Source organism: Chromobacterium rhizoryzae (genome assembly GCF_020544465.1).
Classification (GTDB): Bacteria; Pseudomonadota; Gammaproteobacteria; order Burkholderiales; family Chromobacteriaceae; genus Chromobacterium.
This window is the reverse complement of sequence record NZ_CP066126.1, coordinates 3,753,150-3,868,492: the sequence shown is the minus strand read 5'-3', so window position 1 is coordinate 3,868,492 and position 115,343 is coordinate 3,753,150. Positions and strand designations below refer to the sequence as shown.

The following is a 115,343-nucleotide window of genomic DNA, read 5'->3' as shown; positions in this document are numbered from 1 at the left end:
CCGCCTGGCCAAGCATTTGTACTTTCAAGGCTGGCGGGTGGCACGCATTGCGGAGACGCTGAAACAGAAGCCGGCGACCATCCACAGCTGGAAGCGCCGCGACCAGTGGGACGAAACCACGCCGCTGGAGCGGGTGGATTGCGCGCTGGAAACGCGCATGATTCAGCTGATCAGCATGCCGACGAAGGGAAACAGCGAATACAAGGAGCTGGACGCTCTCGGTCGGCAGATGGAGCGGCTGGAGCGGGTGCGGCGCTATCGCACCGGCGGCAATGAGGCTGACCTTAATCCGAAGGTGGCCGGCCGCAACGCCAAGCCGCGCAAGGCGCCGGAGAAGAACGCGATCAGCGAGGAGCAGCAGGCCAAGCTGGTGGCGGTCTTTCTCGACAAGATGTTCGGCTATCAGAAGAACTGGCACCGCGCCGGCCAGACCGAACGCATCCGCAACATCCTCAAAAGCCGCCAGATCGGCGCGACCTATTACTTTGCCCACGAAGCCTTCATCGACGCGCTGCAGACCGGGCGCAATCAGATTTTCCTGTCGGCGTCCAAGGCCCAGGCCCACCTGTTCCGGGCCTATATCGTCGACTTTGCCCGCGACGCTGCGGATGTGGAGCTGAAAGGGGAGGTGATCAAGCTGCCCAACGGCGCGGAGCTGGCCTTCCTGGGGACCAATGGCCGCACCGCGCAGGGCCGTTCCGGCAATGTCTACGTTGACGAGGTGTTCTGGATTCCGCGTTACCAGGAGCTGCGCAAGCTGGTCAGCGCGATGGCGTCGCAAAAGCGCTTCCACATGACCTATTTTTCGACGCCGTCGGCAATGAGCCACGAGGCTTACCCGTTCTGGACCGGCGAGCACTACAACAAAGGCCGGCCGAAGAAGGACCACATCAAGCTGGACGTCAGCCATGCGGCGCTGGCCGGCGGCCTGCTCTGCGCCGATGGCCAGTGGCGCCAGATCGTCACCATCGAAGACGCCTTGCGCGGCGGCTGCGATTTGTTCGATCTGGACCGGCTGCGGCTGGAGTACAGCCCGGAGGAACTGCTGCAGCTGTTCTATTGCCAGTTCATCGACGACGGCGCCAGCGTGTTTTCCTTCGCTTCGCTGCAGTGCTGCATGGTGGACAGCTGGGAGAAATGGTCCGACGACTTCAAGCCGTTCGCGCTGCGGCCCTACGGCCACCGCGAAGTGTGGCTGGGTTATGACCCAAGCGAGAGCGGTGACAGCGCCGCGCTGGTGATCGTGGCGCCGCCGTTGACGCCGGGCGGCAAGTTCCGCGTGCTGGAGCGCATGCAGTTCAAGGGCTGGGACTTCGCCGCCCAGGCCAAGGCGATCAAGGACCAGTGCGAGCGCTACAACGTCGGCTATTTGGGCATCGACGCCACCGGCCTGGGCTCCGGCGTGTTCCAGCTGGTGAAGCAGTTCCGGCCGGATGCGGTGGGCCTGCAGTATTCGCTGGAGCTGAAAACCAAGATGGTGCTCAAGGCCATGGACGTGATCCACCACGGCCGGCTGGAGTTCGACGCTGGCAACACCGATATCGCCGCGTCCTTTCTGTCGATCAAGAAAACCAGTACCGCCAGCGGCCGCGCCGTGACCTTCCAGGCCGGCCGCTCCGAAGAAACCAGTCACGCGGATCTGGCGTTCGCCGTGATGCATACCCTGATCAACGAACCGCTGGAGGGCGCCAGCGGCGTGTCTTCCAGCTTCATGGAGTTTTCCTGATGAGCAAGCCACGCAATCGACGCATCCGCGCCACCCAACAAGAAACAGCCGCCGGCGCCACCAAGATGGAAGCCTTCAGCTTTGGCGACCCGGTCCCGGTGTTGGACCGGCGCGAAATCCTCGACTACTTGCAGTGTTCGGACGCGGGCAAGTGGTACGAACCGCCGATTTCTTGGGAAGGCCTAGCCCGGAGCTGGCGCGCCAGCGTCCACCACGCCAGCGCGCTGGCGGTGAAGCGCAACCGCCTGGCCGCGTTGTTCAAGCCGCACAAGCTGCTGTCCCGTGAACATTTCACCATCCTGGCGCAGGATTTTCTGATTTTCGGCAACGGCTATCTGGAGCGCGAGCGTAATGTCCTGGGCGGCACCATCCGCCACAAGCCGGCGCTGGCCAAACACACCCGCCGCGGCAAAGAGGCCGGTCAATACTGGTGGGTGCCGAACCATGGTCAGGAGCAGGAACTGGGCGAGGTCTGCCACCTGATCGAACCCGACATCAATCAGGAAATCTACGGCTTGCCGGAATACCTGGCCGCGTTGAACAGCGCATGGCTGAATGAGTCGGCGACTCTGTTTCGGCGCAAATACTATTTGAATGGCTCGCACGCCGGCTTCCTGCTCTACATGACCGACGCCGCCCATAGCCAGAAGGACGTGGACGAGTTACGGCAGAAAGTGAAAGAGTCCAAAGGCGTGGGGAATTTCCGCAATCTGTTCATGTACGCGCCGGGCGGCAAGAAAGACGGAGTGCAGATCATTCCGATCAGCGAAGTGGCCGCGCGAGACGAGTTCTTCAACATCAAGAACGTGACCCGCGATGATGTCCTGGCCGCGCACCGTGTCCCGCCTCAGCTTCTGGGCATCGTCCCCAGCAATACCGGCGGCTTCGGTGACGTTAGCAAGGCGGACGAAGCCTTCCACGAAGGCGAGATTGTCCCGCTTCAGACGCGACTCTCGGCCATCAACGACATGGTCGGGGAAGATATCATCGAGTTCCTGCCCTACCGCCCAGGAAGCCAAACATAATAGGGCAACACCGCCCCATATAAGGCCGCCACCAAGGCGGCCTTTTTGCATGCTGCCGCCCCCGTCCAGAACGGCAGCGCCTAGCCATGAGTGATAGCGGCCCGGCATGCCCCATTTTCAGACCCCCAAGCCCGTCCGGCAACCGTCAAGACCCCACCCATACCCCGGCGCGCGCTATCGAAGCCCCGCCTCGCCCCCGCACTAAATAGGCCGCGATTTATGCACCTGCATAGATACCCCGCAAATGCTTCAGGCGCAGCGCTCCAGCCAGCTGGCGGGCTCGCTTCGTTCATGCACTTTCATGCGCGTTATGCATGCAAATCTTATGTTATTCCTTATATAAGGTGATTCACATTTAAACGAATGAGTGGTTGTTGGAGTGGATGTTATTGTAATTAATTGATTTTTAACATTAAGTGGCGGATTGCAAATCCGTCTACGCCGGTTCGATTCCGACCCCCGCCTCCAGTTAAAGCCCCGTAAGTCAAAGACTTGCGGGGCTTTTGCTTTGTTCAGCCCGCGCCCGCAATCGCCAAGCTCTGCGTGGTTTCTCCTCTTTGTCCCGGATCGGGATCAAGCCCGCCGTCCCCCGCGGCGGCGTGCCATGGCCTTGATCGCCATCCCTGTTTGCCAGCGGCCCGGCTCTGGGATAGAATCGCCGTCTCTTTGCCCGCCCCGGTGGTGAAATTGGTAGACACAAGGGACTTAAAATCCCTCGACTTCGGTCGTGCCGGTTCGATTCCGGCCCGGGGCACCACTACGGCAAAACCGTCCACGAGACGAAAACAACCCGCACAGCCTGGCGCTGGGCGGGGTTTTTATCGGCTTCTCTTAAAGCTGTGCCTCGAATTCATAGAGATCGCTGCGGCACAAAACTTCGCTGAACTCCAATACCTGTTCCGCCGTGTTCAAGCTGGTCTGCCGGATGCGCAGCAGCGGCGTGCCGGCCTGCACATGCAATAGGGCGGCGCAGTCCTGATCCGCCGCGCAGGAGGCCAGACGGAAGGTCTTGCGGCCGATCTCGACGCCATGGCGTTCCCACCATTGGTATAGCGAGTGTTCCAGACGCTCCGGTTCGGGCAGGTAGGCCAGCGGGATATAGGTGGTTTCCAGCGCCGCCGGCGTGCCGTCCATCAGCCGCAGGCGGCGCAGCTTGGCGATGTCCGCGCCGACAGGCAGGCGCAGCAGGCTGGCGATGGCGGCCGGCGCGCTTTCCCGCCGCCGCAACAGCCACTGATTGGCCACGCTGCCGCCGCTGCGCAGCACCTGCTCGGTGAAACCTCCGCTGTCGTTGAGCGAATAGCGAAAGGCTTGGGCGACGCGAGTGCCCTGGCCTTGCTGACGGGTGATCAGCCGCTTGCGTTCCAGTTCCGCCATCGCCTTGCTGATGGTGACGCGCGACAGTCCCAGTTTTTCCGCCATCTGCCGCTCGGTCGGCAGGAACGCCCCTTCGGGCAACTGGTGCTGGCGGATGGCCTGTTCCAGCGCGTCGGCGATCAGCAGATAGCGCGGCGTTGCGCCGGGCTGCCGCAGGCTGGCGGACAGGCATTCTAGAATCTCGCTCATATCGTGTGAAAGCTCCTGTGCGTGCGGGCTTCAGTCTAAATCAATGCCGACGGCAATGGGGTGGGCTGAGCTCTGTGGCATGCTTTCCTGATCAATAGTATGGTTATGTACTATTGGATTTGTATTGGACTTATCATACGATGCCAATCGAAGTCCATGGTTCCTGTTTACGCTCGCGTTGCGCGAAGGCGGGGCAAGGCGAAACAGCCGGGAAAGCGGAATGCGCCTGCGAGGCATGGGCGTTTCGCGGGCGGCTCCTTGTTTCCTTGACGCGTGGCGGATCGTAAGCAGGTTCTGGCGGTCGATGGGCATCCTGGCGGAGAGGCAGGGTTTGACGATGATCAGCAAGGGCTACCAGTCCATTCTCGGGGCCCTGTACGGGCAGGCGGCGGGAGATGCTATGGGCATGCCTTCGGAGCTGTGGCCGCAGCGGCAGGTACGGGCGTTTTTTGGTTGGATAGACGATTTTCTGCCGGGCCCGGCCGAGAATTTCGCCGCTTCCGAGTTCGCCGCCGGAGAGTTTACCGACGACACCCAGCAGGCCATTGCCTTGATGGACGCGTTGATCGCCGCGGACGGCGCGGTGGAGCCGGAGCGCATCGCGGACAACATCATTGCCTGGGCCGAGCGCATCGACGCCTTCAACAAGAATATTCTGGGGCCCAGTTCTAAGGCTGCGCTCAGGGCTATTTTGTCCGGCCAGTCCATTGATTCTCTGGGCGCCAACGGCGTGACCAACGGCGCGGCGATGCGGGTGGCGCCGCTGGGTTGCCTGCTGTCCAGCCAGGACCGCGCGGCTTTCGTGCAGGCGGTGAGGCTGAGTTGCAGCCCCACTCATCAGTCCGATATCGCGGTGGCCGGCGCGGCGGCCATCGCCTGGGCGGTGTCGCGGGCGGTGGAGGGCGCGGCCTGGTCCGACATCAAGGCCGAGCTGCCCGCCATTGCCGATCTGGCGCAGCTGGAGCGGGTGACGACGTTCAGCCCCTTGCTGAGCCGGCGCCTGGCCTGGGGCTTCGAGCTGGCGGAAGGCTTGCGGGGCCAAGACGATGTGGCCGTGGTGGCCGAGCTGTACCAGACCTTGGGCGCCGGCATGGACACAATAGAGTCGGTGCCCGCCGCCTTGGCCCTGGTGGACTGCGCGCAAGGCGATCCGCGCCGCTGCGCGGTCTTGGCGGCGAATCTGGGCGGAGACACCGACACCATAGGCGCGATGGCGACCGCGGTGTGCGGCGCCTTGCAGGGGGCGGACGCCTTGCCGGCCGCATGGCGGGAACGCATCCGGGACGTGAATGGCGTTGATTTCGAATCTTACGCGCGGGCTTTGTGCGCATTGCGGTTGAGGGGGTGAGGGGATGAGCGATGTACAAGCGGTAGACGGCTGGCGGCTGGAGAGCGCGGGCATAGATCTGGTGCCGGAGCATGAGTGCAAGGGCCGGCCGGTGGAGTTGTTCTGGGTATGGCTGGCCGCCAATATCGGCATCCTGGGCGTGGTGTACGGCGGCATCGTCACCAGCTTCGGGCTGTCGTTCTACCAGTCCTTGCTGGCCGCGGCGGTCGGAGTGGCCAGTTTCGCGCTGGTGGGTTTGACCAGTATTGCCGGCCAGCGCGGCCGCACTTCCACGCTGACCTTGTCGCGGGCCATTTTCGGCCTGCGCGGCAACGCCGCGCCCACCGTCTTCAGCTGGTTCAACCTGATGGGCTGGGAGGCGGTCAATGTGGTGACCGGCGCCTTGACGCTGGCGGCCTTGTGCCAGTCGCTGGGCATGGCGGAAAGCCGTCCGCTGACCGCGGTCTGCTTGTTCCTGTTCATCGGTCTGACCATCGTGGTCAGCCTGCTGGGCCAGGCCACCGTGGTCTGGATGCAAAGCTGGCTGAGCCGGATCTTCGGCAGCATGACCCTGGTGGTGATTCTGTACGTGGCGACGACCGCGAACTGGGGCGCCATCTTGGCGCGGCCGGACGGCGACTGGCTGACCGGTTTCTGGCCGGCGGTATCGGTGATCGCCGCGGGCACCGGCATCAGCTGGGCCATCGCCGGCGCCGATTACAGCCGTTACCAGCGGAGCGGAGCGTCCGGCGGCAGCATTTTCGGCGCGGTGATGGTGGGGGCGTCGCTGCCGCTGATGCTGCTGATCTTCACTGGGGTGCTGTTGTCGGCGCAGATCCCGGATCTGGCCAGCGCGGCCAATCCCATCGCCAAGATCGGCGCGGTGCTGCCGGCCTGGATGGCGGTGCCCTATCTGCTGACCGCGACGGCCGGCATCGTCACCATGGCCGTGCTTAGCCTGTATTCGGCCAGCCTCAATCTGCTGACCATAGGCGTCAAGGTCAGACAGGCGCAGGCGGTGTCCATCAATGCGCTGATCGTGCTGGCCATCGCCGCTTACGTCTTGTTCGTGTCCAGCGACTTCCTGGGGCCCTTCATCGCGTTTCTATTGTTTTGCGGCGTGTTTCTGGCGGCCTGGGAGGCGGTGTTCGTGCTGGATTACCTCTTGTTGCGTCACCGCCAAGGCTATGAGGCCGCGGCCCTGTCCGGCGACGGGCGGCAGGCCTTCCGCGGCGGTCCGCTGCTGTGCTGGCTGCTGGGCGCCGCTTGCGGCCTGCTGGTGAGCAAGACCGGCTTCATCGACGGCCCGCTGGCTGTGGGCGTTTTCGCAGATTCCAGCCTGGGGCTGTTTGTATCCTTTGGGACCAGTTTGCTGGCTTATGGATTGTATTTGTTGCTGAAGGAGCGACGCGCATGACCATTCCGTGTCCAAACTATCATCCGACCAGAGCCATCCTGGCTTTGGGCGGCGCCGTGGGCGACGTGGTGTTGACCCTCCCGGCATTGCCGCGCAGCGGCGCCGACGTGGAGGCGTTGCAGCAGGAACGCGAGATCGGCGGCTGCGCCTTCAATGTGGCGCGAGCGTTGCGCCAGTTGAACGCTCCCGTGATCAACGGCATGCCGGTGGGCAACGGCCCTTGGGGCGCGGCGATAGACGCGGCCATGCGGGAGCTGGGCTTGCCGGTGCTGCTGCGCAACGCGGATCGCGACAACGGCTGGTGCGTGGCCATGGTGGAGCCCAGCGGCGAGCGCAGCTTCATTTCGATCTCCGGTTGCGAGACGGAATGGACGCGCGAGCAGTTGGACGCGCTGCCCTTGCCCGCAGACGGCCTGGTGTACGCCAACGGCTATGAGCTGGCCGGAGAGGGCGGAAGGGCGTTGCGCGCCTGGCTGCTGGCCTTGCCGGCGGAACAGTTGCGGGTGATAGACCCCGGTCCGCGCGTCGTCTTGCTGGAGCTGGCGTTTCTGTCCGCTCTGAGCGGTACCGAGACCTTGCTGACGCTGAACCGGGACGAGATCGCCCTGTTGTGCGGCGACGGCGATCCGGTGGCGGCGGCGCAGCGTTTCGCCAAGGATTACCGGCTGACGCTGATCTGCCGGCTGGGGCAGGACGGCGCCTGGGTGTGCCCGGGCACCGACGCGCCGTGGCACCTGCCCGGCTACCAGGTTTCGGTGGTGGACACCATCGGCGCCGGCGACGCGCATTGCGCCGGCTTGTTGGCCGGCCTGTCCAGCGGCTGGCCGCTGCATTACGCGGTGGATCTGGGCAATCGGCTGGCGGCCTGCGTGGTGGCTAGCGCCGGCCCTGACGCGGCGACGGACTGGGACAGCTTGAATCGCCGCTTTCCCGTCGCCTGCCTGTAAGCCGCCGGCTCACGCTTGAGAAAGTGGCAAAAGAAAGACGGGATAAGGGCGGAAAGGGCGCAATCGGCGTCTAATGCTGGACATCAAGGGGCATTACTTAGTACTCTCCCTCCCTCGTAAGCGCCAGCCCGAGCGAGGGAACGCCCGAAGCGTTCCGTCTGGTGTTTTCGCCCATGACCGCCAAGTCGGCGCCTCCGCCGACAAACAGCGGCGGTCGATGGGGGCGGGCGCCTGGTCTTCGGACCGGCCGCGCCGCTTGGGCCCGGTTCCAGGCCTTCGCCATGTTCGGCGATTTTTTACGGCGCGCCGGCGTCTTGTCGGAGCGCCTTGGTCAAACCGCATTACGATGTCGTCATTTTTTCACCGGCTGTCAAGCTGGCCGGGCGGCGGGTTGCGGCGCTTCGCTTGATTGGGCAGCATGCGCTGCTTTTGCATCAATGGATCTAGATAGAAGTTCATGAAGCCAAATACTGAAACGGCACTCGGTGCTGCACTTAAGTCCGCTGTACAAAGTCTGTCCAAGAAAAAGCAGACCGAGATGATCGCGGATCATGTCTACAGCAAGTTCGACGTTTTCCGCCAGTTTCGTCCGCTGGCCTTGGGCATCCATGAGAGCCTGATCGCGGCTTTGCCGCAGTTCGACTCTACGCTGATCTCCCGCGTGGTGGCCAATCACTGTCGCAAGCCGCGCTACGTGAAGTCTCTGGCGCGCGGCGGCAAGCGGTTCGATCTGGCCAACAAGCCGGTGGGCGAAGTCAGCGCCGAGGAGAAAAAGGCGGCGGAACAGATGTCCGCGCCCAAGCCGGCCACGGCGGCCCCTGCCCCGGCTCCGGCTCCGGCCGAACCCGCAGGCGACGCGGCGGAATAAGCGTGCCGCGGCCGCGTGGCATGAACGTAAAACAGCCTGACAGACCCGTTTGTCAGGCTGTTTTGCATTGACGGGACGGAACATTGGCGTGGGCGGGGCGGTCGCAGCAGAACGCGCCGCGCGGCGGCGCCGAATCAGGACAGGAGTAGAATTCCCGGCATGAAACGTTATTTCTTGTGGGCCGCGATGGCCCTGAGCTTGTCCGCCTGCAGCGCGCTGCAGCAATTGGGCGCGCCCATCAGCTCGCATCCTTCCTCGCCGGCCAAGAGCCGGCCGCAGACGGCGCCGGCGCCCAGCGCCAAATCGGACGCCTTGCTGCGGGAAGCCAACCGCCTGGCCGACAAGGTCAAGAGCGGCGAGTTGACCCGGCTGGCCGCCGCGGATCAACTGGGCGCGTTCCGGCTCAAGGCGGTGGGCTCCAATCCCATCGACGACAACACCTTCGCCATGTACCGCTATCTGACGGTGGAGCGCGAGGCGGGCCGCATCGACCAGGAAACGTTTCGCGCCAAGATGGACGAGCGTCTGCGCGAATGGATGCGGCGCTGGCCCAAGATGAATCCGAAACCGGCCGAGCCGGCCTTCACCAACTTCCTGCTCAAGCTGTACGGCTTGCCGGCCCTGGGGGCTTGAGCATGGGCAAGAAAGCCAAGCCGGACGCGGCCGGCTGTCCCTGCGGGCTGGGCGGCGCTTACGCGGCCTGTTGCGGCCGTTACCTGGGGGCGGACGGTGCGCCCGCGCCCACGGCGGAAGCCTTGATGCGTTCGCGCTACACCGCTTATGCGCGCGGCGACGAGGCGTATCTGCTGGCGAGCTGGCATCCCAGCACCCGGCCGCAGGCGCTGGATCTGGCCGCGGACGCCGGCTTGGTCAAATGGCTGGGCCTGGAGGTGTTGGCGACCGAGGCCGGCGGCGCGGCCGACGCCGAGGGCGTGGTGGAGTTCTCCGCGCGCTACAAGGTGGGCGGCAAGGCCGAACGCATGCGCGAGCGCAGCCGTTTCCTGCGCGAGGACGGCCGCTGGTTCTATCTGTCCGGCGAACTGAGCTGAGCTGTCGCTAGAGAATCTAGCGCTTCTGCGTTCGCAGCAGGCTTTCGATGGCGCGCTCCAGCGCCGCCGGCTTGACGTAGGGGGCGAAACGCTTGCGGATGCGCCCTTCGCCGTCCACCAGGAATTTGGTGAAATTCCATTTGATGCGCCGGCTGCCCAGCAAGCCGGGTTTGGCGGCGACGAGATGACGCCAGAGCGGATGCGCGTCGCCGCCGTTGACGTCGATCTTGGCGGATAGCGGGAAGCTGACCCCGAAATTCTTCTGACAGAACTGGCCGATGGCGGCGGCGTCCCCAGGCTCCTGGCCGCCGAACTGATTGCAGGGGAAACCGATGATCTCCAGGCCTTGCTCGCGGTAGCGCTGGTACAGCTGTTCCAGGCCGCCCAATTGCGCGGTGAAGCCGCACTCGCTGGCGGTGTTGACCAGCAATAGCACTTTGCCGCGATAGCTCGCCAGCGGCAGGGTCTGCCCGTTTAAAGACTCAATGGAAAAATCATATATGTCCGGCATATTTCCGCCTTTCGCCAAAGCGAAGATCATGGCAAGAAACCGGAGGCAGGGCAATGGGATCGGCGGATAAAAAAAGGGGCGCAACGGCAAGGGGGAACCGCTACGCCCCAAGAAGAAATCAATTGCTGTACAAGGGCCGACCAACCGGGAAAGTCAGCTAACCCTCTGTTTATCCTAGAACATTAAGGTGAAATTGCGAGGACGGATTTGGCGGGATTTAAATGACAAAGGGATGGCTAAGCCATCCCTTTTTTGCTGGCGGGAAGCGTTTCAGGGGCGCGGAAGGGTCACGCCCACCTGGCCCATGTATTTGCCGGCGCGGTCGCTGTAGGACACGTCGCAAATTTCATCGGATTCGAAGAACAAGACCTGGGCCACGCCCTCGTTGGCGTAGATTTTGGCCGGCAGCGGCGTGGTGTTGGAGAACTCCAGCGTCACATAGCCTTCCCATTCCGGTTCGAACGGGGTGACGTTGACGATGATGCCGCAGCGGGCGTAAGTGGATTTGCCCAGGCAGACGGTCAGCACCGAGCGCGGGATGCGGAAGTATTCCACGGTGCGGGCCAGCGCGAAGCTATTGGGCGGGATGATGCAATAGCCCTTGCCGGAGACTTCCACGAAGGAATTGGGGTCGAAGTTTTTCGGGTCGACGATGGTGCTGTTGATATTGGTGAACACCTTGAATTCGTCGGCGCAGCGGATATCGTAGCCGTAGCTGGACGTGCCGTAGGAGATCACCTTCTGGCCGTCCACCATCTTGATCTGGTTGGGCTCGAAGGGTTCGATCATTTTGTACTCGTCCGCCATCCGGCGAATCCACTTGTCCGATTTGATGCTCATTGTCTTGGGCCCGTAGCTTGTCGATTGATTGTCCGCGATTTTAACCGCAAGCGCAGTGGCCGGCTATCGATAATCCATCGTCGATCCGGATAGGACAATGCTATTGATGCAGGTCAAGCAGGGCGGGAATTGCCGCGGTTTGCCGATATTCGACGGGGTTCGGCTGGATATACTAATGCAAACCATTCTCGTTCTTGATCGGATCATCATGTTGACTTTGGATGCATTCCCCGCCGGACGCCACGGCGTGGTCGACAGCCTGGAGCTGGCCGAAGAGGCCATGCGCCGCGTCGCCGCCTTTGGCCTGGAGCCAGGCTGCCGGTTTTATCTGCGTCGGGCGGCGCCCTTGGGCGGGCCATTATTGCTGGACGTCGGCGCCACGCGCTTCCTGCTGCGCCGCAGCCTGGCGCGCCTCATCGTGGCGAGGGTGGCGGTATGAAGCGTTTCGCCCTGATCGGCCTGCCCAATACCGGCAAGTCCACCTTGTTCAACCGTCTGACCGGCATGTCGCAGCGCGTCGGCAACTGGCCGGGCCTGACCATAGAGTTGAGCAGCGCGCGCCTGTTGCTGGGCGGCCACATGGTGGAGTTGGTGGATTTGCCCGGCGTCAATGATTTGACCGGCTATTCCGACGACGAGGCGGTGGTGCGCGACGTGCTGCTGGCCAGCGCCTTCGACGGCGCCGTCCTGGTGCTCAACGCCAGCCAGCTGGACCGGCAACTGCCGCTGGCCTTGCAGGTGCTGGCCAGCGGCCTCAACTGCCTGGTGGTGCTGAATATGGCCGACGAGGCCAAGGCCCTGGGCGTGAGCGTGGATGTGGAGCGCTTGTCGGAGCGCCTGGGCGCGCCGGTGTTTCTGGCCTCGGCCCGGCATATGCAAGGCTGGCCGCCGCTGATGGCGGGCTTGAACCGGCTGGCCAACGATGGCGGTCCGGCGGCGCGCGCCAGGCTGGACGCGGTGCCGGACACCCGGGAGGCGATGGCGGAGGCCAAGCGGCGGCTGGCTGGGTGCTGGGCCTTGCCGCCCGTGCTGCCGGCGGGGCTGACGGAGAAGATGGACCATTGGCTGATGCATCCATGGCTGGGCCTGCCGCTGTTCTTCGCGCTGATGGCGCTGCTGTTCAATCTGACGTATCAGATCGGCACCCCATTGCAGGAGCTGGCCGGCGCCGGTCTGGACTGGATCAAGGAGCAGGCGCTGACGCCCTTGCTCGCGCCCTTGCCCGAGATTGTGCAGAGCCTGGCGCTGGACGGCATCTGGCAGGGGGTGTCGACGGTGCTGACCTTCGCGCCCATTTTGCTGGTGTTTTTCGTATTGATGGCGATGGTGGAGGATTCCGGCTACCTGGCGCGCGCCGCCTATCTGACCGACGCCTTCATGGCGCGGCTGGGGCTGGACGGCCGCGGCTTCGTGATGCAGCTGATGGGCTTCGGCTGCAATGTGCCGGCCATCATGGGCACTCGGGTGATGCGCGAGCGCAAGCAGCGGCTGCTGACCATGCTGGTGATCCCGTTTTCGCTGTGTTCGGCGCGTTTGCAGGTGGTGGTGTTCTTCGCCGGGCTGTTGTTCACGCCGACGCAGGCGCCGTGGGTGTTGATGGGGCTTTATCTGATGAGCTTCGCCGTCGCGGTGTTCACCGCCTGGGTGTTCAAGCGCCGTTACGCCGGCGGCGAGGCCTTCTTGCTGGAAGTGCCGCCGTACCGGCTGCCCGGCTTGAGCCATTTGCTGAGCCGGGCGGTGGGGGAGGTGCGGGCCTTTCTGCAACTGGCCTCCAGTTTCATCCTGTTGGGCGTGGTGCTGGTCTGGCTGCTGACCCATGTGCCGGCGGGCGAGGGCAAGACCCTGGCCGACGCTCTGGGCAGCCTGCTGGCCCCGGTTCTGGACCCGATAGGCATCCGCCACGAACTGGCGGCGGCCTTGCTGTTCGGCTTCATCGCCAAGGAAATCCTGCTGGGCAGCCTGGCGGTGATCTACGGGGTGCCGGAGGCCGGCCTGGGCGCGGCCTTGCTGCAACATCTGGATTGGCGCTCGGCGATGAGCTTCCTGATCTTCACCTTGATCTACGTGCCCTGCCTGTCCACGGTGGCGGCGATGTACCGCGAGTCGCGCAGCAAGGCCTACACCGCGATGTCGGTGGCGTGGTCGGTGGGACTGGCCTGGTTGTTGTCGTTCGCGTTTTATCAAGCCGGCGTGCAACTGTGGCCCTGAGGGCTTAGAATGAATGGTTCGCGAATTCCGTTCGCGCCGGCGGCGCGCCCGCCGGCGTTATTGAACTACAACAACAAGAGGTCGTTTTATGCAAGGTGATCCCAAAACCATCGAGTTGCTGAACGAACTGCTGGCGGAAGAACTGTCCGCCGCGGACCAGTATTTCATTCATGCCGAGATGTACAAGGACTTCGGTCTGCACAAGCTGTTCGAGCGCATCGATCACGAGCGCGAGGACGAGTTGTCGCACGCGCGGGTGCTGATCGCGCGCACCTTGTTCCTGCAAGGCAAGCCGAACGTGGCCAAGCGCGTGCCCATCGTGGTGGGCGAGAACGTGCGGGCGATGCTGGCCAGCGATCTGGAAGTGGAATACCGCGTCGGCAACTTGCTGAAAAAAGTGGTGGCCCACTGTGAGAGCGTGAAGGACTACGTGACGCGCCAGGAACTGATGGTGCTGCTGGAAGAGACCGAGAACGACCACGCCCACTGGCTGGAGCAGCAACTGCGCCTGATCGATATGGTGGGCGAGCAGAACTATATCCAGTCCCAAATGTAAGCTCCGGGGATTTCGGCGTTAAGACGCGGCCGCCTTCAGGGCGGCCGTTTGTTTTGCGGCGTCCGCGCCGGTTTTGACTTGGCGCAGCATGGCCGGCGAGGCTTGCGTCTATCATCGCCGGCAGATGAATTCGCCGGAGGGCGCGATGTCGCTGGATCTATCCGTTTCCTGGCTGGGCATGAAGATGGCCAGCCCCCTGTTCAACGCTTCCGGCGTCTATTGCCGCACGCGGGAGGAACTGGAGCAGGTGCGCCGCTCCGCCGCCGGCGCGGTGGTGACCAAGAGCTGCACGCTGGAGCCGCGCGCCGGCAATCCCGAGCCGCGTTATCGGCGCACCGCGCTGGGCAGCATCAATTCCATGGGCCTGCCCAACGAGGGCTACCGCTATTACCTGGACTACGCCCAGGCTTACGACGACGCCAAGCCGCTGTTTCTGTCCGTGTCCGGCATGACGCTGGACGACACCCTGACCATCCTGACCGAACTGGCGGCGCTGAAGCTGCCCTGCCTGCCGGAGGTGAACCTGTCCTGCCCCAATCTGCCGGGCAAGCCGCAGCTGGGCTATGACTTCGCCGCCAGCGCCGAGGCTCTGGCGGCGATCAGCCGGGTGTACGCGCGGCCGTTCGGCGTCAAGCTGCCGCCGTATTTCGATCCGGCGCACTTCGCCGCCATGGCCGCGGTGTTGAACGCCTTCCCGCTGCTGCGCTTCGTCACCTGCATCAACTCGGTGGGCAACGGCCTGGTGATCGATCTGGACAGCGAGTCCGCGGTGATCAAACCCAAGGGCGGGCTGGGCGGCTTGGGAGGCGACTACGTGTTGCCGACGGCGCTGGCCAATGTGCGCGAGTTCGCCCTGCTGCTGGCCGACAAGCATGTGATAGGCTGCGGCGGGGTGAAGAGCGGGGCGGAGGCCTTCATGCACATCCTGGCCGGCGCCGCCGCGGTGCAGGTGGGCACCTGCCTGCACGAGGAGGGCGTCAGTGCCTTCGATCGCATCGAGGCGGAGCTGGCCGCCATCATGCAGGCCAAGGGCTACCAGCGGCTGGATGAGTTCCGCGGGCGGTTGAAGACGCTGTGAGCGCATGAAAAAAGCCCGGAGAATCCGGGCTTTTTTCTATAGAGCGTGTTTACGATCGCGAGAGCTAAGGCGAGACAAGGCGAAAACGGCAGAGAAAGCGGAATGTACTTGAGGTACATGAGCATTTCGAGGCGGTACTCACTGTGTCACGCTTCACGACGCGCAGCAGATCGTAACCAGGCTCTTAACGGCTGATCGGCTTGTAGCGGATGCGCTTGGGCTTGGCGGCTTCCTCGCCCAGGCGTTTCTTCTTGTCGGCTTCGTATTCCTGATAGTTGCCGTCGAAGAAGGTCCATTGCGATTCGCCTTCCGCCGCCAGGATGTGGGTGGCGATACGGTCCAGGAACCAGCGGTCGTGGGAGATCACGAACACGGTGCCGGCGTATTCCAGCAAGGCGTCTTCCAGCGCGCGCAAGGTTTCCACGTCCAGGTCGTTGGACGGTTCGTCCAGCAGCAGCACATTGCCGCCCTGGAGCAGGGTTTTGGCCAGGTGCAGGCGGCCGCGTTCGCCGCCGGAGAGCATGCCCACCTTTTTCTGCTGATCGGCGCCCTTGAAGTTGAAGCGGCCGAGGTAGGCGCGGCTGGACATCTCGAACTTGCCCACGGTGAGGATGTCGGCGCCGGCGGCCACGTCCTCGAACACGGTCTTGTCGCCGTCCAGGCCCTCGCGGGTCTGCTCGACAAAGGCCATCTGCACGGTCTGGCCGATCTTGACCTCGCCGCTGTCCGGCTGTTCCTTGCCGGCTATCATCTTGAACAGCGTCGATTTACCGGCGCCGTTGGGGCCGATGATGCCGACGATGGCGCCCGGCGGGGCCTTGAAGCTGAGATTGTCGATCAGCAGGCGGTCGCCGAAGCCCTTGGACACGCCGTTGAACTCGATCACCTCATTGCCCAGGCGCTCGGCCACCGGGATGAAGATTTCCTGGGTTTCGTTGCGCTTCTGGGTTTCGTAGCTGGACAGTTCCTCGAAGCGGGCCAGACGCGCCTTGGATTTGGCCTGACGGCCTTTCGGGTTCTGGCGCACCCATTCCAGTTCCTGCTTCATCGCCTTCATGCGCGCGCCTTCGCTCTTGGATTCCTGCGCCAGGCGGGCTTCCTTCTGCTCCAGCCAGCTGGAGTAATTGCCTTTCCACGGGATGCCTTCGCCGCGGTCCAGTTCCAGAATCCATTCGGCGGCGTTGTCCAGGAAGTAGCGGTCGTGGGTGACGGCCACCACGGTGCCGGGGAAGCGCACCAGGAATTGCTCCAGCCATTCCACCGATTCCGCGTCCAGGTGGTTGGTGGGTTCGTCCAGCAGCAGCATGTCGGGCTTGGACAGCAGCAGCTTGCACAGCGCCACGCGGCGCTTCTCGCCGCCGGACAGCGGGGCGATCTTGGCGTCCCACGGCGGCAGGCGCAGCGCGTCGGCGGCGATTTCCAGCTGGTGTTCTACGTTGTCGTTGGCGCCGGCGGCGATGATGGCTTCCAGCTTGGCCTGTTCTTCGGCCAGCGCGTCGAAGTCGGCGTCCGGGTCGGCGTAGGCGGCGTAGACCTCTTCCAGGCGCTTTTGCGCGCCCATCACGTCGCCCATGCCGCTTTCCACTTCCTCGCGCACGGTTTTTTCAGGGTCCAGCTGCGGTTCCTGCGGCAGGTAGCCGATCTTGACGCCGGCCAGGTGCTGCACCTCGCCTTCGTATTCCTTGTCCGCGCCGGCCATGATGCGCAGCACGGTGGATTTACCGGCGCCGTTCAGGCCCAGCAGGCCGATTTTGGCGCCGGGGAAGAAGGACAGGGAGATGTCCTTGATGATCTGGCGCTTGGGCGGAACGATCTTGCTCACGCGGAGCATGGACATTACATATTGTGCCATCGGTATTCACGCTGGATTGAAGGGGATAAACCGGGATTCTACCAAATCCCCCGGTGTAGAGCCTGTTCAAAGTCTCGCGAGCAAGGGCGAGACAAGGCGAAAACGGCTGAAGAAGCGGAATGTACATACAGTACATGAGCATTCTGAAGCCGGTTTCAACGCCGTATCGCCGAAGCGCAGTAGACTTTGAATAGGTTCTTAGGTCAGCCGCGCGGCCGCTAGAACAGTAGCGCCAGCGCCGCGGTCGCCAGCATGGCGAAGGCGCAGGCCACCTTGGCCACCGCGCCGACGATGAAGCCGATAAAGGTGCCGATGCCGACCTTGCCGGCCTGGAAGGCGTCCTTGCGGGCGATGAACTCGCCGATGACGGCGCCGACCAGAGGGCCGAGCAGCACGCCGGCCAGGCCGAAGAACATGCCGACGATGCCGCCGATGAAGGCGCCCCACAGCGCCTGGCTGCTGGCGCCGCTGGCCTTGGCGCCCAGCAGGCCGGCGAAGAAGTCAATCACCAGGCCCAGCGCGGTGAGCAGGGCCATGATGATCAGGCTGATCGCGCCCAGATGGTTGAAGTTGTCCAGCCAGGCGGCCAGCAGCAGGCCGCCGAACATCAGCGGCAGGCCGGGGATGATGGGCAGCATGGTGCCGGCCAGGCCGGCGACGATGAGCAGGGCGGCAAGACTGTAGCCGGCGATTTCCATGGTGGTCCTTGCGGGGGAACGCGCCCGCGGCCAGGCCGCGGGCCGGGTGTCAGCGGGTGTACTCTTCCAGCAATTGCAGTTGCGCGCAGTGCGGCTTGCCGCGGGAGCTGCGGCGTTTGTAGCTGCCGTCCGGCAGCATGTCCCAGGCGTTGACGTTGTCGTCCAGATAGAGACGCAGCGCTTCCTTGATCACCCGGCGCTTGAGTTTGACGTCGACGATGGGCACGCAGGTTTCGATGCGGCGGAAGAAGTTGCGGCCCATCCAGTCGGCGCTGGCGATCAGCAGGTCTTCCTTGCGGTCGTTGTGGAAGTAGAACACGCGCGGGTGTTCCAGGAAGCGGCCGACGATGGAGCGCACGACGATGTTGTCGGACAGCCCCGGCACGCCGGGCCGCAGCGCGCACACGCCGCGCACGATCAGCTGGATCTTGACCCCGGCCTGGCTGGCGCGGTACAGCGCGTGAATCACCTGGCTTTCCAGCAGGGCGTTCATCTTGGCGATGATCTGCGCCGGCTTGCCGGCCTGGGCGTGGGCGATTTCGCGGTCTATCGCCTCCATCACCATGCTGTGCAGGGTGAACGGGCTCTGGAACAGCAGCTTGAGCTGGCTGGCGCGGCCCAGGCCGGTCAGCTGCACGAAGATGTCGTTGACGTCGCTGGCGATCTGCTCGTTGCAGGTCAGCAGGCCGAAGTCGGTGTAGAGGCGGGCGGTGCGCGGGTGGTAGTTGCCGGTGCCCAGATGCACGTAGCGGCGCAGGCCGTGTTCCTCGCGGCGCACCACCATCAGCATCTTGGCGTGCACTTTGTAGCCGATCACGCCGTAGACCACGTGGGCGCCGGCGTCTTCCAGCCGGCTGGCCCAGCCGATATTGGCTTCCTCGTCGAAGCGGGCCATCAATTCCACCACCACGGTCACCTGTTTGCCGGCGCGGGCGGCGGCGATCAGCGATTCCATCAGCACCGAGTCGGTGCCGGTGCGGTACACCGTCATCTTGATGGCCACCACGTGCGGATCGGACGCGGCCAGCGTCAGCATGTCTATCACCGGCTGGAAGCTCTGGAAGGGGTGATGCAGCAGGATGTCGCCTTTGCGGATGGCGTCGAACAGCGGCGTTTTCTTGCGCAGCATTTCCGGCAGCGTGGGGATGAAGGGCGTGAACTTCAGATCCGGCCGGTCCACCAGGTCCGGCACCTGCATCAGCCGCACCAGATTGACCGGGCCGTTGACGCGGTAGACGTCGCGCGGCTTGAGGTTGAACTGGGTCAGCAGGAATTCTTCCATGTGCGCCGGGCAGGTGTCGGCGATCTCCAGCCGCACCGCGTCGCCGAACTGGCGCTGGCGCAACTCGCCTTGCAAGGCGGTGCGCAGGTTTTTCACTTCCTCGTCTTCCACCGTCAGCTCGCTGTCGCGGGTGACGCGGAATTGGTAGCAGCCCTTGACCGCCATGCCGCTGAACAGCTCGTGCACGTGCGAGTGCAGGATGGAGGACAGGAAGACGAAGGTGTGGCGGTGGCCGTCGCTGACGTCCGCCGGCAGCTTGATCACCCGCGGCAGGATGCGCGGCGCCTGGACGATGGCGATGCCGGAGGCGCGGCCGAAGGCGTCGCGGCCTTCCAGCTCCACCGCGAAGTTCAAGGATTTGTTCAGCACCTTGGGGAAGGGGTGGGACGGGTCCAGACCTATCGGGGTCAGGATGGGCATCAGTTCGCGGAAGAAGAAATCCCGCACCCATTGCTGCTGAGCCGGACTCCATTCATTGCGGCGCAGGAAGATGATGTTTTCCTCGCGCAGCGCCGGGAACAGCACTTCGCTCATCACCGCGTACTGGTCGCGCACCAATTGGTGGGCGGCGGTGGCCACCTTGGCCAGCGCCTGTTCCGGCGTGGAGCCGTCGGCCAGGATGCGCTCCGGGGTGGCCTCGGCGGTTTCCTGCAGCCAGGCCACGCGCACTTCGAAGAACTCGTCCATGTTGGAGGACACGATGCACAGGAATTTCAGCCGTTCCAGCAGCGGCAGGTTGGCGTCTTCCGCCTGGGCCAGCACGCGGCGGTTGAATTCGAGCAGGCCAAGTTCGCGGTTGATCAGCAGGTCTTGCGTGTGTGACATACGGGGTTCAAGCCAACAGTGGAGAGTTCAGGGAAAAACAAAGCCCTCGCTTGGAGGGCTGGGCATGGCGATTAGTTCTGCGGCGGAGTATAGCCGGCGGGAGCGTCGGCGCCGTCGCCGAAGAAATAGGCTTCCAGCTGCGCGGCCAGATACTGGCGGGCGCGGGCGTCGGCCAGGCTCAGGCGGTTTTCGTTGATCAGCATGGTCTGATAGCGCAGCCAGCCTTGCCAGGCTTCCTTGGACACGTTCTCAAACACTCGCTTGCCCAGTTCGCCCGGCAGCGGCGGGAAGTCGAGGGCCTCGGCTTCGCGGCCCAGCTTGACGCAATTGACGGTTCTGCTCATGGCGCAATCCTTAAAATATCGGAAAAAGGTTAATTCAATATTGTGTCACAGAGATGAAACGCTTCCAACCTCGACGCGGCCCTAGGCTTACAAGACCTTGACGAAAACCTTGGAGCGGCGCTGATAGTTGTAGAACTGCTGCCGCGCCAGCGGCAACGCGCTCTTGTCCGCCTCGGCGAAGCCGCGCTCGACAAACCAGTGCGCGGTCTGGGTGGTGAGCACGAACAGCGATTGCAGGCCCTGGGTGCGCGCCTGGTATTCCACATGTTTGAGCAGCATCTCGCCGAAGCCGCCGTCGCGCTTGTCCTGAGCCACCGCCAGGCAGGCCAGTTCGGCGGTGCCGGAGTCGGGGAAGGAGTGCATGGCCACGCAGCCGTAGATCTTGCCGTCGTGTTCCAGCACCGAGTATTCGCCGATCTCCACTTCCAGGTGTTCGCGGCTGCGCTTGACCAGCACGCCTTGTTCTTCCAGCGGCTGGATCAGGCCGATGATGTCGCCGATGTCTTCGATGCTGGCGTTGCGCACCCTCACCAGCGGATCGCGGGCGATCATGGTGCCGTTGCCGCCGCGGGTGAAGTGTTCCACCAGCAAGGCGCCGTCGGCGTGGCGGCTGATCAAGTGGGCGCGCGGGATGCCTTCGCGGGTGGCGCGGATGGCGTAGGGCAGGTAGGCGCTGACGTCTTCCTGCAGCCGGCCGGAGGCCAGCAGATCCTCGGCCTGCTGCGCGGTCAGCGTGCTGATCAGTTCCTCGTCCAGCATCACGCCGCGTTGCTCGATCACGAAGATCAGCTTTTCCGCCTTCAAGGTGATGGCGACATGGGTGGCCAGTTCTTCCATGGTCAGGTTGAAGGCCTCGCCGGTCAGCGAGTAGCCGATGGGCGACAGCAGCACCAGCTCGCCGTGGTCTAGGCGGGCGCGGATGGCGGCGCCGTCGGCGCGGCGCACCTGGCCGGTGTATTGCATGTCCACGCCGTCCAGCACGCCCAGCGGCTGGGCGGTGACGAAGTTGCCGCCGGCCACGCGCAGGTGGGCGCCGTGCATCGGCGAATTGGGCATGCCCATGGACAGCAGCGCTTCGATGTCGCAGCGGGTGGCGCCGGCCGCCTGCTTGACCACATCCATGGTGGCGGCGTCGGTGACGCGGCGGTCGCGGTGGAACAGGCGGGCGATGCCGTGTCGTTTCAGCAGGCCCTCGATCTGCGGGCGGATGCCGTGCACCAGCACGATGCGCACGCCCAGGCTGACCAAGAGGTTGATGTCCTGGGCCAGGCTGGCGAATTCGCCGTCCTGCAGGGTTTCTCCGCTGACGGCCAGCACGAAGGTCTTGCCGCGGTAGGCGTTGATATAGGGGGCGGCTTCGCGAAAGGAAAGCACGAATTCGCGGGTAAGCATGGGGTCAGCGGCTCCGGCCGGAAAACTAGGGTTGAGCCGGATAGCGTAGCAGGAATGACGGTGTTTTGCAGGAGGACAATAGCGGGCGCGCATGAAAAACGCCCCTGGAAAAACCAGGGGCGCGCGATGGCTGCCGTCGCGGGATCAGCTGCCTTTTTTCTGCAGGATTTGCTGCACCTTGAGAATGTTCAGCGCCTGCGACAGCTGGTTGTCGTTCTTGGGGTTGGGATCGCGCGGACCGAACTGGCTCTTTTCTTCCGGCTTGGCCTTGTCCTTGCCGTCATCCGGCTTGGCCGGGGCCGGCTGGGGGGCCGGAGCGGGAGCCGGCTTGACGCTGCTCTTGGACGCCGGCTTGTCCTCGCCGTTGGGGTTGGCCAAGTGGTTTTCCAGATCGGCTTCGCGCACGCGGATGGCTTGTTCCGCCGCTGTCAGCGTGCCGTCCTCCACCACCACGTCGGGCACGATGCCCTTGGCCTGGATCGAGCGGCCGTTGGGCGTGAAGTAGCGGGCGGTGGTCAGCTTGATACCGCCGGCGTTGCCCAGCGGCATGATGGATTGCACCGAGCCCTTGCCGAAGGTCTGGGTGCCCACCAGCACCGCGCGCTTGTGGTCTTGCAGCGCGCCGGCGACGATTTCCGACGCCGAGGCGGAGCCGCCGTTGACCAGCACCACCAGCGGCACGTTGCGGGCTTCCACCGGCAGGCGGGCCAGCGGGTCGCTGCCGTTCGGACGCGCGTAGTTCTGCAGATTGGCGGTCAAGCGCATCTTGGCGTCGGGCGTGCGGCCTTCGGTGTAGACCACCAGCTGGTTCTTGGCGAGGAAGGCGGCGGATACGCCGACCGCGCCGTTGAGCAGTCCGCCCGGATCGTCGCGCAGGTCCAGCACCAGGCCTTTCAGCCCCTGCTTGTTTTCCTTGTAAAGCGCCTGCACGCCGGCGGCCAGGTCCTCGGAGGTGTGCTCCTGGAACTGGGTGATGCGCACATAGCCGAAGTCCGGCTCCAACAGCTTGTATTTGACGCTCTTGGTCTTGATCACTGCGCGCGCCAGCGTGAACACCAGCGGTTTGGTCTCGGTCTTGCGGGCGATGGTCAGCGTGACCTTGGTGCCCGGCTTGCCGCGCATTTTCTTCACCGCGTCGGTCAGGGACAGGCCGCGCACCGGGGTGTCGTCGATCTTGATGATCAGGTCGCCGCTCTTGATGCCCGCCTTCTGCGCCGGCGTGTCCTCGATAGGGGACACCACCTTGACCAGGCCGTCCTCGGCGCCGATCTCGATGCCCAGGCCGCCGAATTCGCCCTGGGTGCCTTCCTTGAGTTCCTTGAAGGCCTCCGGGTCCATGTAGTCGGAGTGCGGGTCCAGACCGGTCAGCATGCCCTTGATGGCGGCGGTGATCAGCTTCTTGTCTTCCACCGGGTCGACGTAGTCCTGCTTGATGCGGCCAAACACTTCGGCGAAGGTGCGCAGCTCGCTCAGTGGCAGAGGGGATTCGCCCTTGTCGGCAAAGGCTTGCATGCTCAGCGTCAGCACGCCGCCGGCCATGGCGCCGGCCACTAGCCAGGCAATCTTCTTCATTCTTTGGCTGCTCATGTTTGTTATCTGTCTCCGTTGCCTGGCTTAGCGCGCCCAGGCTTGCGGGTTTAGGGGTCGTCCCATGTGTCGGATTTCAAAGTACAGGCCGGATTCGCCGCTGTCCAGTGTTCCTGTGTTGCCGATCGTGTCGCCGGCCTTGACGCTGCTGCCCACGGATTTGCCTATCACCGATAGTCCGGTATAGACCGTCATGTAATTGCCGCCGTGATCGACCAGAACGGCGTTGCCGAAACCGCGCAGTTGATCGGCGAACACCACGGTGCCGTCGGCCACGCTGCGCACCGGGGTGCCGTTGGCGGTCTGGATGAACAGGCCTTTCCAGCTGACGCCTTGCTGACGCGGCTTGCCGAAGCGGCCGACCAATTGTCCGGCCACCGGCATTTTCATCCGCCCCTGCAGGCTGACGAAGGCGCGGCCGGCGGCGCTGTCGTCGGCCACGTCGGTGATGGCTTCCTCTTTCACCGTGACCGTCTGCTTGGCTTCCTCCGGCACCGGCTTGCCTTGTTTCTTGGCGTTTTCCGCCAGCTTGCGGCGGCGTTCGTTTTCCTTGCGCGCGGCTTCGCGGGCGGCGGCCAGCCTGGCCTTGCGTTCTTCCGCCGCCTTGCGCGCGATCTCGGCGCGGCGACGCTGGATTTCCTTGTTGATCTGGGCGATCAGGCCGGTCAGGCGTTTTTCGTTTTCCTGCAACTGGCTGAGTTTGCTCTGTCCCGTCTTGATCTCGCCGGTGACCTTGTTGAGTTCTTGCTGCTGGCTGGCCTTGTCCTGCTGCAGCGAGCTCTTTTCCTGGCTCTTGCGGTCCGACAGCGAGTTGAGCCGCGCCAGTTCCTGCTCCAGCTGGAAGGACAGCGCTTCCAACTCGTGCTGGTGGGTGATCAGCTGGGCCACCAATTGCTGCTGGGCGCGGGCGATGTGCTGATAGTAGGCGAGGTCGCGCGCGCTCTGATTGGGGTCGTTCGCGTTCATCATCAGCTTCATCGCGTCGTGCTGGCCGCTCTTGTACTGGCGCGCCAGCATCAGGGCCACGCGCTGGCGCACCGCGGCCAGGCTGTTGCGGCTGGCGTTGATCTGGGCGCGCAGCGCTTCGAGCTGCTGTTCCGAGCTGCTTTGTTTCTTTTCCAGCTTCACCAGCGCCTGGCTGGTCTGGCTAATGGCTTGTTCCGATTCCTTGATCGCCGATTGGGCTTCTTTTTGCACCGCCTGTTTCTGGGCGATGTCTTTTTTCAGGGTGTCGATTTCCTTGCGCACCGATTTGAGATCTTGCTGGTGCGGGGCGGTGGACAGCGCGGCGGAGGCCGGAGGCGCGGCGTGGCTGCTTCCGGCGATCAAGGCCGCCATCAGGACATAGGGTTTCATGGCCGGGAGTATGCTTTCTGCTTGGGCCGCGGGCCGGACGCCCCGTCCTCGAGCGAGGGGTCCGGCTCCTTGACGCCGGCGGGGCCGGCGGCGGCGGGTCTTATTGGAGTTCGATCAGCGATTGACCGGTCATCTCCGCTGGTTGTTCCAGGCCCATCATCGCCAGCAGCGACGGCGCGATGTCGCGCAGCGAGCCGCCGGCGCGAATCCGGGCCGGACGGCCGACGTAGAGAAAGGGCACCGGGCTCAGCGTGTGCTGGGTGTGCGGCTGGTGGTGTTCGGCGTCGTACATCTGTTCGCAATTGCCGTGGTCGGCGGTGATCAGCACCTCGCCGCCGGCGGCGCGCATCGCCTCCACGCAGCGGCCGACGCAGCCGTCCAGCGCTTCCACCGCCTTGACCGCGGCGTCGAAGATGCCGCTGTGGCCCACCATGTCGCCGTTGGCGTAATTGCAGATGATGGCCTGATATTGGCCGGAGGCGATGGCGGCGACGATTTTGTCCGTGACTTCGCCTGCGTTCATTTCCGGCTGCAGGTCGTAAGTGGCCACCTTGGGCGATGGCACCAGGATGCGGTCTTCGCCGGGATAGACCTGCTCCTCGCCGCCGTTGAAGAAGTAGGTGACGTGCGGGTATTTCTCGGTTTCGGCGATGCGCAGCTGTTTCAGGCCTTGGCTGGCCAGGTATTCGCCGAAGCCGTTGCTGATTTTCTGCGGCGGATAGGCGATGGACAGGCGGCTGTAGGCTTCGCCGTAGGAGGTCAGGGTGACGAAGTCGGCGAACTTGGGCTGGCGCGCCTTGAAGCCGTCGAAGGCCGGGTCGGTCAGCGCGCTGACCAATTGGCGCGCGCGGTCGGCGCGGAAATTCATGAACACCACGACGTCGCCGTCGCGCATCCGGGCGCTCTCGCCGATGGCGGTGGCCTTGACGAACTCGTCGTTCTCGTCGCGGGCGTAGGCCGCTTCCAGCGCTTCCAGGCCGTTGCGGGCGTGGAACAGGCCTTCGCCTTCCACCAGCAGCCGGTAAGCCGGCTCCAGGCGTTCCCAGCGTTTGTCGCGGTCCATCGCCCAGTAGCGGCCGGTCACGGACGCCAGGCGCGCGGCCGGGCATTCCGCCAGCACCGCGTCCAGCCGTTCCAGATAGGTCTTGGCGCTGCGCGGCGGGGTGTCGCGGCCGTCCAGGAAGGCGTGCACGTGGGTGCGCGCGACGCCGGCGGCCTGGGCCGCGCGGATCAGCGAGTGAATGTGGTTTTCATGGCTGTGAACGCCGCCGTCGGACAGCAGGCCCATGATGTGCAGCGTCGCGTCCTTGGCTTTGGCGATGCCGGAGACCAGAGCGGGATTGGCGGCGAAGCGGCCGTCTTCGATGTCGCAGTCTATGCGGCTGATGTCCTGTTGCACCACGCGGCCGGCGCCGATGTTGAGGTGGCCCACTTCGGAATTGCCGAACTGGCCGGAGGGCAGGCCGACGAAGTTTTCCGAGGCGTTGATGGTGCCGTAGGGGAAGGTCTGGCGCAGACGGTTCCAATTAGGCATCGAGGCATGAAGAATTGCGTTGTCATCGCCTTCAGTGCGATGGCCAAAACCGTCGAGAATCAACAACAACACCGGTTTGATGGATTTCATGGCATTCACATTCTGAATATTAGAAAATCTTGATGGTATTGGATTTAGTGTAGTATTGTACCGCAGTCAGACTAAATAAAATGACTCTACAGGGAGAGAAGCCTTGCTGTTCAACGATGACCAGATCGAGCAGACCTCGAGGGCGATGAAGGCCATGTCGCACCCGCTGCGTTTGAAGATCATATCGGTGCTGGAAGACCAGGAAGTGAGCGTGCAGGATATAGTCGAGCAGGTGGGCACGTCGCAGAGCAATATTTCTCAGCATTTGGCCATTATGCGCGACAAGGGCGTGTTGCGCACGCGTAAGGACGCCAACCGCGTTTATTACCGCGTCGGCGACATCCGCACGCTGGAAGTCTTGAAGATGATGCGCGAGGTGTTCTGTGGCTTCGGCGAATAATTCTCCGCCCGGCTGACGCCCGCCGCCGGCCTCCGGCCGGCCTTTGATCGTACCCGGATATGAAAACGCCGCGGCGCATGGCGAGCCGCGGCGTTTTTGCGTCGGGCCCTCGGCCCGGCGATCAATTACTTGGCGGCGGAAGCCGCTTTGTGTTCAGCTTTCTTTCCCGAATGCTTGTGGCCGGATTTCTTGTGGTGCGCGGCGCCCGAAGCATGTTTCTTGTGGTGCTTTTTGCCGGCCTGCTTGTGTTCGGCCTTATGCTCCATTTTCTTTTCGGCGGCGGGCGCGGACGCCGGGGAGGCGGCCAGGGCGCTAGTGGCGAAAGCAGCGGCGATCAGAGCGGAAATCAGTTTCATGATATGTCCTTTCTTGTGTGAAGCCGGTGGTGCATGTCGGCTGCAATTCCAAATGGGTGGAATATGCCTTCTCTGGGATTGAACCCTTCTCGAAAAGTTCACAGGAATTCACAAAGTATCGCTGCGCCGCAAAATGATGACATTGGGTTTTACGGCAGCCAGTAGCTGAGCGCTACGCCGACGAGGATGGCCGCGCCTACGCGATTATTGTCGAGAAAGGCTTTGAAGCAGGCGGCGCGGTCGCGTTCCCGGATGTCCTGATATTGCTTGGCCATCAAGACGACGGCCACGAGCAAGGACAGATAAAAAGGCCAGGCCAGCGCCAGATGCAGGCCGATGCCGGTCATCAGCGCGAGGAAGACGGCGTGGAACAGCATGATGGCCAGCACGTCGTAGTCGCCGAAGGTGATCGCCGAGGTCTTGATGCCGATCTTGAGATCGTCCGGCTTGTCGCTGATCGCGTAGGCGGTGTCGTAAGCCAGCGTCCAGCTGGCGTTGGCCAGCAAGAGCAGCCAGGCCAGCGCCGGCACCTCGCCGGTCTGGGCGGCGAAGGCCATCGGGATGCCGAAGGAGAAGGCCAGGCCCAGATAGGCTTGCGGCACCGGGAAGAAGCGCTTGGTGAACGGATAGCTGGCGGCGATGAACAGCGCCGGCACGCTCAAGAGCAGGGTCAGGCCGTTCAGCGGCAGGATCAGCAGCAGCGACAGCAAGGCCAGGCCGGCGGCCAGCAGCAAGGCCTCCTTCTTGCCGACCGCGCCGCGGGCGAACGGCCGTTGCCGGGTGCGCGCCACGTGGCCGTCGAAGTCGCGGTCCGCGTAGTCGTTGATCACGCAGCCGGCCGAGCGCATCAGAAAGGTGCCGACGACGAAGATCAGCACGATCAGCGGGTCGGGCCGGCCCTGGCCGGCGATCAGCAGCGCCCACAGCGTAGGCCACAGCAGCAGGAAAGTGCCGATGGGCTTGTCCATGCGCATCAGTTGCATGTAAACCGTCAAACGTTCATTGAGGCGGGTGGCGTTCATCGCAGGAAATTCTCCAGCTCCGGCAAAAAGAGTTCGCAAACCAGCAAGGGGGCCTGCCGCAGCAGAAAGCGGCAGCGCCGCGCCGGGTAGCTGGCGTGCGGGCTGAGTCGGGCCGCCGGCGCGAACAGCGGATGATCGGCGGCGATGAGGCGGTAGCGCAGCGGGTCGCGGAGCAAATCGGGCAGACCGCCGAACAATGTCAGACCCAGCGAGCGGCTGCCGCGGTCTAGAATGGGCTGCCAGGCCGCGCAGTCCAGACGGGTGACGCTGCGGGCGAACACCACCGGGGTGTCGTCCAGGGTCAGCGCCACCTCGCGGGCCTGCAGCGGCGCGCCGGCGGCCAGGCCGAGCGGCTGCGCCTCGTCTTCCAGGCAGGCGTCGGGGCCTTGCCGCAGCACGCGCACGGCGAAGCGGCGGCCGGTGCTTTGCAGCCGTTCGGTCAGCGAGCCGGCTTCGGTGAGACAGGATTGCGCGGCGGCGGACAGCGCCGGCGGTTCCGGCAGCCAGATTGGGGGATTGGGCATGGCGCGCATTATGCCAAAGCCGGCGGGGGCTTGTCCCGCCCCTTCTGCGACGCGACGCGCGCCCATCTGTCTATCCCCAAGCGCAAGCCGGCGGATTATCATGTCGTCATCAAGGGGAAGGAGGAATGATCGCATGATGGAGACAGCGCTGTGGCTGCTGGGCTATCAATTGGCGGGGGAGGTCTTGTCGCGCGGTTTGGGCGTGCCGGTGCCGGGACCGGTTCTGGGCATGCTGCTGCTGTTCGTCACCTTGTGCGCGCGCCGCGGGGTGCCGGCGACGCTGCAGACCCATGCGCCGCGTTTTCTGGCGCATATGTCCTTGCTGTTCATCCCGGCCGGCGGCGCGGTGCTGGCGTATCAGGCCTTGCTGGCCGATTACGGCGCGCGCCTGGCGGCGGTGCTGGTCTTGTCGACTTTGATCACCTTGCTGGTGCCGGGGCTGGCCTTGCATTGGATGCTGGCGCGGCGGCGAGGAGGCGGGCATGACTAGCGTCGGCGTATTGTCCGCGCTGAGAGAGTCGCCGCTGACCGGGGTGTTCATCACGCTGCTGGCTTACCGGCTGGCCTTGGGGTTTAATCGCCGTTGCCGCGGCCATCCGCTGTCCAACCCGGTCTTGATCGGGGTGTTGCTGGTGCTGGGCTGGCTATTGCTGACGCGCACCGATTACCGGCAGTACATGCAGGGCGCGCAGTGGATACAGATGTTGCTGGGGCCGGCGACGGTGGCTTTGGCGGTGCCCTTGTACGGCAATCTGAGCCGGCTCAAACGCGCGGCCGGGCCGCTGGCGCTGAGCATTGCCTTGGGCGGCGTCACCGGCGTCGTCAGCGCCGTGGGCCTGGGCTGGCTGTTCGGCTTGCCGCGCGAGGTTTTGCTGTCGCTGAGCACGCGGGCGGCGACCACGCCGATCGCGATGAGTGTGTCGCAAAGCATAGGCGGGGTGCCGGAGTTGGCGGCGATGTGCGTGATCCTGTCCGGCGTTTTCGGCGCGGTGGTGGCGCGGCCCTTGTTCAACGGTCTGCGCCTGCGCGACGATATGGCGCTGGGCGTGGCCGCCGGCATTTCCGCGCACGGGATTGGAACGGCGCGGGTGTTTCAGCTGTCGGAGACTGCGGGCGCCTTCGCCGGCCTGGCGATGGGCTTGAACGGGGTGCTCACCGCCTTGTTGGTGCCCTTGCTGCTGGCGCTGTTCCCGTTGTAGCGCGCCGGCGGTTTTCATTTCGCAGTCGCGCCAAGCCGCGCATCCCGCCCTGGACGGGTGCCCGACTTGGCTCGCTTGCGCCGAATTAAAAATATTTGACGAGGGGTGTGTATGGATTTGATTTTGTGGCGCCACGCCGAGGCCGAGGACGGCTCCGATGATCTGGCTCGCGCGCTGACGCGGCGCGGACAGCAGCAGGCCAGCCAGATGGCCTCCTGGCTGCGGGTGCGCCTGCCGCGCGATTATCTGCTGCTGGCCTCGGAGGCCAAGCGTTCGCAGCAGACGGCGGCCTTGCTGGCGAAAAGCTTTCAGACCTTGCCGGCGCTGAACCCGACGGCGTCGCCGGAGGAGGTGCTGGAGGCGATAGGCTGGCCGGAGACGGACCGCACCGTGGTGCTGGTCGGCCATCAGCCTTATATCGGCTGGCTGGCGTCCAGCCTGTTGTCCGAGCAGCAGCAGTTGTGGAGCGTGAAGAAGGGCTCGATCTGGTGGTTGAGCCACCGCGAGCGCCACGGCATAGAGCAGACGCGTTTGAAGGCGATGATGACGCCGGGCATGTTGCAGCCTTGAGTCGGAACGAAAAAAGGCCCCTCGATCGAGGGGCCTTTTCTATTGTGCCGACAGATTGAACGCTTCAAACGACGGCGTCGGCCTCCTGCGCCAGACGCCGGCGCAGCGTCTTGCTGACCTTGACCATGCTGGAGAGCGCGGCTTCCACCTCCGGCCAGCCGCGGGTTTTCAGGCCGCAGTCGGGGTTGACCCACAGTTTTTCCGGCTCGATCACTTGCAGCGCCTTTTCCAACAGCTGTTGGATTTCGGCTTCCGGCGGCACCCGCGGGCTGTGGATGTCGTAGACGCCGGGGCCGATGGCGTTGGGATAGCGGAAGTGGCCGAAGTCCTGCAACAGCTCCATGTCCGAACGCGAGGTTTCGATGGTGATCACATCGGCGTCCAGCGCGGCGATGGCCGGCAGGATGTCGCCAAACTCCGAATAGCACATATGGGTGTGGATCTGGGTGGCGTCGGCCACGCCGTGGCAAGACAGTCGGAAGGCCTCGCCGGCCCAATCCAGATAGGCGGCGCGATCGGCGCGCTTCAGCGGCAGGCCTTCGCGGATGGCCGGTTCGTCGATCTGGATCACGCGGATGCCGGCGGTCTCCAGGTCGCGCACCTCGTCGTTCAGCGCCAGGGCGATCTGGCGGCAGACTTCGCCGCGCGGCAGGTCGTCGCGGACAAAGCTCCATTGCAGGATGGTGACCGGGCCGGTGAGCATGCCCTTGACCGGACGCGGGGTCAGGCTTTGCGCGTACTCCGCCCATTCCACGGTCATTGCTTGCGGCCGCGCCACGTCGCCGAACAAAATGGGCGGCTTCACGCAGCGGCTGCCGTAGCTTTGCACCCAGCCGCCCGCGGTGAACACGAAGCCGGACAATTGCTCGCCGAAGTACTCCACCATATCGTTGCGTTCGGCCTCGCCGTGCACCAGCACGTCGATGTCCAAAGCCTCCTGACGGCGGATCGCCAGCTCGATTTCCTGCCGCATCGCCTGGCGGTAGGCGTCGGCGGACAGTTCGCCGCGTTTGAAGGCGGCGCGAGCGCCGCGGATGGAGGCCGTCTGCGGGAAGGACCCTATGGTGGTGGTGGGCAGCAGCGGCAGCTTGAGCCAGGCTTGCTGCGCGGCGGCGCGCGCCGGATAGGCGCTGTGGCGGCGGTCGGCGTCGGCCGGCAGCGTGGCCAGGCGTCGCTGCACTTCGGGGCGGTGGATCAGCGGGCTGGCGGCGCGCTGCTGACGGGCGTAGTCGCTGCCGGCCAATTCATTGGCGATGGCTTCGCGGCCTTGCTCCACGCCGCGTTTCAGCACTTTCAGCTCATTGAGTTTTTGCACCGCGAAGGCGAGCCAGGTTTTGACGTCGACGTCGAGCTGGGTTTCCGCGGCTAGGTCGAAGGGCGCGTGCAGCAGCGAGCAGCTGGGGGCGATCCACAGACGCTCGCCCAGATCGGCGGCCAAGGGTTGCAGGCTGGCCAGCACGCGGGACAGATCGGCGCGCCAGATATTGCGTCCGTCGATGACGCCGGCGGACAGCACCTTGTCCTGCGGCCAGCCGTCGGCGAAGGCCGCCAGTTGCAGCGGCGCGCGCACCAGGTCCAGGTGCAGGCCGGCCACCGGCAAGCGTTGCAGCAGCTCGGCGTGTTCGGCGACGCTGCCGAAGTAAGTCGCCAGCAGCAGGTTCAAGGAACCGTCCTGCAATTGCCGGTAGGCGGGTTCGAAGGCGGCCAGCCATTCCGGCGGCAGGTCCAGCGCCAGGATGGGCTCGTCGATCTGCACCCATTCCACCTTGGCCGCCGCCAGCGCGGCCAGCACGTCGCGATAAGTCTGCAGCAGGGCGGGCAGCAAGGACAGCCTGTCCAGGCCGGCGTGCTTGGCCTTGCCCAGCCACAGCAGCGACAGCGGTCCCAGCAGCACCGGCTTGGCGCGCAGGCCCAGGGCCTGGGCTTCGCGCACTTGCGCCAGCAGGCGCTCCGGCTGCGCCTGGAAGGCGGTGTCCTCATGCCATTCCGGCACCAGATAGTGGTAGTTGGTGTCGAACCATTTGGTCATTTCCAGCGCCGGCTGGCCGGCGTTGCCGCGCGCCAGTTGGAAATATTGCTCGGTGCTCAGCCGGGCGGCGTCGAAGCCGAAGCGCGGCGGAATAGCTCCCACCAGCAGCTGCGCGTCCAGCACGTGGTCGTACAAGGAGAAGTCGCCGACCGGGGACAGTTCCACGCCGGCGCCTTTTTGCAGCAGCCAGTGGCGCTGGCGCAGTTCACGCGCGCCGCTCAGCAGCGCGGCTTCGTCGATTTCGTTTTTCCAGTAGTTTTCCAACAGGGTCTTCAGTTCGCGCTTGGCGCCGATGCGGGGAAAGCCGAGCAGGTGCAGGGTGGTCATGGCGGACTCCTTGGTTCGTGATGTCCCTAGCATTGCGCAAGCTGTTGTATGATACAAACTCATTATTTTGCCAGTTAACATGAAATGAATTCATGATGAGCTTTTTGGAGATCCGACATCTGCGCACCCTGCTGGCGCTGGCCGAAACCGGCAGCGTGTCTTTGGCGGCCAGCCGCCTGTTCCTGACCCAGTCCGCGCTCTCGCACCAGTTGAAACAATTGGAGCAGGGCTATGGCATGAGCTTGTTCGAGCGCAAGACCCAGCCGCTGCGCTTCACCGCCGCCGGCGAGCGGCTGCTGGCGCTGGCGCACGACCTGAACGCCAGGGTGGCGTCGGCGGAGCGCGATCTGGCGCGGCTGCGCCAGGGGGAGGCCGGCGAGTTGCGGGTGGCGGTGGAGTGCCATACCTGCTTCGACTGGCTGATGCCGGCGATGGACGCATTCCGCCAGCATTGGCCGGGCGTTGAACTGGACATCGTGTCCGGCTTCCACACCGATCCGGTCAGCCTGCTGCTGAGCCATCGCGCCGATCTAGCCATCGTGTCGGAGGCGGAGCCGCAGGCCGGCGTCGATTACCAGCCGCTGTTCGCTTATGAGATGGTGGGCATCGTGGCGCGGGATCACCCGCTGGCGAACAAGCGCTGCTGGCTGGCGGAGGACTTCGCCGGGGAAACGCTGATCCATTACCCGGTGCCGGACGAGATGCTGGATCTGGTGCGCAAGGTTTTGCGTCCGGCGGGCGTCAACCCGGCGCGGCGCAGCAGCGAGCTGACCATCGCCATCATCCAGCTGGTGGCCAGCCGCCGCGGGGTGGCGGCCTTGCCCTACTGGGCGGTCAAGCCCTATCTTGAGCGCGGCTATGTGGTGGCGCGGCCGATAGGCGAGAGCGGTTTGAGCAGCGAGTTGTACGCGGCGGTGCGCAGCGACGACGGCGGCCTCGCCTATATGCAGGATTTTCTGGTCACGGTGAGAGAGCAGAGCTTCGCCACCTTGCCGGGGCTGACGCCGCTGGGCGGGGCCGCCTGACTGGGAAGCGGTTTACGATCGGCTGCGCGCCGTCTGCGACATGCTCATGCGCCACGAGTAGATTCCGCTTTCTCCGCTGGTCCCGCCCTTGCTCACGAGACTGTGAACCGGCTCTTAGGGCAGGTCCAATTGCCGGCGCAGCGACGGCAATTGATTCCAGACGCAGCGCATGCGTTCCGGATGCGCCTGGCCGTAAGCCTTGCCGAACACCAGATAGCTGTTTTCGGTCTTCAGCGGCGGCAGCAGCTTTTTCATGCGCAGCTGCGGGTGTTGCGCCAGGTAAGCGTCGCCGCCGGGTTCGTGCATGGCGAAGGCGGCGATGCGGCCCGCCTGCAGCTTGGCGAAATTTTCTTCCAGATCGGCGCCGGCCTCGGTGGGAATCCGGCGGGCTTTCAATACGCGGATGACCGACCAGCCGCGATTGACGCCGACGCTGTCGTCCTCGGGCAGGTCCAGCCGGTGGCCGTCCCAACGCAGTGTTGAAGTTTGCGGAACGTAGAGCACGTAGGACAGCGCGGTCAGCCTCAGCCGGCTGTCCGCCAGCTCGCCGCGCATCGGATAAAGCATCTGCTTGGCGCGGTCAGTCTGGAAGGAGAGCATGGCGGCGGCGTCGGCCTGGTTCAGCGCCAGGCTGCGCAGCAGGCGTCGCGCCGGCAGCTGTTGGAACTGGGCGTGCAGGCCGCAGTGTTCCGCCGCTTGCCGGGCGAGGTCGATGACGGGGCCGGACAGTTGCGAGGAGGTCTGTTGGATGAAGGGCGCCGGTTCGGCGCTGCCGACGACGATGCGCAGGATGGGAGCGGCTTGGACCCACCCGCCGGCCAGCAGGGTGAGCAGCGCCAGCGCGGATTTGGACATGGGCGGGTCCTTGCGGAATGATCATGGATTCATTTTATGAGCCCGAGATCGGCCTTGTCATGGCTTTCATCGGCATGGGCTTCCAAACCCAGTTCCTGGATCTTGCGGGTCAGGGTGTTGCGGCCCCAGCCCAGCAGGTGGGCGGCCTCCACTTTGCGGCCGCCGGTATGGGTCAGGCCGCTGCGGATGCAGCTGGTTTCGAAGCGCCGGGTCAGCTCGTCGATGATGCCGGCCTCGCCGGCGCGCAGGCGGCGGCTGACCTCTTCGGCCAGCAGCTGCGGCCAGTCAAGCTGTCCCGCTTCCGCGCCGCCGGCATGGCGCGCGCCGGCGGCCGGGTCGCGCAGTTCCTGCGGCAGATCGGCCACTTCCACGGTCTGGCCGGGCGCCATCACGCTGATCCACTGGCACAGGTTTTCCAGTTCGCGCACATTGCCGGAGAACAGGCTGTGCTTGACCACGTCCATGGCGGCGTCGCTGAGCCGCTTGGGTTCCACGCCCAGCTGGGTGGCGCTCTTGGCCAGGAAGTGGCGGGCCAGCAGCGGGATGTCCTCGCGCCGTTCGCGCAGCGGCGGCAGCCGCAGGCGGATTACGTTCAGGCGGTGGTAGAGGTCTTCGCGGAACTGGCCGTCGCGCACGCGCTGTTCCAGGTTTTGATGCGTGGCGGCGATGACGCGGACATTGGCCTTGATCGGGGTGTGGCCGCCGACGCGGTAGAAGTGCCCGTCGGACAGCACGCGCAGCAGCCGGGTTTGCAGCTCGGTGGGCATGTCGCCGATCTCGTCCAGGAACAGGGTGCCGCCCTCGGCCTCCTCGAAGCGGCCGCGACGGGTGGCTTGCGCGCCGGTGAACGCGCCTTTTTCATGGCCGAACAGTTCCGACTCCAGCAAGTCTTTGGGAATGGCGGCGGTGTTCAGCGCGATGAAGGGTTTGCCTGCGCGCACCGAGTGGCGGTGCAGGGCCTCGGCCACGCGCTCCTTGCCGGTGCCGGATTCGCCGGTGATCAGCACGGTGACGTTGGACTGGGACAGCCGGCCGATGGCGCGGAACACGTCCTGCATCGCCGGCGCCTGGCCCAGCAGCACCGGCATCGCTTCCGGATGATCGCTGACCGCGATGTCCGGCCGGCTTTCCGCCAGCGCGCGCTCGATCAGCAGCACCGCCTGATCGACGTCGAAGGGTTTGGGCAGGTATTCGAAGGCGCCGCCCTGGAAGGCCGCCACCGCGGAATCCAGGTCGGAGTGCGCGGTCATGATGATGACGGGCAGCGTCGGGTGCTCGGACTTGACCTTGGATAGGAATTTCAGCCCGTCGGTGCCCGGCATGCGGATGTCCGAAATGATGACTTGCGGGGCGCGGTCATAGAGCGCGTTCAGCGCGTCGTCGGCGCTGGCGAAGCTGTCGAAGCCGATGCCGGCGCGCCCCAGCGCCTTTTCCAGCACCCAGCGTATCGCCTTGTCGTCGTCAATAATCCATACCGCTTGGTTCATCGCGAAATCCTTGTGCTCGGCGCCGCCGGCGTGAGCGGGCGGCGGCAATGTGTTTGGGGTGGGCGGGACCGCTCAATCCGTGGCGAAAGGCAAGGTCACGGTGAAGCAGGTCTGTCCCGGCCGGGAGTCGAATTCGATATTGCCGCCGTGCTGGTGGACGAAGGCCTGGGCCAGGGTCAGCCCCAGGCCGGTGCCTTCGGCGCGGCCGGTGACCAGCGGGTAGAAAATATGGTCCTTGATCTCGTCGGGGATGCCGGGACCGTCGTCGATGATCTGCAATTTCAATGCCAGGGTGTGGCGCTTGCGCGCCAGCGTCACCTGGCGCGCCACCCGGGTGCGCAGAATCAATTGGCCGCGGCCCTTCATCGCCTGAACGGCGTTCTTGACGATGTTGAGCGCCACCTGGATCAGCTGTTCCTTGTCGGCCACCAGCTGGGGCAGGCTGGTGTCGTAGTCGCGGCGAATCTGCAGGCCCTGCGGATATTCGGCCAGCGCGATGCTGCGCACGCGTTCCAGCACTTCGTGGATATTGATCTCGCCGCGCACATGGCTGCGGTGCGGCGCCAGCAGCCGGTCGACCAGCGATTGCAGCCGCAGCGCCTCCTCCTTGATCACCGCGGTGTATTCCTTCAGCTCCGGGCGGTCCAGCAACTCGTGCTCCAGCAATTGCGCCGCGCCGCGGATGCCGCCCAGCGGGTTCTTGATCTCATGCGCCAGGTTGCGGATCAGCTCCCGATTGGCCTGGTGTTGCAGCAGCAGCCGTTCCTCGTTGGCGATCTTCAACTGCTGATCCAGCGGCCGCAGTTCGATCAGCGCCAGTCCGCCGTCCGCGTCCACCGGCGCCACCGACAGCGCGATGTGCAGCGCCTGCTCGCTGTGCTGCGGGATCAGTTCCAGATCGTGCTCGATGAAGCTGGCGTTGTGGCGCAGCGCGGTGGACAGCGCCTGGCGCAGCGCCGGGCAGGGCTGGAACAGATCGAACAGGCTGTGGCGGCGCAGTTCGCGGCTGCCCAGCGCCAGCAGGTTCTCGCATGCGGGATTGACGAAATGCAGCGCGCCGTCGGCGTCGACGATCAGCACGGGGGTGTCCAGCAGTTCTAGTCCGGCAAAGCTGGTCGGCGGCATGGTGCGGTGTGTCCTGTAGGCTGAGGCGGAGGGCTTGCGCAGGCTGAGCAAAATTCGGGCCATGCCCGCGCGCCCGGGAATGGCCCATTTCTTTTCAGTATGCACCATGATGGTGCGTCAAACTAGTTCTGCCCCAGCTCGCGTCGCAAGGCTTCCACGTTTTTCTGGCGGTCGGTGACTTCGTCCTGCAGCTTCTGCACCCGGTTCAGGTATTTCTGGTAATTGCGGGTTTCGTCGCCGTTACGCGTGGCCTTGCCGTCGGTCAGCGCCTTTTCCGCCTCGCTCAGCGCTTTTTGCTCATTGGCCAGCTCCTGTTCCAGGATCTTGCGACGGCCGTTGTCGCGCTGCTTCTGGGTGCCGGGATCGACGCTGGGGTAGCTGCCGGAGGGCTTGGCGTCTCCGTTGCCGCCGCTGCTGTTGGCCGGGGAGGCGCTTTTCTTGTGCTGGCTGGGATAGGAGGAGAGCGGGTTGAGCCGGATCGCCTGCGCGCCGCGTATCGGCACATTGGTGAAAGTGACGTTGCCGTCTTTGTCCACGTACTTGTAAACGGTGGCGTGAGCGGAGGCGCTCAGCAACAGCAAGAGACAAAGCGATAGAGTTTTCATGGGCGGCGTGTCGAGTTCCGGGTTTCAGCTCTGCAATGATATGCAAATCCGCCGGACAAGTCATATATGAAAACGGCAGCCCGGAGGCTGCCGTTTTTCCATGCGCCGGTATTACAGCGAGTAATACATCGCGAATTCCACCGGATGGGTGGTCATGCGGGTCAGGTTGACCTCCTGCATCTTCAGCTCGATGTAGGCGTCGATCCAGTCATTGGAGAACACGCCGCCGCGGGTCAGGAACTCGCGGTCCTTGTCCAGAGCGGCCAGCGCCTCGTCCAGGCTGGCGCACACGGTCGGGATCAGCTTGTCTTCTTCCGGCGGCAAATCGTACAGGTTCTTGTCCGCGGCGTCGCCCGGGTGGATCTTGTTCTGGATGCCGTCCAGGCCGGCCATCAGCAGAGCGGAGAAGCACAGATAGGGGTTGGCCAAGGGGTCCGGGAAGCGCGCTTCGATGCGGCGGCCTTTGGGGCTGGCCACGTGCGGAATGCGGATGGACGCGGAGCGGTTCTTGGCGGAGTAGGCCAGCTTCACCGGCGCTTCATAGTGCGGCACCAGGCGTTTGTAAGAGTTGGTGCCCGGGTTGGTGATCGCGTTCAGCGCCTTGGCGTGCTTGATGATGCCGCCGATGTAGTAGAGCGCGGTTTCGGACAGGCCGGCGTAGCCGTCGCCGGCGAACAGGTTCTTGCCGTCCTTCCAGATGGACTGGTGCACGTGCATGCCGGAGCCGTTGTCGCCGACGATGGGCTTGGGCATGAAGGTGGCGGTCTTGCCGTAGCTGTGGGCCACGTTGTGCACCACGTATTTCAGGATCTGGGTCCAGTCCGCGCGCTGGGTCAGGGTGCTGAACCTGGTGCCGATCTCGTTCTGGCCGGCGGTGGCCACTTCGTGGTGGTGCACTTCCACCGGGATGCCCAGCTCTTCGAGCAGCAGCACCATGGCGGAGCGGATGTCTTGCGAGGAATCCACCGGCGGCACTGGGAAGTAACCGCCCTTGATGCCCGGGCGGTGGCCCATATTGCCGCCTTCGAACTCCTCGGCGGAAGCCCAGGCGGCTTCTTCGGCCTTGATCTTGACGAAGCAGCCGGACATGTCTGTGCCCCAGGTCACGCTGTCGAAGATGAAGAATTCCGGTTCCGGGCCGAAATAGGCGGTGTCGCCCAGGCCGGAGGCCTTAAGATAGGCTTCGGCGCGTTTGGCGATGGAGCGCGGGTCGCGGTCGTAGCCCTTGCCGTCGGCCGGATCGATCACATCGCAGTGCAGGAAGACGGTGGGTTCATCGTAGAACGGGTCGATGCGGGCGGTGGCCGGGTCGGCCATCAGCAGCATGTCGGATGCCTGGATGCCTTTCCAGCCCGCGATCGAGGAACCGTCGAAAGCGTGGCCGTGTTCGAACCATGCGTCCGGATCGTCCAGCAGCACATGGGCCGGAATCGACACGTGTTGTTCTTTGCCGCGGGTATCGGTAAAGCGCAGGTCGATGAACTTGACATCATTTTCGGTAATCAGCTTGACTACGTCTGCAACCGCCATGGTTTTCTCCTGAAAGGCTACATGCATCATGTGCGAATGAGTGGATGGCAGGCTCTTAAGCATTAAGCGTGCCAGCTTTGAAATCGCTGAGATTCCATTGTGTCATAGCCCAAAACCGGGCGCTAGCGGAGTTGAATGAACCAGGGTGGTGCCTGGATTCGGCTTATGCACCAAAACAGGGCGTTGACGGCATTGCGGCCGTCTTCGTCGATATGGATAATCCGTATATTCCGTATATAAGGTAACGAGAGCGGCTGACAAAACCCCGCTAAGACGCTGAGGCCGGCCGGCGCAGCGTCAAGGGGTGTCGGCGGTTCGACAAGGCGGCCGGGCCGCGGGGAGAGCTTGCATGGATCAGATGACGCGGCTATTGCAACAGGCGCGGCGCCGGGCGGAAGAACAGGGCTTGCCCTATCGCGGCGCCTTGACGCCGCAGGAAGCGCACCAGCTGAAGCAGGCGATGCCGGAAGCGGTGCTGCTGGACGTGCGCAGCGCGGCGGAATGGCAGTTCGTCGGCGTGGTGCCCTATGCCCAGCGGCTGGAGTGGCGAAGCTTTCCCGGCATGCAGCCCAATCCGCGTTTCATCGAGCAATTGCAGGACATGCTGCCCAAGGACGGCGTGCTGATGCTGATGTGCCGTTCCGGCGTGCGCTCGGACGAAGCGGCGCGCATGGCCGCCGCCGCCGGTTACACCGAAGCCTACAACGTGCTGGAGGGGTTTGAGGGCGACAAGGACGCCGACGGCCACCGCAACACCGTGGGCGGCTGGAAAGCGCGCGGCCTGCCCTGGCAACAAGGCTGAGCCGGGGCCGGCGCGGCGACGTCGTGGTTGAAGTTTGGCGTATTCCACGGCAAAGTGTCATAGCGCCGCCGGCAGGGCGGCGCGGACGCGACGAGAGCCGCCAACAAAGCCAAGCGCGACGCGGCGCCGGGGCTTTGTTAGCCACTCTCTATCCGAATACCGAAAACATAGCCAAATCTTGGAAAGCTGACTCATGACCGACCGTTACGCCGTTATCGGCAACCCTGTTTCGCACAGCCAGTCGCCGTTCATCCATAACGAATTCGCGACGGCCACCGGCCAGGATATCGCTTACGACAAGTTGTTCGCCGAACTGGGGCGTTTCAACGAGGTGGTGGCCGAGTTCGTCTCCGCCGGCGGCAAGGGCCTCAATATCACGCTGCCGTTCAAGGGCGACGCCTACCGTTTCGCCAATGAGCTGACCGAGCGCGCCCGCGCGGCGGAGGCGGTCAATACCCTGTGCTTCCGCGACGGCAGGATCTACGGCGACAACACCGACGGCGTGGGCCTGGTGCGCGACATCGTGGACAATCTGGACTACCCGATCGCCGGCGCCAAGGTGCTGATTCTGGGCGCGGGCGGCGCGGTGCGCGGCGTGCTGGAACCCATCCTGGCGCAAAAGCCGGCCTCCTTGACCATCGCCAACCGCACGCTGATCAAGGCCGAGGCGCTGGCGCATCACTTCGCGCCTTGGGGCAAGGTGGAGGCCATAGGCTACGAGCAATTGAAGGGCCGCAGCTTCGACATCGTGATCAACGCCACCTCGACCAGCCTCAGCAATGAATTGCCGCCCATCCCCTACGGCCTGTTCACCGCGCGCACCCTGGCTTACGACATGGTGTACAGCAAGGGCCTGACGCCTTTCTTGCAACGCGCGCAGGCGGAAAACGCCGGCATGCTGGCCGACGGCCTGGGCATGCTGGTGGAGCAGGCGGCGGAGTCCTTCGCCATCTGGCGCGGCGTGGAGCCGGCCACCCGCAAGGTGACCAATATGCTGCGGGAAGTGCTGGCCTGACGCTCGCCGGGTCCGGCGGGTCCGGACCCATCAACAAGGCGTCGCTTTTCCCTCCCGCGGTTTGAATCCCAATCCCCCTTGCCCTGCGAGGGGGCTCGCTTCGCGAGTCAGATGATGCGTCTCTTCCTGAAAGTACTGGCGGCCCTGATGGCCGCCTTTCTGCTGTATAACCTGTGGATCTTCGGCCATATCGTTTATTGGCGCGGCCACAACCCGTCGGCCAGCGCCTTCATGAACGAACAGCTGGCCAAGCTGCAGCAGGACGACCCCGAGGCGGAGCTGCGCCACAAATGGGTGAGTTACGAGCAGATCTCGCCCAATCTGAAGCGCGCGCTGATCGCGTCGGAAGACGCCAAGTTCGTCGATCACGAAGGTTTCGATTGGGACGGCATCGAGGCCGCTTTCGAAAAAAACCTGAAGAAGGGCAAGATCGTCGCCGGCGGCTCCACCATCAGCCAGCAGCTGGCCAAGAATTTGTTCCTGTCCAGCAGCAAGACGCCGTGGCGCAAGGTGGAGGAAGCCTTGATCACGGTGATGCTGGAAACGGTGTTGGACAAGCGGCGCATTTTCGAGATTTACCTGAACGTGATCGAGTGGGGCAACGGGGTTTTCGGCGCGGAGGCGGCCTCGCGCTATTACTACCGCTCCAGCGCGGCGCGGCTGTCTTCGTCGCAGGCGGCCAAGCTGGCGGCGATGGTGCCCAATCCGCGCTATTACGACAGCCATCGCGGCGCGCCGGGCCTGGCGCGCAAGACCCGCATCATCCAGCGGCGAATGGGCTATGTGGAACTGCCGTGAGCGCCCGGGGGCCGGATTGGAGCGGCGCAGGCGGCATGTTACAATCGCGACTTTCTTTGAGTGCGCCATGCGCGAGGCATGGCGGCTACGCAATGGACTTACCCAGTTACCCCGTAATCCAATCCCGATTTACCGTTAGAGAATAACGCCCGCCTCAGACCGCCCGCGCCGCGCGCGCCATCTGGGCGGAAGGAGACGTGCATGACGGTTGCCTTCAAGCAACAATCCGCCGATCGTCTGCAAGAAAGCCTGGCCCTGGTGCAGCGCCTGATCGAGCGCCAGCGGCAGTTGGAAGATCTTGTATCCCGTCAGGAGGCGTCCGAGCCGCCGACGGACCCGCTGGCCCCGCATTACAATCTGGAAGCGCTGCGGCTGAAGCTGGAGCAGCTGCACCCGGCCGACGTCGCCCATATCCTGGAAGCCTTGCCGCTGGAAGACCGCCTGCTGGTCTGGGACCAGGTGGGCGGCGCGCGCGACGGCGCCATCCTGCTGGAAGTGTCCGACGCGGTCAGGGAATCGCTGATCGAAGTGATGGAGCACGGCGAGCTGGTCAACGCCGCCGAGCAACTGGACGCCGACGAACTGGCCGAACTGGCGCCGGACATGCCGCGCCAGGTGGTGTACGAAGTGATGGGCGGCCTGGACGAGGAAGAGCGCGCCCAGCTGCAATCCGCGCTGTCCTACGACGAGGACAAGGTCGGCGCGCTGATGGACTTCGACCTGGTCAAGATCCGCGCCGACGTCAGCTGCGAAGTGGTGCTGCGCTATCTGCGCCGTTTCGACGAACTGCCGGCGCATACCGACAAAATCTTCGTCATCGACGACTTGGGCCTGCTCAAGGGCGTGCTGTCCATCCGCAAACTGCTGGTGTCGGACCCCGACGCCTTGGTGGCCGAAGTGATGGCCACCGAGCTGGTCAGCTTCAGCCCGGACGAGGACGCCGCCGACGCGGCGCTGGCCTTCGAGCGCTACGACTTGATCACCGCGCCGGTGGTGGACGAGGCCGGCAAGCTGATCGGCCGGCTGACCGTGGACGAGATGGTGGACGTGATCCGCGAGGAATCCGACAGCGAAGTGCTGAATCTGGCCGGCTTGAAAGAGGAAGAAGACCTGTTCGCGCCGGTGATCGACTCGGTGAAGAACCGCTGGGCCTGGCTGGCGATCAATCTGTGCACCGCCTTCATCGCCTCGCGGGTGATCGGCGTGTTCGAACACTCCATTTCCCAATTGGTGGCCCTGGCCGCGCTGATGCCCATCGTCGCCGGCATCGGCGGCAACTCCGGCAATCAGACCATCACCATGATCGTGCGGGCGCTGGCCATGGGGCAGATGCAGCTGAGCCAGGCCTGGCGCTTGTGGCGCAAGGAGTTGCGAGTCAGCATGATCAACGGCGTGCTGTGGGGCGGGGTGATAGGCAGCGTGGCCTGGCTGCTGTACGGCAGCTTTTCGCTGGGTCTGGTGATGCTGGGCGCGATGCTGCTCAATCTGATGCTGGCCGCCACCATGGGCGTGTTGATTCCCTGCCTGATGCAGCGCTCCGGCCGCGACCCGGCGCTGGGCTCCAGCGTGCTGATCACCGCCTGCACCGACTCCGGCGGCTTTTTCATTTTCCTGGGTCTCGCCACCCTGTTCCTGTTGTGACGACCATGCTGACGATAGCCGAGGCGCTGCGCCTATACCCCTTGCCCCGCCTGGAAGCCCGCATGCTATTGCAGCAGGCGGCGCCGGGGCTGACTCACGCCCGCATCGTGGCCTACCCGGAACAGACGCTGAGTGCGGAACAGGAGGCGTGTTTCCGCGCGCTCGCCGCCCGGCGCGCCGCCGGCGAGCCGGTGGCCTATTTGATCGGCCGGCGAGAGTTCTACGGCCGCGATTTCACCGTGGGCCCGCAGGTATTGATCCCCCGGCCGGAAACCGAGCACTTGATCGAGGCGGCCTTGCAGCGGTTTGGCGACCGCGCCGCCCGCGTCGTCGACCTGGGCACCGGCAGCGGCGCCATCGCCGCGACGCTGGCGCTGGAGGCGCCGGCATGGCGGGTCTGCGCCGTTGATCTGTCGCCGGAGGCGCTGGCCATCGCGCGCGGCAACGCGGAACGCCTGGGCGCGCGCGTCGATTTTTATCAGGGCAGCTGGTATCAAGCCTTGCCCGAGAACGCGGTCTTCGATCTCATCGTGTCCAATCCGCCGTATATACAGCGTAACGACGAACACCTGGGGCAGGGGGATGTGCGCTTCGAGCCGCGGATGGCGCTGACCGACGAGGCCGATGGGCTGGACTGTCTGCGCGCCATCGCCGCCGACGCGCCGCGACGGCTGGCGCCGGGCGGCGGCTTGATCGTCGAGCACGGCTACGACCAGGGCGCGGCGGTGCGCGGGCTTTTCGCCGACGCGGGTTTGCTGCAAGTGGAAACCATTGTCGATCTGGCGGGTCTGGATCGAATCACCCTTGCAACGATGAAAGCTGACTGATGTGGTTTAAGTTGTCCTGTTTGCGCCGGCTGTGGCCGGCGTTGTTGTTATCGCCGCTGGCTGTCCTGCTGGCAGTGTCCCCGGATTTCAATCGAGAATTGTTTCTGATCCTGCATGAGGCCGGCCGCGTCGCGCCCGGCGCGTTCTGGCGTCTGTTGAGCGTGCTGGGCGACTGGCCCACGGTGCTGGCCCTGCTGCTGGCCTTGAGCTGGCGGCGGCCGGACAAGCTGCCGGCCTTGTTGGTGGGCTGCGGCGTCGGCGTGTTTCTGGCCATCGTGCTCAAGGCGGGCTTCGCCGTGCCGCGACCGCCGTTGGCGCTGCCGCCGGGCTCGGTGCAATTGCTGGATGATTTGCCCGGCAACGGCTCTTTCCCCTCCGGCCATGCGATGGCATCCGCCACGCTGGCGAGTTTTCTTTATTATTCAGGCGTCTTGCGCCGCGGAGCCTTGCTGACGGCGGCCGTGGCCTTGGTGATGCTGTCGCGCTTGGCGATAGGCGTGCACTGGCCGCTGGATGTGACGGTGGGCGCCTTGCTGGGATGGGCGTCCATGTGCGCCGCTTGCCGCTGGGCCTGGCCTCGGGGATGGCCGGCGGGCTTGAGCGCGCGGCTGCAGTCGCTGATGCTGCCGGCCTTGGCGCTGCAGCTGCTGTGGCTGTTGTACAAGCCGGGCAGCCATGAGGAATACGGCCTGAGGCTGGCGGTGTGCGCGCTGGTGCTGGCCGCGGGTTGTTGGCGCTGGCGGCGCGCGCGCTTGGGATAGCGCAGCGTTCGCGCTCAGGCATGACAAAGGCGGCCCAATGGGCCGCCTTTGTCGAAATCAGGCCGGCGCGCCGGCAAAAGCATTACAATAACGCCGGTGCCGGCAGGGCCGGATGCCTGATCAATGGTGGTGGCCGTGCTCGCCGTGGGCATGACCATGGCTGACTTCATCGGCGCTGGCGGCGCGGATTTCCACTACCTTGGCGGTGAAGCGGATGCTCTGGCCGGCCAGCGGGTGGTTGGCGTCGACCACGGCCTTGCCGTCGGCGATGTCGGTGACGCGGAACAGCAGCACGTCGCCGGTTTCCGGATCGTCGGCTTCGAACATCATGCCGACTTCGACGTCAGCCGGGAACACGTCCAGGTCTTCCAAGCGGATCAGTTCTTCTTCCGGGTCGCCGAAAGCGTCGTCCGGCGTCATCTTGACGTCGATGGCGTCGCCAACGGCCTTGCCTTCCAAAGCTTCTTCCACCAGCGGGAAGATGCCGTCGTAGCCACCGTGCAGATAGCTGATCGGCTCTTCGGTCTTGTCGAGGAGGTTGTTGTCAGCGTCGAACATCTCGTAGTGGAGGGTCACGACGGTGTTTTTGGAGATTTGCATGAGTGCGGATCCGTGAAGGAAGGTAAATAAAGCGGATGGCGGCGCAAGCCGGCCATCGAAAACGATTTTCAGATGCGCCGCCAATTGCGCGCATCCCATATTGTAAACCATTGCCGGGCGTTTCAGCCCGTGAAACTGCCATGAACACAACAACTTTGCTGGGCGGGATGTCGCCCGAACAGTTCCTCGCCGAGTACTGGCATAAGAAGCCTTTGCTGATCCGCGGCGCCCTGACCGAAGTGGGGCCGCTGGCGGATTTTTCGGTGCTGTCGCAACTGGCGACCCGCGAAGACGCGGAGTCGCGTCTGATTGAATGCCGCAACGGCCGCTGGAGCCTGGAGCGCGGTCCGTTCCGCCCGGCGCGTTTCCGCCGGTTGCCGGAGACGGACTGGACCTTGCTGGTGCAGGGCGTTAACCAGCATCTGCCGCATATCGACGAGCTGCTGTGGCGCTTCAACTTCATTCCCTACGCGCGGCTGGACGATCTGATGATCAGCTACGCGCCGCCGGGCGGCACCGTGGGACCGCATTTCGACGCCTACGACGTATTCCTCTTGCAAGTGGGCGGGCGCAAGCGCTGGCAGATCTCCACCCAGCACGACGACGACTTCATCGAAGACGCGCCGATCCGGGTGCTGAAGGACTTCCGTTGCGAGCAGGAGTTCGTGCTGGAGCACGGCGACATGCTCTATCTGCCGCCCAAGTGCGCGCATCACGGCGTGGCGCTGGACCCGGGCATGACTTATTCGATCGGCTTCCGCGCGCCGCCGGCGCAGGAACTGGCGACGCAATTCCTGGTGCATCTGCAGGACCGCATCTGCGCGGAAGGCGTGTATGCCGATCCCGGGCTCAAGCTGCAGCAGGACCCGGCGCGGATCGGCGACGAGATGGTGGAGCAGGTCAGCCGTCTGCTGGAGCAGATCCGTTGGGACAAGGCCGCGGTGGGGGACTTCCTGGGCCACTATCTGACCGAACCCAAGGCGCATGTATTTTACGACGCGCCGGAAGAGGAGTTGGACGAGGCCGAATTCGAGAGCGAAGCGACATTGCGCGGACTGGAACTGGACCGCAAGAGCCAGATCCTGTTCTGTGGCGACAGTTTCTATTGCAACGGCGAGAAACTGGAGGCCGCGGAAGAGGATTTCGCCGCTTGGCGCGTCTTCGCCAATGCCAGAAGCATTGCCGGCGCGGCGCTTGGGCCTGGCATGCAGGAATGTTTGTACGAGGGATACCTGGCAGGCTATTGGCATTTGGCGACGAATGTAGCAAAATAACCACAGAAATTGTTCGGATGCGCAAGTGATATCGACAAATTCTGGCCTCAACGACAGGGGTAAACGCCCGTTTTTGTGGCTATGCTGCTTTGCGGAAGAGGATTATGGGCAAAGGTGTTTTTTTGGAATTTTGCCCCCTATACAGCCTTTTTTTTCGTGATACAATTTGCGCACTGATGGATTTTCAGTCGCCCGGCTTATTTCGAAGACCGTGCGATAACTGACGTCTTGTTCAACTTATCCTCAAAGGTAATGAAAAAATGAAACAGTCGCTCCTCGTTGCTGCCCTGCTGGCTGTAGCCCTGTCCGCTTGCGGTAAGAAAGCTGAAGCTCCGGCTGAAGCTTCCGCTCCTGCTGTTGAAGCATCCGCTCCGGCTGCCGCTCCGGCATCCGCTCCGGCTGCTGAAGCTTCCGCTCCGGCTGCTGCTTCCGCTCCGGCTGCTGAGGCTTCCGCTGCCAAGTAATTCTTGGCCTGCGACAAAAAAACCGGCTATGGCCGGTTTTTTTGTATCTGTAGCAAATGGAACAAGGGGTGTTGCAACATGAAAACAACACAATTGTCTGTTCGCTACAAAGCGTTACATTATCGCCTGATAACGGATGGCCGGATTCATTGACCGGCCATTGGGAAAACAAGGCGCAAAGAAAAGCCCGCGACAGCGGGCTTTATCTTTTGGGACGCGTTGATTTCGCGTTTTATTGCAGCTCGGTTTGCAGCTTGGACAGCGCGGCCTTGCTGAAGGCGTCCGACAGCGGCTTGCCTTGTTTGTCCTGGATGGACACCGTGCTGGAGCCGGGCGCGGTTTCCTTGATCTGCACGCGGTATTCCTGCTCCGTGGGTTTGGCGGATTTGCCGTCGTCGCTCTTCCAGAAGGCGAGGCCGGACCAGAAGCCGCTGGACTCGTTCTTGTCGGTTTCGCTCTTGGCCGGTTTGACGAAGTAAACGCCCTGGGAACGGTCGCGGTCGCTGACCACCAGGCCGACGCGGTCCAGCGCCAGGCCGACGCGGCGCCAAGCGCGGTCGAACTCGTCGCTGAGCAGCAACTGGCCGTCTACGATGGGGGTTTGCGGCTTGGCCGGCGCGCTCAGCGTCTGCTTGACCTGTTCGCGGGCTTTATCTTCCGCCATGCCCAGATTCATCATGAAGCGGCCCAGCAACTCGGCTTCCAGGCCCGGGTCGGTGGCGCGTGGCTGCCAGATGGTATTGGTCTTGGTGGTGTCGGCATAGACTTCTTCCATGCCGCGGTGGGAGAAGTAAACTTCCGTGCCGTTGGCGGTCTTTTCCAGACGAATGCGGAACTTGTCGCGCTCGCCGGTGGAGTAGACGCTGCCGAGGCCGACGGTTTCCAGCAGCTTGCGCAGGCCGTCGTTGGGCAGTTTGGCGCGGTTTTCCGCCCAATCCGTTTCCATCACGCCCACGGCCGGGTCTTCGCTCTTGATCACGAAGCCGTTGTCCTGCCAGAAGGCTTTCAGCGCGGGCCACAGCTGTTCCGGGCTCTTGCCGGATACAACCAGCCAGCGCTGGGTGCCGGCGCGTTCCATCTTGACGTTGTCCAGCTGGTTCAGCGCGACCGAGCTGCCGGCCGCCGGCTGTTGCGCCGGCGCGTCGGTCTTGGCGCCCTGGGCGGCGGCGCTGGCGGCGCCTGGGATGGTGTATTTGTTCTGGACTTGCGGCGCGGTCAGATCCGGCGGCACTTCCAGAGTGTTGACGGTTTTGGGCTTGTCGGACTGGTAGTCCAGCTTTTTGGTCAGCGGCTGTTGCGAGCTGCAACCGGCGATAATGCCAGTTGCCAGCAGAATCGCGGCGGGCGCGGTTCGTTTCATGCGGTCTCCCATCGTTTCGGCAGGGGAAGGGTTAAAGGACGTCGGCTTGTTTCATCGCCGCTTCCACGGCCGCTTGCGCGTCGGGGGAGAGCGGAGTCAGCGGCAGGCGGATGCCGGAGGGAATCCGGTTCATCCGCGTCAGCGCCCACTTGGCCGGAATCGGGTTGGGTTCGATAAACAGCTGCTTGTGCAGGCCTTGCAGCTTGTCGTTGATCTCGCGAGCCAGCTTGGCGTTGCCGCTGGTGGCGGCTTTGCACAGCTCGCTCATGGATTTGGGGGCGATGTTGGCGGTGACCGAGATCACGCCGTGGCCGCCGCACAGCATGAAGGCCATGCCGGTGGCGTCATCGCCGGAATAAAGGGTGAAGCCGTCCGGAACGCGCATGACCAGATCGCAGGCGCGGCCGATGTCGCCGGTGGCGTCTTTCAGGCCGACGATGTTGGGGTGGGCGGCCAGGCGCAGCGCGGTGTCGTTGCTCATGTCGGCAACGGTGCGGCCGGGCACATTATAAAGAATGACCGGCAGCTTGCTGGCGTCGGCGATTGCTTTGAAATGCTGGTACAGACCTTCCTGAGTGGGCTTGTTGTAATAAGGCACGACGGACAGCACGTAATCGGCGCCAACCTCCTGGGACAGGTGGCTCAGCTCGATCGCTTCGGCCGTGGAGTTGCCGCCGGCGCCGGCGACGACTTTGACGCGGCCTTCAGCGTATTCGACAACCGCTTTGACCACGGCGATATGCTCGGTCACGTTCAATGTGGCGGATTCGCCCGTGGTGCCAACCGCGACAATGCCGTCGGTGCCATTCTCAATATGGAAATCGACGAGTCGTCGCAGTGCCTCGTAGTCCACCGAGCCGTCTGCGGACATCGGGGTGACCAGGGCGACCAAGCTGCCGGTAAGCATAGTTCAGCCTATCTCAGGGAATAGAAAACAAGGCTTACGATTGTAGCGGAATTCCAGATGCTGGCAAAAGGTAGGCGGCGTTTCCGTGACGGACGGCTCGGGAAAACGCCGGCACTGTGCTAGAATCCCACGTTTTTCCGATACTTACGGCTATTTGGCTGAAGGATCCCTAAGCGTGATTACCACAAGCAACATTACCATGCAGTTTGGCGTCAAACCTTTGTTCGAAAAGGTTTCCGTCAAATTTGGCGAAGGCAACCGTTACGGCCTGATCGGCGCCAACGGTTCCGGCAAATCCACTTTTATGAAGATTCTGGGTGGCGACCTGGAGCAGACCAGCGGCGAGGTGGCCATCGAGAACGGTCTGCGCCTGGGTAAGCTGCGTCAGGATCAGTTCGCCTATGAAGATCAGCGCGTCATCGACGTGGTGATGATGGGCCACACCGAGATGTGGGCTGCGATGAGCGAACGCGACGCCATCTACGCCAACCCGGAGGCCAGCGAAGACGACTATATGCACGCGGCCGAACTGGAAGCCAAGTTCGCCGAATACGACGGCTACACCGCCGAGGCGCGCGCGGGCGAGCTGCTGATGGGCGTGGGCATTCCGGTGGAACAGCACGCCGGCCCGATGAGCGAAGTGGCGCCGGGCTGGAAGCTGCGCGTCTTGCTGGCGCAAGCCCTGTTCTCCAATCCGGACATCCTGTTGCTGGACGAACCGACCAACAACCTGGACATCAACACCATCCGCTGGCTGGAACACGTGCTCAACGAGCGCAACGCCACCATGATCATCATTTCGCACGACCGTCACTTCCTGAACTCGGTGTGCACCCATATGGCGGACTTGGACTACAACACCATCCGCATCTACCCGGGCAACTACGACGACTATATGATCGCGTCGGCTCAGGCAAGGGAGCGTCAGCTGTCGTCCAACAGCAAGGCCAAGGAGCGCATCCAGGAACTGCAGGAGTTCGTGGCCCGCTTCTCCGCCAACAAATCCAAGGCGCGTCAGGCGACCAGCCGACTGAAGCAGGTGGACAAGCTGAAGTCCGAAATGGTGGAAGTGAAGCCATCCAGCCGTCAGAACCCGTTCATCCGTTTTGAAATGGACGACAAGTTCAAGCTGCACCGTCAGGCGGTGGAGGTGGATCACCTGAACAAGGCTTACGACGCCAAGGTGCTGTTCAAGGATCTGAGCCTGATCCTGGAAGCCGGCGCCCGTCTGGCCGTCATCGGCCCCAACGGCGCGGGCAAGACCTCGCTGGTCAAGCTGCTGGCCGGCGCCTTCAACGCGCCGTTCGCCGAAGGCCTGAGCGCCGACCGCGGTTCGATCAAATGGGCGGAAAAAGCCCAGGTCGGCTATTTCGCCCAGGACCATGAAGCCGATTTCGACAGCGATATGACGCTGACCGAATGGATGCGCGAATGGGGCCAGGAAGGCGACGACGAGCAGGTGATCCGCGGCACGCTGGGCCGTCTGTTGTTCGGCGGCGACGAAGTGGGCAAGCCGGTGCGCGTGCTGTCCGGCGGCGAGAAGGGACGCATGCTGTACGGCAAGCTGATTCTGCAAAAGCCCAATGTGATGATCATGGACGAACCGACCAACCATATGGATATGGAATCGATCGAGTCCCTGAACATGGCGCTGGAGAAGTACAAGGGCACCCTGGTCTTCGTTTCCCACGATCGTCAGTTCGTCAGCTCGCTGGCGACGCACGTGCTGGAACTGGACGGCAAGGGCGGTTACGACTACTACACCGGCAACTACGAAGACTATCTGGCCAGTAAGGGCCTGGAGTAAGCCTCGGCTCTTGGTCGGTTACACGCGGTAACTGACCTGTAGAGCAGTTGCTTTACCGGCGGGAGTCAGTGCGCTATATTGCAGTGCGTCTTGTGCGCTGCAATGGCTGCAGCGCACAAACTCCCGCTTTTCTTTTTTGCTTTATAAAATAACCAATAAAAACAGGTGTTTGGCCATAGGTGGTCGATGGTGGAGTTGTAAGTCCGGCCTCCGGGCGGATTGCCTGTCATCTACAAAGTCAGTAAGGAAAATCCATGCGCTTGAAAGGTAAAGTCTCCATCATCACCGGCGCCGCCAGCGGCATCGGCAAGGCGACCGCCGAGAAATTCGTAAAAGAAGGCGCAGTCGTCGCCGTTTGCGACCTCAATCTGGACGCGGTCAACGCGGTGGTCGAGGAGTTGCAGCAGGCCGGCGGCGAAGCCATAGGCTATAAGGTGGACGTGACCAATAAGGGCCAGATCGCCGACATGGTCGCCGACCTGAAAAACCGCCGCGGCCGCATCGACGTGCTGGTCAACAACGCCGGCATCGTCATGGACGCCCAGTTGATGAAAATGACCGAAGACCAGTTCGACAAGGTGATCGACATCAATCTGAAAGGCGTTTACAACTGTGCCCGCGCGGTGATCGACACCATGGTGGAGCAGGGCGGCGGCGTGATCCTGAACGCGTCCTCGGTGGTGGGCGTCTACGGCAACTTCGGCCAGACCAACTACGCGGCGTCCAAGTTCGGCGTCATCGGCTTCGTCAAGACCTGGGCGAAGGAGCTCGGCAAGAAGGGCATCCGCGCCAATGCGGTGTGTCCGGGCTTTGTCGCCACTCCCATCCTGCAATCGATGCCGGAAAAAGTGATCCAGGCGATGGAAGACAAGGTGCCGATGCGGCGCATGGCCGACCCGACAGAGATCGCCAACGTCTACGCCTTCCTGGCGTCCGACGAGGCCAGCTACATCAACGGCGCGGCCATCGAGGTGACAGGCGGCCTGACGCTCTGATCCGGCGCTCCTGTACGCGAAAACGCCCCGATATTGGGGCGTTTTGTTTTGCCTGGCCGGAAGCGGCTCAATCCTCGCTGTCCGGGTCGCGCGCCAGCAGCGCGGCTTCGACTTCGCGCCGGTGCAGATGGGGCGCGAACAGTTCGATGAAGGTGTAGGCGAAGCCGCGCAGATAGGCGTCCTTGCGGATGCCGATCTTGGTGGTGGACGGCTCGAACAGATGGCCGGCGTCCAGCAGCTGCAGATTGATATCGCGCTCCGGCTCGTAGGCCATGCTGGCGATGATGCCTATGCCCAGCCCCAGGCTGACATAGGTCTTGATCACGTCGGTGTCTATCGCGGTCAGCACCACATTGGGCGCCAGGCCCTGATCGGCGAAGGCCTTGTTGATCTTGGAGCGGCCGGCGAAGGCGAAGTCGTAGGTGACGATGGGGTAGCGGGCGATGTCCGCCAGCGTCAGCGGGCGATCCAGCTTGGTCAGCTCGTGCCCTTCCGGCACCACGATGGAGCGGTTCCATTCATAGCAGGGCAGCATCGCCAATTCCTTATACAAGGCGATGCCTTCGGTGGCGATGGCGAGGTCGGCTTCGCCGGACACCACCATTTCGCAGATCTGGGTGGGGCTGCCCTGCTTGATCGACAGCCTCACCTTGGGGTAACGTCGAACGAACACAGCGATGGCCGGCGGCAGCGCGTAGCGCGCCTGAGTGTGCGTGGTGGCGATGGTCAGCGCGCCTTCCGCCTCCTTGGAGAATTCGTCGCCGACCCGTTTCAGATTCTGCGCTTCGCGCAGAATGCGCTCGGAAATGCGCAGCACCTCCTTGCCCGGCTCGGACACCGAGACCACCCGCTTGCCGTTGCGGATGAAAACCTGGATGCCCAACTCGTCCTCCAGCAGCCGGATTTGCTTGGAAATGCCCGGTTGCGAGGTGTGCAGCTTTTCCGCGGCCTCCGAGACGTTCAGCCCTTGCTTGGCCACCTCGACCAAGTAACGCAGTTGTTGCAGCTTCATGCGACGCCATCCTCTATAAAACCTGTAGTAATTAAATACTAACACAATATTCTTTTCGGTTTATAAGCGGCTTGGGTAGGATTGTCATGAAATTTCCTGCCTGGAGCCTTTGATGAGCCTGGAAGCAAAACTGGACGCCACCGTCGCCTGCCTCAGGACGATCGCGGCCGAGCATCCGGACGCCGTGCTGGCCAACAGCTATGGCGCCGAGGACATGGTGCTGACCGATCTGATCGCCCGCCTGGGCCTGGGCATCGCGGCCTTCAGCCTGGACACCGGCCGCCTGCCGGCGGAAACCTACGACCTGATGCAGCGGGTGGAAGAGCGTTATCCCAGCCACCCCGTCGCCGTGTATTTCCCGCAGTCCGCCGCGGTGGAGCAGTATGTGGCCCTCCACGGCATCAACGGCTTTTACCGCAGCGTGGACGCGCGCAAGTCCTGTTGCCAGCTGCGCAAGCTGGAGCCGCTCAGGCGCGCGCTGGCCGGGCGGTCCGCCTGGATCACCGGGCTGCGGCGCGAACAGTCGCCGACGCGCCAGGATCTGCAGGTCAGCGAATACGACGCCGACAACGGTCTGCAAAAGTTCAGCCCGCTGCTGGACTGGAGCGAGGGCGAGGTCTGGGACTATCTGCGCGCGCACGAAGTGCCCTACAACGCCCTGCACGACCGCCATTACCCCTCCATCGGCTGCGCGCCCTGTACCCGGGCCATTTCGGTGGGCGAGGACGTCCGCGCCGGCCGCTGGTGGTGGGAAAACCCCGATTCCAAGGAATGCGGCCTGCACGTCAAGGCCAGCCCGTTGAAACGCCCGGCATAGCGCCGCCTGAAAGAGCACCATGTATCAATATGATGAAGTCGATCACCGCATCGTGCGCGAGCGCGTGGTTCAGTTTCGAGATCAGACCCGGCGCTATCTGGCCGGCGAACTGAGCGAGGACGAGTTTCGCCCGTTGCGGCTGATGAACGGCCTGTACGTGCAGCGCCACGCGCCCATGTTGCGCGTCGCCATTCCCTACGGCCATCTGCGCAGCGGCCAGCTGCGCAAGCTGGCCGACATCGCCCGCCGCTACGATAAGGGCTACGGCCATTTCACCACCCGCCAGAACATCCAGTTCAACTGGCCGGAGCTGGCGCGGGTGCCGGATATCCTGGAAGAGCTGTCCACGGTGGAAATGCACGCGATCCAGACTTCCGGCAACTGCGTGCGCAACACCACCACGGACGCCTTCGCCGGCGTGGCCGGCGACGAGCTGCTGGACCCGCGGCCCTGGTGCGAGATCATCCGTCAGTGGAGCACGCTGCACCCCGAGTTCACCTTCCTGCCGCGCAAATTCAAGATCGCGGTGTCCGGCAGCGTGGAAGACCGCGCGGCCACGCGCGTGCACGACATCGGCCTGCACGTGGTGCGCAACGAGGCCGGCGAAGTCGGTTTCCGCGTGATGGTGGGCGGCGGACTGGGGCGCACGCCCATCGTCGGCGACGTGGTCAAGGATTTTCTGCCCACCCCGCATCTGCTGACCTATCTGGACGCGGTGCTGCGGGTCTATAACCGCTTCGGCCGCCGCGACAACAAATACAAGGCGCGCATCAAGATCCTGGTCAAGGCGATGACGGTGGAGGGCTTTGCCGCCAAGGTGGAGGACGAATGGCTGCATATCAAGGGCGGTCCGGCCACGCTGCGCGACGAGGACGTCGCGCACTACGCCAGCTTTTTCACCGATCCGCCGTATCAGACGCTGCCGGCCAATCCGCCCGAGCTGCGGACCTGGCTGGAAGAAGACAAGGGCTTCGCCCGGTGGGCGGAGCGCAATACCCGCGCTCACAAGCGGCCGGGTTATCGTTCGGTCGTGCTGTCGCTGAAACGCGCCGGCGTGCCGCCCGGCGACATCAGCGCGGAACAGATGGACGCGGCGGCGGAATTGTCCGAGCGCTTCGGATTCGGCGAACTGCGCGTCGCCCATGAACAGAACCTGGTGTTGCCGGACGTGCCGGAAAAGGATTTGCACGCCTTGTGGCAGCTGGCGCGCCAGCACGGCTTCGCCACTCCCAATATCGGCCTGCTCACCGACATCATCTGCTGTCCGGGCGGCGACTTCTGCTCGCTGGCCAACGCGCGCTCGATTCCGGTGGCCGAGGCCATCCAGCAAACCTTCGAGGACATGGACTATCTCTACGACCTCGGCGACATCGACTGCAATTTCTCCGGTTGCATGAATGCCTGCGGCCACCATCACATCGGCAATATCGGCATTCTGGGCGTGGATAAAAACGGGGAAGAGTGGTACCAGATCACGCTGGGCGGCAGCCAGGGCAGCGCCACCAGCATAGGCAAGGTGATCGGGCCCTCGTTCGCCCAGGCCGACGTGCCCAAGGCCTTCACCACCATCATGAGCGTCTATCTGGAGCAACGCGGTCCGGGCGAGCGCTTCATCGAAACCGTGCGCCGCATCGGCATCGAACCCTTCAAGGAGCGGGTGTATGCCAAACATCATTAAACAGGGACAAGTCCGGCCCGACGATTGGAATCTGCTGCGCCAGGATGAAAACGGCCAGTTGCCGGAAACCGCCGCGGGCGGCAATGTGATCGTGCCGCTGTCCGATTGGCTGGAACGACGCGCGTTCTGGCGCAGCCATGCGGCGCGGGTGGGCGTCTGGCTGGGACCGGAGGACGATCCGGCGCGGCTACTGGCCGATTTGCCAGAGCTGGAGCTGATCGCCGTCGATTTTCCGGCCTTCACCGACGGGCGCGGCTACAGTCATGCGCGCTTGCTGCGCGAGCGCTACGGCTATCGCGGGGAACTGCGGGCGATCGGGGATGTCTGGCAAGACTTGCTGCATTCCATGGCGCAAGTTGGTTTTGATGCATTTGCCATCAAGGACGGCAAGACACTGGAATCTTCGCTGGATGGTTTCAATACTTTTAGCGAAAACTATCAGGCTACCGTGCTGAACCCGCTGCCACTGTTTCGTAGGCGCGTCACATCGGTGTAATGTGTGGCTTATGCGAGACAGAGGCTGAAAAAAAACGCTTTTTTTGACGTTTTTTTGCAACGGATTGCTCGCAATCTGTGGCGCCTCAAGTTGACATGGGATTGCAGCGTTTCTATAGTGCGGGTTAACTGCATAAACACAGTTTGCAGATCACCCTGTTGTTTGCAGTAAAATTGTTCGTGTGGTCTTTGCGTCAGCCCGCATTGCTACCCATTTTATAGATTAAAGAGGGAATAACATGACTAAACAGCTGAAACTGAGCGCCCTGGTTGCTGCTCTGTTGGTTTCCGCTAGCGCTTTTGCTGCTAAACCTGGCTATGCCGTTGACCAGTCCACCGAATCCGTGACTCGCAACAACTACGGCGAGTGCTGGAGAACCAACTTCTTCGACAAGGCCAAGGACGGCCTGGTTGAATGTGGCGACCGTGAAGCTGCCAAGCCGGTAGCCGAAGCTCCGAAGCCGGTGCTGGTTTCCGAAAAAGAAAAAGTCACCCTGTCCGCTAAAGTGCTGTTCGACTTCGACAAGGCCAAGCTGCGCGCCGACGCCAAGAACGAACTGGACCCGCTGGTTGAAAAGCTGAAAGCCAACGCCGGCAAAGGCTACCTGAAGTCCGTTGAAGTTGCTGGCTACACCGACTTCATGGGTTCCGCCGCTTACAACAACCGTCTGTCGCAAGAGCGCGCCGACGCTGTTAAAGGCTACTTCATCGCTGCTGGCGTTCCGGCTGAAAAAGTGACCTCCGTAGGTCGCGGCTCCGCTGAAGCCAAGATGACCGCCGAGTGCAAGGCCAAATTCCCGAAATACCAGAAGAAAGGTTCCAAGCAGAACCTGGCTATCAAGGAATGCATCGAGTCTGATCGTCGCGTTGAGCTGACCATCGACGCGGTTAAAGAGTCCCTGGTTGAGAAGAAGTAATCTCGATTAGTCGCTCTGTTCAAAAAGCCCCGCAATCTTGCGGGGCTTTTTGCATTGGACGGCGGAGGGCGGGCTCCTTTCGCCGTCGCCGCCCCAATTGCGTTTCATGTCTGGACGCTATCCGTGGCTGGCAGATACAATCGAAGGTTTTCAGGACGCAATAAGACCAGCACATGCAGGTATTTTTTGGAGATCCGCGGCGTTATCAGCTGCCAGCCTGCGCCTTGACCATCGGCAATTTCGACGGCGTGCACCTTGGCCATCAGAAAATGCTGCAGCGCCTGCGGCTGGAAGCCGACGCGCGCGGCTTGCCGACGGCTCTGTTGACCTTTGAACCCCATCCGCGGGAGTTCTTCGCGCGCGACAAGCCGCCCGGCCGCCTGTCCACGCTGCGCGACAAACTGGCTTTCTTGCAGCGGCTGGGCCTGGTCGACTATGTGTTCGTCTATCGCTTCAACCACGGTTTCGCCGGCATGTCGGCGCAGGACTTCATCGACAAAGTCCTGGTGCAGGGCCTGCAGACCAAGTATTTGCTGATCGGCGACGACTTCCAGTTCGGCGCCAAGCGGCAGGGCCACTTCGAAATGTTGAGCTCCTGTCCCCATTTCGTCACCGAGGCGATGCCGACGGTGCTGGCCATGGGCGAGCGAGCGTCCAGCAGCCTGGTGCGCGAGCGGCTGGCCGCCGGCGATTTGAGCGGCGCGGAAAGCCTGCTGGGGCGCGAGTACCAGATTTCCGGCCGTGTGGTGCACGGCAAGAAACTGGGCCGCACCATAGGTTTCCCCACGGCCAACATCCATCTGCCGCATTTGCGTCCGGCCTTGCAGGGCGTGTTCGTGGTGCAGGCGGAGACCGACGCCGGCGTGCTGGGCGGCGTGGCCAGTCTGGGTTTGAACCCGACGGTCAGCGACACCCCGGACTACAAACTGGAAGTGCATCTGTTCGATTTCGCCGGCGATCTCTACGGCCAGCGGCTGACGGTGCGATTCCTGAAGAAACTGCGCGACGAGGCGCGGTATGATGATTTATCGGCGCTGATCGCTCAGATCGAAAAAGACGCGGCCAGCGCCAAGACCTATTTGACAAGTTTGCAGCGAGAGCAGGCATGAGCATCGATTATCGAAAAACCGTAAACCTGCTGGATACCCCCTTCGCCATGCGCGGGGATCTGGCCAAACGCGAACCGGCCTGGGTCAAGCGCTGGCAGGAGGAGAAGCGCTACGAGAAGCTGCGCAAGCTCTCCGCCGGCCGTCCCAAGTTCATCCTGCACGACGGCCCTCCGTACGCCAACAACGACATCCACCTGGGCCACGCGGTCAACAAGGTGCTGAAGGACATCATCGTCCGCTCCAAGACGCTGGCCGGTTTCGACGCGCCCTATGTGCCGGGCTGGGACTGTCACGGCCTGCCCATCGAACTGATGGTGGAGAAGCTGCACGGCAAGGACATTCCCGCCGCCAAATTCCGCGAGCTGTGCCGCGAATACGCGAAAGAGCAAGTGGCGCGCCAGAAGAAGGGCTTCATCCGCCTGGGCGTGCTGGGCGATTGGGACAATCCCTATCTGACCATGGATTTCAAGACCGAGGCCGACATTGTGCGCACCCTCGGCAAAATCTTCGAGAACGGCTATCTGACCAAGGGCGAGAAGCCGGTGCACTGGTGCATCGAGTGCGGCTCCTCGCTGGCCGAGGCCGAAGTCGAGTATGAGGACAAGCTGTCGCCGGCGATCGACGTCGGCTTCAAGGTAGTGGACGCGGACAAGGCGGGCGAAGCCTTCGGCGCCGACGCCTCCGGCGCGATGGCGGTGATCTGGACCACCACGCCGTGGACCTTGCCCGCCAACCAGGCGGTCGCCGCAGGCGCCGAACTGGTTTATCAATTGCTGGACACGCCCAAGGGCAAGCTGATCCTGGCCAAGGAGCTGGCCGAGGCGGCCTTGAAGCGCTACGGCGTCGAGAGCTGCCAGGTGTTGGGCGAGGCCAAGGGCCGGGCGCTGGAGCTCTTGCAGCTGCAACACCCGTTCTACGCGCGCCAAGTGCCGGTGATCCTGGGCGACCACGTGACCACCGACGCCGGCACCGGCCTGGTGCACACCGCGCCGGCCCACGGTCTGGAAGACTTCCAGGCCGGCCTGCATTACAAGCTGCCGGTGGCCAACCCGGTGGCGGACAACGGCCGTTACAAGACGGGCACCGAGCTGTTCGCCGGCCTGCTGGTCTGGGACGCCAATCCGCGCATCATCGAAACGCTGGAAGAGCACGGCGCGCTGGTGCACAAGGCCAAGCTGGAGCACAGCTACCCGCATTGCTGGCGTCACAAGACCCCCATCATTTTCCGCGCCACGCCGCAGTGGTTCATCGGCATGGACAAGGCCGGCCACGGCGGCGAGACCCTGCGCTCCATCAGCCAGCGCGCGGTGGACGCTACCGAGTTCTTCCCGGCCTGGGGCCGCGCGCGCCTGGACGCGATGATCAAGAACAGCCCTGACTGGTGCGTGTCGCGCCAGCGCAATTGGGGCGTGCCGATGACCTTCTTCATCCACAAGGAAAGCGGCGAGCTGCACCCGCGCACGGCGCAATTGCTGGAAGAAGTGGCGTTGCGCATCGAGCAGCAGGGCATAGAAGCCTGGTTCAGCCTGGACGCCAAGGAGTTGCTGGGCGAGGAGGCCGAGCAGTACCGCAAGCTGTCCGACACCCTGGACGTGTGGTTCGATTCCGGCTCCACCCATTTCGCCGTGCTCAAGCAGCGCGCCGAATTGGCTTGGCCGGCGGACCTGTACCTGGAGGGTTCCGACCAGCATCGCGGCTGGTTCCAGTCCTCGCTGAAAACCGGTTGCGCCACCATAGGCCGCGCGCCGTACAAGCAGTTGCTGACCCATGGTTTCACCGTGGACGACAAGGGCTACAAGATGTCCAAGTCGCGCGGCAACGGCATTGCGCCGGAAGAGATCTGCGGCACCCTGGGCGCCGACATCCTGCGCCTGTGGGTGGCCAGCGCCGACTACTCCGGCGATATGTCGCTGTCGCAGGAAATCCTGAAGCGCACGACGGAAAGCTATCGCCGCCTGCGCAACACCATCCGCTTCCTGCTGTCCAATCTGTCGGATTTCGATCCGCTGGAACACGCGGTGCCGCTGGCCAATATGGTGGAACTGGACCAGTACGCGCTGCTGCGCGCGCGCGAAGTGCAGGAAAAGGCGGCGGGCGAACTGTACTCGCGCTACGCCTTCCACCATGTGGTGCAGGAGGTGGTGGGTTATTGCTCCGAGGATCTGGGCGCCTTCTACCTGGACGTGATCAAGGACCGTTTGTACACCACCAAGGCGGACAGCCATGCGCGTCGCAGCGCTCAGACCGCGCTGTACCACATCACCCGCAGCCTGCTCTTGCTGGTGGCGCCCATCCTGTGCTTCACCGCCGACGAGGCGTGGAACGTGCTGGTGGACAGCGAGGAAGAGTCGCCGCTGTATCACGTCTGGCATGAGTTCCCGGCCCAGTCCGCCGAGCGCGAAGCGGCCTTGTCCGCCAAGTGGCAGGCCATCCGCGAGCTGCGCGCCCAGGTCAACAAGCAGATCGAAGCGCTGCGCAGCGCCGATCAGCTGGGCTCCTCGCTGCAGGCGGAGATCGAAATCGAGGCCGACGGCGAGCTGTCGCAGTGGCTGAACGCCTTGGGCGATGAACTCAAGTTCGTGCTGATTGTCTCTAAAGCCAGCGTCAAGCCAGGCGAGCAAACCCGCGTCAGCGTGGCGTCGTCCGCAGAGCAGAAGTGCGAGCGCTGCTGGCACTACCGCGCCGACGTCGGCAGCCACGCCGGCCACGGCGCGGTGTGCGGCCGTTGCGTGGACAATATCGACGGCAAGGGCGAGACGCGCCGCTTCGCCTGATCCGCGTCGACGACGCGGCGGCATGGCCGGGCCGGAAGCATGGGAACGCTCAGCGTTCCGGGCTTCCGGCGCTTTGATATAGAGTGCGCGGAGTTCCGCTTCGCGTCGTGGAAAGGTCTGATGGAATCTGCAATGACTATGCCCAAGGCCAAGCAATGGCCGAAGTGGTTTGCGCTGGCCGCGGTGATCGTGCTGCTGGATCAATTGACCAAGATCTATTTCAACGGCAATTACCAGTACGGCGAAGTCCGGGAAATCATTCCCGGCTTTTTCGGGTTTACCTTACTGTACAATCCGGGCGCGGCGTTCAGCTTCCTGCACGACGCCGGCGGCTGGCAGAAGTATCTGTTTTCCGGTCTGGCTTTCGCGGTGTCCGGCTGGCTGGGCTGGAATATCTTCAAGAACCGCTTCAGCGGACTGATGAACCTGGCCGCGGCCTTCATCATGGGCGGCGCGCTCGGCAATGTGATAGACCGTATCGTCCATGGCCATGTGATCGATTTCATCCAGGTGCATTACTACAGCAGCTGGTCGTACCCGGCCTTCAATCTGGCTGACTCCTTCATCTGCGTGGGAGCCGCCTTGATGGTGCTGGACAGTTTCAGAAAGCCGCGCGCCTGAGCGCCGCGGCTTGAGCAAGGATTGAGTGATGACGAAGACCATCATGCTGGCCAACCCGCGCGGCTTCTGCGCCGGGGTGGACCGGGCCATCGCCATCGTCGAGCGGGCGATCGAACTCTACGGCGCGCCGATCTACGTGCGCCACGAAGTGGTGCATAACCGCTTCGTCGTGGAGAACCTGCGCGCCAAGGGCGCGGTGTTCATCGAAGAATTGAAAGATGTGCCCAGCGGCAGCACCCTGGTGTACTCCGCTCACGGCGTGCCGCTGTCGGTGCGGGAAGAGGCGGCGCTGCTGGGCCTGCAGGTGTTCGACGCCACCTGTCCGCTGGTCACCAAAGTGCATGTCGAAGTCAAGCGCATGAACAAGGCTGGCATGGAGATCGTCATGATAGGCCACGCCGGCCACCCCGAGGTGGAGGGCACCATGGGCCAGGTGGACGGCGGCATGTATCTGGTGGAAAACGTCGCCGACGTCGCCAAGCTGCAAGTGCGCAACCCGGCGGCGCTGTCCTACGTCAGCCAGACCACGCTGTCGGTGGACGAGACCCGAGACATCATCGCCGCGCTGAAAGCGCGCTTCCCCGAGATCTCCAGCCCGAAAAAAGACGATATCTGCTACGCCACGCAAAACCGGCAGGACGCGGTGAAAGTGCTGGCCGACGAGTGCGACATCGTGGTGGTGGTGGGGTCGCCCAACAGCTCCAACTCCAACCGCTTGCGCGAAGTGGCCGCGCTCAAGGGCGTGGACGCCTATATGGTGGACAACGCCGGCCAACTGGTGGAAGCCTGGTTCGTCGGCAAGCGGCGCGTCGGCGTCACCGCCGGCGCCAGCGCGCCGGAAGTGCTGGTGCAGGCGGTGATAGACCAGATCAAGGCTTTCGGCGCGGACAGCGTCAGCGAACTGGACGGCGTGGAGGAAAACACTGTGTTCGCGCTGCCGCCGGCCCTGCGCGAAGACAAGCGCGCCTGAGCCCGCCCGGCGGGTCCAAAGGCCAAACCGCCCCGCGATTTCGTCGCGGGGCTTTTTCATGTTCGCGCGGCGACGATCCTGGGTTGCAGGCAGGGGTATTGAAAACCCCGGGACAGCCCTTATCTGATGCGCATCGTTGACCAACTCTTGTTTAAGTCACCATGAGCGCATTGAAAGAAACCCTGGGTTTTCAGACCGAAGTCAAGCAGCTGCTGCAGCTGATGATCCACTCCTTGTACTCCAACAAGGAAATCTTCCTGCGTGAACTGATTTCCAACGCCTCGGACGCCGCCGACAAGCTGCGCTTCGAAGGTCTGGCCAAGCCCGAGCTGTTTGAAAACGAGCCGGAGCTGAAGATCACCATCGGCTACGACGCCGAGGCGCGCACGCTGACCATCGCCGACAACGGCATCGGCATGAGCCGCGACGAAGTCATCGCCAATATCGGCACCATCGCCAAGTCCGGCACCAAGGCCTTTTTCGAGCAGCTGTCCGGCGACGCCAAAAGGGACGCCAATCTGATCGGCCAGTTCGGCGTCGGCTTCTACTCCGCCTTCATCGTGGCGGACAAGGTCACGCTGACCACCCGCCGCGCCGGCGACGCCGCCGCCACGCGCTGGGAATCCCAGGGCGCCGGCGAATACACGCTGGAACAGGTGGAAAAGGCCGGCCGCGGCACCGAGATCGTGCTGCACCTGAAAGAGGGCGAGGACGAGCTGCTGAACGACTGGAAGCTCAAAGGTATCGTCCGCAAGTACTCCGACCACATCTCGATCCCGATCGAGATGAAAAAGGGCAATAGCTACGGCGAAAACGGCGAAGTCATCGTCAGCGACGAGATGGAAGCGGTCAACTCCGCCTCCGCGCTGTGGACCCGCGGCAAGAGCGAGATCAGCGAAGAGCAGTACAAGGAATTCTACAAGCACGTCGCCCACGATTTCACCGAACCGCTGGCCTGGAGCCACGCTCGCGTCGAGGGCCGCCAGGAATACACCGAACTGCTCTACATCCCGTCGCGCGCGCCCTTCGATCTGTTCGACCGCGAGCGCAAGCAGGGCGTCAAACTCTATGTGCGCCGCGTCTTCATCATGGAAGACACCGAGAAGCTGATGCCGCACTACCTGCGCTTCGTGCGCGGGGTGATAGACAGCAACGACCTGCCGCTGAACGTATCGCGCGAGATCCTGCAGGAAAGCAAGGACATCGACGCCATCCGCAACGGCTGCGTCAAGAAAGTGCTGGGCCTGCTGGAAGACCTCGCCGCCAATCAGCCGGAAAAATACACCGAGTTCTGGCAAGAGTTCGGCCAGGTGCTGAAAGAGGGCGTCGGCGAGGACATGGCCAATAAGGAGCGCATCGCCAAGCTGCTGCGCTTCGTCTCCACCGCGTCCGAAGGCGCCGAACCGGCGGTAACGCTGGGCGACTACATCGGCCGGATGAAGGAAGGCCAGGACAAGATCTACTACATCACCGCCGACACTCTGGCCGCGGCCAAGAACAGCCCGCATCTGGAAGTGTTCAAGAAGAAGGGCGTCGAGGTGCTGCTGCTGACCGACCGCGTCGACGAATGGGTGGCGGGTTCGCTGTTCGAATTCGACGGCAAGGCGCTGCAGTCCGTGGCCAAGGGCGCGCTGGATCTGGGCGCGCTGGAAGACGAAGCCGACAAGGAAGCGCAAAAGCAGGTGGAGGAAAGCGCCAAGCCGGTGGTGGAGAAAGTGCAGAAAGCCCTGGCCGACCGCGTCAAGGAAGTGCGCGCCACCGCCCGCCTGACCGAGAGCCCGGCCTGCCTGGTGGCCGGCGAGCACGATATGAGCGCCCATCTGGAGCGCATGCTGAAAGCGGCGGGCCAGCCGGTGGAAGCCAGCAAGCCCACGCTGGAGATCAACCCCGAGCACGTGCTGGTGAAACGATTGGCCGAGGAGGCCGACGAGGCGCGCGCCGGCGATCTGGCCCAGGTGCTGTACGACCAGGCCCTGCTGGCGGAGGGCGGCAAGCTGGAAGACCCGGCCGCCTTCGTCAAGCGCATCAACAAGCTGATGCTGGAGCTGTCGGCTTAAGCCGGACACCGCTTCCGCAGCAATGCCCCGCCGAGCGCGGGGCATTTTTTTGCGCTGGCAATAATGCCGCGCCAAAAATCATGGCGGGGCGTATCATCGGCGGCTTCTCTCTCGCTATGACCTGGTCATGATGGAACTGTCGCTGATTCACGCCTTGCCGGATGGCCCTTGGCTGGCACTGGACCTCAAGGCGGTCCAGGCGCAACTGGAGGCGCTGGCGGCGCAGCCGGCCGCCCTCGCCGCGGACAAGGCCGGCCAGTGGCTGGCGCAATGGCAGCGTTCGGCCTTGGCGCCGGCGGAACGCCTGCAACTGCTGCAGGCGTTGAGAGCGCCGTTGGCCGCGCTGGCGGCGCGGCTGGAGCGCGGCGCGGCGCGGCAGGATCTGTCCTGCACCCCGGAGGCGCGCGCGGCCTTGCAGTCGGCCCGCCATGTGCTGCGGCAATGGCATGAGCAGTGCAAGCTGCTGGCCCAGACGTTCAGCGCGCAGGAGACCGGCCGTTTTTCCAGCTCGCGCCCGCGGCTGGAGGCTCTGCAACTGGCGCTGGCCAGCGGCTACGATTTGCTGGCGCTGCACGCGCGCAGCTACGCGCCGCTGCACAAGGGCTTCTGGCGCGATTGCCACCGCCTGTACGCCTACGCACTGGCCCAGGGCTGGGAGGGCCGGCAGGCGCAGGGCGGCGCGGCGGCGCCGGGGCTCAGCTACCGCCGGCTGATGTTGTTGGGCATGACCGCCAGCAACCGGCTGGAGGCGGCCAAGATCGCCCTGCTGCTGCAATGGCTGGAGCAGCACGCCGGCCTGCTGCGCGTGGAGCAGCTGGATCAGCCGCTGGGCGAGGACGGCGCGCTGGCCTTCCGCGCCGACGCCGACCGGCCGGCGCGCTTCTGCGCCGAACTGGACCTGGACGGCGACGGCGTGTGGTGGCGGCTGGACGCCGGCCGCTTGCTGGAGCGCCTGGACGAATTGGGCCGTCAGCGCCAGCGACAGGGCCTGGACGACGGCCACGAAGCCTGGCTGCTGGCGCGTCTGCGTCAGGAGTGGGGCGCGCCGCCGCGCCGGCGCCATGTCCGGCTGCGCCGGCTCAGCGTCGAAACCGTAGAGCTGGTCAGCCTGCTGCCGCGCTGCTGGCGGCTGGCCGCCGGCGAGCCGGCCGACGGCGAACTGGAGCCCTGCCGCTTGCAGATCAGCAATCTCAGCGCTTCCGGCCTGTTGCTGCAGGGCGAATCCTTGCGGCAGCCCTTGCGCGCCGGCGAGGTGGTGATGCTGCGCCGCCGGGGCTTCGGCTGGCAGCTGGGCCTAGTGCGCTGGGTCAGCTTCGGCGGCGAGGACATGCAGACCGAGTGCGGGATAGAGTTCATCGGCAAGCGGCCGCAGGCGGTCGAAGTCGCCGCCGTCACCAGCCACGCGGCCGGCGGTTTCGAGCCGGCGCTGCGCATGCAGGCCGAGCGCCATTTCCGCCATTCCGGCATCCTGGTGTTGCCGGGCCGCCTGTATCAGGCCATGCGGCCGTTTCATCTGCGCGGCGCAGACGGCGAGTGCCGGGTGCGCGCGCTGCGCTTATTGCAGCAGACCGCGCATTATCAATTCGTGGAAATCAAGATAGACGAGCTGCTGCCCGCCGACGCGGCCGTTTGAGCGGCGGGCCCGGCGGCGGACAAGTTCCGCCACGCAGCCTGCCAGTGCTGGTATCCTTGCCGCCATGAGCAACGCCCCCCTTCCCGAGGCCGGATCTTCGGCCGACGATTTTCAGCTGACCGCGCCGGAATTGCCGCCCAGCGTGCCGATCGCGCACGTGTTCGGCCAGCCGGTGCTGGAAGTGCCGCAGGATTTGTTCATCCCGCCGGACGCGTTGCAAGTGATTCTGGACAGCTTCGAAGGCCCGCTGGACCTGCTGCTTTATCTGATCCGCAAACAGAATCTGGACGTGCTGAACATCCCGATGGCGGACATCACCGTCCAGTACATGGCCTATATCGACGCGATGCGCGACGGGCGTCTGGAACTGGCCGCCGAATACCTGCTGATGGCGGCGCTGCTGATCGAGATCAAGTCGCGCTTGCTGCTGCCCAGGCCGCAGCTGGACGAGGAGGGCGAGCCGGACGATCCGCGGGCCGAGCTGGTGCGCCGCCTGCTGGAATACGAGCAGATGAAGCTGGCGGGGCTGGAGCTGGACAAGCTGCCGCAGGCCGACCGCGACTTCGCCTGGCTGGCGGTCTTGATCGAGCAGTCCGCCGAGCAGCGGCTGCCCGACGTCAGCCCGGTGGATCTGCGCCAGGCGTGGATGGCGATTCTGTCGCGCGCGCGCCACCATCGCCACCACAAGGTGGAGAAGGACGAACTGTCGGTGCGCGAGCAGATGAGCTGGATTCTGCGCTATCTGGACTGCCGCGAGTACGTGCCTTTCGAAGAGCTGTTCGACGCGGACAAGGGCGTCGCCCATCTGGTGGTCAACTTCATCGCGGTGCTGGAACTGGTGAAGGAGGGGATGGTCAAGGTCAGCCAGGAGGCGCCGTACCAGCCCATTTATGTCAGGATTGCGCTGGTCTGAGGCGGGCGCGCGCCGATTTGCACTTGATGTTGGCGCGGCAGCGATTAGGATACAGGTATCCATTGCGAGAGCATGCCATGCACATCGAAGCGGCCGACCAGAAACATCTGCCAGCCTATCGGCCTTTTTTTCAGGCCTGCCACGAGGAAGGGCTGGACTATTACCGCCGCGCCGGCGCGGACCCCGACGCCTGGCTTGGGCAATTGCTGGAACACGCCGAAGGGCGGGCGCTGCCCGAGGGCTGGGTGCCGTGCCGCACCTGGTTCCTGATCAACGGCCGCACCGAGATCATAGGCGCGATCCGCCAGCGCTTGGCCGACAGCGCGCTGATCGTGGAGCGCATCGGCCACATCGCCTTCGAAGTGCTGCCGGCCTGGCGCGGCCACGGCTACGGCCGGGTGCTGCTGCAATACGTGCAGACGCTGGGCGAGAAGCCGGCGCACGGCAACTGGGTGCTGGTCTGTCCGGCGGACCGGCCGGCGGCGGTGCGCACGGTGGAGGCCTGCGGCGGCCAGTTGCTGGAAACGATGGAGCACGGCGGGCGGGCGTTCCGACGTTACAGCCTGACCGCGCTGGCGGCCTGGGACGACATGGCGGAAGGATTAATTTAGCTCCGGACGGAGAGTTCATGTAGAATGTCCGGTTTCCTGCGCAAACGTGTTTCGGCTTCACGGCTCAATGTCCACCATCACCGACCTAAAATATCTGAAGATCGTGCTGGAGACGGCGTTACTGACCGCGCAGGAACCTCTGTCGGTTGCCATGCTCAAAAAGCTGTTCACCGAAGAGGTGAAAGCCGCGCTGATCAACGACATCCTTGACGATATCCAGAGCGACTGGAGGGGCAAGGGCGTTGAACTGGTCAAATTGGCGTCGGGATGGCGCTTTCGCGCCCGAGCGGAGTTCACGCCATACTTGAACCGCTTGAACCCGGAAAAGCCGCCGCGATACTCGCGCGCGGTAATGGAAACCTTGGCGATCATCGCCTACAAACAACCTGTGACCCGTGGCGATATCGAAGCGATACGCGGCGTATCGGTGTCCACCGGCGTGATGCAGACTCTGCTGGAACGCGGCTGGATCGAAGTCATCGGCCACAAGGACGTACCCGGCAGGCCGGGCTTGTATGCCACTACCCGAAAATTCCTGGACGATCTGGGCTTTGTCTCGCTCAAGGATCTGCCGCCGTTGGCGGAGCTGGGAAGCCTGGTAGTGCCCGAGGCGATGCCTAGGGATCAAGGCCCGGCAGCGGCCACAGACGACATCCCCCTCGACGATGAGGCGGATAATTTCGAGCCCATCGCAGAATAACATCGACATTCTGCCGGTTGCTCGCACGGAAAGAGCAAAGCACATATGTCTAAAGGACAACGCAATCACGCCCGCCAGCCGGTGGCGCGTGTCAAAGGTCGCGAAACATCCCAAGCGCGCCAGCCGGGCACCGGCGGCGTTCAGCCGCGCGGCAAGACCCAGGGCGGCATGATCAAGAACCGCAACGGCCAGCCGGCCGAGGCCAACGCCCGGCAAGGCCAAGCCCGCGCCAACGGCGGCAAGGGCCGCGCGCCGCAGAACGGCCGCGCCGCGCGCGACGCCTACGGCAACCCGCTGATGCACGAAGGCACGCCGCTGTTCAAGCTGAGCCGCCGCGAGCAGGAACAGCAGCAGATGCAGCAGGCGCAAGGCCGCAACAAGCCGACCTACCAGCGCGACAGCAACGGCGACGTCAACGGCAACGTGGCCCTGGATCACGAGCGCCGTTTCGGCAACAAGAACGCCGCCGCGCCGGCGGGTCAGCCGGCCGCGGGCAAGGGCGGCGCTCAGCCGCGTCAGGGCAAGCCGGAGGGCGGCAGGCCGCAATTGGTGCAGAAGGCCAAGAAGCTGCGCTTGCGCAGCCCCAATCAGGACATCAAGGACAAGGCCAAGCGCCTGCGCGAAGTCCGCGTGGACCTGGACGACATCGAGCCGGTGCGGCTGCAAAAAGCGCTGGCGGCGTCCGGCGTCGGCTCGCGCCGTGAAATGGAAGAGTGGATCGAGGCCGGCCAGGTCACGGTCAACGGCAAGAAAGCCAGCCTGGGCGACCGCGTCGGCCCGCGCGACCGCGTGATGGTCAAAGGCGACCAGATCAAACTGAAATGGCCGGACCGCCTGCCGCGCGTGATCATGTATCACAAGGAAGAAGGCGAAATCGTCAGCCGCGACGATCCGGAAGGCCGCGTCACCGTGTTCGACCGCCTGCCGCAGGCCAAATCCAGCCGCTGGGTGGCGATAGGCCGCCTGGACGTCAATACCTCGGGCCTGCTGCTGATCACCACCAGCGGCGAACTGGCCAACCGCATGATGCACCCCAGCTTCGAAGTGGAGCGCGAGTACTCGGTGCGGGTGCTGGGCGAACTGACGCCGGAAATCATGAAGCAGATGGTGGCCGGCGTGGAGCTGGAAGACGGCGACGCGCGCTTTGACCGCATCTTCCAGAAAGGCGGCCCGGAAGAGGCGGCCAATCAATGGTTCAACGTGGTGATCAAGGAAGGCCGCAACCGCGAAGTGCGCCGCATGTTCGAGCACTTCGGCCTGACCGTCAGCCGGCTGATCCGCGTGCGCTTCGGCAATATCGGCCTGCCTCCGCGCTTGAAGCGCGGTCAGTTCTACGAACTGAACTCCGCTGAAGTGGCCGCGGTGATGAAGTGGTCCAATCTGACCGTTACCGGCGGCAAGAAAGCGCCTCCGGTCAAGAAGGCTTCGGCCAAGGCGCACCGCTGAGCGTGCGCGCCCTATTGTGGGGCCTGGCCGCCCGCGCCTGGACGCGCTTGCGCGGCGAGGCGCCGGTCGCGCCGGCTCCGCTTGCGAGCGGCAAACGCGAGCGCGCTTCCATCGCCATCGTCGACGGCGGGCGCATCCTGCTGATGCATCGCCTCAAACCCGGCAAGGACTATTATGTGTTGCCGGGCGGCGGCATCAAGCGGCGCGAGACGGCGGCCATCGCCTGCGTGCGCGAGACGCGCGAGGAAACCGGGCTCAACGTCCGTCTGGGCGGCAGCCTGTGCGTGCTGGACGCCAAGGACAGGGTCGAACACGTGTTTCTGGCGGCCAGCCACGCCGGTGAGCTCAGGCTGGGCGGGCCGGAGCTGGCCAAGATGGGGCCGGACAATCATTACGCGCTGGAATGGCTGGATCGCGAGCAGTTGCAGCGGATCAAGCTGAAGCCCAAGGGGCTGCTGCCGCATTGCCTGGCCTTGTTGGAACCCGCCGCCGGCCGTTGAGGCTGGCGTTTTTCATGGATGGATGGACGAAGATGAGCAAAGCGTTTACCAGGGAAAACGACGAGGCGGAAGAGGATCTTCCGGTTGAGCGGCGTCTGCCCGCTTCCACCAAGAACTACATTACGCCCGGCGGCTGGCAGCGGCTGAAGGACGAGCTTTATCATCTGGTCAACCGCGAGCGGCCGGAAATGGTGCAGGTCGTGAACTGGGCGGCCAGCAACGGCGACCGCTCCGAGAACGGCGACTATCTGTACGGCAAGCGCCGCTTGCGTGAGATCGATCGCCGCATCCGTTTTCTGACCAAGCGCTTGGAAATCGCCGAGGTGGTGGACCCGGAAACCCGGGAAGCGACCGATCAGGTGTTCTTCTCCGCCACCGTGTTGATAGAGCGCGGCGACGGCAGCGAGCAATTGCTGCGCATCGTCGGCGTGGACGAGATTGATCTGGCGCGCGGCCGCATCAGCTGGATCTCGCCTATCGCGCGGACGCTGTTGAAGGCGCGCGAGGGCGATTCAGTGCTGTTTCGCGGGCCGGACGGCGACGAAGACATCGAGGTGCTGGAAGTGCGTTACGAACGCATAGACTGAACCTTTGAGCAAGAGCAGGGCAAGACGGCCCGGACATGAGTCCGGGCCGTTTTTGTATCCGGGGGCGGATCAGTCCAGCAGCTTGCGCAGCCAGCCATGCTTGCCGCCGTGATGGCCTCCGTGGCGGCTGTCCCGACGGTGTTCGTCGTCATGGCCGCGACCGTGCGCAGACGGCGCGTAAGCGGCGGCGGGGGCCGCCGGAGCCTGGGTTTGCAGCAGGCGTTCCAGCTGGCCGGGCGCCAGCCAGACGCCGCGGCATTGCGGACAGTAATCGATGGCGACGGACAAACGTTCGCCCATCAGCAGGGTGACTTGGCAACTGGGACAATTCATGGCGTGCTCCTCGGCGCGCCGGACTGGCGCGGTAGGTCGGGAAAATGCGATGGACGGACCTCGCCAGCGCATTGCAAACCATGAAGCGGCTACAGGGTCAAGCTTTGCCGCGCGAGGGCGCGTCGTCGGGGCGCGAGTGCGAGGCCAGGCTGCGGTTGATCTGCATCCAGCCGGCGGTGGCCGGCTTCCCCGTCTGCTCAAACGCCGTCTGCAGCAGTTTCAGCTGCTCGCGGTGCAGGGCTTCCTCCAGCTTGCGTCCCTCCGAAGTCAGCGTCAGCTGTTTGACCCGTTTGTCGTGCTGCGCGGCCACGCTTTGCACCAGCGCCATTTCCAGCAGTTGGCGCAGCGGCATATTGATGGCCTGCTTGGTCACGCCCAGCGCGGCCAGCAGGTCCTTGACCGACAGGCCGGGGTAGCGGGCGACGAAGAACAGGATGCGGTGGTGCACGCGCGCCAGGCCGCGTTTGGCCAGCATTTCATCCGGTTTATCGGTGAAAGCCTTGTAGGCATGGAAGAAGGCTTCCATGGCGGCGCGCATGTCGTCGGACGGAGATAGGTCAGCCATGTTGACGGAACCTGCTGTGGTCGGTAGATTGAGTCAATATTATTGACATTAGTAAGAAAGTTGCGGACAAGCTTATGCAGAGTACCATGTTTTCTGAGCGCATCGAACGGCTCAGCGGATCGCTGATCCGGGAAATCCTGGCGGCGGCGCAACAGCCGCAGATGATTTCCTTCGCCGGCGGCCTGCCGGCCGGCCAATGCTTGCCGCAGCTCGATTTCACCGATATGCCGGCGGGCCTGGCGCAATACGGCGCCAGCGAAGGCGAGCCGGAATTGCGCGGCTTGATCGCGGAGCAGGCGCGGCGCATGGGCATCGCTTGCGAGGCGGAGCAGGTGTTGGTGCTGTCCGGCTCGCAGCAGAGCATCGATTTATGCGCCAAGCTGTTCATCGATCCCGGCACGCCGGTGGTGACCGAAGGGCCGACCTATCTGGCGGCCTTGCAGGCTTTCAAGTTGTTCGGCGCCCGCGTTCACGCAGTGGCGCAACGGGAAGGCAGGCTGGAGCCGCAGGCGCTGGCCGCCGCCTTGAGCGAGTCTCAGGCGCGCTGCTCTTATCTGATTCCCAGCTTTCAAAATCCGGCGGGCAGCTGTTACAGCGCCGAAGACCGGCAGGCGCTGGCGGCCGTCATCGACGCCGCCGGCGTGCCCTTGATCGAGGACGATCCTTATCGCGCGCTCAGCTACGACGGCGAAGCGCCGGCGCCGCTGGTCAGCCATTTGAAGCGCGCGCCGTGGATTTACTCCGGCTCCTTTTCCAAAACCCTGGCACCTGGGCTGCGCGTCGGCTTCCTGATCGCCTCGCCGGAGCTGTATCCCTATCTGATGCGGCTGAAGCAGGCGACCGATCTGCACACCAACCGCCCGGCGCAGTGGTTCATCGCCCGCCAGCTGAGCGACCCCGGCCATGAGCAACGGATGTTGGACTTGCGCGAGGTGTATCGCGCCGGCCGCGACGCGATGCAGGATTCGCTGCAGCGGCATTTCGGCGATCTGGCCGATTGGCAGTTGCCGCGGGGCGGGCTGTTTTTCTGGCTCAAGCTGAAGCGGACGAGAGATACCCGCGCCTTGCTGCCGCTGGCCTTGAAGCAGAACGTCGCCTTTATGCCGGGCGAGGCCTTCTTCCCCGAGCCGGAACAGAACCTGGGCTATCTGCGCCTGAATTTCAGCCATGCCTCGCCGGAGCGGATCGAGATCGGCATCGCCAGACTGGCGGCCTTGCTGCGGGACACTGCCGCCGCGGAGTAAGCCGCCGCTCCAGGTCTCCGCGCAGTCCGCGCCTTAAGCGGAACCGCGCCGCCTCGTCCTTGAGGCGGCGCTTCACACTCTCTTCCCGCCATCCGGCCCCGGTTCGCTTTCCCCCTCTATCCTTCCGCCTGTCCGCCCGGTCGCATTATTAAGAAAATTTAATATGTCATAAGCATTGGTTGATATCCGAACATTATGACAATGCTGCCTGCGCCGGATGTTTCGTTACCGAACGTCATCCTTATATTTATTTTCTTTAATAAAAGATTTTCCGGTATTGGATCAATTAATTGAACAATTGCCGGTCGTTTATGCCGTAATTGTCAGGTCGATTGAGATTTAATTGATCGGCCTCGGCGCTCTTTTTATAGGCCAGTTCGCGGCGCTTAAATCTTTGATATTGCCGCGAAAATTCGTGTTTCAAAAAATATAAGCCGTAAATCGGCTGAAGTTGTAACTGGCAGTTCGGGGGATGCTTTTCCTAGAGGTCTTTCAGTATAGTGCTGACGCTTAATTCTTCCCGTGCGGGATTTTTAGAATTAACGCGATCAAATAAATCTATACGAAAACAATTTGAGCGTCAATATTCATTGCGTTTTCCTGGTTTTGGACGACACGGGGAAATAGGAATGCAAAGCGTAAAGCAATGCTGATTCGCAATGGTTTGATCGCTGAAATGATATCGAATCATCTCAAAAGAAAGTCCGATTACGGCGCATGAGACACATTGGCAATTCTATTCTCTTGATTCAAACGCTGCTTAGGCAAACCGCCGCGCACGCGTCACGCATCCTTACGTGAAAACGAAGGGATGATCCTCGCCAACCTGTCGAAGAAACGGTTTCGATAGGGCGGAATATATCAAAAACAGCATGGCTGCTTCTTGAATGGGGCGGGCTACGGCCCGGCCTGTATTTAAGGTTCTCGCGATCGTCGCGGCATTCGTCGCGACTGAGCGCGTGACAGGGCGACGGCGCAAGCCGGCCCGATTAGGGCGACGCGACGACTCGAGCCATGCCATATGGGTGGATTCGATGGGCGCGCGCCCGGCATACCCGGAGCAGTTGTCGATACATGGAGGTCATGCAATGTATTCCTCATCCGATGTCGCATCTCGGCGGACGCCCGCCGCCGACAAGTTCGGACCTCATCAAGCTTTTCCGCATCGCGAAGCGCCTAGCATCGCCCGGCAGTTGCTGTGGCGGGCGGAGGCGAGCCCCGAGCGTCTCGCCTACGCGTCGGCCGATCCGGAGAAAGCGCTCGCGCTAAGCTATGCGGCGCTGTGCGAACGCGCGTCCGGCATCGCCGCGCGCCTGGCGCAAGCGACCGAGGCCGGCGAGCGCGTGATGCTGGTCTATCAGGAACCGCTCGATTTCCTTCCGGCCTTCTTCGGCTGCTGCCTGGCCGGCGTGATCCCGGTGCCGGTGGCGCCGCGTCACGGCCGCGACACGATGGCGGCGATCGCCCAGGACTGCGGTGCCGCCATCGCGCTGAGCGCGGAGGCGCGGGACGCCTTGCCGGGCCTGCGCTGGATGCGCACCGACGAGGCCGAGCGCGCCGCGCCCTTTTTGCGCGCGGCGAAGGACGCCAGTCCGGCGCTGCTGCAGTACACCTCGGGTTCGACGCGCACGCCGCAGGGCGTGGTGGTCACGCAAACCGGGCTGTGGGCGACGATAGACGATCTTGACCGCGGCGCGATGCACGACGCGGACAGCGCGATGATCAGCTGGCTGCCGTACTTCCACGACATGGGCCTGGTGTACGGCATTCTCACCCCCTTGCAATGCGGCTTTCCCGCCTATCTGATGGCGCCGGAGAAATTCGTCGCCCAGCCCATGTCCTGGCTGCGCGCGATAGCCGCGCGGCGCGGCACCCACACCGCCGCGCCGAATTTCGCCTACGCCTTGTGCGCGGACCGCGCGGGCGATCTCGCGCCGGGCACCGATTTGTCGTCCTTGCGTTATGCGCTGAACGGCGCGGAGCCGGTGCGCTGCGACACGGTGCGCCGCTTCGAGGCGGCCTTCGCGCCGTTTGGGCTGCGTTCTTCGGTGGTGGTGCCGGGTTACGGCCTGGCCGAGGCGACCTTGAAGGTGACCGCCGGCCGTTGCGGCGAGGGCACGCGCGGCGTGCGCTTCGCGCGGGAGGCGCTGGCGCGCGGCCGCGTGTCGCCGCAGACGGACGGCGTCGAATTGGCGGCCTGCGGCGTCAGCCTGATCGATACGCGCGTCCGCATCGTGGACCCGGACACGCGCGCGCCGTGCGCGCCGGACGCCGTCGGCGAAATATGGGTGACCGGGAGCACGGTCGCCGACAGTTATTGGCGCCGCCCGGAGGAGTCGCGCGAGATCTTCGGCGCGCGGCTGGCCGACGGCGACAGCGCATGGCTGAGAACCGGCGATCTGGGCTTTCTGCACGAGGGCGATCTGTTCGTCACCAGCCGCTTGAAGGATTTGATCATCGTCGGCGGCCGGAATGTCTACAGCCACGATCTGGAAGACACCGTGTCGGCCTGCCATCCGTCGATTCGGAAGGGGCGCGCCTTCGCCGCCGCCGTCGACGGCGAGGACGGCGAAGGGATTCTGATCGGCGCCGAGGTGCGCGGCGGCTGCGGGGAGGCGGAGGCCCGTGACATCCTGCCGGTGATTCGCGCGGCGCTGGCGCGGGAGCACGGCGTGGCGCCGGCGCGCATCGCGCTGCTGTGGCGCGGCAGCATCCTGCGCACCTCCAGCGGCAAGACCCGGCGCGGCGCCACCCGCGACGCGCTGCTGCGCGGCGAACTGCGCATCGTCGCCGACGACGCGGCCGAGGCGGCCGACGACGCGATTCTGGCCGAGATCGCGCGCTTCGTGCCCGGCGCGGCCGCGTCGCCCGACGCCAGGCTGATCGATCTGGGGCTGGATTCGCTGTCGGCCGCGCGGCTTGCCGCCGCCGCGCGCGCGCGTCATGGCGTGGAATTGTCGTTCGCGGCGCTGTTCGCGCTCTCCGCCCGGCAACTGCGGCGCGAAATCGTCGACGCCCCGCGCCTGGACGCCGCGGCGCCGGCCGCGGCTCGCCGCTATGCGGCGGGGGAGGCGTTCGAACTGTCCGAGATGCAGCAGGCTTACTGGATAGGCCAGCAGGGCGGGGTGCCGCTGGGCAGCGTGTGCCCGCACATCCGCGTGGATTTCGAGATAGACGCCGCGCGCGCGCCGGAACTGGGCCGGCGCCTCGCGCGGCTGGTCGCCCGCCACCCGTCCTTGCGGATGACGGTGGGCGCGGACGGGCGCGGCGCGTTCGACGCGCTGGCCTACGACCCCTTGCTGCCGCCGCAGGATTTGCGCGGGCTGGACGCGGCGGAGGCGGCGGAACGGCTGGAGGCGACGCGCGAGAGCCTGGCCGAGCGCGACGGCCCGCCCGTGCTCGCCGTCGTCTCCCGTCTGACCGAGAGCACGGCTATCCTGCACCTGCGGCTCAGCCTGCTGGCCGGCGATCTGCGCAGCTTCCTGCAACTGATGGCCGAGCTGGCGCGCGACGCGGCCGACGAGGCCCCCGCGCAATGCATCACGCCGATGACGCCGCCGGCGGCGACCGAGGCGCAGCGCGAGGCCTGGCTGCGCCGGGTCGAAGCCATCGCGCCGGCGCCGGAGTTGCCGATGAAGATGGCGCTGGCCGAGGTGGCCGAGCCGCGCTTCGCCAACCGCCGCCGGGAGCTGCCCGCCGCCATGTCCGCGGCGCTGACGGCGCGGGCGCAGGCGCTCGGGGTCACGCTGACTTCGCTGTGCATCGCCGCCTTCGCCGACACGCTGCGGCTGTGGACGGCGGCTCACGCCTTCACGCTCAACGTGACTTGCAACACGCGGGCGGAGCAGGCGGGGCTGGCGATAGGCGATTACACCAGCAACACCTTGCTGTCGCTGAGCGAGCGTCACCCCTCGTTCGCCGCCTTCGCCCAAGCGGTGCAGCGGCAAGTGTGGGCCGATCTGGACGCGCCCTGGTGCTCCGGCGTGTCGATTCTGCGCGAGCTGAGCCGGCGCAACGGCGCGCCCGTGCTGATGCCGGTGGTGCTGACCAGCCTGCTGTCCGGCGACCCGGCGGACGATCTGGCCCTGCTGGACGGCGTCGGCCGCGTGGTCGACATGGCCAATCCCACGCCCCAGGTGTCGCTGCACGCCATCCTGGGACGGCGCGGCGACAGGCTGGTGCTGATGTGGGAGTCCGTCGCGCAGCTGTTCCCCGACGGCATGGTGGACGCGATGTTCGAGGTCTTCCTCGGCGCGCTGGAAACGATGGCGACGGACGCCGCGGCCGTGGAGCGGCCGACGCTGGCCCGGCTCGCGCCGCAGCAGGCGGCGCGGCGCGCGGCGGTCAACGCCACCGCGGCGGAGCGCGCGCCGCGCAGGCTGGAAACCCCCATCGTCCAACAGGCGCGGATCGCGCCGGAGGCGGTGGCGGTCAGGCAGGGCGAGACGACGCTGAGCTACGGCGCGCTGCTGCGCGAGGCGGAAGACATCGCCGGCGCGCTGCGGCAAAGCGGCGTGGCGCGCGGCGAGGTGGTGGCGGCCATTGTCGCGCCGGGGCCGCGCGCGGTGGCGGCGCTGCTGGGCATTGTGATGGCGGGCGCGGTCTATCTGCCGATAGAGCCGTCTTGGCCGGCCGCGCGCATGGAAGAACTGCTCGGCGAGGCCGGCGCCCGTCTCGCGCTGCTGAGCGCGGCAGGCCCGGCGCTGCCGGTGCCCGCGCTGCGTCTGGACCAGCCGCTGCCGCGCGGCGACGCGGGTCCGGCCGCGGACCTCGAGGCCGGCGACGCGGCCTATGTGATCTTCACCTCAGGTTCCACCGGGCGGCCGAAGGGCGTGCTGATCGCGCACGAGGCCGCGGCGAACACCATAGACGACATCAACCAACGCTTCGCGGTCGGCCCGGCCGATCGCGCGTTGTGCGTGTCTTCGCTGGCCTTTGATTTGTCGGTCTACGACATCTTCGGCCTGCTCGCGGTCGGCGGCGAGGTGGTGTTCCCGGCCCGCTCGCGCGATCCGGACGCGATGGCTCAGGCGCTCAGCGACGGCGGGGTCACCATCTGGAATTCCGTGCCGGCGGTGCTGGAACTGATGCTGGAAGTGTCCGCGCCGCGTTCGCCGCATCTGCGCCTGGCGCTGATGAGCGGCGACTGGATCGCGCCCGGCCTGGCCGGGCGGCTGCGCGACGCGTTTCCGGCGCTGCGGCCGATCAGTCTGGGCGGGGCGACCGAGGTGTCGATCTGGTCGGTGGTGCATCCGATCGCGCCCGAGGACGCCGTGCTGGCGTCGATTCCCTACGGCCGGCCGCTGTCCAACCAGCAATGCTTCGTGCGCGCGCCCGACGGCCGGGAGCGGCCGGACGGCGTGGTGGGCGAATTGCTGCTGGGCGGCCGCGGACTCGCGCTCGCCTATCTGGGCAACGAGGCGGAAACCGAGCGCCGCTTCTTCATCGACGCCGAGGGCCGGCGGCTCTACCGCACCGGCGATCTCGCGCGCTGGCAGCCGGACGGCGAGCTTGAACTGCTGGGACGGATGGACGGGCAGGTCAAGGTGCAGGGCTATCGGATCGAGCTGGGCGAGATCGAGGCGGCCGCGATGCGCGCCGGCTGCCTGGCGCGCGCCGTGGCCTCGGTGGCCCGGCGCAAGGACGCGACGGTGATCCAGCTGCACGTGGTGGCGCTGCCGGATCATCAAGGCGACGTGGTCGCGGCCGTGCGCACCCAGCTGGTGCTGCATCTGCCCGCCTATATGCAGCCGCATCACGTGATGGTGCTGGACGCCTTGCCGCTGACGGCGAACGGCAAGGTGGACCGCGCGCGTCTCGCCGAGCTGGCGGCCCCGGCTCCCGCGCCGGCGACGCCGGCCGCGGCGGCGCGGCGCGACGCTTCGCTGGAGGCCACGATGCTAGCCGCCTTCGCCGAGGTGGTCGGCGTCGAGATAGATCCGCGGCAGGGCTTCTTCGACGCGGGCGCCACCTCGATGCACATCGTGAGGCTGCGCGCGCTGCTGGCGTCGCGTGGCGTCGCGGTGCCCCCGCTGGTCGATTTCTTTTCGCTGGCCACGATACGGGCGCTCGCCGAGCGCGCCGATACGGGCGAGGCGGACCTTTCCCCAATGATGGACGTCGACGGCGCGCGCGCCTATCGACAGCGCGTACGCGCACGCAAGGAGGCTTTGTAATGACTGATGCAACACCCGTAGACGCCGTAGCGATCATCGGCGCGAGCTGCCGCCTGCCCGGCGTCAGCACCCTGGAACAGTTCTGGTCGATGATAGCCGACGGCCGGGTCGCGATTGAACGCTTCGGCGCGGACGCGGCGCGCCGCGAGGGCGTGCCGGAAACGGTGCTGGCCCAGCCCGGCTTCGTCGGCGCCGGCGGTCCGCTGGACGGCGTCGATCAATTCGACGCGGCCTATTTCGGCATTCCGCCGTCGCAGGCGGCGGCGATGGACCCGCAGCAGCGGATTTTCCTTGAATGCGTGCACGAGGCGCTGGAGCGCGCCGGTCACGGCGCGGCGCGCGGCGCGCGCGTCGGCGTCTGGGCCGGCTCGGCCAGCGTCGATTATCTCGTCGACCACGTGCGCGACCGGCTGGACCGCGCGTCGCCCAACCGCTATCTGCAGCAATGGGTGGGCGTGGACAAGGACTATCTGGCCACCCAGGTCGCCTACCGGCTCGATTTCGGCGGCCCGGCCATCAGCTTGCAGACCGCGTGCTCGACTTCCCTTGTCGCCGTGGTTCAGGCGATGCAGGGACTGCTGAGCTTCCAGTGCGACTTCGCGGTGGCGGGCGGCGTCAGCGTCGCCTTGCCGCAGCGGCAGGGCCATGTGTACGAGGAGGGCAGCATTCTGTCCGCGGACGGCGCCTGCCGTCCGTTCACCACGGACAGCAGCGGCACCGTCTTCGGCAACGGCGCGGGCGTGGTGGTGCTGCGCCGCCTGGAGGACGCGCTGGCCGACGGCGACCCCATCATGGCGGTGATTCGCGGCGGCGCGGTCAACAACGACGGCGCGGCCAAGGTGGGCTTCACCGCGCCCGGCGGGCGCGGGCAGCAGGACGTGATCCGCCAGGCGCTGGCGCTCAGCGAGGTGGACGGCGCGTCGATAGGCTATGTGGAGACGCACGGCACCGGCACGGCGATCGGCGACGAGGTGGAACTGGCGGCGCTGGGCGCGGCCCTGGGCCAGCGTTCCGGCGCCGACGCGCGCTGCGCGCTGGGCACGCTTAAGGCGAACGTCGGCCATCTGAACGCGGCGGCGGGCGCTTGCGGGCTGATCAAGGCCGCGCTGGCGGTGGAGCATGGGCGGATTCCGGCCGCCGTCGGCGCGGAACGCGCGATAGACGCGCTGCGCGGCGACGCCGGCTTCTACCTGCCGACGGAAACCGCGCCTTGGGACGCGCCGCAGCGGCGCGCCGGGGTCAGCTCCTTCGGCATAGGCGGCACCAACGCCCACGTGATCATAGAAGCGGCGCCGCCGCGCGCGCCGCGCACGCCGGACGTCGCGCCGCTCTTGCTGTTGTCGGCGCGCGGCGAGGCCTTGCCCGCGTTGTGCGCGGACTACGCGGACTTTCTCGACGGTCATCCCGAACTGAGGATAGAAGACGTTTGCCTGACGGCGGCGCTGGGGCGGCGGCATTGGGAGCAGCGCGCGGCGTTCCGCGCCGAATCCCGCGAGGCCTTGATCGCCGCGCTGCGCGCCTTCGCCGCCGGCGAGCCGAGCACGGAGACGATCGCGGCGGAAGTGCCGGCGCGCGCGCCGGAGCTGAGCTTCGCCTTCGGCGGCGCCGAGGATCTGGACGCGGTATTGACCCGCGTGCAGCTGTGGCAGGCGAGCGGCGTCGTGCCGGCCAGCGTGTGCGCGACGGGGAGCGGGGTGTTCGCCGCGGCCTTCGCGGCGGGCGCGCTGAGTCTTGAGGATGCGCGGCAGCGCCGCGCGGAGCGCGCCGTCGCGCCGTCGCTATTGTGGATCAGCGCGGCCTCGGGCCTGCCGCTGGACAGCGCGGAGGCGGTGCGCGAGGAGCTGGCCGGCGCGGGCACGGCGCCTGGCGCGGCGGACGCCGCCGAGGCGCTGGAGGCGGCCGGCGCGGAATGGGTGCTGGACTTCGGCGACACGGCGCTGGGCGCGGGCGCTGCCGGCATGGCGTCGCTCGATCCGGCCTCGCCGGACGCGCTGGCGCGGCTGTGGACCGCGGGCCTGACGCTGGAGCTGTCCCAGCATTACCGCGACGGCAACCGGGTGGCGCTGCCGACCTATCCCTTCCAGCGCCAGCGTCACTGGATAGACCGCGCGCCGCGCTTCCTGGCGGCGGGCGCGACGCCCTTCCTTGGACGGCGCACCGACGCGCCGGCCTTGGGCGCGACCTTCTTCGACGCCGAATGGAGCGTGGCCGTCTTGCCCTTCCTGCAGGATCACGTGATTTACGACAAGGTGGTGGTGTCCGGCGCGGCGCTCGCGGTGATGATGGCCGACGGCGCGCGCGCGCTCACCGGCTCGGACGGCTGCGTGCTGAGCGATCTGTGTTTCCCGGCCGCGCTGGTGATTCCGTCGGGCGCGGCGCGCAAGGTCCAGCTGCAATTGGTGCGCGACGGCGACGGTTTCGAAGCCACGGTGTTGACGCTGGAGTCCGCCGACGTCCACGCGACGGCCAGGGTGGACGCCGGCGAGGCGCCGGGCGCCGCGCCGTCGGAGCCGGTGCGCGGAGAAGCGATCTCCACCGAGCTGCTGGATAGCTGGCTGCGCGCGCGCAGCGTGGTGATGGGGCCGACCTTCCGGCGTCTGTCGGACATCGTGGTCGGGGACGGCGGCGCGTCTTGCGATATGCGGGACGACGCCGACGACGCCGGCTGGTTGCTGCACCCCGGGGTGCTGGATTCGGTGCTGCAACTGGTGGCCGCCGCCGCGCGGCCCGAGGGCAGCAAGGCTTTTGTGCCGACGCGCATCGCGCGGCTGGCGCTGCACGGGCGGACCGGCGCCGGGATGCGCTGTCACGCGTCGGCCGAGCGGGGGCAGGCCAGCCTGTTCGACGCCGGCAAGGTGCTGCTCGAAATGACCGGCCTGGAGTCGCGCGAGGTGACCCGCAATGAATTGCTGCGCGTCGAACCGCTGCGCGAGGGCTATGCGGTGGAATGGCGCGACGCGGCGGGCGGGGACGCCGCCGCGCTGCCGGCGACCATCGCCATCCTGAGCGGAGCGGGGGATACGGCGGCCGGGCTGGCGGCGATGCTGCGCGACGAAGGCAAGGAGGCCGTCGTGGTGGCGGCGGTGAACGATATTCCCTTCGACAAGGCGGGCCTGATCGTCGATTGCCGCGGGCTGGAGGCGCGCGGCGACGCGCCGGCGCCGGCGGTTTACGCCGGGGCGCTGGAACTGTTCGCCACGGCCGCGCGACGCGAGCGGCCTTGCCGCATCGCCTTGGCGCTGGCGCCGGACGCGCCGGCCTCGGCGCCGCTGCAGGCGCTGTCGCGCGCGGTGGCGATGGAAACGCCGCACCTGCAGACGCTGGCGCTGCACGCGGGCGACGCGCGGGCGATCCGCCGCGGCCTGGATTACTTCGAGCGCGAGACCGAAGTCGCGGTCAAGGGCGAGGCGGTCGCCGCGCCGCGCTTCGACGAGCGCGCGCTGCCGCTCAGAGCGGACCTCGCGCTCTCGGCGGACGCCACGTGGCTGATCACGGGCGGGCTGGGCGAACTCGGCCTGCGCGTCGCGGGCTGGCTGGCCGCGCTGGGCGCGCGCGCCTTGGTGCTGACCGGCCGCCGGCCGGCCGACGCCGCGGCCGAGGCGGCGCTGGCCGCGCTGCGTCGCGACGGCGTGGAGGTGAAGGTGTGGCAGGCCGACGTGGCGGCGGAAGCGGACGTCGACGCGCTGCTGGCCGAGATCGACGCGACCATGCCGCCGCTGCGCGGCGTCTGCCATCTGGCGGGCGTGGTGGAGGACTGCCTGGTCGGCGACGTCACGCCGGCCTCGCTGGCCGCCACCCTGGCCGGCAAGGCCCGCGGCGCCTGGCTGCTGCATGAGCGCACCCTGGCTTACCCGCTGGAACACTTCGTGCTGTTTTCCTCCGCCGCCGCCGCCTTCGGCGCGCCGGGGCAATCGACCTACGCGATGGCCAACGCCTACCTAGACGCGCTGGCCGCGCGCCGCCGCGCGCAAGGCTTGCCCGCGCTGTCCATCGCCTGGGGGCCGTGGCAGGACGTGGGCATGCTGGCCCGCTCCAGCGCCAACGCCAAGCGGCGGCTCGCGCAGCTGGGCATCGGCCAGATCGAGGCCGAATGCGGCCGCGCCACTTTCGAGATCGCGCTGGGGGCGGACCTGCCGGCCCACCTCGTGCTGCTGCCCATCGATTGGGGGCGCTTGATCGAGCAATGGCCGCCGCATGTGCCGGCCAGCCGCTTCGCCGGCATCGCCACCGCCCAGCCGGGCGCGGGCTCCACCTCCTCGGTCAGCGAGCTGCTGGCGCTGCCGGCGGAGGAAAGACGACATCGTCTGTTCCAACTGCTGGCCGAGGACGCCGCGCTGGTGACCGGCACGCCGCTGGCCTCGCTGGACCCCGAGCGCTCGCTGTTCGACTACGACCTGGACTCCTTGCTGATCACCGATCTGCGCGTGCTGCTGGAAAAGCGTTTCGGCCGCGCGATACCGACCACGGTGATTTTCTCGAATCCGACCATAGCCGCCTTGGCGGACCATCTGGCGCGGACGGTGTTCGGCATGGCCGAGGCGGAGGCGACGCCCGCCGCGCCCACCGCCGAGCCCGACGCGCCGGCGGACGCCGCGATGTCGCAGGAGGAGATCGTGGAAATGCTGTCCGCGAAACTGAAGGAACTGAATAGAAAGGACGCGCGATGAGCCAGATCGACACGACCGCGCTGATGCGGAACGCGCTGCGCGAGATCGAACGCCTGCAGCGCGAACTGGACGGCGCCGAACAGCGCCGGCACGCGCCCATCGCCGTGGTCGGCATGGGCTGCCGTTTCGCCGGCGTCGACTCGCCGGAGGCGCTGTGGCAGCGGCTGCTCGACGGCGCGGACGGCGTGAGCGAGGTGCCGGCCGAGCGTTGGGACGTCGAGCGCTACTTCGACGCCGATCCGGACGCGAGCGGCCGCATCTACTGCCGCACCGGCAGCTTTTTGGACGACATCGCCTCCTTCGACGCCGGCTTCTTCGGCATTTCGGCGCGCGAGGCGGCGATGCTGGATCCGCAGCAGCGCATGCTGCTTGAAGTGGCTTGGGAAGCGGTGGAGCGCGCCGGCATGACGGCGGCGGAACTGAAGGGCTCGGCCACCGGGGTGTTCGCCGGCGTCATGCATCAGGACTACGCGCACCGTTTCCGCCGGGCGGAGGAGGTCGACCTCTACACCGCCTCGGGCAACGCGCCCAGCGTGCTGGCGGGCCGCGTGTCGCACGCGCTCGGCCTGCACGGGCCGACGCTGACGATAGACACCGCGTGCTCGTCGTCGCTGGTCGCCGTGCACCTGGCTTGCAACGCGCTGCGCGCCGGCGAGTGCGACATCGCCATCGTCGGCGGCGTCAATGTGGTGCTGTCGCCGCTGTCCACCGCCGCCGAATGCCGGGCGCACATGCTGTCGCCCAGCGGCCGCTGCCGCTCCTTCGACGACGGCGCGGACGGTTTCGTGCGCGGCGAGGGCTGCGGCGTGGTGGTGCTGCAGCGGCTCGCCGACGCCGAGGCCGCCGGGCGGACCATAGACGCGCTGATCGCCGGCTCGGCGGTCAATCACGACGGCCGCAGCGCGGGCCTGACGGTGCCTAACGAGCACGCGCAGCGCGAGCTGGTGCGGGCGGCCTTGCGCGCCGCGCGCATCGACGCGGCGCAGGTGAATTATATCGAGGCGCACGGCACCGGCACCGCGCTGGGCGACCCGATAGAGGCGGCGGCGCTGGCCTCCGTGTTTGCCGGCCGCGGCCGCGAGGAGCGCGTGCTGCTGGGCTCGATCAAGAGCAATTTCGGCCATCTGGAAGGCGCGGCGGGGATAGCCGGGCTGATCAAGGCGGCGCTGACGGTGCGCCATGGCGTGGTGCCCGCCACCCTGCATGTGCGCACGCCCAACCGCGGCATCGACTGGGACACGCTGCCGCTGCGCCTCGCGCTCGGCGCGGAACGCATAGACGCCGGCAGCGCGCCTTGCGTTGCCGGGGTCAGCTCCTTCGGCTTCAGCGGCACCAATGCGCACGCGGTGCTGCTCGCGCCGCCGCGCGCGGCCGCCGGCGAAACGGCGGCTGGCGCGGACGAAGGCGCGCAATTGCTGGTCGTTTCCGCGAAATCCGACGCCTCGCTGCGCGGCAACGCGGCGCGGCTGGCCGCCCATCTGGCCGGGCTCGACGCCGCGGCGTGGGCGGCCGCCTGCCACGCGTCGCGGGCGGCGCGCTCGCATTTCCCGCATCGGCTCGCGCTGACGGCAGCCAGCGCGGAAGAGATGGCGCGCGAGCTGAGCCGCTTCGCGCGCGGCGAGGACGCCGCCGTTCACAGCGGCGTGTGCGGCGGGATGCCACCCAGCCGCGACGCGTCGCCGGAGACGGCGGACGCGGGACGCGAACCGGCCGAGCGGCTGGACGCCTTGGCGCGGCGCTATGTGGCCGGCCTGCCGGTCGACTGGCCGACGCCGGCCGGCGCCGGGCGCCGCGTCGCGCGGCTGCCGAGCTACGCTTTTGATCGCCAGCCTTACTGGGTGGACGAAGGGCGGGCGCAGGCGGAGTCGCCGCTGTACCGCATCGCCTGGCAGCCGCTGCCGGCCCCGGCCGGCGCGCGCCGCTCGGGCGAGCGCATCGTCGCCGGCGATCCGGCCTTGTGCGCGGAAGTGGCGCGCGCGCTGGAAGCCGCCGGCGAGCGCTGCGCGATTGCGCCCGCCGAGATCGACGCCATCCGCCGCGCGGGCGACGCCGGCCTGGTGCTCGCCTTCGACCGCGCGGCCGGAGACGAGGACGCGCTGGCGGCCGTCGCGCGGCGCGGCGCCTTGTTGAGCGCGCTGGCGCGAGAGCGCGCCGCGACGCCGTCGGCGGCGCCGATCACGGTTGTCACGCGCGGCGGGGCGGCCACCGGGCCGGCGGAGGAGCTCGATCCCGTCCTCGCCGCCTTGAGCGCGGCCGTGCGCGTCGCGCGGCGGGAACAGGGCCGGAGCTGGCGCGGCACGATAGATATCGACGGTTCGCCGGCGTCCTTCGACGCGCTGGCGGCTTTGCTCGCCGACGACGCCGCCGAGGAGCAATTGGCGGTGCGCGGCGCCACCGTGCTGGCGCCGCGGCTGCGGCGCGCCGGCGCCGGCGCGGCCGGCGCACTCCCCGCGCTGGACGGCGACGCCGTCTATGTGGTGACCGGCGGCACCGGCGCCTTGGGCCTCGCCACCGCGCGCTGGCTGGCCGGGCGCGGCGCGCGCCATCTGCTGTTGATCAGCCGCGGCGGCGAAGCCGGCGCGGCGGCGCAGGCCGCTTGCGCCCGTCTGCGCGGCGACGGCGTCGAGGTCCGCGTGGCGGCCGCCGACGTCGCCGACGAGGCCGCCTTGCGCGGGGCGCTCGCCGCGGCCGGCCGGCCGATACGCGGCGTCGCGCACTGCGCGGGCATTGTGCGCGACGCGACGCTGGACGCGCTGGACGCCGCGGCCTTCGCCGAGACCCTGCGCGCCAAGGTGGGCGGCGCGGTCTTGCTGGACCGGCTGACCGAGGCCGAGCCGCTGGACTTCTTCCTGTTGTATTCGTCCATCTCCGCGGCGGTCGGCCGTCACGGCCAGGCCGCCTACGCCGCCGCCAACGGTTATCTCGACGCGCTGGCGCAGCGGCGGCGCTTGCGCGCGCGGCCGGCGCTGTCCATAGGCTGGGGATCGTGGGCGGCCGGCATGGGCGCGGCCGACGCGAAGACGGCGGAACGGATTCGCGCCGGCGGCCTGAACCCGCTGAGCGAGGGCGAGGCCTTCGCCGCGCTGGAACGGGCGTTCACCGGCGAGCCGCATCTGGTGGTGGCCGCGATCGATCTTGCGCGGATCGCGGCGCAGCCCGATCTGCCGCCGCTGATCGAAGGCCTGGTCGGCCGCGCGCCGGCGGCGAATGCGCGGACCCTGTCTTTCGACCAACTGCGCGGCCGTCCCGCCGGCGAGCGCCGCGCGCGGGTCGCCGACTATCTGGACGCGGAATTGCGCGCGGTGCTGTCCAGCCCGGCCGCCTTGCCGCGTCAGACTTCGCTGCTGGATCTGGGCGTGGACTCGCTGACCGGCGCGGAACTGCGCAACGCGCTTGAGCGCGCGCTGGGGGTGTCCGTCGCGATCTCGCACCTGATCGACGGCTCCTCGCTGGACGAGCTGATCGACCAGGTGATGGCGCAACTGGAGCGCAAGCTGGTGACGGAACAACATTCGGCCGCGGGCGCCGACACGGAGGAAATCACGCTATGACCATGGCACGGCTCATGACCGATCTTGCCGACGCGGGCGTCACGCTGCATCGTCGCGGCGACCAGCTTCAGGTACAGGCGCCGCAGGGCGCGCTCGACGCCGCGCTGGTCGCGCGGCTGCGCGAGGCCAAGGAGGCGCTGCTGAGCGTGCTCGACGACGAAGGCGCGCGCGCCGCGCCGCTGGCGCCGGCGCTGCCGGGCGAGGCCGGCGACGCGGCGGCGCTGTCGCCGGGGCAGGCCCGTCTGGTCGCGGCGACGCGGCTGGGCGATCCGGCGATGTACAACGAACAGGCGGCGATCGAACTCGCGGACGCCGTCGACGAGGAGGCCGTCGCCCGCGCCTTCGCGGCGCTCGCGCGCCGGCACGACATCCTGCGCACCGTCTTCAGCGACGGCGAGCCGGAACTGCAGCGGGTGCTGCCCGAGCCGCTCGTCGCCTTGCAAGCGTGGGCGGTGGACGGCGACGACGCCTTGCGCGCGCGCGCCGCGGAACTGGCGCGACAGCCCTTCGCCGCCGGCGCGCCGATGTGGCGCGTCGATCTGTTCTCGACGCCCGAGCGCGTCGCGGTGCTGGTGCTGACCATCCATCACGCCATCTTCGACCGCTGGTCGATGAGCGTGCTGATCCGCGATTTCAGCGCCTATCTCGCGTCGCCGGACGCGGCCGAGCCCTCGGCGCCCCGCCTCAGTTATCGAGACTATGCCGCCTGGCAGCGCCGCTGGATGGCGTCGCCGGACTACGCCGCGCAACTGGACGCCTGGACGGAGGCGCTGGCGGAGGTGGACGAGGTGCCGGCGATACGCGGCGACCGCGCGCGTCCGCCGGCGCTGAGCGGGCGCGGCGGCACCGAGCGCTTCGAGATTCCGGCCGCGTGCATGGACGCGGCGGCCGCGTTCTCCCGCGGCCATAACACCACGCTGTTCACCACCTTGTTCAGCGCCTTCGCGCTGCTGCAGCAGCGTTACACCGGCGAAGCGCGCGGGCTGACGCTGACGCCGGCGGCCAACCGGCCCTTCCAGGCGGCGGAGGACATCGCCGGCTACTTCGTCAACCTGGTGGCGCTGGCCACCGAGGTGGGCGAGGGCGACAGCTTCGGCGCGCTGGTGGACCGGGTCCGCGACGCCAGCGCGCAGGCCTTCGCGCGCCAGGGCGTGCCGCTGGACGCCATCGTGGAGCGGCTGCGCGCGCGCGGCGGCCCCCGGCACGAGCAACTGGCGCAGACCGTGTTCGCCTTCCAGAACGTCCGCCTGCCGGCGGTGCGCACCGCGAGCGGCGCGGCCGTGCCCTTCGATCTGGACAGCCCGTTCGCGCGCTTCGATCTTTATCTGTCGATCGAGGGCGACGAGCGCGGCACTTTCGCGGTGTGGCAGTACAACACCGATCTGTACGACGCGGCCACCATCCGCCAGCTGGGCGAACATTATCTGGCGCTGCTGCGCGCGGCGCTGGCCGCGCCGGACGCGGACGCGCGCGGCTTGCCCATCCTGTCCGAGGCCGAAGAAGCGCGCCTGCGCGGATGGGGGCGGCATGAGCGCCCGTATCGGGCGGACGCCGCGATCGACGCGTTGTTCCGCGAATGCGCGGCCGCCCATCCCGGACGCGTCGCGCTGGAACAGGGCGGCGAGCGCTGGACTTACGCGGAGCTCGATCAGTGGTCGGACCGCGCGGCCGGCGCGCTGCGCGCGGCCGGCGTCGAGGCCGGCGCGGTGGTGGGCGTCGCGGGCGAGCGCTCGCCGCGGCTGCTGGCCGCCTTCCTCGCGGCGCTGAAGGCGGGCGCCGCCTATCTGCCGCTGGATCCGACTTATCCGGCCGCGCGCCTGAGCGCGATGACGGCCGACGCCGCGCCGGCCTTGATGATCGTCGCCGACGGTCTGGACGCCGGCTGGCTCGGCGATTACGCCGGACCGGTGCTGAGCCTGGCCGACTGCGAGGCCGGCGACGCGCGGCCCTTGTCGTCCGCAGCGCGGCGCGCGGAGGACCTGGCTTATGTGATGTACACCTCGGGCTCCACCGGGCGGCCCAAGGGCGTGGCGGTGCCGCATCGCGCGGTGGTCCGGCTCGCCGTCGGCGGCGGCTACGCGCGCTTGGACGCGTCGACGGTGATGCTGCAGCAATCGCCGCTGGGCTTCGACGCCTCGACCTTCGAAATCTGGGGCTGCTGGCTGAACGGCGGGCGGCTGGTGCTGGCCGAGCCCGGCATGCCCTTCCTGGACGCGGCGTCGCGCGACGGCGTCACCACGATGTGGCTGACCGCCGACCTGTTCCGCATGATGGTGGAAGAGGAGCCGGCCGCGCTCGGCGGCCTGCGCGAACTGCTGACCGGCGGCGACGCGCTGCCGGTGGCGAGCTGCCGCGCCTTTCTCGAGGCCTGCCCGGGCGTCGCGCTGATCAACGGTTACGGCCCGACGGAAAACACCACCTTCACCTGCAGCCATCGGGTGACGGCCGGCGACGTGAAACGCGGCTCGATTCCGATTGGGCGGCCGATAGGCAATACCGAGGTGCGCGTGGTCGACGCCGGCGGTCGGCTGGTGCCGGTCGGCGTGCCCGGCGAATTGTGGGCGGGCGGCGACGGGCTCGCGCTCGGCTATCTGGGGCGCGCCGACTTGACGGCGGAACGCTTCGTCGCGGCGCCGCCGCCGGACGGCGGGCGCTGGTATCGCACCGGCGACCGCGTGCGCTGGCGGCGCGACGGGGCGCTGGAGTTCCTAGGCCGAGTGGATGAGCAGATCAAGCTGCGCGGCTACCGGATCGAGCTGGGCGAGATCGAGGCGACGCTGGGCCATCACCCCGGTTTGAGCGGCTGCGCCGTCGCGCTGCGGCGCAGCGCCGCGGACGAGAAGCAATTGGTCGGCTATCTGGTGGCGCGGCAAGATTCGGCCGAAGCCGCGGACGCGGCGGCGGTGCAGGCATGGCTGGAGACGCGGCTGCCGGGCTATATGGTGCCGCGCGCCTGGGTGTGGCTGGACGCTTTGCCGCAGTCCGCCAACGGCAAGGTGGACCGCAAGCGCCTGCCGGAGCCGCAGATCGAGGCGGGCGCGGCGGCGGCGGAGAACGCGGCCGAGGCGGCGCTGGTGGAGATCTGGCAAGGCCTGCTGGGGCTGGAGCGCGTGGGGGTGAGGGACAACTTCTTCGCGCTGGGCGGCGACTCCATCCTGAGCATACAGATGGCGTCGCGGGCGGCGGAGCGGGGCTTGCGCATCAGCCCGCAGCAAGTGTTCCGCTATCCGACCATCGCCGAACTGGCGGCGGAAAGCGGCGCGGCGGAAGAAACCGGCGCGCCGGCGGAGCAGGGCGAGGTGAGGGGCGAAGTGAGGCCCGGCCCGATCCAGGCCTGGTATCTGGACTGGCCGGGCACGGACTGGCAACAGTTCAGCCAGGGCGCTTATCTGGGCCTGAGCGGTCCGCTCGACGCCGAGGCGCTGATCGGCGCGCTGCAGGCGGTGGCGCAGCGGCACGACGCGCTGCGGATAGGCTGGCGGCGGGACGGCGAGCGCTGGATTCAGGAAAGCGGCGCCGGCGCGCCGGCGGAAGTGAAGATAGCGGACCTGCGCGGCCTGGCCGACGCCGAGGCCGCGCTGGAGCGCGACGCGGCCGAACTGCAGGCCGGTCTGCGCCTGGACGGCGCCGGCCTGTGGGCGGCGCGGCTGTACCGGCTGGACCAAGGCTGGCGCCTGCTGTGGCTGGCGCATCACGCCTCGGTGGACGGGGTGTCGTGGCGGATTCTGCTGGAAGACCTGTGGAGGGCCTATGCGGCGCTGAGCCGGGGCGAGGCGATGTCGTGGCCGGCCAAGACGGTGTCGTACCAGGCGTGGTCGCAGCGGCTGTGGGCCTGGGCGGACAGCTTGCCGGAATCGACGCTGGACTACTGGCGGGAGATGGACGCGCCAGGGATGACCCTGCCCGGCGTCGGCGCGGGCGAAGACACGGTGGCGGCGGAATCGCGGGTGTCGCTGCAGTGGGACGCGGCGACGACGGAACGCTGGCTGCGGCAGGCGGGCGAGGCCTATCGGATGCGTCCGGAGGAATTGCTGCTGGCCGCGCTGGCGCGGGCCTTGCGCCAATGGACGGGCGCGGAGGAATGCGTGCTGGACCTGGAAGGCCACGGCCGCGACGGGCTGGCGGGCGTGGACGTGTCGCGCACCGTGGGCTGGTTCACCAGCTTGTATCCGCTGCGGCTGCCGCTGAGCGGCGACTTGCCGCGGGATCTGAAGTCGGTGAAGGAGCGGATGCGCGGCGTGCCGGACAGCGGCATCGCCTATCAGGCGCTGCGTTACGGCGGCCGTGGATCGGAGCTGGGCGGCCATGCGCGCACGGTGTGCTTCAACTACCTGGGCCAATGGCGGCTGGAAGAAGGCGGCGCGCCGGGCGCGGCTTGGCTGGGCGAGCCGCCGGGCGGCGCGCGCTCGGGCGGGATGAGGCGTCGCTACGCGCTGGACGTGGTGGCGCAGGTGCACGAAGGGCGGCTGCGGGTGGACTGGCTGTACAACGCGGCGCTGCAAGCGGCGGACGCGATGACGGCGCTGGCGGAGCGCTTCCGCGCCGAGCTGGACGCGGTGCTGGCGCACTGCCTGTCGCCGCAGTCGGGCGGCCTGACGCCGTCGGACCTGCCGCTTGCCCAACTGGAGCAGAGCGATATCGACGCGATCGAGCGCGAGCATCCCGGGCTGGAGGCCTTGTACGGCGTCACGCCGTTGCAGCAGGGCATTCTGTTTCACTCCATCGCGGACGAGGACGCGCCGCTCTATATAGAACAACTGCACTGGAAAATGAGCGGCGTCTTCGACGCGGAACGCTTCCGTCAAGCCTGGTTCGACGTCGCGGCGGCGCACGCCGCGCTGCGCACCACCTTCCGCTGGCGGCAGTTGCAGAGCCCGGTCCAAATCGTCCATCCCCGTCTGGACCCGGACTGGGACACGCTGGATTGGCGAGCGCTGTCCGCCGAGGCCTGCGTCAGCCGCTTCGACGCGCTGCGCGAGCTGGACCGTCAACGCGGCTTCGATCTGGAACACGGGCCCTTGCTGCGCGGCACCCTGATCCGCGAACCCGGCGACGCCTGGCGCTTCCTGTGGAGCTACCACCACGCGGTGGTCGACGGCTGGTCGGTGCCCTTGATCCTGAAGCAGGTGATCGGCCGCTACGCCGAGCTGGGCGCCGGCGACGCCGCTCCGCTGCCGGGCAGCCGTTTTCTGCCCTTCGTCAATTGGCTGGCGGCGCGGGACGAGAGCGAGCAGGCGGCGTACTGGCAACAGGTGCTGGCCGGCATAGAAGAGCCCACGCCGATAGGCTTCGCCGCGCCGGCGCGCGGCGCGCAAGCGCGGGGCCAGGGCCGGCGCGCCTTCGTGTTCGACGCGGGGCTGAACGAGCAGGTCGACCGCGCCGCGCGGCGGGCCGGCGTCACTCGCGCCAGCCTGTTGACCGGCGCCTGGGCGCTGACCCTGGGCTACGCCGGCGGCGGGCGCGAGGTGGTGTTCGGCACCACGCTGTCCGGCCGGCCGGCGACGCTGCCGGGCGTCGAGCGGATGGTGGGGCTGTTCATCAACACGGTGCCGGTGCGCGTCGGCATAGACGACGACGCGCGCGTGTCGCAATGGCTGCAGCAACTGCATGGACAGCAGAGCGAACGGGCCAGACTGGGCGCCGCCTCGCTGACCGACATCCGGCGCTGGGCGGGCTACGAGGGCGGCGAGCTCTTGAGCAGCCTGTTCGTGGTGGAAAACTATCCGGTGGACCGCCAGCTGGCCCGAGGCGACGCCGGTTTCGACGTCAGCGAGTTCGCGGCGGCCGAGACGCGCACCAATTATCCGCTGGTCGGCCAGCTGATTCCGGGCGAGGAGACCGTGCTCTATGTCGATTTCGACGCCTCGCGCTACGACGAGGAGGGCATAGGCCGGCTGGGCGCGAGCTTCCTGCATCTGCTGGCCCAGCTCGCCGCGCAGCCGGACGCGCGGCTGGGCGATCTGAGCCTGGTGGACGAGGCGGAGGCGCGCCGGCTGATTCACGACTGGAACGCGACGCCGCCGGTCGGCGACGGCTATCTGCTGCACGCCGGCATAGAGCGGCACGCCGAGCTGACGCCGCTGGCGCCGGCGATCATAGGCGTGGACGAGGCGATGAACTACCGCGAACTGGCCGACGAGACGCTGCGCGTCGCCAGGGCGGTGGCGGCGGCGGGCGCGCGGCGCGAACCGGTGGCGGTGCTGCTGCCGAGGAGCGCGCGCGCGGTCGCCGCCTACTCGGGCGTGATGCGCGCCGGCTGCGCCTATGTGCCGGCCGATCCGGCGATGCCGCCGGGACGCTTGCGCGATCTGCTGGCCACGGTCGGCCATGTGCTGACGACGCGTGAGCATCTGCCGCTGCTGGACTGCGTCGCGGCGCGCGCGATCCTGATCGACGAAACGCCGCCGGCCGAGGTCGCGCTGCCGGAGGCGGCGCCCGACGATCTGGCCTATGTGATGTTCACCTCGGGCTCCACCGGCAAGCCCAAGGGCGTGATGATCAGCCACCGCGCGGCGGCGCTGACGATGGAAGTCTTCCTGCGCCGTTATGAGATCGGCGCGTCCGACCGCTTGATGTGCGTGTCGGCGGCGGGCTTCGACCTGTCGGTATTCGATTTCTTCGGCGCGTTCGCGGCGGGCGCCGCCGTCTTGCTGGCGCCGGAGTCGTCGACGATCGCGCCGGCGGCGTGGCTGGATCTGATGGCGCGCGAGGGGGCGACGGTTTGGGAATCCGTGCCGGCGGTGATGGAGCTGCTGTTGCTGGAGTGCCGGCAGAGCGGGCGCGCGCTGCCGCCCTCGCTGAAGCTGGCGATGTTGAGCGGCGACCGCGTGCCGGTGGGGCTGCCCGCGCAGATCCGCGCGGCGGCGACGTCCGATCCGGAGGTGCTGGCGCTGGGCGGCGCCACCGAGGCGGCCATCTGGTCGTGCTGGTACGACACGCGGGGACTGGCGGCCGACGCCGCCTTCGTGCCCTACGGCCGCCATCTGCCGGGGCAGCGGCTCTATGTGCTGTCTTCCTCGCTGCAGGCGGTGCCGGTGGGCGTGCCGGGCGATCTGTGGATCGCCGGCGCGGGCGTGGCGCTGGGCTATCTGGGCCAGCCGGATCTCACTGCTTACCGCTTTGTCGACAATCCCTTTGTGCCGGGCGAACGGATGTACCGGACCGGCGACCGCGCGCGCGCGCTTGCCGACGGCAATCTGGAGTTCCTGGGCCGAGTGGACGATCAGGTCAAGATCGGCGGCTTCCGGATCGAGATCGGCGAAATCGAGGCCGCGCTGGCGGCCGCGCCGGGCGTGGAGCGCGGCGTGGCCTCGGTGGTCGAGCGCGACGGGCGGCGGATCATCGCCGGCTATGTGCTGTTGCTGCCGGGCGCGAGCCTGGATTCCGCCGCGATTCGCGACGCGCTGGCGCGGCGGCTGCCGCCATACATGCTGCCGGCGTCGATCATGGCGCTGGACAGCGTGCCGCTGAGCGCCAACGGCAAGGTGGACCGCAAGCGTCTGCCGGAGCCGCAGATCGAGGCGGGCGCGGCGGCGGCGGAGAACGCGGCCGAGGCGGCGCTGGTGGAGATCTGGCAAGGCCTGCTGGGGCTGGAGCGCGTGGGGGTGAGGGACAACTTCTTCGCGCTGGGCGGCGACTCCATCCTGAGCATACAGATGGCGTCGCGGGCGGCGGAGCGGGGCTTGCGCATCAGCCCGCAGCAGGTGTTCCGCTATCCGACCATCGCCGAACTGGCGGCGGAAAGCGGCGCGGCGGAAGAGACCGGCGCGCCGGCGGAGCAGGGCGAGGTGAGGGGCGAAGTGAGGCCCGGCCCGATCCAGGCCTGGTATCTGGATTGGCCGGGCATGGACTGGCAACAGTTCAGCCAGGGGGCTTATCTGGGCCTGAGCGGCCCGCTCGACGCCGAAGCGCTGATCGGCGCGCTGCAGGCGGTGGCGCAGCGCCACGACGCGCTGCGGATAGGCTGGCGGCGGGACGGCGAGCGCTGGATTCAGGAAAGCGGCGCCGGCGCGCCGGCGGAAGTGAAGATAGCGGACCTGCGCGGCCTGGCCGACGCCGAGGCCGCGCTGGAGCGCGACGCGGCCGAACTGCAGGCCGGTCTGCGTCTGGACGGCGCCGGCCTGTGGGCGGCGCGGCTGTACCGGCTGGAGCAAGGCTGGCGCCTGCTGTGGCTGGCGCATCACGCCTCGGTGGACGGGGTGTCGTGGCGGATTCTGCTGGCAGACCTGTGGCGGGCCTACGCGGCGCTGAGCCGGGGCGAGGCGATGTCGTGGCCGGCCAAGACGGTGTCGTACCAGGCGTGGTCGCAGCGGCTGTGGGCCTGGGCGGACAGCTTGCCGGAATCGACGCTGGACTACTGGCGGGAGATGGACGCGCCAGGGATGACCCTGCCCGGCGTCGGCGCGGGCGAAGACACGGTGGCGGCGGAATCGCGGGTGTCGCTGCAATGGGACGCGGCGACGACGGAACGCTGGCTGCGGCAGGCGGGCGAGGCCTACCGGATGCGTCCGGAGGAATTGCTGCTGGCCGCGCTGGCGCGGGCCTTGCGCCAATGGACGGGCGCGGAGGAATGCGTGCTGGACCTGGAAGGCCACGGCCGCGACGGACTGGCGGGCGTGGACGTGTCGCGCACCGTGGGCTGGTTCACCAGCCTGTATCCGCTGCGGCTGCCGCTGAGCGGCGACTTGCCGCGGGATCTGAAGTCGGTGAAGGAGCGGATGCGCGGCGTGCCGGACAGCGGCATCGCCTATCAGGCGCTGCGTTACGGCGGCCGTGGATCGGAGCTGGGCGGCCATGCGCGCACGGTGTGCTTCAACTACCTGGGCCAATGGCGGCTGGAAGAAGGCGGCGCGCCGGGGGCGGCTTGGCTGGGCGAGCCGCCGGGCGGCGCGCGCTCGGGTGGGATGAGGCGGCGCTACGCGCTGGACGTGGTGGCGCAGGTGCACGAAGGACGGCTGCGGGTGGACTGGCTGTACAACGCGGGGCTGCAAGCGGCGGACGCGATGACGGCGCTGGCGGAGCGCTTCCGCGCCGAGCTGGACGCGGTGCTGACGCACTGCCTGTCGCCGCAGTCGGGCGGCCTGACGCCTTCGGACCTGCCGCTCGCCCATCTTGACCAGAACGATATCGACGAAGTGTTACAGCTACTGAACGAACAGCCATGAACAAAACATTATCAAACGCCGCGCAGCAAGCCGGCTCGAAAGTCGAGACCATGCTGCCGTTGACGCCGACGCAGCAGGGCCTGCTGTTTCATACGCTGAAAGCGCCGGAGTCCGGCGTCTATTACGAACAGGTCGCTTGCGCCTTCCAGGTCGCGCTAGACGCGGCCGATTACCGGCGCGCGCTGGAAGCGGTGATCGCGCGCCACGGCGTGCTGCGCACCGGCTTTCTGTGGGACGGGCCGTCCAAGCCGGTGCAGGTGGTCTTCCGCGACGTCGAACTGCCGTGGGTGGAGGAGGACTGGCGGGCTTTCGATCCCGAGGAGCAGCGGCGGCGTCTCGCCGCTTACCGGGACGCGGACCGGCGTCCGGGCTTTCACCTGAGCCGCGCGCCGCTGATGCGCTGCGCCTTGTTCCGCACCGGCGAAGAACGCTATGAGTTCGTGTGGAGTTATCACCATCTGCTGCTGGACGGCTGGTCGGTGCAGATCGTGCTGGGCGAAGCGCTCGCCTGCTACGACGCCTACCGGCGCGGGGCCGATCCGGCCTTGCCGCCGCCCCAGCCCTACAGCGCTTTTCTGCGCTGGCTGGACCAGCAGGACGGCGCGGCGGCCGAGGCCTTCTGGCGCGAGCGGCTGGGCGATGTGCGCGCGGCCACGCCCTTGCCGCTGGCGGAGGAGGCCGGCCCGGAACGCCCGTCCGGCCACGGCCTGCTGGAACGCGAGCTGGACCCGCGGACGAGCGAGGGCCTGCAGCGGCTGGCGCGCGCCTGCGAGCTGACGCAGAGCACGGTGATCCAGGCCGCCTGGGCCTTGCTGCTGGCGCGAGCGAGCGGCCGCGACGACGTGGTGTTCGGCACCACCGTGTCCGGCCGGCCGGCCGCGCTGCGCGGGGTCGAGCAGATGGTGGGGCTCTTCGTCAACGCGCTGCCGACGCGCGCGACCGTCGACGCCGCGCAGACGCTGGGCGACTGGCTCAGACAGCTGCACCGCCGGCATGTGGACGCCGAAGCCTACGCCTATACGCCGCTGCACGCGATTCCGGGCTGGAGCGGCGTGGCCCCGGGCGCGCCCTTGTTCGAGAGCCTGGTGGTGTTCGAGAACTATCCGGCGCGCGCGGACGCGACGTGCTATCGGGAACGGCTGGGCGTCGGCGACGTCGAGGTGGTGGAACAGACCAACTATCCGCTGACCGTGGTCGCGATTCCCGGCGAGCGTCTGCGCTTGCGCCTGCATTACGATCGCCAGCGCGTCTCGGAGGCGGCGGCGGAGCGGATCGTCGCGATGCTGGCGCGGCTGCTGGAGCAGTTCGAACGCGGCGGCGCCGCGCTGCGCATCGGCGCGGCGTCGCTGCTGGGCGCGGAGGCGGGCGGCGCGCTGGTCGCGGGCTGGAACGCGGCGGCCCGGCGCGCGGACGAGACGGCGCGCCAGTGCCTGCATCGCCGTTTTGAGGCGCAGGCGCGCGCGCGCCCCGATGCTGTCGCGCTGCAATGCGAGGGCGAGGCGCTGACTTACGCCGAACTGGATCGCCGCGCCAACCGGCTGGCCTGGCGGCTGGACGCCGCCGGCGTGCGCGGCGACACGCCGGTTGCGCTGGCGTTCGGGCGCGGCGTGGACAGCATCGTCGCGATACTGGCGGTGTTGAAGGCGGGCGCCTTCTATGTGCCGCTCGATCTCGACCATCCGCCGGAACGCCTCGCCTGGATACTGGAGGATATCGGCGCCGGCGCGCTGATCTGCGGCGAGGAAGCGCGCGAGCGCTTCGGGGACTTCGGTGGGGTTCTGATCGGGATGGGAGATGCGGCGGAGTCCGGCGAGCGCGAAGACGCACCGCCGCCGCGCGACACTTCGCCCGCCGACCTGTGCTATGTGATCTACACCTCGGGCTCGACCGGACAGCCCAAGGGCGTGTGCGTGGAGCACCGCAATGTGGACCATCTGTTCGCGGCGACGCGCCGGAGCTACGGCATCGGACCGTCGGACGTGTGGACCCTGTTCCATTCCTACGCCTTCGACTTCTCGGTATGGGAAATCTGGGGCGCCCTGCTGCACGGCGGGCGGCTGGAAATCGTGCCTTACCGCTGCTCGCGCACGCCGGAGGCGTTTCTCGCGCTGCTGGAGCGCGAGGGCGTCACGATGCTGAGCCAGACCCCCAGCGCCTTCAAGCAGCTGCTGCGCGCGCTGGGCGACGCGCGGCGGCCCTTGCCGGCCGGCTTGCGTCATGTGTTCTTCGGCGGCGAGGCGCTGATTCCCAGCCAGTTCGCCGCCTGCCTGGGCGAGGAGAGAGGCGTCGCGCTGGTCAATCTCTACGGCATCACCGAAACCACGGTGCACGTGACCGAGCGCGTGCTGGGCGCGGGCGACGCGCTCTCCTCGCGCAGCCCGGTGGGCCGGCCCTTGCCCGGCTACCGTATCTACCTGCTCGACGCCGCCGGACATCCGGTGCCGCCGGGCGTGCCGGGCGAAATCTACGTGGGCGGGGAGGGCGTGGCGCGCGGTTATCACAAGCGTCCCGAGCTCGACCGCGAACGCTTCATCGCCGACCCCTTCCTGCCCGGCGAGCGGCTTTACCGCAGCGGGGACCTCGGGCGCTGGGACGCGGACGGCGAGCTGGACTATCTGGGCCGCATCGACGAGCAGGTCAAGATCCGCGGCTTCCGCATCGAACTGGGCGAGGTGGAGGCGGCGCTGGCCCGGCACCCGGACGTCGCCGCCGCTGCGGTGATGGTGGACGAGGCGAGCATAGACGGCCACGCGCAGCTGGCGGGTTTCGCGGCGCCGCGCGAGGGCGCGTCGCTCTCTCCCGCCGCGCTGCGGGACTGGCTGGCGCAGCGCCTGCCGCCGCACGCGATTCCGGCGCGCCTGATCGAGGTGGACGCGATCCCGCTGACCCCTAACGGCAAGCTCGATCGCCGCCGGCTGGCCGACGCGCTGGCGGCGGACGGCGACGCGGCGCGTCCGCACGTCGCGCCGCGCGATGCGGTGGAACAGGCGCTGGTCGGCGTGTTCGAATCCGTGCTCAAGCGCTCGCCGGTCGGCGTCACCGACAACTTCTTCGAGCTGGGCGGGGACTCCATCCTGAGCATCCAGATCCTGTCGGCCGCGCACAAGGTCGGCATCGACTTCACGCTGGACGAGCTGATGCGCTCGCTGACCATAGCAAGGCTGGCGCCGCGGGTCCGGCGCACGGATTCGCCGCCGCCGGCCGCGAGCGCGCCGCCGCTTCCGCCGCCGCTGGACGCCGCCTACGAGGACGCGTATCCGCTCAGCGCGATGCAGATGGCGATGCTGGCCAACGAGATGCGGCACGGCCAGGACTCCGCCTATCACAACGTCAATGATCAGCGGCTGGCCCTGTCCTTCGACGCGGCCGCGCTCGAGGCGGCGTTGCGCGGCGCCTTCGAACGCCATCCGGCGCTGCGCACCGCCTTCGATCTGGCCGCCGACGAGGAGCCGCTGCAGTACGTGCACCGCCAAGTGCCCTTGCCGCTGGCGGTCAGCGACTGGCGAGGCCTGGACGCGGCGCGGCAGGACGCGCGGATACTGGATTGGCGCGAGGCCGAGCGGCGCCGGCGCTTCGACGTCGAGCATCCGCCGCTGATCCGCTTCGCCGTGCATCGCCTGAGCGAGGAGGAGATGCATATCGGCGTGACCAAGCACCACGCGATTCTGGACGGCTGGAGCTTCAACCTGCTGCTCTCCGAGCTGATCTCGGACTATTCGGCGCGGCTGGCCGGCCGGCCGCTGGCGCTGACGGCGCCCGCCAGCCGCTACCGCGACTTCGTCGAGCGCGAGCGCGAGGCGGCGCGTTCGGACGCGCTGCGCGACTGGTGGCGCGCGCGGCTGCAATCCTTGCCGGCCACGCGGCTGGCGCGGGAGCCGGACGGCGACGCGGCACCGGCGGAGGTGCCGATTTCGGCCGCTGAGTCCGCCGGCCTGGAAGCGCTCGCCGCGCGCGCGGGCGCCTCGGTGAAGAGCGTGCTGCTGACGGCGCATCTGCTCGCCTTGTCGCGCATCTGCGGCAGGCCGGCGGTGACGAGCGGCGTGGTGTTCAACGGCCGCAGCGAGGGCGCGGACGGCGACCGGGCGCTGGGCCTGTTCCTGAACAGCCTGCCGCTCGGCTTCGACTTCCCGGCCGGCGTCTTCGACGCCGTCGCGCTGGTGCGCGCGGTGCAGGCGGCCGAGCTGGAGGTGTTCAGCCGCCGGCGCTATCCGCTGATCGAACTGCATCGGCAGGTGGGCACGGTGTTCGACGCGCTGTTCAACTTCACGCACTTCCGCGCGCTGGAGGACGCGGTGCGCGACATCGAGGTGTCCGACGGCTACGCGAGCGACACGACCAATGTGCCGCTGGTGGTGCAAAGCAGCTTCGACGGCCGGCAAGGCGTATTGCGGATCACCCTGGTGCCGTCGCGCGGGCATTTCTCGACGGAGACCGTGGTCCGCTTCGTCGCGGAGTACGCGGCGGCCTTGCGCGCGCTGCTTGGGGAAACCACGGCTGGGGACGCGGCCGCCGGCGGCGCGATCAGGGCGGACGGCGGCGAGCGCCGGAGCCTGGCCTCGGCGGCCGCCACGCCGGCGGCGGCCAAGGCGCCCGCCGCCGCGCGGCCCAGCGGCGCGGCGTTGCGACGCGAGCTGAGCGCCTTGTGGACGGCCGTGCTCAAGCGCGAACCGCCGTCGGAGGACAGCGATTTCAGCGCGCTGGGCGGAGATTCTTTGCTGATGCTGCGGATCTGCTCCCGCGCCGGCCGGGCCTTTGGCCTGGACGCGGCGGTGGTGGCCCGTCTGTTGACGGCGCAGACCGTGGCCGAGCAGGCCCGGATCATCGAGACCGAGGGGGCGGACGCGGACGGCGTCCGGGTCGGCGCGCTCGTCGCGCTGTCCGCGCCGGGCGACGCGCCGCCGCTGTTCTTCGCGCCGGGCGCGGGCGGGCATGTGCCGTACCTGCGCGCGCTCGCGGCCGAGCTGTCCAAGGACTTCTCGGTATGGGGCATGGAGCTGCCCGGGTCCGGCGAGGCCGACGCGGGCGGCGTCGAAGCCATCGCGACGGCGCTGATCGCCGACATCCGGCGGGTGCGGCCTTATGGGCCTTATCGCCTGGGCGGCCACTCTTTTGGCGGCTGGGTCGCGCTTGAGATTGCGCGGCAACTGGCCGGCCAGGGCGAGGCGGTGGCTTGGGTCTCCATCGTGGACAGCCTGCCGCCGGGGCCGGCGGCGCGGCCGCACAAGCGGGACTGGCGGGACGGCCGCTGGATGGCGGAGATCGGCAACAGCTTCGCGCGTCTGGCCGACGCCAAGCTGCTATTCGACGCCGACGAATTCGACGCGCTGGACGATGCGCGGAGAGTGGAACGTTTGCGCGAGCGCTTGATAGCGGCGGGCGTGCTGCCGGAGGAGCTTGGCCTGCCCGAGTTCGCGGCGCGCGTGCGCGCCTTCATCGCGCATTCGCTGACGGATTACGCGCCGGCGACGCCTTATGCCGGCGCGCTGCATTTGATTGTGGCCGCGGACAGGGACGGCGAGGCGGACGCGCCCGACGCCGCCGCGCTCATCGACGGCTGGCGCGCGGCGGCGCCGGCCGCGGCGACGCCGCTGCGCCTACCCGGCGATCACGTCGGCATCATGCGCCCCCCCTTCGTCAGCGGGCTGGCCGGCGCCTTGCGCGCCGTGGAGGCCGCCGCGCGGCGGGCCGTTTCGGACATGGAAACCGAGGAAGAACAATGAACACCAGAGTCAAGGCATTCGCCGCCGTCGAGGCGGCGCTGGCGGAACCGGAGGCGGCGCTCGCCAACGGCGATTTCGAAACCGTGGAACAATTGATGAGCGGCATCCGCGCGGCCAACCGGGCGCATGGCCTGTGGCTGCCGCAGGTGCCGCGCGCCGACGGCGGCCTGGGCCTGAACCTGCTTGAGCTGGTGGAGGTGGGCGAGCTGCTGGGCGCCTCGCCGCTGGGCCATTACGCGGTCAACTACCAGGCGCCCGACGCCGGCAATATCGACGTGCTGCTGGAGTACGCGACTCCCGCGCAGCGCCGGCGCTGGCTGGAGCCGCTATTGCGCGGCGAACTGCGCAGCTGCTTTGCGGCGACGGAGCCGGAGTCCGCCGGATCGAATCCCTCCTCGCTGAAAACGACGGCGGTGTACAGGGACGGCGCCTGGCATCTGAACGGCCGCAAATGGTTCGCGTCCGGCGCCGACGGCGCGGGCTTCGCCATCGTGCTGGCCGTCACCGACGAGGCCGCGCCGCTGCACGCGCGCACCAGCACCTTCATCGTGCCCGCCGACGCGCCCGGCTTCCGCCACGTCCGCAATCTGCGGGTGATGGGGGACGAGGGCTGCGGCTGGGCCAGTCACGGCGAACTGGTGCTGGACGATTGCCGGGTGGGCGAGGACGCGATGCTGGGCAAGCCCGGCGAGGGCTTCGTCGTGCTGCAGGCCAGGCTGGCCACCGGGCGGCTGCACCATTGCGCGCGCTGGATAGGCGTGTGCGAGCGCGCCTTCGCCATCATGTGCCGGCGCGCCTGCCGCCGGGAGCTGGCGGCGGGCGAGCTGCTGTCCTCGCGCCAGACGGTGCAGAACTGGATCGCCGAGAGCCGCGCGTCGATAGACGCGGCGCGCCTGCTGGTGACCCAGGCGGCGACGCGGCTGCAGAACCGCCACGAGCGCGCGCAGATCGACATCTCGATCGCGAAGTTCTTCGTGGCCGGCGTGACGCAGACCGTGCTCGATCACGCGCTGCAGGTGCAGGGCGCGTTGGGCGTCAGCGGCGACACGATTCTCAATGTGCTGTGGCGGCACGAACGCGCGGGGCGGATTTACGACGGCCCGGACGAGGTGCACAAGAGCCTGGTGGCGCGCCATGCGCTGGCCGGCTTCCGGCGGGAGCTGGCATGAGCGCGCGGATCGCGGAGCGCGCGATGGCGGCGCTGGGCCGCCCCCGCGTCGGCGCGCGCGCGACGCGGGTGGGCGGCGGCCGGGCCAGCGAAGTATTTCTGGTGCAGGGCGGCGACAGCGAACTCATCGCCTACTGGCTGCCGGAGGGCGGCGCGCGCGAGGCGAGACGCCGCTACGCACTGCTGGAGCGGCTGTCCGGCCAGTTCCGGCTGGCGCCCAGGCCGCTGGCGGTGGACGAGGACGGCGACGCCGCGCTGCTGCTGGTTGAAAAGCTGGACGGCGTCGCGCCGGCCGCCTGCGGAGCGCTCGGCCCCGACACCGTGCGCCGGCTCGCGGAAAACTTCATCGAAACGCTGGCGAGCCTGCATGCGCTGGAGGTCGCGCCGGCCGACCGGCCCCCCGACTATCTGCGCCGCATCCTGAGCGAATGGCGGCGACGCTGGAACGCGGAGGAGGCGGGCGCGGCGGCCGACGCCGACTTCCGGGCGGTGGCCGACTGGCTGAGCGAGCGGATGCCGCAGACCGCGCCCTCCGCCTGGCTGCACAACGACTACAAGCTGGACAACATCCTCGTCGACCCGGGCGATCCGGCGCGGCTGGTGGGCGTCGTCGATTGGGAGCTGGCCGCGGTCGGCCATCCGCTGGCGGATCTTGGCGCCGCGCTCGCTTACTGGATAGAGGGCCGGGATTCGTCGCTGCTGCGGCTGGACGCGCCCGGGCCGAGCTGCGCGCCGGGCGCGCCGACGCGCGCGGCGCTGGTGGACCTGTACGCCGCCGCGGCCGGACGCGAGGTGGCGGAACCCGCCTACTGGTACGCCTACGGCCTGCTGCGGCTGGCGGTGATCACGCAACAACTGGCGCTGCGGCGCCGCGACGAAGGGCAGCGCGTACCGCGCGCCAAGCTGATCGTGCGCTGGCTGCTGGACCGCGCGGCGGAAGCCTGCGGCGGCGGCCGGCTGTGACGGCCGTCCGCGCGCCCTCCGATTCATCCCGATAAGGACATCCCATCATGAATACCGAAACTTCCACGACTGTATTCGACGTCATCGTGATCGGCGGCAGTCACGCCGGACAATCCGCCGCCTTGCAGATCGCGCGCGCGCGCCGCCGCGTGCTGGTGATCGACGCCGGCGCGCGCCGCAATCGCTTCGCCGCCCAATCCCACGGCGTGATCGGCCTGGACGGGCGCTCGCCCGACGCGATCGCCGCGGACGGCAAGGCGCAATTGCTGGCCTATCCCAACGCGCAATGGCGCGCGGACACCGTGGTCCGGGCCGAGAGCGGCGAGGCCGGCTACGCGCTGCGCTGCGCCTCCGGCCAAAGCTACGCGGCGCGCCAGCTGGTGCTGGCCTTCGGCGTGGTGGACGAATTGCCTGAGCTGGAGGGCCTGCGCGAGCGCTGGGGCGAAAGCGTGTTCCACTGCCCTTACTGCCACGGCTACGAACTGAAGCAGGGCCGCATCGGCGTGCTCGGCGGCGGTCCCTTGTCCTATCTGTCGGCGATGCTGATGCCGGAATGGGGCCCGACCGTCTTCCTGAGCGGCGGCGGCTTCGAGCCGGACGCGGCGCAGCGCGAGGCGCTGGCGCAGCGGGGCGTCGACATCGTGCGCGAACGGATCGCGCGCATCGTCGAGCGCGCCACCGTCGAGCTGGCCGATGGACGCCGGCTGGCCTTTGACGGGCTGTTCATGATGAACCGCTTCCGCCTGTCCAGCCCGGTGGCGGAGCAGCTGGGCTGCGTGATCGAGGAGGGGCCGCTGGGGCCTTATGTGCGGACCGACGACGCGATGGAGACATCGGCGCCGGGCGTATTCGCCTGCGGCGACATCACGCAGCGGGGCGGCACCGTGGCGCTGGCCATCGGCAACGGCGCGCTGGCGGGCATCGCCGCGCATCGCAAACTGGTGTTCGGATAAGCCGCGCGCGACGGCAGACTTCTTTCTCTTCATGACTGGAAAGCGATTCATGAGTTGGCAAAACCTATGTTTCTCCTGGCTGTTGCGTAGGACGGCCAAATCCCTGACCCGCAAGCCCGGCCTGACCGCCCAGGAAATGCGCGAGCGCAGCGCGAAATGGGCGCGCGGCGAAATCAAGCCGCCGCGCGGCTGGCGGGTGCGCAAGCTGGACGCGGAGGCGCTGCGCGGCGAGTGGATAGAGCCTGAAGCCGCCGCGCGGCGCGAGGCGAGCGGGCGGGTGATCCTGTATTTGCACGGCGGCGGCTATTGCTTCTGCTCGCCGCTGACGCACCGCGGCGTGGCCGCCGCGCTGGCGCGGGAGGCGGACGCGCGCGCGTTTTCGCTGGCTTACCGGCTGGCGCCGGAACATCCGTTCCCGGCCGCCGTCGACGACGCGCTGGCGGCGTATCGGGGGCTGTTGGACGAGGGCGTGGCGCCTGAGCGTATCGTGGTCGCCGGCGATTCCTCCGGCGGCGGGCTGGCGCTGGCGCTGCTGCTGTCGCTGCGCGACGCGGGCGCGCCGATGCCGGCCGGCGCGGTCTTGTTCTCGCCGTGGACGGATCTGGCGGCGACCGGAGCCTCGCTGGAAGCGAACGACGCGTCCGACGTGATGCTGAGCGCGGTGGCGGTGAGGAATTTCTCGCGCTACTACCTTGGCGACGCCGCCGCCGATCATCCCATCGCCTCGCCGCTCTACGGCGAGTACGCGGGCCTGCCGGACCTGTTCATCCAGGCCAGCGACAGCGAGGTGCTGCTGGACGACGCCGCGCGCGTGGCCAGCAAGGCGAGCGCGGCCGGCGTCGGCGTGGATTTCAAGGTGTGGCGGCGGCTGCCGCACGCCTGGGCCACCCTGACGCCGATGCTGCCGGAAGCGAGGGCGGCGATCAAAGAAGCCGGCGGCTTCATCCGCAAGGTGGCGCCGTGAACCGCGGCTGGGTGGACGCCGCGCCGGCCGGCCAAGCCGCGGCCTTGCGCCTGTTCTGCTTCCCTTACGCCGGCGGCAGCGCGGCGGTGTACCGCGGCTGGGCGGAGCGCTTGCCGGCCGCGGTCGATGTGCTGCCCATGCATCCGCCGGGGCGGGGGCGGCGCTTTCACGATCCGCTGCGCTACCGGCTGGATCAGCAGGCCGAGGAGGCGACGGACGCGATCGCGCCGCTGCTGGACCGGCCTTACATCTTGTTCGGGCACAGCATGGGGGCGAGCCTGGCTTTTGAGGTGGCCCAGCGGGCGCGGGCGCGCGGCCTGCCGGCGCCCTGCTGCCTGATCGTGTCCGGGCGCGCCGCGCCGCATCTGCCGCCGAGAGAGCGGCCGATACACGGCTTGCCGGACGATGAGTTTCTGGACGAGGTGATGCGCATGAACGGCACGCCGGCGGAAGTGCTGGCCCATCCGGAACTGGTCCAGGTCATCCTGCCGGTGCTGCACGCCGATTTCGAGGCGATAGAGACTTACCGTCCCGCGCCGCGTCCCCCTTTGAGCTGCCGCATCGTCGCCCTGGGCGGCAGCGAAGAAGAGGGCGGCGTCGAGGCGGCCGCTTCCTGGCAGGGCTATGCCACCGGCGGTTTTCGCAGCGAGATCCTGCCCGGCGATCACTTCTTCCTGAACGGGAGGCCGGAAAGCCTGTTCGCGATACTGAAGGAGGAGCTTGGCCGCGCTGTGTGAGGGCCCGGCCCGCGGCGGCTTACAGGTTCTGGCCGACGCGCCACAGCACGCCGGAGGGATCGTGCAGGCAGAAGTCGCGCATGCCCCAGGGCTGGTCCACGAGCGGGCCTATCTTGGCCGGATAGCGCTCGGTGACGCCCTGGGCCAGCCATTGGCGGTGCCAGGCGTCGACATCGTCGACCAGCAAGTGCAAGACCAGGTTTTCCGCCAATTGCGGATGATAGAAGTCCTGCAGCAGGAAGCTGCACTGGCCATGGACGAAATAGCTGACGCCGTGGCTGTCCGACTTTTGCTCGAAGCCCAGATCGGCGTAAAAGCGCTGCGACAGCGCGTAGTCGCGGGCGGGCACGAAGGCTTTGATTTCAATGCTGCGCAATTGAGACACGGGGAAACTCCTTGCGGTGGTGGGGCGGAAAAAAACCGCTGCGGCAGGGCGCGCAGCGGTTGTCTCGTTTGGGGGCGGGAGCCGGCTTATTGTGCCGGCGCTTCGCCTTCCAGCATGGCGACGCCTTCCAGTCCGGAGCGGAAGACCGCCTGTTGCAGGGTGTCTATCGCCTTCTTGCGGAAGAACTGCTTGCGCGTCACCAACAGCACGCGGCGCTGCGGCGCCGGCGTCTTGAACGGCACCACCGACAATAAGGATTCGTCGGTGGGGCCTATCGAGGTGGACGGCATCACGGTGACGCCCATGCCGCTGGCCACCATGTGGCGGATGGTGTTGAGCGAGCTGCCCTGCAGATTGGCGGCCAGCGTGCCGCCGTGGCTCTGCCGGCTGGCCAGATCGCTGCAGGCCTGCAGCACCTGATCGCGGAAGCAATTGCCCTGGGTCAGCAGCAGGACGCTTTCGTCGGCCAGCTGATTGGCGGCGATGGCGCCCAGCTTTTCCCAGGGATGGCCCTTGGGCGTGGCGACGACGAAGGGCTCGTCGTACAGCGGGCTCGCCACGGTGCCGGCCTCGTCGAAGGGGTCGGCCACGATGATGGCGTCCACTTCGCCGCGCTTGAGCATTTCCGAAAGCCGGGAGGTGTAGTTCTCCTCCAGGATCAAGGGCATGTCCGGCGCCAGGATGCGCAAGGCCGGGATCAGCCGCGGCAGCAGATAGGGGCTGATGGTGAAAATCACCCCCAGCTTCAGCGGGCCCACCAGTTCGTTCTGATGTTCGCCGGCCAGGCGTTTGACGGTTTCGGCCTCCTCCAGCACGCGTTGCGATTGCTCGATGATGCGTTCGCCGATCTCGGTGACGCTGACTTCCTGGCCGCCGCGCTCAAACAGCGTGACGCCCAGTTCGTCCTCCAGCTTCTTGATGGCGATGGACAGCGTCGGCTGGCTGACGAAGCAGCTTTGCGCGGCGCGGCCGAAGTGGCGCTCCCGCGCCACCGCGACGATATAGCGAAGTTCGGTCAGCGTCATGGCTCAGCGCTGGTGCTCCGGCAGCACGATATTGACTTCCAGCACTTCGAAGTCGTCCTGGCGCTCCACTTGCACCTTGATGTCGTCCAGATTGACCGCGACGTATTTGGAGATCACTTCCATCAATTCGCGCTGCAGCGCCGGCAGATAGTCGGGCGCGCTGCGGCCGTTGCGTTCGTGGGCCAGGATGATTTGCAGGCGTTCTCTGGCAATGGCCGCGGTTTTCTGGCGCTTGCCAAAGATCATTTCGATCAGGGACATGACTTAACCTCCAAAGAGGCGCTTCAGAATGCCCACTTTGGGGGCATCGAGGAAACGCATCGGGCGCTCTTCGCCCAGGAAACGGGCCACCACGTCGGAATAGGCGTCGGCGACGTCCGAGCCTTTCAGGTGGATGGCCGGGGTGCCGGAGTTGGAGGCTTGCAGAACGGTCTGCGACTCCGGAATCACGCCCAGCAGCGGCACGCGCAGAATCTCCTTCACATCGTCCACCGACAGCATTTCGCCCTTGTCGACGCGGCCGGCGGAGTAGCGGGTGATCAGCAGGTGTTCCTTGACCGGCTCGCGGCTTTCTTCCGCGCGCTTGGACTTGGAGGACAGAATGCCCAGGATGCGGTCGGAATCGCGCACCGAGGAGACTTCCGGATTGGTGACGATCAGCGCCTCGTCGGCGAAGTACAGCGCCATCAGCGCGCCTTTTTCAATGCCGGCCGGCGAGTCGCAGACAATGTATTCGAAGCCGGCTTCGGCCAGGTCGTTCAACACCTTCTCCACGCCGTCCAGCGTCAAGGCGTCTTTGTCGCGGGTTTGCGAGGCGGGGATGATGTAGAGGTTGTCGCAGTTCTTGTCCTTGATCAGCGCCTGGTTCAGGCTGGCTTCGCCGTTGACGACATTGATCAGGTCATAGACCACGCGGCGTTCGCAACCCATGATCAGGTCCAGGTTGCGCAAACCGACGTCGAAGTCGATGACGACGGTTTTGTGACCGCGCAACGCCAGGCCGGAGGAGAAGCTGGCACTGGTAGTGGTTTTACCGACGCCACCCTTGCCGGACGTCACAACGATGATTTTTGCCACAGTCGATCCCTTTGAATAATGGCTTGTTACTCGCCGAGCGCGGTCATGACCAGGCGCTCGTTCTCGAGATAGATTTGAGTTGGCTTGCCCAGAATGCTGTCGGGCAAGGCTTGTTCGATAGTTCGATAGACTCCGGCGATGGACACCAGTTCGGCCTCCATGCTGCGGGCGAAAATGCGGGCGCCGGCGTTGCCGCGCGCGCCGGCGAGAGCGCGGCCGCGCAAGGGCGCGTAGATATGGATATTGCCGTCGGCGATCACTTCCGCGCCGGCGCTGACCATGGCCAGCACGATCAGATCGCAGCCCTTGGCGTAGATTTGCTGGCCGGCGCGCACCGGACGGTCGACGATCATGGCGCCGGTGGCCGGAGCCGGTTCCGGCGCGGCGGGCTTGTCGGCGGGTTCCGGCGCGCTTTGCGCCGAACGCGCCGGCGTGGCGCTGCTGGTGTAGGCCAGGCCGAACTGGCTGGCGACGCCGGCCAGCGCGGTGCTGGGGTGGCGCAGGGCCACCGCGCGGATGCCGCGGCGGCTGAGCATGGGCAGCAGGCGGCCGTAATCCAGCTCGGCCGGGGCGGGCAAGGCTTCCACGTCGAGGACGAAGGCTTCCGCCGGCGCGTCGTGGCCGGTGCCGAAACGCGCGTCCAGCGCCTGGCTCAGTTCGTCCAGGTCGTCGGTGCGCAGCAAGAGCGCCAGCAGATCCAGGCTGGCGGATTTTATGTCGAATGCGTTGGCCGCAGGGCTCATTGTACTTGGCTTCATGTAGATAGATTTATTCTATGGGGCGAGTGTACTGGGTTGCTGACAGGCTTTCAATGGCGTTGCTCGGCTTGGGGCCAAAAGGCCGAAATCGGCCGAGGCGGCGGGCTTGGACGCAGGCAAGTGTTGCAATTGAGGGAATTGTCGCGCGGAGAAGAAAGGAAGCGCGTTTCCGTAATGTCTTTGGAATGTTTGTGTTGCAAAAATTCATGAAAAATAGCGGTTTAGCTGCTTGTGCATTGCAACATTTTCTTGACTCGAGAGAGCCGACCCGCCAGAATGGCAATTGTTGCGATGCAACATCAAGGGCGCAGGTTAAGTTCGCTGTCGTTGCTGAGCTGTCAATTTTGGATATTTTTTAGGAGTCGTCATGTTTACCACTACTCAAGAATTCTCCGCTCTCGGCCAGTCGCAGTTCGACAAGGCCGTGCGTTTCTCCTCCATCGTGCTGGCCGGCGCCGAGCGTCTGGCCGCGCTGCAACTGGACCTGTCGCGCAAGCTGTTGGCCGACAACGCCCAGGCGATCAAGGCGCTGAGCGAAGCCAAGGATCCCAAGGCCTTCGCCGAAGTGCAGAGCAGCCTGGCTCAGCCGTCCATCGATCAGGCTTTCTCCGTGGCGCGCAATGTCTACGACGCCGCGCTGACCACCCAGAATGAACTGGCCGCTTTTGTTGAAGAGCAGATCGCCGAAGGCAATCAGACCCTGCTGAGCAATCTGGACCGTCTGTCCAAGAACGCGCCGGCCGGCTCCGACGCCGCGGTGTCCGCTCTGAAAAGCCTGGTGAACACCTCCAACGCCGCTTTCGAAAGCGTGTCCAAGACCGCCAAGAAAGTCAGCGCGGAAATCGCCGAAGCCAGCGTGGAAGCCGCCACCAACTCCGCCAAGGCCGCCAGCGCCGCCGTCGCCCGCGGCAAGAAGGCGACCAGCGCCGCCTGATTCCGGCCTTGTCGTGAAAAAAAGCCCGCGTTCTCGCGGGCTTTTTAGTTTTTGGGGCTCAGCGGAGCTTGGGCGGCGAAGTCGTCCCATAATTGCCGCCAGGCCTGCTGGCAGCCGTCCGCCTGCACGATCAGCCCGGCCAGGCTGGCGGCGTAGTGTTCTTGCTCCCGCGGCGGTTCGGCGAAGTCCCGCCGCGCCGTCGGATTGTCCTCGGGCAGCTTGCGTTCCCGCAGATAGCGTTGCGACAGGCGCACCAGTTGTTCCCACAGCCGCCATTGCCCGCGCAGCCCGGTTTCCCAGTCCGGCGCGGTTTGCGTGGCCGGGCTGGGCGGCGTCTGCCGTCTCAGCATGAACAGCAGCGCTTCCCAGACCTGGCGGGTGTAGCGCGCGCTGCCCGTCGGGCCGCAGCGCAGCCAGGCGGCCGGCAGCGGCGCCAGCGCGTCCAGCAAGGCCAAGGCGTCGGCGGTCGGCGCGCGGTCGGCGCCCAGCAACAGCATGAAGCCGAAGTCCGAGCCCAGCGCCTGCCAGGCGCCGTCCAACTCCAGCAACTGGACCTCGTGCTTGCGGCAGAGCCGCAGGCGGGGAGGCAGGGGAGCTTGATGCAGGGGGTCGATATTGATCCAGCAGCCGGAAGGCAGGTAAAAGCCTTGCCAATCGCCAGGCAGCCAGGACGGCGGACCGCTCGCGCCGGCGGACGCGGGCAAACCCCGGCTGGCCAGGCGCTGCTGGAGCCAGTGGAGTTGCGGTGCTGAGCCTTGGGCGATATAGGTCACTATGGTTCCGGTTGGGCTGCCCGACGCCATGGCGACGACAGGCGGCGGGGCATGGGGGCCATGTTCGGGGCATTGCGGTCCTGGACGCGGGCGGGCACCCGGAAGCGGTTCACGATCCGCCGCGCGCCGGCGTACGGTCTTTGAGAACCCCTTCGAAGCGCCTATCTGCCGTATGCGCATTCCGCTTTTTCAGCCGCAAGGCCTTGTTTTACTTTAGCCCGCGGGGCCGTCGCAGGTTCTAATGGAACGATACCTGCAATGCGGCGACGGGTAAAAGAATTATTTATGGTATTTAGTAACAATCACTTGCTTTTCTAACTGCGGGCGGCCGCGGCGTCCAAGCCTCAGCGATTGTAGCAAATAATGATGGCATATTGCGTTGCAATATCAGCGTTGGCGAATGTGCGGAGGCAAACGCCGGGCGTGAAAAAACCGGCGACGCGCGCCGGTTGTCTTGGGATAAGCGCCGAGCGCTTATTTTTCGAAGTTGGCGATGCCGTCGACCAGTTCGGTCTTGGCGTCGTCCAGCGTGCCCCAGCCTTGCACTTTGACCCACTTGCCTTTTTCCAGGTCTTTGTAGTGTTCGAAGAAGTGCACCATCTGGTTGCGCAGCAGTTCCGGCAGGTCTTCCAGTTTCTGGATGGACTTGTACATCGGGCACAGTTTTTCCACCGGCACGGCCACCAGCTTGGCATCAACGCCGGACTCGTCTTCCATCTTGATCAGGCCCAGCGCGCGACAGCGCACCACCACGCCCGGAGGCAGCGGGAAGGGGGTCACCACCAGCACGTCAACCGGATCGCCGTCGCCGGCGAGGGTTTGCGGCACGAAACCGTAGTTGGCCGGATACATCATGGAGGTGCCCATGAAGCGGTCAACCACCAGCGCGTTCCAGTCTTTGTCGAATTCGTACTTGATCGGGGCGGCGTTGGCGGAGATTTCGATGACGACGTTGAAGTCGCCCGGCATGTCTTTGCCCGGGCCGATGCTAGCGAGATCCATCAGGGAATCCTTGTTGAGCGTGTTGAACACAATGTTTCGATAAACCGCGCAATTATAGCAGTAGCTGCCGCGTCGCGTATCGGGCGGGTATAATCGCCGGCGATTGAGTGAGCGCGAGAAAGAGCGATTGATGCTGGACAAATGGATCGTCGAGTTCGACAAGGGGCTGCGCACCCTGTTTGCTTCCGCGCAAAGCCTGCGGCCGCATCCTGACGCGGCGCTGGACGAGGCGGAGCTGGCTGCGGAGGAGAAGCGGCACGCTTTGGGCCTGATGCGGGTGAACCATTGCGGCGAGGTGTGCGCCCAGGCTTTATACCAGGGGCAGGCGCTGACGGCGCGCACGCCGCAGGCGCGCGAAGCCTTGCGCCAAGCGGCGCAGGAGGAGGTGGAGCATCTGGCCTGGACCGAGCGGCGCATTCGCGAGCTGGGCGGCCGGCCCAGCGTGTTCAACCCGCTGTGGTACACCGGTTCGCTGGCGATAGGCGTGGCCGCCGGGGTGTTGGGCGATAAGTGGAATCTGGGCTTTCTGGAGGAAACCGAGCAACAGGTGGGCGCGCATCTGGACAGCCATCTGAAGCTGTTGCCGGAGGCGGACGCCAAGAGCCGCGCCATCGTCGAGCAGATGCGCGACGACGAATTGAAGCATGCGGACATGGCCCACGATCTGGGCGCGGCCCCATTGCCGGCTCCGGTCAAGGGGGCGATGAAGCTGTCCGCCAAGCTGATGACGGGAGCCAGTTATCGGCTTTGACGGATAAGAGCGGCTAACAAAAGTCGGTTTCACGGCTGAAGCAAGGCGCGCCGGCGCAAGGCCGTCGCCGCTCTATAACGAACAGGCCTGGATTCCAGGCCTGTTCGCATTACGGCGCGGGCGTTTCAGTCGCGCCGGCGCTTGCGCCCCGGCAGGCTGGTGACGATGCCCAGACCGATGATGGCGACGCTGATCAGGCCGGTGAGCACTTCGCCCAGCTCTACGTGGAGCGCGGCGGCGAACATGATGGCGACCAGGGCGCCGATGGCCCAGAACGCGGACGTCTCCAGGTATTTGAACTGGCCGATGATGTTGCGCTCCACCAGCAGAATGGTCATCGAACGCACGAACATCGCGCCTATGCCGAGCCCGGCGGCGATCAGCCAGAAATTATTGGTGATGGCGAAGGCGGCGATCACGCCGTCCATGGAGAAGCTGGCGTCCAGCGTTTCCAGATAGACGAAGCCGATCAGGCCGTTCTTGGCCGCGGCGGTCTGAATGTCCATGCCGCCGAACAGCTGCTTGAACACATGCAGCGCCATGAACACCACATAGCCCCAGAAACAGCTGCTGAGAAACTCCATCTTCTGTCCGGCGGGAATGGCGGCGGCCACCAGCGCGATCAACAGGATGGCGATCATCGACTGCGCGTTTTCAACCGAGCCCAATCGGGCCAGCAGCGGCTCGACGGCCGGCAGCCAGTGTTCGTCCTTTTCCTTTTTGACGAAGTATTCCACCACCACCATCAGCAGGAAGGTGGCGCCGAAGCCCATGATCATCAGATGCGAGTCGTGCATGATCTGCTGGTAGCGCAGCGGTTCGCGGGTGGCGATGGAGAAGGCCTCGAGCAAGGGCGTGTCGCCGGCGACGGCGACGATGAGCAGCGGAAACAGGATGCGCATGCCGAACACGGCGACGGCGATGCCCACCGTCATGAAGAGTTTGCGCCACAAGGAGCTCATCGCCTGCAGCACGCTGGCGTTGACGACCGCGTTGTCGAAGGAAACGCTGGTTTCCAGAATCGCCAGCACCAGGGCGGTGACCAGGAAAGAGCTGGCCATGGCGGGGCCGCCCAGCTGGAAGCCGTACCAGCCGGCGGCGGCCAGCACGACGACGCTGAACAGCAGCGAGCCGGTGAAGTAGGAGAGCGTGGTGCGCATGAATGAATTCGCCTTGTTGTGCCGGACGAGCCAGGCCCGCCCGGCGCCGG

Annotated in this window: 90 protein-coding genes and 1 tRNA gene (1 of these 91 only partly in view); 57 read left to right on the top strand and 34 right to left on the bottom strand. The window is 66.3% G+C overall.

Annotated elements, in window-relative coordinates:
* The 3 genes from JC616_RS17375 to JC616_RS17365 form a co-directional block, all read left to right on the top strand.
* A protein-coding gene (locus JC616_RS17375; protein ID WP_227104470.1) for a terminase ATPase subunit family protein crosses the window boundary here: on the top strand, positions 1-1,726 show its 3' portion. The gene continues 41 nt to the left of window position 1, outside the view; only the last 1,726 of its 1,767 coding nucleotides appear in the window; its start codon lies beyond the left edge, outside the window; the stop codon is at positions 1,724-1,726.
* Positions 1,726-2,751, top strand: coding sequence for a phage portal protein (locus JC616_RS17370; protein ID WP_227104468.1), 1,026 nt, complete (start codon positions 1,726-1,728; stop codon positions 2,749-2,751). The genes JC616_RS17375 and JC616_RS17370 overlap by 1 nt, the downstream gene beginning before the upstream one ends.
* A gap of 672 nt (positions 2,752-3,423) precedes the next feature.
* Positions 3,424-3,508, top strand: a tRNA-Leu gene (locus tag JC616_RS17365).
* Positions 3,509-3,582: 74 nt separating this feature from the next.
* Here JC616_RS17365 and JC616_RS17360 read toward each other — a convergent pair.
* The gene (locus JC616_RS17360) at positions 3,583-4,317 is read right to left on the bottom strand and encodes a GntR family transcriptional regulator (RefSeq protein WP_227104466.1); all 735 of its coding nucleotides are present in this window, start codon (positions 4,315-4,317) and stop codon (positions 3,583-3,585) included.
* 337 nt (positions 4,318-4,654) lie between these two features.
* Between JC616_RS17360 and JC616_RS17355 the strand changes: the two genes are divergently transcribed.
* The 6 genes from JC616_RS17355 (at position 4,655) to JC616_RS17330 (ending at position 9,925) form a co-directional block, all read left to right on the top strand.
* Positions 4,655-5,665: an ADP-ribosylglycohydrolase family protein gene (locus JC616_RS17355; protein WP_227108601.1), complete on the top strand. Its 1,011-nt coding sequence runs from the start codon at positions 4,655-4,657 to the stop codon at positions 5,663-5,665.
* A 4-nt stretch (positions 5,666-5,669) separates the two neighbouring features.
* Positions 5,670-7,061 (top strand): purine-cytosine permease family protein, encoded by a 1,392-nt coding sequence (locus JC616_RS17350; RefSeq protein WP_227104464.1) that lies wholly within the window; start codon positions 5,670-5,672, stop codon positions 7,059-7,061.
* Positions 7,058-8,008, top strand: a complete 951-nt coding sequence (locus tag JC616_RS17345; RefSeq protein ID WP_107798483.1) for a PfkB family carbohydrate kinase — start codon at positions 7,058-7,060, stop codon at positions 8,006-8,008. Before JC616_RS17350 ends, JC616_RS17345 begins: the two co-directional genes overlap by 4 nt.
* A gap of 457 nt (positions 8,009-8,465) precedes the next feature.
* Entirely contained in the window at positions 8,466-8,876 is a 411-nt protein-coding gene (locus tag JC616_RS17340; RefSeq protein ID WP_227104462.1) for a ProQ/FINO family protein, read from the top strand.
* A gap of 159 nt (positions 8,877-9,035) precedes the next feature.
* The gene (locus JC616_RS17335) at positions 9,036-9,509 is read left to right on the top strand and encodes a putative periplasmic lipoprotein (RefSeq protein ID WP_227104460.1); all 474 of its coding nucleotides are present in this window, start codon (positions 9,036-9,038) and stop codon (positions 9,507-9,509) included.
* A gap of 2 nt (positions 9,510-9,511) precedes the next feature.
* Entirely contained in the window at positions 9,512-9,925 is a 414-nt protein-coding gene (locus JC616_RS17330; RefSeq protein ID WP_227104458.1) for a YchJ family protein, read from the top strand.
* A gap of 16 nt (positions 9,926-9,941) precedes the next feature.
* On the opposite strand, the gene JC616_RS17325 is transcribed toward JC616_RS17330, so the two are convergent.
* Positions 9,942-10,436 (bottom strand): glutathione peroxidase, encoded by a 495-nt coding sequence (locus JC616_RS17325; protein ID WP_227104456.1) that lies wholly within the window; start codon positions 10,434-10,436, stop codon positions 9,942-9,944.
* A 270-nt stretch (positions 10,437-10,706) separates the two neighbouring features.
* A complete protein-coding gene (gene dcd / locus JC616_RS17320) occupies positions 10,707-11,276 on the bottom strand; it encodes a dCTP deaminase (RefSeq protein ID WP_048412542.1) in 570 nt (189 codons plus the stop codon).
* A gap of 208 nt (positions 11,277-11,484) precedes the next feature.
* On the opposite strand from dcd, the gene JC616_RS17315 reads away from it, so the two are divergent.
* The 4 genes from JC616_RS17315 to JC616_RS17300 all read left to right on the top strand — a co-directional run bounded on the left by JC616_RS17315 (position 11,485) and on the right by JC616_RS17300 (position 15,118).
* A complete protein-coding gene (locus tag JC616_RS17315) occupies positions 11,485-11,715 on the top strand; it encodes a FeoA family protein (RefSeq protein WP_227104454.1) in 231 nt (76 codons plus the stop codon).
* The gene (gene feoB, locus JC616_RS17310; protein WP_227104451.1) at positions 11,712-13,484 is read left to right on the top strand and encodes a ferrous iron transport protein B; all 1,773 of its coding nucleotides are present in this window, start codon (positions 11,712-11,714) and stop codon (positions 13,482-13,484) included. Before JC616_RS17315 ends, feoB begins: the two co-directional genes overlap by 4 nt.
* An 88-nt stretch (positions 13,485-13,572) precedes the next feature.
* A complete protein-coding gene (gene bfr, locus JC616_RS17305; RefSeq protein ID WP_043591049.1) occupies positions 13,573-14,040 on the top strand; it encodes a bacterioferritin in 468 nt (155 codons plus the stop codon).
* A 145-nt stretch (positions 14,041-14,185) separates the two neighbouring features.
* Positions 14,186-15,118 carry a dihydroorotate oxidase gene (locus JC616_RS17300; RefSeq protein ID WP_227104449.1) on the top strand — a complete coding sequence of 311 codons (933 nt, stop codon included), beginning with the start codon at positions 14,186-14,188 and terminating at the stop codon, positions 15,116-15,118.
* A gap of 184 nt (positions 15,119-15,302) precedes the next feature.
* Here JC616_RS17300 and ettA read toward each other — a convergent pair whose 3' ends face one another.
* The 8 genes from ettA to gpmI all read right to left on the bottom strand — a co-directional run bounded on the left by ettA (position 15,303) and on the right by gpmI (position 26,078).
* Positions 15,303-16,970, bottom strand: coding sequence for an energy-dependent translational throttle protein EttA (gene ettA / locus JC616_RS17295; RefSeq protein WP_107798490.1), 1,668 nt, complete (start codon positions 16,968-16,970; stop codon positions 15,303-15,305).
* 218 nt (positions 16,971-17,188) lie between these two features.
* Positions 17,189-17,668 carry a DUF456 domain-containing protein gene (locus tag JC616_RS17290; RefSeq protein WP_019100492.1) on the bottom strand — a complete coding sequence of 160 codons (480 nt, stop codon included), beginning with the start codon at positions 17,666-17,668 and terminating at the stop codon, positions 17,189-17,191.
* 49 nt (positions 17,669-17,717) lie between these two features.
* The gene (gene ppk1 / locus JC616_RS17285) at positions 17,718-19,775 is read right to left on the bottom strand and encodes a polyphosphate kinase 1 (RefSeq protein ID WP_227104447.1); all 2,058 of its coding nucleotides are present in this window, start codon (positions 19,773-19,775) and stop codon (positions 17,718-17,720) included.
* 71 nt (positions 19,776-19,846) lie between these two features.
* Positions 19,847-20,119: an oxidative damage protection protein gene (locus tag JC616_RS17280; RefSeq protein WP_048409108.1), complete on the bottom strand. Its 273-nt coding sequence runs from the start codon at positions 20,117-20,119 to the stop codon at positions 19,847-19,849.
* 87 nt (positions 20,120-20,206) lie between these two features.
* Positions 20,207-21,511 (bottom strand): amino-acid N-acetyltransferase, encoded by a 1,305-nt coding sequence (gene argA / locus JC616_RS17275; RefSeq protein ID WP_107798492.1) that lies wholly within the window; start codon positions 21,509-21,511, stop codon positions 20,207-20,209.
* Between the two features lie 144 nt (positions 21,512-21,655).
* Complete coding sequence (locus JC616_RS17270) at positions 21,656-23,083, bottom strand: S41 family peptidase (RefSeq protein WP_107798493.1); 1,428 nt, start codon at positions 23,081-23,083, stop codon at positions 21,656-21,658.
* A 42-nt stretch (positions 23,084-23,125) separates the two neighbouring features.
* Positions 23,126-24,454 carry a murein hydrolase activator EnvC family protein gene (locus tag JC616_RS17265; protein WP_107798494.1) on the bottom strand — a complete coding sequence of 443 codons (1,329 nt, stop codon included), beginning with the start codon at positions 24,452-24,454 and terminating at the stop codon, positions 23,126-23,128.
* Between the two features lie 100 nt (positions 24,455-24,554).
* Positions 24,555-26,078, bottom strand: coding sequence for a 2,3-bisphosphoglycerate-independent phosphoglycerate mutase (gene gpmI, locus JC616_RS17260; RefSeq protein WP_227104443.1), 1,524 nt, complete (start codon positions 26,076-26,078; stop codon positions 24,555-24,557).
* A gap of 103 nt (positions 26,079-26,181) precedes the next feature.
* On the opposite strand from gpmI, the gene JC616_RS17255 reads away from it, so the two are divergent.
* Positions 26,182-26,478: an ArsR/SmtB family transcription factor gene (locus JC616_RS17255; protein WP_019100570.1), complete on the top strand. Its 297-nt coding sequence runs from the start codon at positions 26,182-26,184 to the stop codon at positions 26,476-26,478.
* Between the two features lie 125 nt (positions 26,479-26,603).
* On the opposite strand, the gene JC616_RS17250 is transcribed toward JC616_RS17255, so the two are convergent.
* The 3 genes from JC616_RS17250 to JC616_RS17240 form a co-directional block, all read right to left on the bottom strand.
* Positions 26,604-26,834: a hypothetical protein gene (locus JC616_RS17250; protein WP_199225815.1), complete on the bottom strand. Its 231-nt coding sequence runs from the start codon at positions 26,832-26,834 to the stop codon at positions 26,604-26,606.
* Positions 26,835-26,983: 149 nt separating this feature from the next.
* Complete coding sequence (gene ubiA / locus JC616_RS17245; protein ID WP_107798496.1) at positions 26,984-27,856, bottom strand: 4-hydroxybenzoate octaprenyltransferase; 873 nt, start codon at positions 27,854-27,856, stop codon at positions 26,984-26,986.
* Positions 27,853-28,380: a chorismate--pyruvate lyase family protein gene (locus JC616_RS17240; protein WP_227104441.1), complete on the bottom strand. Its 528-nt coding sequence runs from the start codon at positions 28,378-28,380 to the stop codon at positions 27,853-27,855. Before JC616_RS17240 ends, ubiA begins: the two co-directional genes overlap by 4 nt.
* A gap of 133 nt (positions 28,381-28,513) precedes the next feature.
* On the opposite strand from JC616_RS17240, the gene JC616_RS17235 reads away from it, so the two are divergent.
* The 3 genes from JC616_RS17235 (at position 28,514) to JC616_RS17225 (ending at position 30,149) form a co-directional block, all read left to right on the top strand.
* The gene (locus tag JC616_RS17235) at positions 28,514-28,870 is read left to right on the top strand and encodes a CidA/LrgA family protein (protein ID WP_107798498.1); all 357 of its coding nucleotides are present in this window, start codon (positions 28,514-28,516) and stop codon (positions 28,868-28,870) included.
* Complete coding sequence (locus tag JC616_RS17230) at positions 28,863-29,579, top strand: LrgB family protein (RefSeq protein ID WP_227104439.1); 717 nt, start codon at positions 28,863-28,865, stop codon at positions 29,577-29,579. Before JC616_RS17235 ends, JC616_RS17230 begins: the two co-directional genes overlap by 8 nt.
* Positions 29,580-29,690: 111 nt before the next feature.
* Positions 29,691-30,149: a SixA phosphatase family protein gene (locus tag JC616_RS17225; protein WP_107798500.1), complete on the top strand. Its 459-nt coding sequence runs from the start codon at positions 29,691-29,693 to the stop codon at positions 30,147-30,149.
* A 64-nt stretch (positions 30,150-30,213) separates the two neighbouring features.
* On the opposite strand, the gene metE is transcribed toward JC616_RS17225, so the two are convergent.
* Positions 30,214-32,505, bottom strand: a complete 2,292-nt coding sequence (gene metE / locus JC616_RS17220; RefSeq protein WP_227104437.1) for a 5-methyltetrahydropteroyltriglutamate--homocysteine S-methyltransferase — start codon at positions 32,503-32,505, stop codon at positions 30,214-30,216.
* 92 nt (positions 32,506-32,597) lie between these two features.
* On the opposite strand from metE, the gene JC616_RS17215 reads away from it, so the two are divergent.
* Positions 32,598-33,530 (top strand): LysR family transcriptional regulator, encoded by a 933-nt coding sequence (locus tag JC616_RS17215; RefSeq protein ID WP_227104435.1) that lies wholly within the window; start codon positions 32,598-32,600, stop codon positions 33,528-33,530.
* 114 nt (positions 33,531-33,644) lie between these two features.
* On the opposite strand, the gene JC616_RS17210 is transcribed toward JC616_RS17215, so the two are convergent.
* From JC616_RS17210 to glnA, 5 genes are all read right to left on the bottom strand, one after another.
* Positions 33,645-34,385 carry a substrate-binding periplasmic protein gene (locus tag JC616_RS17210; RefSeq protein ID WP_227104433.1) on the bottom strand — a complete coding sequence of 247 codons (741 nt, stop codon included), beginning with the start codon at positions 34,383-34,385 and terminating at the stop codon, positions 33,645-33,647.
* Positions 34,386-34,414: 29 nt separating this feature from the next.
* Positions 34,415-35,872, bottom strand: coding sequence for a nitrogen regulation protein NR(I) (gene ntrC, locus JC616_RS17205; protein WP_107801688.1), 1,458 nt, complete (start codon positions 35,870-35,872; stop codon positions 34,415-34,417).
* A 72-nt stretch (positions 35,873-35,944) separates the two neighbouring features.
* The gene (gene glnL, locus JC616_RS17200; RefSeq protein WP_107798503.1) at positions 35,945-36,997 is read right to left on the bottom strand and encodes a nitrogen regulation protein NR(II); all 1,053 of its coding nucleotides are present in this window, start codon (positions 36,995-36,997) and stop codon (positions 35,945-35,947) included.
* 122 nt (positions 36,998-37,119) lie between these two features.
* Entirely contained in the window at positions 37,120-37,602 is a 483-nt protein-coding gene (locus tag JC616_RS17195) for a DUF4124 domain-containing protein (RefSeq protein WP_107798504.1), read from the bottom strand.
* Between the two features lie 111 nt (positions 37,603-37,713).
* Positions 37,714-39,132, bottom strand: coding sequence for a glutamate--ammonia ligase (glnA, locus tag JC616_RS17190; RefSeq protein WP_107798505.1), 1,419 nt, complete (start codon positions 39,130-39,132; stop codon positions 37,714-37,716).
* Positions 39,133-39,481: 349 nt separating this feature from the next.
* On the opposite strand from glnA, the gene JC616_RS17185 reads away from it, so the two are divergent.
* The 6 genes from JC616_RS17185 (at position 39,482) to JC616_RS17160 (ending at position 44,976) form a co-directional block, all read left to right on the top strand.
* Positions 39,482-39,934, top strand: coding sequence for a rhodanese-like domain-containing protein (locus JC616_RS17185; RefSeq protein ID WP_107798506.1), 453 nt, complete (start codon positions 39,482-39,484; stop codon positions 39,932-39,934).
* Positions 39,935-40,127: 193 nt separating this feature from the next.
* Positions 40,128-40,949 carry a shikimate dehydrogenase gene (gene aroE, locus JC616_RS17180; RefSeq protein WP_227104431.1) on the top strand — a complete coding sequence of 274 codons (822 nt, stop codon included), beginning with the start codon at positions 40,128-40,130 and terminating at the stop codon, positions 40,947-40,949.
* 111 nt (positions 40,950-41,060) lie between these two features.
* The gene (mtgA, locus tag JC616_RS17175; RefSeq protein WP_199225817.1) at positions 41,061-41,747 is read left to right on the top strand and encodes a monofunctional biosynthetic peptidoglycan transglycosylase; all 687 of its coding nucleotides are present in this window, start codon (positions 41,061-41,063) and stop codon (positions 41,745-41,747) included.
* Positions 41,748-41,948: 201 nt separating this feature from the next.
* The gene (gene mgtE, locus JC616_RS17170) at positions 41,949-43,388 is read left to right on the top strand and encodes a magnesium transporter (protein ID WP_107798508.1); all 1,440 of its coding nucleotides are present in this window, start codon (positions 41,949-41,951) and stop codon (positions 43,386-43,388) included.
* A gap of 8 nt (positions 43,389-43,396) precedes the next feature.
* Entirely contained in the window at positions 43,397-44,215 is an 819-nt protein-coding gene (gene prmC, locus JC616_RS17165) for a peptide chain release factor N(5)-glutamine methyltransferase (RefSeq protein WP_404990272.1), read from the top strand.
* Positions 44,215-44,976: a phosphatase PAP2 family protein gene (locus JC616_RS17160; protein WP_227104427.1), complete on the top strand. Its 762-nt coding sequence runs from the start codon at positions 44,215-44,217 to the stop codon at positions 44,974-44,976. Before prmC ends, JC616_RS17160 begins: the two co-directional genes overlap by 1 nt.
* A gap of 120 nt (positions 44,977-45,096) precedes the next feature.
* Here JC616_RS17160 and JC616_RS17155 read toward each other — a convergent pair whose 3' ends face one another.
* Positions 45,097-45,576, bottom strand: a complete 480-nt coding sequence (locus tag JC616_RS17155; RefSeq protein WP_107798510.1) for an FKBP-type peptidyl-prolyl cis-trans isomerase — start codon at positions 45,574-45,576, stop codon at positions 45,097-45,099.
* 140 nt (positions 45,577-45,716) lie between these two features.
* On the opposite strand from JC616_RS17155, the gene JC616_RS17150 reads away from it, so the two are divergent.
* Positions 45,717-46,850 carry a ribosomal protein uL16 3-hydroxylase gene (locus JC616_RS17150; protein ID WP_227104425.1) on the top strand — a complete coding sequence of 378 codons (1,134 nt, stop codon included), beginning with the start codon at positions 45,717-45,719 and terminating at the stop codon, positions 46,848-46,850.
* Positions 46,851-47,546: 696 nt separating this feature from the next.
* Here the strand turns inward: JC616_RS17150 and bamC are convergent.
* Positions 47,547-48,674 carry an outer membrane protein assembly factor BamC gene (bamC, locus tag JC616_RS17145; RefSeq protein ID WP_227104423.1) on the bottom strand — a complete coding sequence of 376 codons (1,128 nt, stop codon included), beginning with the start codon at positions 48,672-48,674 and terminating at the stop codon, positions 47,547-47,549.
* Between the two features lie 31 nt (positions 48,675-48,705).
* Complete coding sequence (gene dapA / locus JC616_RS17140) at positions 48,706-49,581, bottom strand: 4-hydroxy-tetrahydrodipicolinate synthase (protein ID WP_107798513.1); 876 nt, start codon at positions 49,579-49,581, stop codon at positions 48,706-48,708.
* Between the two features lie 175 nt (positions 49,582-49,756).
* On the opposite strand from dapA, the gene JC616_RS17135 reads away from it, so the two are divergent.
* Both JC616_RS17135 and fabG read left to right on the top strand, forming a co-directional pair.
* Positions 49,757-51,388 (top strand): ABC-F family ATPase, encoded by a 1,632-nt coding sequence (locus tag JC616_RS17135; protein ID WP_107798514.1) that lies wholly within the window; start codon positions 49,757-49,759, stop codon positions 51,386-51,388.
* Between the two features lie 254 nt (positions 51,389-51,642).
* A complete protein-coding gene (gene fabG, locus JC616_RS17130) occupies positions 51,643-52,383 on the top strand; it encodes a 3-oxoacyl-ACP reductase FabG (RefSeq protein ID WP_043638508.1) in 741 nt (246 codons plus the stop codon).
* Between the two features lie 67 nt (positions 52,384-52,450).
* Here fabG and cysB read toward each other — a convergent pair whose 3' ends face one another.
* Positions 52,451-53,395 carry an HTH-type transcriptional regulator CysB gene (gene cysB / locus JC616_RS17125; protein WP_227104421.1) on the bottom strand — a complete coding sequence of 315 codons (945 nt, stop codon included), beginning with the start codon at positions 53,393-53,395 and terminating at the stop codon, positions 52,451-52,453.
* A 112-nt stretch (positions 53,396-53,507) separates the two neighbouring features.
* Here cysB and JC616_RS17120 point away from each other — a divergent pair, with 112 nt between their 5' ends.
* The 16 genes from JC616_RS17120 (at position 53,508) to greB (ending at position 71,223) form a co-directional block, all read left to right on the top strand.
* Positions 53,508-54,212: a phosphoadenylyl-sulfate reductase gene (locus JC616_RS17120; protein WP_107798516.1), complete on the top strand. Its 705-nt coding sequence runs from the start codon at positions 53,508-53,510 to the stop codon at positions 54,210-54,212.
* Between the two features lie 19 nt (positions 54,213-54,231).
* Positions 54,232-55,890 carry a nitrite/sulfite reductase gene (locus JC616_RS17115; RefSeq protein ID WP_227104418.1) on the top strand — a complete coding sequence of 553 codons (1,659 nt, stop codon included), beginning with the start codon at positions 54,232-54,234 and terminating at the stop codon, positions 55,888-55,890.
* Entirely contained in the window at positions 55,874-56,386 is a 513-nt protein-coding gene (locus JC616_RS17110; RefSeq protein WP_227104416.1) for a DUF934 domain-containing protein, read from the top strand. Before JC616_RS17115 ends, JC616_RS17110 begins: the two co-directional genes overlap by 17 nt.
* Positions 56,387-56,624: 238 nt before the next feature.
* Positions 56,625-57,302, top strand: coding sequence for an OmpA family protein (locus tag JC616_RS17105; protein ID WP_107798519.1), 678 nt, complete (start codon positions 56,625-56,627; stop codon positions 57,300-57,302).
* A gap of 173 nt (positions 57,303-57,475) precedes the next feature.
* Positions 57,476-58,411 carry a bifunctional riboflavin kinase/FAD synthetase gene (locus JC616_RS17100; RefSeq protein ID WP_107798520.1) on the top strand — a complete coding sequence of 312 codons (936 nt, stop codon included), beginning with the start codon at positions 57,476-57,478 and terminating at the stop codon, positions 58,409-58,411.
* Complete coding sequence (gene ileS, locus JC616_RS17095; RefSeq protein WP_107798521.1) at positions 58,408-61,185, top strand: isoleucine--tRNA ligase; 2,778 nt, start codon at positions 58,408-58,410, stop codon at positions 61,183-61,185. The genes JC616_RS17100 and ileS overlap by 4 nt, the downstream gene beginning before the upstream one ends.
* A 132-nt stretch (positions 61,186-61,317) precedes the next feature.
* Positions 61,318-61,806, top strand: coding sequence for a signal peptidase II (gene lspA / locus JC616_RS17090; RefSeq protein WP_048412579.1), 489 nt, complete (start codon positions 61,318-61,320; stop codon positions 61,804-61,806).
* 28 nt (positions 61,807-61,834) lie between these two features.
* On the top strand, positions 61,835-62,776 hold the full coding sequence (ispH, locus tag JC616_RS17085) for a 4-hydroxy-3-methylbut-2-enyl diphosphate reductase (RefSeq protein WP_107798523.1): 942 nt from the start codon (positions 61,835-61,837) through the stop codon (positions 62,774-62,776).
* Positions 62,777-62,937: 161 nt separating this feature from the next.
* Positions 62,938-64,833 (top strand): molecular chaperone HtpG, encoded by a 1,896-nt coding sequence (gene htpG, locus JC616_RS17080; protein WP_227104415.1) that lies wholly within the window; start codon positions 62,938-62,940, stop codon positions 64,831-64,833.
* 127 nt (positions 64,834-64,960) lie between these two features.
* Positions 64,961-66,466 carry a hypothetical protein gene (locus tag JC616_RS17075; protein WP_227104413.1) on the top strand — a complete coding sequence of 502 codons (1,506 nt, stop codon included), beginning with the start codon at positions 64,961-64,963 and terminating at the stop codon, positions 66,464-66,466.
* Positions 66,467-66,530: 64 nt separating this feature from the next.
* Complete coding sequence (locus JC616_RS17070; RefSeq protein WP_227104411.1) at positions 66,531-67,379, top strand: segregation and condensation protein A; 849 nt, start codon at positions 66,531-66,533, stop codon at positions 67,377-67,379.
* Positions 67,380-67,456: 77 nt separating this feature from the next.
* Entirely contained in the window at positions 67,457-67,990 is a 534-nt protein-coding gene (locus tag JC616_RS17065; protein WP_107798527.1) for a GNAT family N-acetyltransferase, read from the top strand.
* 67 nt (positions 67,991-68,057) lie between these two features.
* The gene (scpB, locus tag JC616_RS17060; RefSeq protein ID WP_107798528.1) at positions 68,058-68,690 is read left to right on the top strand and encodes an SMC-Scp complex subunit ScpB; all 633 of its coding nucleotides are present in this window, start codon (positions 68,058-68,060) and stop codon (positions 68,688-68,690) included.
* A gap of 354 nt (positions 68,691-69,044) precedes the next feature.
* On the top strand, positions 69,045-70,136 hold the full coding sequence (locus JC616_RS17055) for a pseudouridine synthase (protein WP_371926296.1): 1,092 nt from the start codon (positions 69,045-69,047) through the stop codon (positions 70,134-70,136).
* A gap of 2 nt (positions 70,137-70,138) precedes the next feature.
* On the top strand, positions 70,139-70,636 hold the full coding sequence (locus JC616_RS17050) for an NUDIX domain-containing protein (protein WP_227104409.1): 498 nt from the start codon (positions 70,139-70,141) through the stop codon (positions 70,634-70,636).
* Positions 70,637-70,668: 32 nt separating this feature from the next.
* Positions 70,669-71,223, top strand: a complete 555-nt coding sequence (gene greB / locus JC616_RS17045; RefSeq protein WP_107798531.1) for a transcription elongation factor GreB — start codon at positions 70,669-70,671, stop codon at positions 71,221-71,223.
* Between the two features lie 69 nt (positions 71,224-71,292).
* Here the strand turns inward: greB and JC616_RS17040 are convergent, their stop codons facing one another.
* Positions 71,293-71,556 (bottom strand): TFIIB-type zinc ribbon-containing protein, encoded by a 264-nt coding sequence (locus JC616_RS17040; protein WP_107798532.1) that lies wholly within the window; start codon positions 71,554-71,556, stop codon positions 71,293-71,295.
* A gap of 97 nt (positions 71,557-71,653) precedes the next feature.
* Positions 71,654-72,121 carry a MarR family winged helix-turn-helix transcriptional regulator gene (locus JC616_RS17035; RefSeq protein ID WP_199225819.1) on the bottom strand — a complete coding sequence of 156 codons (468 nt, stop codon included), beginning with the start codon at positions 72,119-72,121 and terminating at the stop codon, positions 71,654-71,656.
* A gap of 86 nt (positions 72,122-72,207) precedes the next feature.
* On the opposite strand from JC616_RS17035, the gene JC616_RS17030 reads away from it, so the two are divergent.
* The 11 genes from JC616_RS17030 to JC616_RS16980 all read left to right on the top strand — a co-directional run bounded on the left by JC616_RS17030 (position 72,208) and on the right by JC616_RS16980 (position 107,428).
* Positions 72,208-73,365: an aminotransferase-like domain-containing protein gene (locus JC616_RS17030; protein WP_227104407.1), complete on the top strand. Its 1,158-nt coding sequence runs from the start codon at positions 72,208-72,210 to the stop codon at positions 73,363-73,365.
* 1,088 nt (positions 73,366-74,453) lie between these two features.
* Entirely contained in the window at positions 74,454-79,541 is a 5,088-nt protein-coding gene (locus tag JC616_RS17025) for a non-ribosomal peptide synthetase (RefSeq protein ID WP_227104405.1), read from the top strand.
* Positions 79,541-84,208, top strand: coding sequence for an SDR family NAD(P)-dependent oxidoreductase (locus JC616_RS17020; RefSeq protein ID WP_227104402.1), 4,668 nt, complete (start codon positions 79,541-79,543; stop codon positions 84,206-84,208). The genes JC616_RS17025 and JC616_RS17020 overlap by 1 nt, the downstream gene beginning before the upstream one ends.
* Positions 84,205-87,759, top strand: a complete 3,555-nt coding sequence (locus tag JC616_RS17015; protein ID WP_227104400.1) for a type I polyketide synthase — start codon at positions 84,205-84,207, stop codon at positions 87,757-87,759. Before JC616_RS17020 ends, JC616_RS17015 begins: the two co-directional genes overlap by 4 nt.
* Before the next feature lie 2 nt (positions 87,760-87,761).
* A complete protein-coding gene (locus JC616_RS17010; RefSeq protein WP_227104398.1) occupies positions 87,762-96,923 on the top strand; it encodes a non-ribosomal peptide synthetase in 9,162 nt (3,053 codons plus the stop codon).
* A complete protein-coding gene (locus JC616_RS17005) occupies positions 96,920-102,643 on the top strand; it encodes an amino acid adenylation domain-containing protein (protein WP_227104396.1) in 5,724 nt (1,907 codons plus the stop codon). Before JC616_RS17010 ends, JC616_RS17005 begins: the two co-directional genes overlap by 4 nt.
* The gene (locus JC616_RS17000; protein WP_227104394.1) at positions 102,640-103,812 is read left to right on the top strand and encodes an acyl-CoA dehydrogenase family protein; all 1,173 of its coding nucleotides are present in this window, start codon (positions 102,640-102,642) and stop codon (positions 103,810-103,812) included. Before JC616_RS17005 ends, JC616_RS17000 begins: the two co-directional genes overlap by 4 nt.
* Positions 103,809-104,774 (top strand): phosphotransferase family protein, encoded by a 966-nt coding sequence (locus tag JC616_RS16995; RefSeq protein ID WP_227104392.1) that lies wholly within the window; start codon positions 103,809-103,811, stop codon positions 104,772-104,774. The genes JC616_RS17000 and JC616_RS16995 overlap by 4 nt, the downstream gene beginning before the upstream one ends.
* Positions 104,775-104,821: 47 nt before the next feature.
* Entirely contained in the window at positions 104,822-105,727 is a 906-nt protein-coding gene (locus JC616_RS16990) for an NAD(P)/FAD-dependent oxidoreductase (protein WP_227104390.1), read from the top strand.
* Positions 105,728-105,776: 49 nt separating this feature from the next.
* Positions 105,777-106,691 (top strand): alpha/beta hydrolase, encoded by a 915-nt coding sequence (locus JC616_RS16985; RefSeq protein WP_227104388.1) that lies wholly within the window; start codon positions 105,777-105,779, stop codon positions 106,689-106,691.
* Entirely contained in the window at positions 106,688-107,428 is a 741-nt protein-coding gene (locus JC616_RS16980) for a thioesterase II family protein (protein ID WP_227104386.1), read from the top strand. The genes JC616_RS16985 and JC616_RS16980 overlap by 4 nt, the downstream gene beginning before the upstream one ends.
* Positions 107,429-107,447: 19 nt before the next feature.
* Here the strand turns inward: JC616_RS16980 and JC616_RS16975 are convergent, their stop codons facing one another.
* From JC616_RS16975 to minC, 5 genes are all read right to left on the bottom strand, one after another.
* A complete protein-coding gene (locus JC616_RS16975) occupies positions 107,448-107,813 on the bottom strand; it encodes a VOC family protein (RefSeq protein WP_227104384.1) in 366 nt (121 codons plus the stop codon).
* Between the two features lie 86 nt (positions 107,814-107,899).
* Complete coding sequence (locus JC616_RS16970; protein ID WP_107798540.1) at positions 107,900-108,838, bottom strand: LysR substrate-binding domain-containing protein; 939 nt, start codon at positions 108,836-108,838, stop codon at positions 107,900-107,902.
* Positions 108,839-108,841: 3 nt separating this feature from the next.
* Positions 108,842-109,099: a cell division topological specificity factor MinE gene (gene minE / locus JC616_RS16965; protein WP_019104116.1), complete on the bottom strand. Its 258-nt coding sequence runs from the start codon at positions 109,097-109,099 to the stop codon at positions 108,842-108,844.
* A gap of 3 nt (positions 109,100-109,102) precedes the next feature.
* A complete protein-coding gene (minD, locus tag JC616_RS16960; RefSeq protein ID WP_048409059.1) occupies positions 109,103-109,915 on the bottom strand; it encodes a septum site-determining protein MinD in 813 nt (270 codons plus the stop codon).
* 26 nt (positions 109,916-109,941) lie between these two features.
* Complete coding sequence (gene minC / locus JC616_RS16955) at positions 109,942-110,658, bottom strand: septum site-determining protein MinC (RefSeq protein WP_107798541.1); 717 nt, start codon at positions 110,656-110,658, stop codon at positions 109,942-109,944.
* Positions 110,659-110,690: 32 nt separating this feature from the next.
* Here minC and JC616_RS16950 point away from each other — a divergent pair, with 32 nt between their 5' ends.
* Positions 110,691-111,032 (top strand): hypothetical protein, encoded by a 342-nt coding sequence (locus JC616_RS16950; protein WP_227104382.1) that lies wholly within the window; start codon positions 110,691-110,693, stop codon positions 111,030-111,032.
* An 8-nt stretch (positions 111,033-111,040) separates the two neighbouring features.
* On the top strand, positions 111,041-111,607 hold the full coding sequence (locus tag JC616_RS16945) for a phasin family protein (RefSeq protein ID WP_107798542.1): 567 nt from the start codon (positions 111,041-111,043) through the stop codon (positions 111,605-111,607).
* 44 nt (positions 111,608-111,651) lie between these two features.
* On the opposite strand, the gene JC616_RS16940 is transcribed toward JC616_RS16945, so the two are convergent.
* Positions 111,652-112,380: a hypothetical protein gene (locus tag JC616_RS16940; RefSeq protein ID WP_227104380.1), complete on the bottom strand. Its 729-nt coding sequence runs from the start codon at positions 112,378-112,380 to the stop codon at positions 111,652-111,654.
* A 474-nt stretch (positions 112,381-112,854) separates the two neighbouring features.
* Positions 112,855-113,382 carry an inorganic diphosphatase gene (gene ppa / locus JC616_RS16935; protein ID WP_107798544.1) on the bottom strand — a complete coding sequence of 176 codons (528 nt, stop codon included), beginning with the start codon at positions 113,380-113,382 and terminating at the stop codon, positions 112,855-112,857.
* Between the two features lie 130 nt (positions 113,383-113,512).
* Here ppa and coq7 point away from each other — a divergent pair, with 130 nt between their 5' ends.
* On the top strand, positions 113,513-114,133 hold the full coding sequence (gene coq7, locus JC616_RS16930) for a 2-polyprenyl-3-methyl-6-methoxy-1,4-benzoquinone monooxygenase (protein WP_227104378.1): 621 nt from the start codon (positions 113,513-113,515) through the stop codon (positions 114,131-114,133).
* Positions 114,134-114,258: 125 nt separating this feature from the next.
* Here the strand turns inward: coq7 and JC616_RS16925 are convergent, their stop codons facing one another.
* Positions 114,259-115,293, bottom strand: a complete 1,035-nt coding sequence (locus tag JC616_RS16925) for a DUF475 domain-containing protein (protein WP_107798546.1) — start codon at positions 115,291-115,293, stop codon at positions 114,259-114,261.
* Between the last annotated feature and the right edge of the window lie 50 nt (positions 115,294-115,343).

What these genes read in the sequence shown, in the direction of transcription:
- JC616_RS17370 (WP_227104468.1), top strand. Translation starts at nt 1,726, where the DNA reads ATGAGCAAGCCACGCAATCGACGCATCCGCGCCACCCAACAAGAAACA.
- JC616_RS17360 (WP_227104466.1), bottom strand. Translation starts at nt 4,317, where the DNA reads ATGAGCGAGATTCTAGAATGCCTGTCCGCCAGCCTGCGGCAGCCCGGC.
- JC616_RS17355 (WP_227108601.1), top strand. Translation starts at nt 4,655, where the DNA reads ATGATCAGCAAGGGCTACCAGTCCATTCTCGGGGCCCTGTACGGGCAG.
- JC616_RS17350 (WP_227104464.1), top strand. Translation starts at nt 5,670, where the DNA reads ATGAGCGATGTACAAGCGGTAGACGGCTGGCGGCTGGAGAGCGCGGGC.
- JC616_RS17345 (WP_107798483.1), top strand. Translation starts at nt 7,058, where the DNA reads ATGACCATTCCGTGTCCAAACTATCATCCGACCAGAGCCATCCTGGCT.
- JC616_RS17340 (WP_227104462.1), top strand. Translation starts at nt 8,466, where the DNA reads ATGAAGCCAAATACTGAAACGGCACTCGGTGCTGCACTTAAGTCCGCT.
- JC616_RS17335 (WP_227104460.1), top strand. Translation starts at nt 9,036, where the DNA reads ATGAAACGTTATTTCTTGTGGGCCGCGATGGCCCTGAGCTTGTCCGCC.
- JC616_RS17330 (WP_227104458.1), top strand. Translation starts at nt 9,512, where the DNA reads ATGGGCAAGAAAGCCAAGCCGGACGCGGCCGGCTGTCCCTGCGGGCTG.
- JC616_RS17325 (WP_227104456.1), bottom strand. Translation starts at nt 10,436, where the DNA reads ATGCCGGACATATATGATTTTTCCATTGAGTCTTTAAACGGGCAGACC.
- dcd (WP_048412542.1), bottom strand. Translation starts at nt 11,276, where the DNA reads ATGAGCATCAAATCGGACAAGTGGATTCGCCGGATGGCGGACGAGTAC.
- JC616_RS17315 (WP_227104454.1), top strand. Translation starts at nt 11,485, where the DNA reads ATGTTGACTTTGGATGCATTCCCCGCCGGACGCCACGGCGTGGTCGAC.
- feoB (WP_227104451.1), top strand. Translation starts at nt 11,712, where the DNA reads ATGAAGCGTTTCGCCCTGATCGGCCTGCCCAATACCGGCAAGTCCACC.
- bfr (WP_043591049.1), top strand. Translation starts at nt 13,573, where the DNA reads ATGCAAGGTGATCCCAAAACCATCGAGTTGCTGAACGAACTGCTGGCG.
- JC616_RS17300 (WP_227104449.1), top strand. Translation starts at nt 14,186, where the DNA reads ATGTCGCTGGATCTATCCGTTTCCTGGCTGGGCATGAAGATGGCCAGC.
- ettA (WP_107798490.1), bottom strand. Translation starts at nt 16,970, where the DNA reads ATGGCACAATATGTAATGTCCATGCTCCGCGTGAGCAAGATCGTTCCG.
- JC616_RS17290 (WP_019100492.1), bottom strand. Translation starts at nt 17,668, where the DNA reads ATGGAAATCGCCGGCTACAGTCTTGCCGCCCTGCTCATCGTCGCCGGC.
- ppk1 (WP_227104447.1), bottom strand. Translation starts at nt 19,775, where the DNA reads ATGTCACACACGCAAGACCTGCTGATCAACCGCGAACTTGGCCTGCTC.
- JC616_RS17280 (WP_048409108.1), bottom strand. Translation starts at nt 20,119, where the DNA reads ATGAGCAGAACCGTCAATTGCGTCAAGCTGGGCCGCGAAGCCGAGGCC.
- argA (WP_107798492.1), bottom strand. Translation starts at nt 21,511, where the DNA reads ATGCTTACCCGCGAATTCGTGCTTTCCTTTCGCGAAGCCGCCCCCTAT.
- JC616_RS17270 (WP_107798493.1), bottom strand. Translation starts at nt 23,083, where the DNA reads ATGAAGAAGATTGCCTGGCTAGTGGCCGGCGCCATGGCCGGCGGCGTG.
- JC616_RS17265 (WP_107798494.1), bottom strand. Translation starts at nt 24,454, where the DNA reads ATGAAACCCTATGTCCTGATGGCGGCCTTGATCGCCGGAAGCAGCCAC.
- gpmI (WP_227104443.1), bottom strand. Translation starts at nt 26,078, where the DNA reads ATGAAATCCATCAAACCGGTGTTGTTGTTGATTCTCGACGGTTTTGGC.
- JC616_RS17250 (WP_199225815.1), bottom strand. Translation starts at nt 26,834, where the DNA reads ATGAAACTGATTTCCGCTCTGATCGCCGCTGCTTTCGCCACTAGCGCC.
- ubiA (WP_107798496.1), bottom strand. Translation starts at nt 27,856, where the DNA reads ATGAACGCCACCCGCCTCAATGAACGTTTGACGGTTTACATGCAACTG.
- JC616_RS17240 (WP_227104441.1), bottom strand. Translation starts at nt 28,380, where the DNA reads ATGCCCAATCCCCCAATCTGGCTGCCGGAACCGCCGGCGCTGTCCGCC.
- JC616_RS17235 (WP_107798498.1), top strand. Translation starts at nt 28,514, where the DNA reads ATGATGGAGACAGCGCTGTGGCTGCTGGGCTATCAATTGGCGGGGGAG.
- JC616_RS17230 (WP_227104439.1), top strand. Translation starts at nt 28,863, where the DNA reads ATGACTAGCGTCGGCGTATTGTCCGCGCTGAGAGAGTCGCCGCTGACC.
- JC616_RS17225 (WP_107798500.1), top strand. Translation starts at nt 29,691, where the DNA reads ATGGATTTGATTTTGTGGCGCCACGCCGAGGCCGAGGACGGCTCCGAT.
- metE (WP_227104437.1), bottom strand. Translation starts at nt 32,505, where the DNA reads ATGACCACCCTGCACCTGCTCGGCTTTCCCCGCATCGGCGCCAAGCGC.
- JC616_RS17215 (WP_227104435.1), top strand. Translation starts at nt 32,598, where the DNA reads ATGATGAGCTTTTTGGAGATCCGACATCTGCGCACCCTGCTGGCGCTG.
- JC616_RS17210 (WP_227104433.1), bottom strand. Translation starts at nt 34,385, where the DNA reads ATGTCCAAATCCGCGCTGGCGCTGCTCACCCTGCTGGCCGGCGGGTGG.
- ntrC (WP_107801688.1), bottom strand. Translation starts at nt 35,872, where the DNA reads ATGAACCAAGCGGTATGGATTATTGACGACGACAAGGCGATACGCTGG.
- glnL (WP_107798503.1), bottom strand. Translation starts at nt 36,997, where the DNA reads ATGCCGCCGACCAGCTTTGCCGGACTAGAACTGCTGGACACCCCCGTG.
- JC616_RS17195 (WP_107798504.1), bottom strand. Translation starts at nt 37,602, where the DNA reads ATGAAAACTCTATCGCTTTGTCTCTTGCTGTTGCTGAGCGCCTCCGCT.
- glnA (WP_107798505.1), bottom strand. Translation starts at nt 39,132, where the DNA reads ATGGCGGTTGCAGACGTAGTCAAGCTGATTACCGAAAATGATGTCAAG.
- JC616_RS17185 (WP_107798506.1), top strand. Translation starts at nt 39,482, where the DNA reads ATGGATCAGATGACGCGGCTATTGCAACAGGCGCGGCGCCGGGCGGAA.
- aroE (WP_227104431.1), top strand. Translation starts at nt 40,128, where the DNA reads ATGACCGACCGTTACGCCGTTATCGGCAACCCTGTTTCGCACAGCCAG.
- mtgA (WP_199225817.1), top strand. Translation starts at nt 41,061, where the DNA reads ATGATGCGTCTCTTCCTGAAAGTACTGGCGGCCCTGATGGCCGCCTTT.
- mgtE (WP_107798508.1), top strand. Translation starts at nt 41,949, where the DNA reads ATGACGGTTGCCTTCAAGCAACAATCCGCCGATCGTCTGCAAGAAAGC.
- JC616_RS17160 (WP_227104427.1), top strand. Translation starts at nt 44,215, where the DNA reads ATGTGGTTTAAGTTGTCCTGTTTGCGCCGGCTGTGGCCGGCGTTGTTG.
- JC616_RS17155 (WP_107798510.1), bottom strand. Translation starts at nt 45,576, where the DNA reads ATGCAAATCTCCAAAAACACCGTCGTGACCCTCCACTACGAGATGTTC.
- JC616_RS17150 (WP_227104425.1), top strand. Translation starts at nt 45,717, where the DNA reads ATGAACACAACAACTTTGCTGGGCGGGATGTCGCCCGAACAGTTCCTC.
- bamC (WP_227104423.1), bottom strand. Translation starts at nt 48,674, where the DNA reads ATGAAACGAACCGCGCCCGCCGCGATTCTGCTGGCAACTGGCATTATC.
- dapA (WP_107798513.1), bottom strand. Translation starts at nt 49,581, where the DNA reads ATGCTTACCGGCAGCTTGGTCGCCCTGGTCACCCCGATGTCCGCAGAC.
- fabG (WP_043638508.1), top strand. Translation starts at nt 51,643, where the DNA reads ATGCGCTTGAAAGGTAAAGTCTCCATCATCACCGGCGCCGCCAGCGGC.
- cysB (WP_227104421.1), bottom strand. Translation starts at nt 53,395, where the DNA reads ATGAAGCTGCAACAACTGCGTTACTTGGTCGAGGTGGCCAAGCAAGGG.
- JC616_RS17120 (WP_107798516.1), top strand. Translation starts at nt 53,508, where the DNA reads ATGAGCCTGGAAGCAAAACTGGACGCCACCGTCGCCTGCCTCAGGACG.
- JC616_RS17115 (WP_227104418.1), top strand. Translation starts at nt 54,232, where the DNA reads ATGTATCAATATGATGAAGTCGATCACCGCATCGTGCGCGAGCGCGTG.
- JC616_RS17110 (WP_227104416.1), top strand. Translation starts at nt 55,874, where the DNA reads ATGCCAAACATCATTAAACAGGGACAAGTCCGGCCCGACGATTGGAAT.
- JC616_RS17105 (WP_107798519.1), top strand. Translation starts at nt 56,625, where the DNA reads ATGACTAAACAGCTGAAACTGAGCGCCCTGGTTGCTGCTCTGTTGGTT.
- JC616_RS17100 (WP_107798520.1), top strand. Translation starts at nt 57,476, where the DNA reads ATGCAGGTATTTTTTGGAGATCCGCGGCGTTATCAGCTGCCAGCCTGC.
- ileS (WP_107798521.1), top strand. Translation starts at nt 58,408, where the DNA reads ATGAGCATCGATTATCGAAAAACCGTAAACCTGCTGGATACCCCCTTC.
- lspA (WP_048412579.1), top strand. Translation starts at nt 61,318, where the DNA reads ATGACTATGCCCAAGGCCAAGCAATGGCCGAAGTGGTTTGCGCTGGCC.
- ispH (WP_107798523.1), top strand. Translation starts at nt 61,835, where the DNA reads ATGACGAAGACCATCATGCTGGCCAACCCGCGCGGCTTCTGCGCCGGG.
- htpG (WP_227104415.1), top strand. Translation starts at nt 62,938, where the DNA reads ATGAGCGCATTGAAAGAAACCCTGGGTTTTCAGACCGAAGTCAAGCAG.
- JC616_RS17075 (WP_227104413.1), top strand. Translation starts at nt 64,961, where the DNA reads ATGATGGAACTGTCGCTGATTCACGCCTTGCCGGATGGCCCTTGGCTG.
- JC616_RS17070 (WP_227104411.1), top strand. Translation starts at nt 66,531, where the DNA reads ATGAGCAACGCCCCCCTTCCCGAGGCCGGATCTTCGGCCGACGATTTT.
- JC616_RS17065 (WP_107798527.1), top strand. Translation starts at nt 67,457, where the DNA reads ATGCACATCGAAGCGGCCGACCAGAAACATCTGCCAGCCTATCGGCCT.
- scpB (WP_107798528.1), top strand. Translation starts at nt 68,058, where the DNA reads ATGTCCACCATCACCGACCTAAAATATCTGAAGATCGTGCTGGAGACG.
- JC616_RS17055 (WP_371926296.1), top strand. Translation starts at nt 69,045, where the DNA reads ATGCAGCAGGCGCAAGGCCGCAACAAGCCGACCTACCAGCGCGACAGC.
- greB (WP_107798531.1), top strand. Translation starts at nt 70,669, where the DNA reads ATGAGCAAAGCGTTTACCAGGGAAAACGACGAGGCGGAAGAGGATCTT.
- JC616_RS17040 (WP_107798532.1), bottom strand. Translation starts at nt 71,556, where the DNA reads ATGAATTGTCCCAGTTGCCAAGTCACCCTGCTGATGGGCGAACGTTTG.
- JC616_RS17035 (WP_199225819.1), bottom strand. Translation starts at nt 72,121, where the DNA reads ATGGCTGACCTATCTCCGTCCGACGACATGCGCGCCGCCATGGAAGCC.
- JC616_RS17030 (WP_227104407.1), top strand. Translation starts at nt 72,208, where the DNA reads ATGTTTTCTGAGCGCATCGAACGGCTCAGCGGATCGCTGATCCGGGAA.
- JC616_RS17025 (WP_227104405.1), top strand. Translation starts at nt 74,454, where the DNA reads ATGTATTCCTCATCCGATGTCGCATCTCGGCGGACGCCCGCCGCCGAC.
- JC616_RS17020 (WP_227104402.1), top strand. Translation starts at nt 79,541, where the DNA reads ATGACTGATGCAACACCCGTAGACGCCGTAGCGATCATCGGCGCGAGC.
- JC616_RS17015 (WP_227104400.1), top strand. Translation starts at nt 84,205, where the DNA reads ATGAGCCAGATCGACACGACCGCGCTGATGCGGAACGCGCTGCGCGAG.
- JC616_RS17010 (WP_227104398.1), top strand. Translation starts at nt 87,762, where the DNA reads ATGGCACGGCTCATGACCGATCTTGCCGACGCGGGCGTCACGCTGCAT.
- JC616_RS17005 (WP_227104396.1), top strand. Translation starts at nt 96,920, where the DNA reads ATGAACAAAACATTATCAAACGCCGCGCAGCAAGCCGGCTCGAAAGTC.
- JC616_RS17000 (WP_227104394.1), top strand. Translation starts at nt 102,640, where the DNA reads ATGAACACCAGAGTCAAGGCATTCGCCGCCGTCGAGGCGGCGCTGGCG.
- JC616_RS16995 (WP_227104392.1), top strand. Translation starts at nt 103,809, where the DNA reads ATGAGCGCGCGGATCGCGGAGCGCGCGATGGCGGCGCTGGGCCGCCCC.
- JC616_RS16990 (WP_227104390.1), top strand. Translation starts at nt 104,822, where the DNA reads ATGAATACCGAAACTTCCACGACTGTATTCGACGTCATCGTGATCGGC.
- JC616_RS16985 (WP_227104388.1), top strand. Translation starts at nt 105,777, where the DNA reads ATGAGTTGGCAAAACCTATGTTTCTCCTGGCTGTTGCGTAGGACGGCC.
- JC616_RS16970 (WP_107798540.1), bottom strand. Translation starts at nt 108,838, where the DNA reads ATGACGCTGACCGAACTTCGCTATATCGTCGCGGTGGCGCGGGAGCGC.
- minE (WP_019104116.1), bottom strand. Translation starts at nt 109,099, where the DNA reads ATGTCCCTGATCGAAATGATCTTTGGCAAGCGCCAGAAAACCGCGGCC.
- minC (WP_107798541.1), bottom strand. Translation starts at nt 110,658, where the DNA reads ATGAGCCCTGCGGCCAACGCATTCGACATAAAATCCGCCAGCCTGGAT.
- JC616_RS16950 (WP_227104382.1), top strand. Translation starts at nt 110,691, where the DNA reads ATGGGGCGAGTGTACTGGGTTGCTGACAGGCTTTCAATGGCGTTGCTC.
- JC616_RS16945 (WP_107798542.1), top strand. Translation starts at nt 111,041, where the DNA reads ATGTTTACCACTACTCAAGAATTCTCCGCTCTCGGCCAGTCGCAGTTC.
- ppa (WP_107798544.1), bottom strand. Translation starts at nt 113,382, where the DNA reads ATGGATCTCGCTAGCATCGGCCCGGGCAAAGACATGCCGGGCGACTTC.
- coq7 (WP_227104378.1), top strand. Translation starts at nt 113,513, where the DNA reads ATGCTGGACAAATGGATCGTCGAGTTCGACAAGGGGCTGCGCACCCTG.
- JC616_RS16925 (WP_107798546.1), bottom strand. Translation starts at nt 115,293, where the DNA reads ATGCGCACCACGCTCTCCTACTTCACCGGCTCGCTGCTGTTCAGCGTC.